Origin of the sequence: Lysinibacillus sp. GbtcB16, from assembly GCF_019091145.1 — a bacterium.
Lineage (GTDB): Bacteria > Bacillota > Bacilli > Bacillales_A > Planococcaceae > Lysinibacillus > Lysinibacillus fusiformis.
Window position 1 is genome coordinate 57,672 of sequence record NZ_JAGXJV010000003.1, and the last position, 115,343, is coordinate 173,014.

The 115,343-nt window shown below is 36.3% G+C and carries 121 protein-coding genes, 1 other RNA gene, 1 pseudogene and 1 riboswitch (2 of these 124 cut by a window edge); of the genes and pseudogenes, 85 read left to right on the plus strand and 38 right to left on the minus strand.

Annotated features, from left to right (window positions below; genetic code table 11):
- The 5 genes from dltB to KVT27_RS15190 all read right to left on the minus strand — a co-directional run.
- Positions 1-851, minus strand: the 5' portion of a protein-coding gene (dltB, locus tag KVT27_RS15170; protein ID WP_036145642.1) for a D-alanyl-lipoteichoic acid biosynthesis protein DltB. 313 nt of this gene lie to the left of the window's left edge; only the first 851 of its 1,164 coding nucleotides appear in the window; its start codon is at positions 849-851; its stop codon lies off the left edge, out of view.
- Entirely contained in the window at positions 848-2,323 is a 1,476-nt protein-coding gene (gene dltA, locus KVT27_RS15175) for a D-alanine--poly(phosphoribitol) ligase subunit DltA (RefSeq protein ID WP_217581540.1), read from the minus strand. The genes dltB and dltA overlap by 4 nt, the downstream gene beginning before the upstream one ends.
- Positions 2,324-2,340: 17 nt before the next feature.
- Positions 2,341-2,478 carry a teichoic acid D-Ala incorporation-associated protein DltX gene (locus KVT27_RS15180; RefSeq protein ID WP_025116578.1) on the minus strand — a complete coding sequence of 46 codons (138 nt, stop codon included), beginning with the start codon at positions 2,476-2,478 and terminating at the stop codon, positions 2,341-2,343.
- 280 nt (positions 2,479-2,758) lie between these two features.
- Positions 2,759-4,405: an alkaline phosphatase gene (locus tag KVT27_RS15185; RefSeq protein ID WP_217581541.1), complete on the minus strand. Its 1,647-nt coding sequence runs from the start codon at positions 4,403-4,405 to the stop codon at positions 2,759-2,761.
- Positions 4,406-4,588: 183 nt separating this feature from the next.
- Complete coding sequence (locus KVT27_RS15190) at positions 4,589-5,848, minus strand: transglutaminase domain-containing protein (protein WP_217581542.1); 1,260 nt, start codon at positions 5,846-5,848, stop codon at positions 4,589-4,591.
- 208 nt (positions 5,849-6,056) lie between these two features.
- Here KVT27_RS15190 and secG point away from each other — a divergent pair, with 208 nt between their 5' ends.
- The 6 genes from secG to KVT27_RS15220 all read left to right on the plus strand — a co-directional run bounded on the left by secG (position 6,057) and on the right by KVT27_RS15220 (position 12,147).
- Complete coding sequence (gene secG / locus KVT27_RS15195; RefSeq protein WP_008173196.1) at positions 6,057-6,284, plus strand: preprotein translocase subunit SecG; 228 nt, start codon at positions 6,057-6,059, stop codon at positions 6,282-6,284.
- Between the two features lie 189 nt (positions 6,285-6,473).
- Positions 6,474-7,220: an alpha/beta hydrolase gene (locus KVT27_RS15200; RefSeq protein WP_150906928.1), complete on the plus strand. Its 747-nt coding sequence runs from the start codon at positions 6,474-6,476 to the stop codon at positions 7,218-7,220.
- A 39-nt stretch (positions 7,221-7,259) separates the two neighbouring features.
- A complete protein-coding gene (rnr, locus tag KVT27_RS15205; RefSeq protein ID WP_217581543.1) occupies positions 7,260-9,731 on the plus strand; it encodes a ribonuclease R in 2,472 nt (823 codons plus the stop codon).
- Between the two features lie 70 nt (positions 9,732-9,801).
- Positions 9,802-10,269 (plus strand): SsrA-binding protein SmpB, encoded by a 468-nt coding sequence (smpB, locus tag KVT27_RS15210; RefSeq protein ID WP_036145629.1) that lies wholly within the window; start codon positions 9,802-9,804, stop codon positions 10,267-10,269.
- Positions 10,270-10,649: 380 nt separating this feature from the next.
- Positions 10,650-11,005, plus strand: a transfer-messenger RNA (tmRNA) gene (gene ssrA / locus KVT27_RS15215).
- A 164-nt stretch (positions 11,006-11,169) separates the two neighbouring features.
- Entirely contained in the window at positions 11,170-12,147 is a 978-nt protein-coding gene (locus KVT27_RS15220; protein ID WP_217581544.1) for a tyrosine-type recombinase/integrase, read from the plus strand.
- A gap of 86 nt (positions 12,148-12,233) precedes the next feature.
- Here KVT27_RS15220 and KVT27_RS15225 read toward each other — a convergent pair whose 3' ends face one another.
- Together KVT27_RS15225 and KVT27_RS15230 are read right to left on the minus strand one after the other, a co-directional pair.
- Positions 12,234-12,506, minus strand: a complete 273-nt coding sequence (locus tag KVT27_RS15225; protein ID WP_217581545.1) for a hypothetical protein — start codon at positions 12,504-12,506, stop codon at positions 12,234-12,236.
- Positions 12,507-12,637: 131 nt separating this feature from the next.
- Positions 12,638-12,877 (minus strand): DNA-binding protein, encoded by a 240-nt coding sequence (locus KVT27_RS15230; protein ID WP_217581546.1) that lies wholly within the window; start codon positions 12,875-12,877, stop codon positions 12,638-12,640.
- A gap of 306 nt (positions 12,878-13,183) precedes the next feature.
- Between KVT27_RS15230 and KVT27_RS15235 the strand changes: the two genes are divergently transcribed.
- The 7 genes from KVT27_RS15235 to KVT27_RS15265 all read left to right on the plus strand — a co-directional run bounded on the left by KVT27_RS15235 (position 13,184) and on the right by KVT27_RS15265 (position 19,313).
- Positions 13,184-13,360 (plus strand): hypothetical protein, encoded by a 177-nt coding sequence (locus KVT27_RS15235; RefSeq protein WP_217581547.1) that lies wholly within the window; start codon positions 13,184-13,186, stop codon positions 13,358-13,360.
- A gap of 92 nt (positions 13,361-13,452) precedes the next feature.
- Positions 13,453-13,671 (plus strand): hypothetical protein, encoded by a 219-nt coding sequence (locus KVT27_RS15240; RefSeq protein WP_217581548.1) that lies wholly within the window; start codon positions 13,453-13,455, stop codon positions 13,669-13,671.
- Positions 13,672-14,631: 960 nt separating this feature from the next.
- Positions 14,632-15,465 carry a DUF927 domain-containing protein gene (locus tag KVT27_RS15245; RefSeq protein ID WP_369009664.1) on the plus strand — a complete coding sequence of 278 codons (834 nt, stop codon included), beginning with the start codon at positions 14,632-14,634 and terminating at the stop codon, positions 15,463-15,465.
- A gap of 63 nt (positions 15,466-15,528) precedes the next feature.
- Positions 15,529-16,065, plus strand: coding sequence for a hypothetical protein (locus KVT27_RS15250; RefSeq protein ID WP_217581550.1), 537 nt, complete (start codon positions 15,529-15,531; stop codon positions 16,063-16,065).
- A 524-nt stretch (positions 16,066-16,589) separates the two neighbouring features.
- Positions 16,590-16,853 carry a transposase gene (locus KVT27_RS15255; protein ID WP_217581551.1) on the plus strand — a complete coding sequence of 88 codons (264 nt, stop codon included), beginning with the start codon at positions 16,590-16,592 and terminating at the stop codon, positions 16,851-16,853.
- 382 nt (positions 16,854-17,235) lie between these two features.
- Entirely contained in the window at positions 17,236-18,972 is a 1,737-nt protein-coding gene (locus tag KVT27_RS15260; RefSeq protein WP_217581552.1) for a glycosyltransferase, read from the plus strand.
- A gap of 11 nt (positions 18,973-18,983) precedes the next feature.
- Positions 18,984-19,313, plus strand: coding sequence for a hypothetical protein (locus KVT27_RS15265; protein ID WP_217581553.1), 330 nt, complete (start codon positions 18,984-18,986; stop codon positions 19,311-19,313).
- A 275-nt stretch (positions 19,314-19,588) separates the two neighbouring features.
- Here KVT27_RS15265 and KVT27_RS15270 read toward each other — a convergent pair whose 3' ends face one another.
- On the minus strand, positions 19,589-19,810 hold the full coding sequence (locus KVT27_RS15270) for a tyrosine-type recombinase/integrase (RefSeq protein WP_217581620.1): 222 nt from the start codon (positions 19,808-19,810) through the stop codon (positions 19,589-19,591).
- A 367-nt stretch (positions 19,811-20,177) separates the two neighbouring features.
- Between KVT27_RS15270 and KVT27_RS15275 the strand changes: the two genes are divergently transcribed.
- From KVT27_RS15275 to KVT27_RS15305, 7 genes are all read left to right on the plus strand, one after another.
- Positions 20,178-20,861, plus strand: coding sequence for a hypothetical protein (locus KVT27_RS15275; RefSeq protein ID WP_217581554.1), 684 nt, complete (start codon positions 20,178-20,180; stop codon positions 20,859-20,861).
- Entirely contained in the window at positions 20,858-22,642 is a 1,785-nt protein-coding gene (locus KVT27_RS15280; protein ID WP_217581555.1) for an ORC-CDC6 family AAA ATPase, read from the plus strand. The genes KVT27_RS15275 and KVT27_RS15280 overlap by 4 nt, the downstream gene beginning before the upstream one ends.
- 261 nt (positions 22,643-22,903) lie before the next feature.
- Positions 22,904-23,350: a DUF4238 domain-containing protein gene (locus KVT27_RS15285; protein ID WP_217581556.1), complete on the plus strand. Its 447-nt coding sequence runs from the start codon at positions 22,904-22,906 to the stop codon at positions 23,348-23,350.
- Entirely contained in the window at positions 23,311-23,817 is a 507-nt protein-coding gene (locus KVT27_RS15290) for a DUF4238 domain-containing protein (RefSeq protein ID WP_217581557.1), read from the plus strand. Before KVT27_RS15285 ends, KVT27_RS15290 begins: the two co-directional genes overlap by 40 nt.
- Positions 23,818-24,144: 327 nt before the next feature.
- The gene (locus KVT27_RS15295) at positions 24,145-24,594 is read left to right on the plus strand and encodes a helix-turn-helix domain-containing protein (protein ID WP_217581558.1); all 450 of its coding nucleotides are present in this window, start codon (positions 24,145-24,147) and stop codon (positions 24,592-24,594) included.
- Between the two features lie 375 nt (positions 24,595-24,969).
- The gene (locus tag KVT27_RS15300) at positions 24,970-25,311 is read left to right on the plus strand and encodes a hypothetical protein (protein ID WP_217581559.1); all 342 of its coding nucleotides are present in this window, start codon (positions 24,970-24,972) and stop codon (positions 25,309-25,311) included.
- 114 nt (positions 25,312-25,425) lie between these two features.
- Complete coding sequence (locus tag KVT27_RS15305) at positions 25,426-26,055, plus strand: hypothetical protein (RefSeq protein WP_217581560.1); 630 nt, start codon at positions 25,426-25,428, stop codon at positions 26,053-26,055.
- 492 nt (positions 26,056-26,547) lie between these two features.
- Here KVT27_RS15305 and KVT27_RS15310 read toward each other — a convergent pair whose 3' ends face one another.
- Both KVT27_RS15310 and KVT27_RS27340 read right to left on the minus strand, forming a co-directional pair.
- A complete protein-coding gene (locus tag KVT27_RS15310) occupies positions 26,548-26,820 on the minus strand; it encodes a site-specific integrase (protein ID WP_217581561.1) in 273 nt (90 codons plus the stop codon).
- Positions 26,821-27,045: 225 nt separating this feature from the next.
- Positions 27,046-27,177: pseudogene (locus tag KVT27_RS27340) on the minus strand (Arm DNA-binding domain-containing protein); the annotation flags it as partial.
- 391 nt (positions 27,178-27,568) lie between these two features.
- Between KVT27_RS27340 and KVT27_RS15320 the strand changes: the two are divergent.
- Genes KVT27_RS15320 through KVT27_RS15330 form a run of 3 tightly spaced genes read left to right on the plus strand, consistent with a single transcriptional unit; the run spans position 27,569 to position 30,264 of the window.
- Positions 27,569-28,747: a hypothetical protein gene (locus tag KVT27_RS15320; protein ID WP_217581562.1), complete on the plus strand. Its 1,179-nt coding sequence runs from the start codon at positions 27,569-27,571 to the stop codon at positions 28,745-28,747.
- Positions 28,748-28,749: 2 nt separating this feature from the next.
- A complete protein-coding gene (locus tag KVT27_RS15325; protein WP_217581563.1) occupies positions 28,750-29,460 on the plus strand; it encodes a hypothetical protein in 711 nt (236 codons plus the stop codon).
- Positions 29,461-30,264 carry a toll/interleukin-1 receptor domain-containing protein gene (locus KVT27_RS15330; protein WP_217581564.1) on the plus strand — a complete coding sequence of 268 codons (804 nt, stop codon included), beginning with the start codon at positions 29,461-29,463 and terminating at the stop codon, positions 30,262-30,264.
- A 437-nt stretch (positions 30,265-30,701) separates the two neighbouring features.
- On the opposite strand, the gene KVT27_RS15335 is transcribed toward KVT27_RS15330, so the two are convergent.
- The 6 genes from KVT27_RS15335 to KVT27_RS15360 form a co-directional block, all read right to left on the minus strand.
- Complete coding sequence (locus KVT27_RS15335; RefSeq protein WP_217581565.1) at positions 30,702-31,754, minus strand: HNH endonuclease; 1,053 nt, start codon at positions 31,752-31,754, stop codon at positions 30,702-30,704.
- Between the two features lie 91 nt (positions 31,755-31,845).
- A complete protein-coding gene (locus KVT27_RS15340; protein ID WP_217581566.1) occupies positions 31,846-33,048 on the minus strand; it encodes a DNA cytosine methyltransferase in 1,203 nt (400 codons plus the stop codon).
- Between the two features lie 14 nt (positions 33,049-33,062).
- Positions 33,063-34,127 carry a DNA cytosine methyltransferase gene (locus tag KVT27_RS15345; RefSeq protein WP_217581567.1) on the minus strand — a complete coding sequence of 355 codons (1,065 nt, stop codon included), beginning with the start codon at positions 34,125-34,127 and terminating at the stop codon, positions 33,063-33,065.
- A gap of 3 nt (positions 34,128-34,130) precedes the next feature.
- Complete coding sequence (locus tag KVT27_RS15350) at positions 34,131-34,376, minus strand: single-stranded DNA-binding protein (RefSeq protein WP_217581568.1); 246 nt, start codon at positions 34,374-34,376, stop codon at positions 34,131-34,133.
- A gap of 152 nt (positions 34,377-34,528) precedes the next feature.
- Positions 34,529-34,843 (minus strand): tyrosine-type recombinase/integrase, encoded by a 315-nt coding sequence (locus KVT27_RS15355; protein WP_217581621.1) that lies wholly within the window; start codon positions 34,841-34,843, stop codon positions 34,529-34,531.
- A gap of 306 nt (positions 34,844-35,149) precedes the next feature.
- Positions 35,150-35,524 carry an N-terminal phage integrase SAM-like domain-containing protein gene (locus KVT27_RS15360; protein ID WP_217581569.1) on the minus strand — a complete coding sequence of 125 codons (375 nt, stop codon included), beginning with the start codon at positions 35,522-35,524 and terminating at the stop codon, positions 35,150-35,152.
- 248 nt (positions 35,525-35,772) lie between these two features.
- Here KVT27_RS15360 and KVT27_RS15365 point away from each other — a divergent pair, with 248 nt between their 5' ends.
- On the plus strand, positions 35,773-36,069 hold the full coding sequence (locus tag KVT27_RS15365) for an excisionase family DNA-binding protein (RefSeq protein ID WP_217581570.1): 297 nt from the start codon (positions 35,773-35,775) through the stop codon (positions 36,067-36,069).
- A gap of 584 nt (positions 36,070-36,653) precedes the next feature.
- Positions 36,654-37,163 carry a hypothetical protein gene (locus tag KVT27_RS15370; RefSeq protein ID WP_217581571.1) on the plus strand — a complete coding sequence of 170 codons (510 nt, stop codon included), beginning with the start codon at positions 36,654-36,656 and terminating at the stop codon, positions 37,161-37,163.
- Positions 37,164-37,419: 256 nt separating this feature from the next.
- Here the strand turns inward: KVT27_RS15370 and KVT27_RS15375 are convergent, their stop codons facing one another.
- Positions 37,420-37,998, minus strand: a complete 579-nt coding sequence (locus KVT27_RS15375) for a hypothetical protein (protein WP_217581572.1) — start codon at positions 37,996-37,998, stop codon at positions 37,420-37,422.
- Positions 37,999-38,736: 738 nt separating this feature from the next.
- On the minus strand, positions 38,737-40,482 hold the full coding sequence (locus KVT27_RS15380; protein WP_254636164.1) for a methyl-accepting chemotaxis protein: 1,746 nt from the start codon (positions 40,480-40,482) through the stop codon (positions 38,737-38,739).
- A gap of 413 nt (positions 40,483-40,895) precedes the next feature.
- On the opposite strand from KVT27_RS15380, the gene KVT27_RS15385 reads away from it, so the two are divergent.
- Together KVT27_RS15385 and KVT27_RS15390 are read left to right on the plus strand one after the other, a co-directional pair.
- Entirely contained in the window at positions 40,896-41,045 is a 150-nt protein-coding gene (locus tag KVT27_RS15385) for a hypothetical protein (protein WP_217581574.1), read from the plus strand.
- Positions 41,046-41,335: 290 nt separating this feature from the next.
- The gene (locus tag KVT27_RS15390; RefSeq protein ID WP_217581575.1) at positions 41,336-42,277 is read left to right on the plus strand and encodes an alpha/beta fold hydrolase; all 942 of its coding nucleotides are present in this window, start codon (positions 41,336-41,338) and stop codon (positions 42,275-42,277) included.
- A 76-nt stretch (positions 42,278-42,353) separates the two neighbouring features.
- Here the strand turns inward: KVT27_RS15390 and deoC are convergent, their stop codons facing one another.
- The 3 genes from deoC to KVT27_RS15400 all read right to left on the minus strand — a co-directional run bounded on the left by deoC (position 42,354) and on the right by KVT27_RS15400 (position 43,912).
- Positions 42,354-42,998: a deoxyribose-phosphate aldolase gene (deoC, locus tag KVT27_RS15395; RefSeq protein ID WP_217581576.1), complete on the minus strand. Its 645-nt coding sequence runs from the start codon at positions 42,996-42,998 to the stop codon at positions 42,354-42,356.
- Positions 42,999-43,191: 193 nt separating this feature from the next.
- The gene (locus KVT27_RS26730) at positions 43,192-43,380 is read right to left on the minus strand and encodes a response regulator transcription factor (RefSeq protein WP_254636165.1); all 189 of its coding nucleotides are present in this window, start codon (positions 43,378-43,380) and stop codon (positions 43,192-43,194) included.
- Position 43,381: 1 nt separating this feature from the next.
- The gene (locus KVT27_RS15400; protein ID WP_254636166.1) at positions 43,382-43,912 is read right to left on the minus strand and encodes a LuxR family transcriptional regulator; all 531 of its coding nucleotides are present in this window, start codon (positions 43,910-43,912) and stop codon (positions 43,382-43,384) included.
- Between the two features lie 130 nt (positions 43,913-44,042).
- Here KVT27_RS15400 and KVT27_RS15405 point away from each other — a divergent pair, with 130 nt between their 5' ends.
- The 3 genes from KVT27_RS15405 to KVT27_RS15415 all read left to right on the plus strand — a co-directional run bounded on the left by KVT27_RS15405 (position 44,043) and on the right by KVT27_RS15415 (position 48,126).
- Positions 44,043-45,506, plus strand: a complete 1,464-nt coding sequence (locus tag KVT27_RS15405; RefSeq protein ID WP_217581577.1) for an amidase — start codon at positions 44,043-44,045, stop codon at positions 45,504-45,506.
- Positions 45,507-45,658: 152 nt separating this feature from the next.
- Positions 45,659-46,915 carry an MFS transporter gene (locus KVT27_RS15410; RefSeq protein WP_217581578.1) on the plus strand — a complete coding sequence of 419 codons (1,257 nt, stop codon included), beginning with the start codon at positions 45,659-45,661 and terminating at the stop codon, positions 46,913-46,915.
- 299 nt (positions 46,916-47,214) lie between these two features.
- The gene (locus tag KVT27_RS15415; RefSeq protein WP_217581579.1) at positions 47,215-48,126 is read left to right on the plus strand and encodes a DUF2845 domain-containing protein; all 912 of its coding nucleotides are present in this window, start codon (positions 47,215-47,217) and stop codon (positions 48,124-48,126) included.
- A 180-nt stretch (positions 48,127-48,306) separates the two neighbouring features.
- Here KVT27_RS15415 and KVT27_RS15420 read toward each other — a convergent pair whose 3' ends face one another.
- Complete coding sequence (locus KVT27_RS15420) at positions 48,307-48,747, minus strand: cell wall hydrolase (RefSeq protein WP_025116607.1); 441 nt, start codon at positions 48,745-48,747, stop codon at positions 48,307-48,309.
- 140 nt (positions 48,748-48,887) lie between these two features.
- Entirely contained in the window at positions 48,888-49,439 is a 552-nt protein-coding gene (locus KVT27_RS15425) for an ECF transporter S component (protein WP_036120073.1), read from the minus strand.
- A 175-nt stretch (positions 49,440-49,614) separates the two neighbouring features.
- Between KVT27_RS15425 and KVT27_RS15430 the strand changes: the two genes are divergently transcribed.
- The gene (locus tag KVT27_RS15430) at positions 49,615-50,463 is read left to right on the plus strand and encodes a pyridoxamine kinase (protein ID WP_176489607.1); all 849 of its coding nucleotides are present in this window, start codon (positions 49,615-49,617) and stop codon (positions 50,461-50,463) included.
- A gap of 60 nt (positions 50,464-50,523) precedes the next feature.
- Complete coding sequence (locus KVT27_RS15435; RefSeq protein ID WP_036120067.1) at positions 50,524-51,033, plus strand: GNAT family N-acetyltransferase; 510 nt, start codon at positions 50,524-50,526, stop codon at positions 51,031-51,033.
- Positions 51,034-51,061: 28 nt separating this feature from the next.
- On the opposite strand, the gene KVT27_RS15440 is transcribed toward KVT27_RS15435, so the two are convergent.
- Positions 51,062-51,325 carry a hypothetical protein gene (locus KVT27_RS15440; RefSeq protein ID WP_235213695.1) on the minus strand — a complete coding sequence of 88 codons (264 nt, stop codon included), beginning with the start codon at positions 51,323-51,325 and terminating at the stop codon, positions 51,062-51,064.
- 107 nt (positions 51,326-51,432) lie between these two features.
- Complete coding sequence (locus KVT27_RS15445) at positions 51,433-51,588, minus strand: YvrJ family protein (protein WP_081936992.1); 156 nt, start codon at positions 51,586-51,588, stop codon at positions 51,433-51,435.
- A 166-nt stretch (positions 51,589-51,754) separates the two neighbouring features.
- Between KVT27_RS15445 and KVT27_RS15450 the strand changes: the two genes are divergently transcribed.
- The gene (locus KVT27_RS15450) at positions 51,755-52,312 is read left to right on the plus strand and encodes a sigma-70 family RNA polymerase sigma factor (RefSeq protein WP_080709099.1); all 558 of its coding nucleotides are present in this window, start codon (positions 51,755-51,757) and stop codon (positions 52,310-52,312) included.
- Positions 52,313-52,315: 3 nt separating this feature from the next.
- Positions 52,316-52,513: a hypothetical protein gene (locus KVT27_RS15455; protein WP_036120063.1), complete on the plus strand. Its 198-nt coding sequence runs from the start codon at positions 52,316-52,318 to the stop codon at positions 52,511-52,513.
- 49 nt (positions 52,514-52,562) lie between these two features.
- On the opposite strand, the gene KVT27_RS15460 is transcribed toward KVT27_RS15455, so the two are convergent.
- Together KVT27_RS15460 and KVT27_RS15465 are read right to left on the minus strand one after the other, a co-directional pair.
- The gene (locus tag KVT27_RS15460) at positions 52,563-53,462 is read right to left on the minus strand and encodes a 3-hydroxyacyl-CoA dehydrogenase (protein WP_036220036.1); all 900 of its coding nucleotides are present in this window, start codon (positions 53,460-53,462) and stop codon (positions 52,563-52,565) included.
- Between the two features lie 227 nt (positions 53,463-53,689).
- A complete protein-coding gene (locus tag KVT27_RS15465) occupies positions 53,690-54,586 on the minus strand; it encodes a copper oxidase (protein ID WP_036120056.1) in 897 nt (298 codons plus the stop codon).
- Positions 54,587-54,920: 334 nt separating this feature from the next.
- Here KVT27_RS15465 and KVT27_RS15470 point away from each other — a divergent pair, with 334 nt between their 5' ends.
- Positions 54,921-55,982 (plus strand): S-layer homology domain-containing protein, encoded by a 1,062-nt coding sequence (locus KVT27_RS15470; RefSeq protein WP_217581580.1) that lies wholly within the window; start codon positions 54,921-54,923, stop codon positions 55,980-55,982.
- Positions 55,983-56,053: 71 nt separating this feature from the next.
- On the opposite strand, the gene KVT27_RS15475 is transcribed toward KVT27_RS15470, so the two are convergent.
- A complete protein-coding gene (locus KVT27_RS15475; RefSeq protein ID WP_233301568.1) occupies positions 56,054-56,740 on the minus strand; it encodes a ZIP family metal transporter in 687 nt (228 codons plus the stop codon).
- A 228-nt stretch (positions 56,741-56,968) separates the two neighbouring features.
- On the opposite strand from KVT27_RS15475, the gene KVT27_RS15480 reads away from it, so the two are divergent.
- Together KVT27_RS15480 and KVT27_RS15485 are read left to right on the plus strand one after the other, a co-directional pair.
- On the plus strand, positions 56,969-58,657 hold the full coding sequence (locus tag KVT27_RS15480; protein WP_217581581.1) for an FAD-dependent oxidoreductase: 1,689 nt from the start codon (positions 56,969-56,971) through the stop codon (positions 58,655-58,657).
- Between the two features lie 142 nt (positions 58,658-58,799).
- Positions 58,800-60,413, plus strand: coding sequence for a GNAT family N-acetyltransferase (locus tag KVT27_RS15485; protein WP_254636167.1), 1,614 nt, complete (start codon positions 58,800-58,802; stop codon positions 60,411-60,413).
- Positions 60,414-60,473: 60 nt separating this feature from the next.
- On the opposite strand, the gene KVT27_RS15490 is transcribed toward KVT27_RS15485, so the two are convergent.
- Positions 60,474-61,124 carry a hypothetical protein gene (locus KVT27_RS15490; protein WP_036145563.1) on the minus strand — a complete coding sequence of 217 codons (651 nt, stop codon included), beginning with the start codon at positions 61,122-61,124 and terminating at the stop codon, positions 60,474-60,476.
- A gap of 296 nt (positions 61,125-61,420) precedes the next feature.
- Here KVT27_RS15490 and KVT27_RS15495 point away from each other — a divergent pair, with 296 nt between their 5' ends.
- From KVT27_RS15495 to KVT27_RS15530, 8 genes are all read left to right on the plus strand, one after another.
- Positions 61,421-61,870 carry an SACOL1771 family peroxiredoxin gene (locus KVT27_RS15495; protein ID WP_217581582.1) on the plus strand — a complete coding sequence of 150 codons (450 nt, stop codon included), beginning with the start codon at positions 61,421-61,423 and terminating at the stop codon, positions 61,868-61,870.
- A 141-nt stretch (positions 61,871-62,011) separates the two neighbouring features.
- Positions 62,012-62,647, plus strand: a complete 636-nt coding sequence (locus KVT27_RS15500; RefSeq protein WP_008179979.1) for a sugar transferase — start codon at positions 62,012-62,014, stop codon at positions 62,645-62,647.
- A gap of 10 nt (positions 62,648-62,657) precedes the next feature.
- A complete protein-coding gene (locus tag KVT27_RS15505) occupies positions 62,658-63,788 on the plus strand; it encodes a glycosyltransferase family 4 protein (RefSeq protein ID WP_217581583.1) in 1,131 nt (376 codons plus the stop codon).
- A gap of 1 nt (position 63,789) precedes the next feature.
- Positions 63,790-65,463: a GNAT family N-acetyltransferase gene (locus KVT27_RS15510; RefSeq protein WP_217581584.1), complete on the plus strand. Its 1,674-nt coding sequence runs from the start codon at positions 63,790-63,792 to the stop codon at positions 65,461-65,463.
- A complete protein-coding gene (locus KVT27_RS15515) occupies positions 65,444-66,190 on the plus strand; it encodes a hypothetical protein (RefSeq protein WP_241604830.1) in 747 nt (248 codons plus the stop codon). Before KVT27_RS15510 ends, KVT27_RS15515 begins: the two co-directional genes overlap by 20 nt.
- Positions 66,191-66,194: 4 nt before the next feature.
- A complete protein-coding gene (locus tag KVT27_RS15520) occupies positions 66,195-67,187 on the plus strand; it encodes a polysaccharide deacetylase family protein (protein WP_217581585.1) in 993 nt (330 codons plus the stop codon).
- Positions 67,188-67,411: 224 nt separating this feature from the next.
- Positions 67,412-68,404, plus strand: coding sequence for an agmatinase family protein (locus tag KVT27_RS15525; protein ID WP_217581586.1), 993 nt, complete (start codon positions 67,412-67,414; stop codon positions 68,402-68,404).
- 111 nt (positions 68,405-68,515) lie between these two features.
- A complete protein-coding gene (locus KVT27_RS15530; RefSeq protein WP_036145553.1) occupies positions 68,516-69,403 on the plus strand; it encodes a 5'-3' exonuclease in 888 nt (295 codons plus the stop codon).
- Positions 69,404-69,493: 90 nt separating this feature from the next.
- On the opposite strand, the gene KVT27_RS15535 is transcribed toward KVT27_RS15530, so the two are convergent.
- Together KVT27_RS15535 and KVT27_RS15540 are read right to left on the minus strand one after the other, a co-directional pair.
- On the minus strand, positions 69,494-69,997 hold the full coding sequence (locus tag KVT27_RS15535) for a C39 family peptidase (protein WP_217581587.1): 504 nt from the start codon (positions 69,995-69,997) through the stop codon (positions 69,494-69,496).
- A gap of 59 nt (positions 69,998-70,056) precedes the next feature.
- A complete protein-coding gene (locus KVT27_RS15540) occupies positions 70,057-70,398 on the minus strand; it encodes a thioredoxin family protein (RefSeq protein ID WP_386835390.1) in 342 nt (113 codons plus the stop codon).
- Between the two features lie 348 nt (positions 70,399-70,746).
- On the opposite strand from KVT27_RS15540, the gene KVT27_RS15545 reads away from it, so the two are divergent.
- The 15 genes from KVT27_RS15545 to KVT27_RS15615 all read left to right on the plus strand — a co-directional run bounded on the left by KVT27_RS15545 (position 70,747) and on the right by KVT27_RS15615 (position 89,132).
- Positions 70,747-73,131: a 3-hydroxyacyl-CoA dehydrogenase/enoyl-CoA hydratase family protein gene (locus KVT27_RS15545; RefSeq protein WP_217581588.1), complete on the plus strand. Its 2,385-nt coding sequence runs from the start codon at positions 70,747-70,749 to the stop codon at positions 73,129-73,131.
- Positions 73,132-73,179: 48 nt separating this feature from the next.
- Entirely contained in the window at positions 73,180-74,352 is a 1,173-nt protein-coding gene (locus tag KVT27_RS15550; RefSeq protein WP_036120015.1) for an acetyl-CoA C-acetyltransferase, read from the plus strand.
- 241 nt (positions 74,353-74,593) lie between these two features.
- Positions 74,594-76,378, plus strand: a complete 1,785-nt coding sequence (locus tag KVT27_RS15555; protein WP_036120012.1) for an acyl-CoA dehydrogenase family protein — start codon at positions 74,594-74,596, stop codon at positions 76,376-76,378.
- Between the two features lie 182 nt (positions 76,379-76,560).
- On the plus strand, positions 76,561-76,917 hold the full coding sequence (locus KVT27_RS15560) for an arsenate reductase family protein (protein ID WP_036145544.1): 357 nt from the start codon (positions 76,561-76,563) through the stop codon (positions 76,915-76,917).
- Between the two features lie 81 nt (positions 76,918-76,998).
- Positions 76,999-77,379, plus strand: coding sequence for a glycine cleavage system protein GcvH (gene gcvH / locus KVT27_RS15565; protein WP_025116632.1), 381 nt, complete (start codon positions 76,999-77,001; stop codon positions 77,377-77,379).
- 91 nt (positions 77,380-77,470) lie between these two features.
- Positions 77,471-77,812, plus strand: coding sequence for a toprim domain-containing protein (locus tag KVT27_RS15570; protein ID WP_036120007.1), 342 nt, complete (start codon positions 77,471-77,473; stop codon positions 77,810-77,812).
- A gap of 15 nt (positions 77,813-77,827) precedes the next feature.
- A complete protein-coding gene (locus KVT27_RS15575) occupies positions 77,828-78,139 on the plus strand; it encodes a thioredoxin family protein (protein ID WP_036220055.1) in 312 nt (103 codons plus the stop codon).
- Between the two features lie 56 nt (positions 78,140-78,195).
- Positions 78,196-78,299, plus strand: a riboswitch (SAM riboswitch).
- An 83-nt stretch (positions 78,300-78,382) separates the two neighbouring features.
- Positions 78,383-79,411 (plus strand): methionine ABC transporter ATP-binding protein, encoded by a 1,029-nt coding sequence (locus tag KVT27_RS15580; RefSeq protein WP_036120001.1) that lies wholly within the window; start codon positions 78,383-78,385, stop codon positions 79,409-79,411.
- On the plus strand, positions 79,401-80,069 hold the full coding sequence (locus KVT27_RS15585) for a methionine ABC transporter permease (RefSeq protein WP_036145542.1): 669 nt from the start codon (positions 79,401-79,403) through the stop codon (positions 80,067-80,069). Before KVT27_RS15580 ends, KVT27_RS15585 begins: the two co-directional genes overlap by 11 nt.
- A gap of 66 nt (positions 80,070-80,135) precedes the next feature.
- Positions 80,136-80,987 carry a MetQ/NlpA family ABC transporter substrate-binding protein gene (locus KVT27_RS15590; protein ID WP_217581589.1) on the plus strand — a complete coding sequence of 284 codons (852 nt, stop codon included), beginning with the start codon at positions 80,136-80,138 and terminating at the stop codon, positions 80,985-80,987.
- Between the two features lie 672 nt (positions 80,988-81,659).
- The gene (locus tag KVT27_RS15595; protein ID WP_306432065.1) at positions 81,660-82,985 is read left to right on the plus strand and encodes a nucleotide sugar dehydrogenase; all 1,326 of its coding nucleotides are present in this window, start codon (positions 81,660-81,662) and stop codon (positions 82,983-82,985) included.
- A gap of 16 nt (positions 82,986-83,001) precedes the next feature.
- Positions 83,002-84,432 (plus strand): polysaccharide deacetylase family protein, encoded by a 1,431-nt coding sequence (locus KVT27_RS15600; RefSeq protein WP_233301502.1) that lies wholly within the window; start codon positions 83,002-83,004, stop codon positions 84,430-84,432.
- Entirely contained in the window at positions 84,429-86,300 is a 1,872-nt protein-coding gene (locus KVT27_RS15605) for a glycosyltransferase family 2 protein (protein ID WP_217581590.1), read from the plus strand. The genes KVT27_RS15600 and KVT27_RS15605 overlap by 4 nt, the downstream gene beginning before the upstream one ends.
- Positions 86,297-88,048, plus strand: a complete 1,752-nt coding sequence (locus KVT27_RS15610) for a polysaccharide deacetylase family protein (protein WP_036145538.1) — start codon at positions 86,297-86,299, stop codon at positions 88,046-88,048. The genes KVT27_RS15605 and KVT27_RS15610 overlap by 4 nt, the downstream gene beginning before the upstream one ends.
- Before the next feature lie 22 nt (positions 88,049-88,070).
- Positions 88,071-89,132, plus strand: coding sequence for a glycosyl hydrolase family 18 protein (locus KVT27_RS15615; protein WP_036119989.1), 1,062 nt, complete (start codon positions 88,071-88,073; stop codon positions 89,130-89,132).
- 101 nt (positions 89,133-89,233) lie between these two features.
- Here KVT27_RS15615 and gltC read toward each other — a convergent pair whose 3' ends face one another.
- Positions 89,234-90,136 carry a glutamate biosynthesis transcriptional regulator GltC gene (gene gltC, locus KVT27_RS15620; RefSeq protein ID WP_036119986.1) on the minus strand — a complete coding sequence of 301 codons (903 nt, stop codon included), beginning with the start codon at positions 90,134-90,136 and terminating at the stop codon, positions 89,234-89,236.
- A 521-nt stretch (positions 90,137-90,657) separates the two neighbouring features.
- Between gltC and sufC the strand changes: the two genes are divergently transcribed.
- From sufC to KVT27_RS15695, 15 genes are all read left to right on the plus strand, one after another.
- Positions 90,658-91,437 carry a Fe-S cluster assembly ATPase SufC gene (sufC, locus tag KVT27_RS15625; protein WP_004228249.1) on the plus strand — a complete coding sequence of 260 codons (780 nt, stop codon included), beginning with the start codon at positions 90,658-90,660 and terminating at the stop codon, positions 91,435-91,437.
- Between the two features lie 18 nt (positions 91,438-91,455).
- On the plus strand, positions 91,456-92,763 hold the full coding sequence (gene sufD, locus KVT27_RS15630) for a Fe-S cluster assembly protein SufD (RefSeq protein ID WP_036119983.1): 1,308 nt from the start codon (positions 91,456-91,458) through the stop codon (positions 92,761-92,763).
- Positions 92,763-93,992 (plus strand): cysteine desulfurase, encoded by a 1,230-nt coding sequence (locus KVT27_RS15635; protein ID WP_036119980.1) that lies wholly within the window; start codon positions 92,763-92,765, stop codon positions 93,990-93,992. Before sufD ends, KVT27_RS15635 begins: the two co-directional genes overlap by 1 nt.
- Positions 93,982-94,407 carry a Fe-S cluster assembly sulfur transfer protein SufU gene (gene sufU / locus KVT27_RS15640; RefSeq protein ID WP_008178033.1) on the plus strand — a complete coding sequence of 142 codons (426 nt, stop codon included), beginning with the start codon at positions 93,982-93,984 and terminating at the stop codon, positions 94,405-94,407. The genes KVT27_RS15635 and sufU overlap by 11 nt, the downstream gene beginning before the upstream one ends.
- 99 nt (positions 94,408-94,506) lie before the next feature.
- Positions 94,507-95,904: a Fe-S cluster assembly protein SufB gene (gene sufB / locus KVT27_RS15645; protein WP_008178036.1), complete on the plus strand. Its 1,398-nt coding sequence runs from the start codon at positions 94,507-94,509 to the stop codon at positions 95,902-95,904.
- 404 nt (positions 95,905-96,308) lie between these two features.
- Positions 96,309-97,304 (plus strand): ABC transporter substrate-binding protein, encoded by a 996-nt coding sequence (locus KVT27_RS15650; protein WP_036145534.1) that lies wholly within the window; start codon positions 96,309-96,311, stop codon positions 97,302-97,304.
- 134 nt (positions 97,305-97,438) lie between these two features.
- Positions 97,439-98,296, plus strand: coding sequence for a DUF72 domain-containing protein (locus tag KVT27_RS15655; protein ID WP_036119972.1), 858 nt, complete (start codon positions 97,439-97,441; stop codon positions 98,294-98,296).
- Entirely contained in the window at positions 98,296-99,120 is an 825-nt protein-coding gene (locus tag KVT27_RS15660; RefSeq protein ID WP_025116650.1) for a sulfite exporter TauE/SafE family protein, read from the plus strand. Before KVT27_RS15655 ends, KVT27_RS15660 begins: the two co-directional genes overlap by 1 nt.
- A 36-nt stretch (positions 99,121-99,156) precedes the next feature.
- Positions 99,157-100,521 (plus strand): bifunctional metallophosphatase/5'-nucleotidase, encoded by a 1,365-nt coding sequence (locus KVT27_RS15665; RefSeq protein ID WP_036119971.1) that lies wholly within the window; start codon positions 99,157-99,159, stop codon positions 100,519-100,521.
- Between the two features lie 36 nt (positions 100,522-100,557).
- A complete protein-coding gene (locus tag KVT27_RS15670) occupies positions 100,558-101,667 on the plus strand; it encodes an HD-GYP domain-containing protein (RefSeq protein WP_008178047.1) in 1,110 nt (369 codons plus the stop codon).
- A gap of 23 nt (positions 101,668-101,690) precedes the next feature.
- The gene (gene yunB / locus KVT27_RS15675; protein ID WP_008178049.1) at positions 101,691-102,488 is read left to right on the plus strand and encodes a sporulation protein YunB; all 798 of its coding nucleotides are present in this window, start codon (positions 101,691-101,693) and stop codon (positions 102,486-102,488) included.
- Between the two features lie 106 nt (positions 102,489-102,594).
- Positions 102,595-103,512, plus strand: coding sequence for a lipoyl synthase (lipA, locus tag KVT27_RS15680; protein ID WP_036119969.1), 918 nt, complete (start codon positions 102,595-102,597; stop codon positions 103,510-103,512).
- A 32-nt stretch (positions 103,513-103,544) separates the two neighbouring features.
- The gene (locus KVT27_RS15685; RefSeq protein WP_036119967.1) at positions 103,545-103,895 is read left to right on the plus strand and encodes a YutD family protein; all 351 of its coding nucleotides are present in this window, start codon (positions 103,545-103,547) and stop codon (positions 103,893-103,895) included.
- A gap of 112 nt (positions 103,896-104,007) precedes the next feature.
- A complete protein-coding gene (locus KVT27_RS15690) occupies positions 104,008-104,535 on the plus strand; it encodes a D-glycero-alpha-D-manno-heptose-1,7-bisphosphate 7-phosphatase (RefSeq protein ID WP_036145530.1) in 528 nt (175 codons plus the stop codon).
- A 62-nt stretch (positions 104,536-104,597) separates the two neighbouring features.
- On the plus strand, positions 104,598-104,780 hold the full coding sequence (locus KVT27_RS15695; RefSeq protein WP_191967657.1) for a hypothetical protein: 183 nt from the start codon (positions 104,598-104,600) through the stop codon (positions 104,778-104,780).
- A 122-nt stretch (positions 104,781-104,902) separates the two neighbouring features.
- On the opposite strand, the gene KVT27_RS15700 is transcribed toward KVT27_RS15695, so the two are convergent.
- Positions 104,903-105,169: a DUF3055 domain-containing protein gene (locus KVT27_RS15700; RefSeq protein ID WP_008178058.1), complete on the minus strand. Its 267-nt coding sequence runs from the start codon at positions 105,167-105,169 to the stop codon at positions 104,903-104,905.
- A gap of 88 nt (positions 105,170-105,257) precedes the next feature.
- Between KVT27_RS15700 and KVT27_RS15705 the strand changes: the two genes are divergently transcribed.
- Both KVT27_RS15705 and KVT27_RS15710 read left to right on the plus strand, forming a co-directional pair.
- Positions 105,258-105,710, plus strand: a complete 453-nt coding sequence (locus KVT27_RS15705; protein WP_036119960.1) for a DUF86 domain-containing protein — start codon at positions 105,258-105,260, stop codon at positions 105,708-105,710.
- On the plus strand, positions 105,707-106,459 hold the full coding sequence (locus KVT27_RS15710) for a TIGR01457 family HAD-type hydrolase (protein ID WP_036119958.1): 753 nt from the start codon (positions 105,707-105,709) through the stop codon (positions 106,457-106,459). The genes KVT27_RS15705 and KVT27_RS15710 overlap by 4 nt, the downstream gene beginning before the upstream one ends.
- 79 nt (positions 106,460-106,538) lie before the next feature.
- Here KVT27_RS15710 and KVT27_RS15715 read toward each other — a convergent pair whose 3' ends face one another.
- Entirely contained in the window at positions 106,539-106,775 is a 237-nt protein-coding gene (locus KVT27_RS15715; protein ID WP_008178065.1) for a YuzB family protein, read from the minus strand.
- A 269-nt stretch (positions 106,776-107,044) separates the two neighbouring features.
- Here KVT27_RS15715 and KVT27_RS15720 point away from each other — a divergent pair, with 269 nt between their 5' ends.
- Positions 107,045-108,109, plus strand: a complete 1,065-nt coding sequence (locus tag KVT27_RS15720; protein WP_036119955.1) for an NAD(P)/FAD-dependent oxidoreductase — start codon at positions 107,045-107,047, stop codon at positions 108,107-108,109.
- A 46-nt stretch (positions 108,110-108,155) separates the two neighbouring features.
- Here KVT27_RS15720 and KVT27_RS15725 read toward each other — a convergent pair whose 3' ends face one another.
- Positions 108,156-108,491, minus strand: coding sequence for a YuzD family protein (locus tag KVT27_RS15725; RefSeq protein ID WP_036119953.1), 336 nt, complete (start codon positions 108,489-108,491; stop codon positions 108,156-108,158).
- Between the two features lie 84 nt (positions 108,492-108,575).
- On the opposite strand from KVT27_RS15725, the gene KVT27_RS15730 reads away from it, so the two are divergent.
- Entirely contained in the window at positions 108,576-108,812 is a 237-nt protein-coding gene (locus tag KVT27_RS15730; protein ID WP_004228295.1) for a NifU family protein, read from the plus strand.
- 47 nt (positions 108,813-108,859) lie between these two features.
- Here the strand turns inward: KVT27_RS15730 and KVT27_RS15735 are convergent, their stop codons facing one another.
- A complete protein-coding gene (locus KVT27_RS15735) occupies positions 108,860-109,552 on the minus strand; it encodes a DUF2225 domain-containing protein (RefSeq protein WP_036119951.1) in 693 nt (230 codons plus the stop codon).
- A gap of 186 nt (positions 109,553-109,738) precedes the next feature.
- Between KVT27_RS15735 and KVT27_RS15740 the strand changes: the two genes are divergently transcribed.
- From KVT27_RS15740 to KVT27_RS15750, 3 genes are all read left to right on the plus strand, one after another.
- Positions 109,739-110,113: a HesB/IscA family protein gene (locus KVT27_RS15740; protein WP_217581591.1), complete on the plus strand. Its 375-nt coding sequence runs from the start codon at positions 109,739-109,741 to the stop codon at positions 110,111-110,113.
- Positions 110,114-110,257: 144 nt separating this feature from the next.
- Positions 110,258-111,313: a tyrosine-type recombinase/integrase gene (locus KVT27_RS15745; RefSeq protein ID WP_217581592.1), complete on the plus strand. Its 1,056-nt coding sequence runs from the start codon at positions 110,258-110,260 to the stop codon at positions 111,311-111,313.
- A gap of 671 nt (positions 111,314-111,984) precedes the next feature.
- Positions 111,985-112,617 carry a hypothetical protein gene (locus KVT27_RS15750; protein WP_217581593.1) on the plus strand — a complete coding sequence of 211 codons (633 nt, stop codon included), beginning with the start codon at positions 111,985-111,987 and terminating at the stop codon, positions 112,615-112,617.
- Positions 112,618-112,866: 249 nt separating this feature from the next.
- On the opposite strand, the gene KVT27_RS15755 is transcribed toward KVT27_RS15750, so the two are convergent.
- A complete protein-coding gene (locus KVT27_RS15755) occupies positions 112,867-113,109 on the minus strand; it encodes a helix-turn-helix domain-containing protein (RefSeq protein WP_198695178.1) in 243 nt (80 codons plus the stop codon).
- 113 nt (positions 113,110-113,222) lie between these two features.
- On the opposite strand from KVT27_RS15755, the gene KVT27_RS15760 reads away from it, so the two are divergent.
- Both KVT27_RS15760 and KVT27_RS15765 read left to right on the plus strand, forming a co-directional pair.
- The gene (locus KVT27_RS15760; protein WP_217581594.1) at positions 113,223-113,696 is read left to right on the plus strand and encodes a hypothetical protein; all 474 of its coding nucleotides are present in this window, start codon (positions 113,223-113,225) and stop codon (positions 113,694-113,696) included.
- Positions 113,693-113,920, plus strand: coding sequence for a hypothetical protein (locus KVT27_RS15765; RefSeq protein ID WP_217581595.1), 228 nt, complete (start codon positions 113,693-113,695; stop codon positions 113,918-113,920). Before KVT27_RS15760 ends, KVT27_RS15765 begins: the two co-directional genes overlap by 4 nt.
- 159 nt (positions 113,921-114,079) lie before the next feature.
- On the opposite strand, the gene KVT27_RS15770 is transcribed toward KVT27_RS15765, so the two are convergent.
- A complete protein-coding gene (locus KVT27_RS15770) occupies positions 114,080-114,559 on the minus strand; it encodes a hypothetical protein (RefSeq protein ID WP_217581596.1) in 480 nt (159 codons plus the stop codon).
- A gap of 208 nt (positions 114,560-114,767) precedes the next feature.
- Between KVT27_RS15770 and KVT27_RS15775 the strand changes: the two genes are divergently transcribed.
- On the plus strand, positions 114,768-115,343 hold the 5' portion of the coding sequence (locus KVT27_RS15775) for a hypothetical protein (RefSeq protein WP_217581597.1). 177 nt of this gene lie beyond the right edge of the window; 576 of the gene's 753 nt are visible here — the first part of the coding sequence; the start codon lies at positions 114,768-114,770; the stop codon falls past the right edge of the window.

The window sequence follows — 115,343 nt, forward strand, 5'->3', positions numbered from 1 at the left end:
AACCAGAAGGAAAGACTCATATGCCAACGATTCCAAAAGTCTTTAATATTGCGACTGGCAAATGGGCGGTTAAAGTTAATAGGTGTTTGAATGCCCATTATTCGGCTTACACCTACTGCGAATGCACTATAGCCTGCAAAATCAAAAAATAAGTAGAAGCTATACATATACATATACGCTAATTGTCCTTGGAAAGGTGTCAAATAGTTATACGTATGATTTGGCAAATAAATAAGTGTGTAGTTGTAGATTAAATAAGCCAATATAAATTTATATAAAAAGCCCACAAAGATATAGTTAATGCCACTTAGTAACAGCTTTTGATAGTCTTCCGAAGAGGGAACCGAATGAAAATCCTTCGTAAAACGGCGCCAACGATCGATAGGCCCCGATGATACTGTAGGAAAGAACAGTAAAAAATAGGCCAGTTCGACGATAGAGACTTTTTCCTTCATTAAGCCGTCGCGTGTTTCTAAAATCATTTGCACAGCTTTAAACGTAATGTAGGATACACCAAGGAAGCCGAATAAATGATGCAGACCAAGGATAGGCAAAATCTTCACTAGCACAAGCGGTAAAATCGACAGGAGCACAGCCATGACAAAAACAGCTCCATTATTTTGCTGCAGTCGATAGCGTTGATAAGCCGTAATAAGCACTATTTGAAAGACCGTAAACAATATTAACGAAATTGATCCGTTCAAAGAGTGTCCAAAGATAAGGGCTAAAACAATCAACGAAACCAATAAATTATAATGCTTCGCAGACTTGCCACGTAAACCTAATAAAATGGTAGGTAGCAATAATAGTCCAATGATGAGAAAGAATGCTATATTTCCATAAGGCGTCATACTGTTTCCATAACCGCCAATCCTTTACGATCGACTTTACCATTTAAATTTAGCGGTAAAGCATCCATATATTTAAATGTTCTAGGTATCATATAGGCTGGTAAATACTCCGATAATAGGGTCTTCAACTGCTTTGTCATTTTAAAAGCAGAGTCCGCTAAAGGCTCACGCAAAACGATATGAGCAGTGAGAGAAACAATTTCATTATCTTTATGGACAGGAACAACTACACAGCTTGAAACAGGTGGCAGGTTACTAATTTGTTTCTCAATCTCCTCGATCTCTAAGCGATAACCATGTAATTTTACTTGGAAATCCTTGCGACCTAAAAAGAACAAATACCCATCTTGCTCATAGCCCATATCTCCAGTTTGATAGATGCGATGACCAGTTACAGTTGGAAAGGCTTTAGCTGTTAACTCGGGTGCTCCTAAATAACCTGCACTGACAGTTGGCCCCGAAATAACAATTTCTCCATCATCTAATAAAGAAACGTTTGGCTCAGAAATAGGAGCAATCGGTAATTGCTCAAATTGTTCTATTAATGCTTCAGTTACCTTTACATAGGATACAGCGACAGTTGTTTCCGTAGGTCCGTATAAATTATAAATAGTGGCCTGTGGAAAACGTTGCATGAGCTCTTTAATGACAGGTATTGGTAAAACCTCACCGCAGAATAAAAAAGTATCTAATGCTGGCATGAGCCTTTGCTCCCATTCCTTGTTCATTAAGCACATCTTGGCAAAGGAAGGGGTAGACGTCCAAACACGAGTGTTGGACAACGCTAATGAGTCAAATAAAGCTCGCGGGTTGGCGATTTCTTGTTGTGTAATTGCGTAAAGCGTATGCCCTCCTACAAGAGCTGGATAGAGATCCATGACGGATAAGTCAAAAGAATAGGGAGCTTGATTTAAAAATACGCCTGATTCCAGTATGGGAAAATTCTCCTGCATCCAAGTAACGAAATGAGCTAAATTATTGGCAGTTATTTGGACGCCCTTTGGCTGCCCAGTTGAGCCAGAAGTGTAAATGATATAATGAATGTCCTCCTGCTGCACCCAGCTTGTTGATGCTGGACTGTCTTGGAGGGAGGATGAGTCTAACACTTCACTCACTGCTACTACAGGTATGTTTGTTAGCATCTGTAATGGTTCTGTCGTGAATACTAGACAAGCTTTCGATGCCTCTAAAATTAACTGTAATCTTTCAGACGGTGTTGACGAGTCAACGGGTACATATGGGTGTCCCGCCTTTACTGCACCCAAAAAGGCAGCAATCTGTAAAGGGGACATATGTCCATAAACGACAATGGGCTGCTGTCTCTGCAAATGATGTGCCATGATATAATCGGCTATACAATCCGAATAATGCCAAAGCTCACCATATGTTAAGGAGGCATTGTGGGTTTGATAAGCAGTTTTTTGTGGCTGTTGGATGGCCACACGTTCAATAGCTGCTAAAATACTTAACATCAGTAAAACTCCTTTATTTAAAATTCCGTATATATAAATGGTCCAGCGTTCATATCATGAAAGCCATGTATAAGAAACAACAGCACCAAAACGATCAAATAAAATAACGTGAATCCGATAAAGCGTAGATACTCATTATTTTTGATGGATTCCATTTGTCCACCTCCAATGAAAAAAAGTATAGGATTAAACTTTCAAAAAATACTAATTTACTAGTTAAAAATCCTTACCTTATGTTTTTAACACTGATTTGACGGAATGTGGAGAAAAATGTTGCTGGATTAAGGTGAATTCATTAAATCATAAGATTAATTTAAGGTAAATTTAAGGTTCTGGGGGAATGTACAAGAGTTACAAATTGTTGGATGGCTATTTTTATGTAAAAAGGGCACGAACATAAGGGAATAATCTCAACTTATGTTCGTGCCCTTATTTTTATTTCACGGCCTCTATAACTTTTTTAGAAACATAAAATTCAGAGCCATTGTAAACATTAATGGTATTGAATGTGTGGGTTTTTGTTGTATTTTTTGCAGCTTGTTCATAAATCATTGTGTTTTTATTAACAGGAATTTTCACCGTCACATCCGCCTTTTGAGCAACGAAAGTTGGGTTTTCTTTATCGGATAGATCTATTTTTGTTGTAAAGCCCTTCTCTGTAAATGCTTTTGTCGCTGGTACATACAAATCATCTGTTAAAGACTTTAGGTCGAAGCCCATAAATTGCGCCATTGAATGAGCTAAATCCGTGTTTTCAACGAGTCCAGTTAATTTAGAAGGACCAAATGAATAAAGAAAGACATCTTCACCTGTATGACCACCCGTCGTATAACCAATGTTCGCGCGACTTGCAAGCATTTTTACCATTTCGCTACCGACATCTTTCGCTGATTTTAATGTAGAAAGCTCGTCCTTCGTTAATGGATCTAATCCATACAGAGCAGCTACCTCCACAATATTGGAACGGTCTTCTTTTAGTTGGCTTAAAGCCCCTTCAACGGTCATGGAAGCTTTTTTTAATGGATTAATATAAGCTGAAACAGGAATGCTCGAATAGGTACTAGTAGTATTGGCGTTCCCCATCGTAATTCCGCTATTTCCATGGTCTGTAACTGCGATGACTAATGTATTCCCATCTTCCTTCGCGAAATCGATGGCTTCTTTTACGGCATCATCAAACGACAAAATATCGCTTATTATACCGATGGTGTCATTGGCATGTGCAGCCCAGTCTACCTTACTACCTTCAACAAAAAGGAAGAAGCCATCCTTATCCTTTTTAAGCGTGTTAATTGCTTTATTCGTCATTTCAGCAAGTGTAGGCTCAGATTTCCTAGTTTTGGCACGATCTAAATCATACGCCAAGGCACTTGGTGCAAAGCTTCCCCAAATTTTTGAAGATGGACTATTGAATAACTCATCACGAGTATGCACTAAATCATATTGATTATCTTTCAATACCTTAATTAAATCCTCGCCGTCCTTGCGGGCATTTTTAGACGTACCTGGTGTAAGCGATTCTAAACCTCCACCTAAGACAACGTCAATATTTTGATAAACCTGTTGTTCCGCGATATCTCCATATTGACTCCTATTGTTCGCATGTGCTGAGAAACCGGCAGGCGTCGCATGTTGAATTTCTGAGGTAGAAATCAAGCCAGTCGCTTTCCCCTGCTGTTTAGCACCTTCTAATACATTGGCTACGGGTCTAAAGGCATCCTTCTTATCTATTTGCGCTAATCCAGGTGAATTAATCTCCGATGGGAGCACCCCTATATATTTATCATTCGATTTATGTCCCGTTGCTAATGCAGTAGCGGCAGGGGCAGAGTCTGTAATGGCTGATTCAGCAGAGTAAGTGCGCATCGCACCCGATAAAATTTCATCCATTGCTAAGCTTTCACCTTTATACCAACGGGAAAGTGTTACAGCATTATTACTGCTTCCATCCATCACCAGCATGATGACATTTGTCGGTTTTTTTACTTTAGCTGCTTGTACATCTTGCTGTGGAATACTAACTGCGGATAAAGTCACTGCACTTGCTAAAAATAATGAAGCCCATTTTTTTGCGTTTTTCATGATTTTCCTCCTTTAGATGAATGATCAACTGTAAGTGTAAAGGAAGGGTGTAAAGCTACCGTTAAAAACTTGTTAATAAAATATGGTAATACTGTAAATGTGAAGTGAAAGCGGTGTGGTTGGCCAACTGAAGCAGAGGGGGATAGAATCTGTGTGAAATCTGCACACAGATTCTATGTAGGGTTACAAATTTTGTTGATGCTTGGTGCCGTCAAGCGTTTCGTAATACAAGATACCATCTTGGATGTTCAAGTTCAGTACCTCGTCTTCGAATAATACCTCCTCGGAACCGTCCTGGACATTTATTTTTGTTAAATAGCCAGCATTATCATAGTCACTACAATAAATAGATTGTTGGTCAGTCACTAAATAATAGCAGGCAGTTGCAGAAATTTGTTTATTTTCATTTGTCGTTAAGTCATAGGAATAAACGGTACTATCGCTCATGCTGTTATAATAAATCACATTATCTACTGTATTGGCATACCACATATCATGCATAAAATCATAAGCATTACTAGTAGCGGCAAAATAGTTTTCATTGGCCCATAAATGATCTTGGCTTAGTTTTTCATCATTGACCAAAAAGTATTCGTAGGAAATTGTAAAAGGCTCGGTAGGTGCAACGTCATTCCAAGTTGTATCAAGATGATACCAATTGCCATTAACCTGGACTAGATTCCAGGCATGTAACTGATCTTCACTATAGCCATAGACGTACTTCGCATCGAGATCAGATGCTACTAATAGACGGTAAGTAAGTAAAGCATAAGCCTGACATACTGCAGTTTCTTCATTAATTAATTCGAAAACGGATTGACCTTCAGTAGAGCCCTGTTCCGTATAAGTGGCTAGCTGTACAACATAATCATTAATGACTTTCGCACGATCAAAGTCTGTCATGTCTTTGGTAATATATTGATTCGCGAACGCCTCCACATATTGGTCTACCTTTTTTTCCTTCTTGTCATCGGTTAAATATTGTATGGACAATTCTACTGAATAACCATTATCGGTTTCCCAAGCGCTCCATTCATAATATAAAAAATAACCAGCTGTATAAGGGTCAACAAAGGTAATCAGGTTATTTAAATCATTAAGCTGTACTTCAAAATCCTCAAAATCCAGCTTCCCTGTATAAGAAACCTCAAAATGCTCTTCAAATTGAGCAACCTGCTTCTCCACTTTTTTCGCAAATTGTAGTAAAGCCGGATCATCCTTAAATAAAGTGGTTGAAAATAAATCGGTAGGTGAAAATGAGGCGGATAATGCTTTGCTTTCTGGTATTTTTATATCAGTATTTGTTTCATTTGGTTCTTCTGTTAAAGTTGTTGTCATTGTGACATCCTCTTCATCTTGTAGTAGGATGTCGATTGCCTTTGAGCATGCTGTAAAAAAGGGAATGGTGCAGCATAATAAAAGCAGTGCTATTTTTTTGTTCAATACATAAATCCTCCAATAAAATATCATTTTTTCCATTATAATCTAAAATTAGAGGAGGTGTTATCCACAAATAGTCGTATAATCCGACAAATAGATGTACGTGAAGAGGAAAAATTCCTACTAAACAGAAAGCTAAGTTTGTCATGGCAACCTTTTTTTGTTATAATGTAGTCTGTTGTGATGTTTCAAAGTTCGGGAGGTGCAGTGAATGCATACAGTAGTATTAGTTTCATTAGTTATCGTATCATTAGCGTTGATCGTGGTGGTATTACTTCAATCTAGTAAAAGTGCAGGCTTATCAGGTGCCATCTCGGGTGGAGCTGAGCAACTATTTGGAAAGCAAAAAGCGCGTGGTATGGATTTAATCCTTCACCGTGCAACAATTGTGTTAGCTATACTATTCTTTATTTTAGCAATCGCTATTACAAAAATCTAATAGTTGAAGATCTATCGCCTAACCACATTGGTTGGGCGTTTTCTTTTATCATAACCAAATGGAAAATTTTCTCGATGGAGTAAAAATTGAAATGTAATGTTATAGCCAAATGTTATGCTCGAGGCATCATCGAGAGGGCTATAATGGGTATAGTATATATGAGCGTTTTAGGATGAAGGAGTGCTGACCATGAATAAATCATTATCACAGCCATTTTTCTTTCAAGCAGGACCACGTGCCGTTTTATTACTACATGGCTTTACAGGTAGCTCGGCAGACGTCCGCATGCTTGGTAGATTTTTAGAGAAAAAAGGGTATACTACTTTAGCACCTCACTATAAAGGTCACGGTGTGGAACCTGAGGAACTTATCACAACAGGTCCAGCAGACTGGTGGCAAGATGTTGTGGCCGCCTATAAACAGTTACAGGATGCGGGCTATGAAGAAATAGCTGTTGCCGGCCTTTCATTAGGCGGTGTCATGGCATTAAACGTTGCCTTAAACAACCCTGTTAAAGGAATTGTTACGATGTGTGCACCTATGACTATGCGTACGACAGACGTCATGTTTGAGGGTGTTTTGAAATATGCTAAAGACTATAAAAAGTTCCAAGGTAAACAGGAGGAACAAATCGAAACAGAAGTAGCACGCATTGCTGAAAAAGGCATGCCGTCTCTCCAAGAGCTACGTGAATTTATTACGCGTACTCGTCAAGAAATCGACATGATTTATGCCCCTATTTTTGTCGTTCAGGCTACAAATGATGAGGTAATAGAGACAGAATCTGCCAACATTATATATAATCAAACTGAGTCACTTGATAAGCATATGAAGTGGTATGAAAACTCAAAACATGTTATTACGTTAGATCAAGAAAAAGATCAATTACATGAAGATATTTATCGCTTTTTAGAAAGCCTAAATTGGGCACAATAAAATTATAAATAGGATTTTCTCATGAAGGAGGGAATATGTATGAAAGACCAAAAAGATACACTACAAAGTCGGTTACTCGTTTTTTTCGGCCAAGATGATTACAAACCATTAACTGTCGGTGAAATCGAGGATGAATTCGGCTTTGAGGATGCGGAAGAATTTAAGGAGCTTGTCAAAACATTAGTCCGTATGGAAGGACAGGGCTTAGTTGTTCGTTCTCGCTCCAATCGTTATGGCCTACCAGAACGTATGAATTTATTAAGAGGTAAATTTATCGGTCACGCGAAGGGCTTCGGCTTTGTAGCACCTGATGTTGAGGGCATGGATGATGTGTTCATTCCACCGCATGAAATTAATGGCGCTATAAATGGAGATATCGTTCTTATTCGTGTGTTAAAAGAATCATTTGGTGACCGCCGTGAAGGGACTGTAACTAAGGTCGTTGAACGTGGTCAAACAAGTTTTGTCGGTACATTCCAAGCTAATCGTGGCTTTGGCTTTGTGGTCCTAGACGATAAAAAGCTGCCAATGGATATCTTTATCGCAAAAGGGGATACTTTAGGCGCTGTTGATGGACATAAGGTTGTAGTAGAAGTAGCTACATGGCCTGAGGATTTAAAATCTGCTACAGGCTATATTACAAAAATTTTAGGGCATAAAAATGATCCAGGCGTGGATATTTTATCGATTTTATATAAGCACGATATTCCACCTGAATTCCCAGACGAAGTCATCGCTGCTGCACAACGTGTGCCAGATGATATTACAGAGGCTGATTTAGTAGGTCGTCGTGATTTACGTCATGAAACGATTGTAACCATCGATGGGGCAGACGCAAAGGACTTGGATGACGCAGTAACTGTTATAAAAAATGTAGATGGTACTTATAAGCTTGGCGTACATATTGCAGACGTTAGTTATTATGTAACGCAAGGCTCTGTCATCGATCTTGAAGCCTATGACCGTGCAACAAGTGTTTATTTAACAGACCGTGTTATCCCAATGATTCCGCATCGACTTTCAAACGGCATTTGTTCATTAAATCCACAGGTTGACCGTTTAACACTCTCCTGTGAAATGATTATTGATGCGAATGGGAATGTTATTGCACATGAAATATTCCAAAGTGTGATTAAAACAACTGAACGTATGACGTACAAGGATGTCTACAAAATTTTAGAGGAGCAAGATGAAGCGTTAATCAAACGTTATGAGCCACTTGTTCCGATGTTTAAAAATATGGCAGAGCTATCTGGCATTTTACGTCGTAAACGTGAATCTCGAGGTGCCATTGACTTTGACTTTAAAGAATCTAAAGTCATCGTGAATGAGGAAGGTTGGCCAGTTGATATTGAGTTACGTGAACGTACAGTAGCAGAGAAGCTAATTGAAGATTTTATGCTAGCTGCCAATGAAACGGTAGCGGAGCACTTCCACTGGATGAATGTACCGTTTATATACCGTATTCACGAAGATCCGAAGCCAGAAAAGCTTCAACGCTTCTTTGAATTTGTTACGAACTTCGGGATTTTAATTAAAGGTACAGGCAATACCGTGCATCCTAAAGCATTACAGGATGTTCTGAAAGCCATTGAAGGTATGCCAGAGGAGCCTGTTATTTCAACGATGCTGCTACGCTCGATGCAACAGGCAAAATATTACCCAGAAAGCCTAGGTCACTTTGGCCTATCAACTGATTTCTATACACACTTCACATCACCAATTCGCCGTTATCCGGACTTAATCGTACACCGTTTAATCCGTACGTATTTAATTAATAAGGATACTTCTCGAGAAACGGTTGCACAGTGGGGAATGGCAATGGATGAAATTGCTGACCACACATCTGAGCGTGAACGCCGTGCGGTAGATGCAGAACGTGATACAGATGCTTTGAAAAAGGCACAATATATGTCTGATAAAATTGGCGAGGAATTCGAAGGAATCGTATCATCCATTACCAACTTTGGTATTTTCGTGGAGCTGCCAAACACGATTGAAGGACTTGTCCATATTAGCAATATGACAGATGATTACTACCGTTTCGATGATCGTCAAATGATCATGATCGGTGAACGTACAAATCGTCAATTCCGTATTGGTGATGAAGTAACAGTCCGTGTTGCCAATGTCATTATTGAGGAGTCATCCATTGACTTTGAAATCGTTGGAATGGTAACTTCATATGGACGAACACGCAAAGCCGCACCTACTGTTATTCACGCACGTAAAAATTATAACGACAATAAAGGTGAACGCAGTCGCAGAAGCACACGTAGCGATGACGAAAAAGGCGGGCGTGGTGGCAGCCGTAGAAGCAGTCGCCAAGAAGAAGAAAACGGAAGTCGTGGTACTAAACGCGGTGAACGCCGTGAGGGTGACCGTGATCCACGTGGACGTCGCAAAGATGACTCAAGCAGCCCAGGTCCTAAAAAACGCGTGAAACAAAAGCAAAAATTCTATGAGGGCATTGCAAAGAAAAACAAAAAGAAAAAATCAAAACGTAAATAAGCATGCGCGAAAGTTTCCTAAGTAAGGGTACTTTCGCTCAAGCTCAACCTTTAAGTAGAGGGTGAATCAAATGGCAAAAGGTTCAGGAAAAGTATTAGCACAAAACAAAAAAGCTGGACATGATTACTTTATAGAAGACACAATCGAAGCAGGCATGGTCCTAACCGGCACAGAAATCAAATCCATTCGTGCAGGCAAGGCCCAACTAAAAGACTCCTACGTCCGCATTACCAATGGCGAAGCATGGATTAGTAATATGCATGTCAGCCCCTTCGATCAAGGGAACCGTTTCAATCACGACCCACTACGTGCCCGCAAATTGCTTCTCCATAAAAAGCAAATCGGCGAGCTAGTCGGTGCCGTCAAACGTGACGGCTACACAATCGTCCCATTGAAAATGTACATCAAGGACGGCTATGCCAAGCTCTTAATCGGCGTCGGCAAAGGGAAAAAAGACTACGATAAACGCAACGACATGCGCAAAAAAGAAGCCAAACGCGAAATGGAACGCACCTTCAAATCCAATAACCAATATTAATAGATTATCAGAAAGCTCACCTAGTTGTTGGTGAGCTTTTTGTTTTGGTTGGGGAGTTGCAGGCGGCGGGGTGAGCGGGAGTGGTGGGACGGGTAGGATTGGGGGTGTGGTGGATAGAGCAGAGAAAGTGATGGAGAGAAGTTAAAGTGTGGGAGTAAGACAGAGTGACGGATAGAACGGAGAAAGCGATGGATAGCCTCTAAGTCCAAACCCATGTTTCCTACTAAAGCGGGACACTTGAACTATCGCTCATTATGTTTTATAATATGAATTACTGATTGCCAGATTTCATGGAAGCGTACTTTTAAGCTCCCACCGTACTAGAAGCAATTCTAGCTCTTTGTTTGAACGAGGCCTAACCGCTTTGATTCATATATCAAGGGGACGTTACGGATTCGACAGGGATGGTTCAAGCTTTAGTCGCGCGTCGGAGGGCTCGGCTCCGTCATCAACGACAGTTATATAATAACTGGCAAACAACAAAACTTAGCTTTCGCAGCGTAAGCTCGTAAGCGCTCTGCCTCTCTATCGCCCATGTAGAGAACGTGGGGCCCAACTTTAGTGGGATACGGTTGATGGTGCCACCTGAGTCATCGGCAAGAGATTTCCAGGTTAGCGTGCAGGACGCCTGTTTGTCGGCATAATGTTACGCGAATCGTAAATAGGCAAACTACACGCGTAGAAGCTGAAGTATTGGAGTCTTTGGACGCGGGTTCGACTCCCGCCGTCTCCATACAAAAAGTGGCTACAAACGTAGTCATATCAACGATTTAACAGACTAGGGATATTGAACGGGAGTTGAACTCTTTGACAATATCCCTTTTCTTATCCCAATGGATAAATGACATATTTGAACTTATTCGTAGACCTTCTAATCATAATGATTGGGAGGTTTTTTGTTTGTCTAACAGAAAACGAAAGCATGGTATTTTTGCTGTGAACGGTGATTTAGTTGCCTTGTCTAGTAACAAAGAGGAGGTGCAAAAAGGTTGTATGCCAATAGGCGCGGCACTTGATATGATATTCAATCAAATGCGTATAGGTGGGAATAGACCGAGCACTATTGAGAGCTACGAATACATTATTAAACAATTTGTAGATGTTTGTCAGATTAACTACGTAGAGGATATTGGCCTCGAAAAGCTATATCACTACCTTGATGTTCTAAATGTAAAGCCTGCTACTAAGCTAATTCGCATGAAATCAATTAAGGCTGTTCTAAGCAAGTTTTATAACAATGGGTGGATAAAAGACCGTTTTTGGAGCAACATTCAAATCAAGATTGATAAAGAAGTGAAGAAGGGAGCGAAGGAATCTGATATATATAAGCTCCTCCAATTGATAGACCAAACAACGTTCATCGGCTTTAGAGACGCAGTTGCCATAAAGTTGATGTACAAGACAGGTATTCGTATTCGCACGTTAGGAGAGCTTAGAGAACGTCATATCGACTTTGAGAAACTGTGTATGAACCTTGATGGCTCAACGCTTAAGAATCTTAAGTTCTTAAAGCTACCGATAGATGAAGAATTAGCTGAAATGCTGAAAATGTTGATTAATCTGAATGATGGAATCCGCGCCCATTATGGGATGGACAATAAGAACGTCTTTATAACTCAGAATGGATTGGCGATGAATACGAGTAAGTCTTCTAACTGTGCTATCTCAAAGCAATTGAACAAGTATTCTAAGCGTTTTGGACTAGAAAATATTAATGCTCATGCTATTAGGAGAGCGTATGCCAAGAGATTGCACGATAAGGGAGCGAGCATAGCTATCATTTCAAAAGCCTTAGGTCATTCAGATTTAGCTGTTACAACGCAATACTTGGATTTAGATGTTGAAGAAGTTGCGAAGGATTTAAGGGAGTTTCTATAAATGTTGATGGCTGTCTATGTCTTAGAGTGAGTTTATTTCAAAGACCTAGACAGTCATTTTATGCTAGGGTAATTAAATGTTATATATTATTCGTCTTTAAGTAAAGAGTTCATATCCTTAGAATATTTATTCTCTAAATTTTCCTTATATTTTTCATGTTCTAATAAAGTGGCATAGCGATAAAAAATTTCTTCTTCTTTTGAAAGAGTGTTGTCTGTACCTATGTATTGCGCAATAGATAATAAAATTAAAACAGCACTTAAAACTATTTGAGACGTATGAAGAAACGCTAGGATTATATTTTGATAAGCATCGTATGAAATGTTAAACAGACCTAAAGATGAACTAAATAATAACATTTCAAATAAAGTAGGTGCTACTTCACAAGTCTTTAAATCAGTGAATATATTGGGGATAGAGATAATAACATTGAAAAATAAATAATAAATGAAAGCAAATAAAAAAATAAACTCTACAAGGGAATGGAGAGCTAAAAGAAGCGGTCAATTTCTTTACGTGATATATGCTTAATCCCTTCAATCTCACATACTTGTAAGCCGTACTGACGATACTTTATTAGCATGTTATACGATACACCAGCGTATTTAGCTCCTTCCTTTAATGAAAGCCACCCACTATCAACAAATTCATGCTGTGCGGCTTGTAATGCCTTTTGTACGGCTTTTATAACTATTTCTTCAATCTCAGTAGTTGTTAAATTTACATTCATTTTTACATACTCCTCTTTCATTTAATCCCCGCAATTTAATTGCTGTTATAGATTTATACGAGGTGAAAAGGGCATTGTTAATTACAATTTGATGCTTGTTCTTAAATCATAGTCTATAAGAATATCCCTTTTTTTTACTTTTAACTAAGTAAGCTTTTAAAAATAGAGGATAGAATATGTTAAAATTATCTAAACGACACACACTTGAAATTAGACAAGAAGTGCTCGCTGTATTTCAACCTACATAAAAGAGTATTTTCGATGAGATGTAAAGACAGTATTTTTACTATCTAGGAGGTTTTTAATTTGCATACTCACGGTGAAGTACAAAATGAAACAGTACGTGAATGTATCGTAATGAATTCAGATTACGACAAATCAGCAAAAGTTATCGAGTTTTCAAGAATAGAAAACTATGTTGTAAAAAAATTTACTGCGCTAAATGTGAAGAATGGCAAGAAACAGATAGTCGATATTTTATAACTGATATATTCTGCCCTACTTGTTGTACAAATTGGGAATGATATTAACACGCCATTTAAATCAAAAAGCACTCAATAGGAGGAGGGGTTATAATGGCTATGCATGGTGAAGTCCGTAATACCTATGAACATGAGTATCTCGTGAAGAATGAAACGCCTGAGAAAACAGCAAAGGTGATTGAACTATCAAGATTAGAAACATACATAGTGAAGGAGGTTTACTGTGGTAAATGTGAAGATTGGATGGAAACAGATAGTCGTGACATCGTAACTGATTACCTATGTCCTAATTGCTGCACTAATTGGGAATGATATTACCCCCCCACTTTAAATCAAAAAGCGCTCAAAATGATAATACATATGCACGCCATTATAAAATGACAACAGCTCAAAGCAGTTACTAGAACATTTGTATGTTTTAGTAACTGCTTTTAGTTTTGTGCTGAAATAGATGAATTGAAAAAACTTTTAAAAATGATTTAACTCTGCTAAACAGTCCTCGTATAAGTTTATGTGGGCGGTTTAGACAGTTTTATTAGTTAGTAATTCTATAAGTAATTTAACTTTGCTCGTATAAGCCATACGTGAGCGATATAACGACTTTATATAGTGAATTTACAAAACGATTTAACTATGTAATTTAGCTTGCGTATAAGGAAATGAAGGAGATGAAGCAGCAAGGAAGTTTACAACTAGAAAAGTATTCGACTAAAAGAGCGTAACCTTTCAATGGAAACGAATTGTTATAGCTTGTCAAATCAAATTCAATCACTGAACGAATAAAAAGTAACGTTTTAATAGGAATCTTCTAAATCCCCCCGGTGCCTACTAAATCAAGTATTAGAGTGGGATTTGGCGGGAGCTATGTGATACCTATGAAAAATTTTTTGTGAAGGTTGATGCGGATTTGAAAAACAATTTAACTCTGCTAAATACATTGCGTATAAGGCAAATAAGGGTGAATAACCCTATAAAAACTTTTATGAGGAGAATTAACATTATGGACATTAAACAAAAAAACTTACTAAAAGATTGGAGTAAAATGAATGTCTAATTTATGAGCATGATAATTGCTACTACGAATATCAAAATCGATTATCCAATTTCATCTTTGTACCTGAGCAGCGGGTACATGCAAATAAAGATGAATACTTAAAGGGGAATATTGTTTTAAGTAATGGAGAAACATTAAGCAATATTGTATTAACACCTAAAGCTTTTATTAGCAAAAAGGGTTTCATTGAGGAAATCAACAGTACAAAAATCAGTTGGTTGGGCGGAGATAAACATTTACAGTATTTGAAAGAGCTTTTTATGACAAAAGAAATTGTAGATAGATATGCGGTTAATAAGATTGGCCTCCATAACAATTTATTCATTATTCCTAATAAAGTTATTAATAGTGAAGGTATTGTTGAAAACAGTCAATATATTTATATGCCAAAACTTGCGGAAGGTCAGATGGATTTTGATTTATCAATGGATACACTTTCATTTGATGATTGGAAGGAGCTAGCTAAAGAAGTATTACCATTATTAGTTCAAATCAATGAAGAAGCTGTTATTAATACCATTATTGGTTGGCATTTTCTTGTACCTGTAGTGCCTTTATTACGTAAATATACGGATAATGCTTTCCCGCAGCTAATGATTTGGGGTACACAAAGTGCTGGTAAAACAAGTACAGCACAACTATTCGGTAAGTTGTTTGGTAATCCAGAAGTACGTTCCTGTACCCGCCCCGCATTTTCTATCACAAGGGAAGTCGATTTATTGAATGGAGTTCCATTATATTTAGATGAGTTTAGACCGCATAATATGTCGGTATCTAATTGGAAAGGTTTAAATAACTTAGCTTTAAACGCATATAAAGCTGCACTTGATGGCCGAGGCAATAAAAATCAAGGAACGGTTACGTATAGACTAACAGCACCGATTGTATGGTTGGGGGAAACAAGTTTTGAGGAATCTAATATGTTGGAACGATTAATTATTGCACAACTTACACCAAATACATTAAGTAAAAGCGATAGTTATAAAAAGGCATTTAAAAAGCTGAACTCCTTAAACGTATCTGGTTTTATGATGGGGTATGTACAATGGTAACTACATAGAATTGAACGTGACGATATTCGTTTAAGTACATTATATGAGCATCATAAAGAAGTAGTGGATAGTAAGTATGATTTACATGAGCGCCCATTATCGAACATTGCTATGGTTTTAATTGGGGTGGGTTTATTTAATGAACTTGCTAATGAGTTGCAGGTTAATTGTACGATTGATCAACATATTGTTATTGAAGAACAAGTAAATCATTTCAATAGTAACAAGGTTCATACGATGTTACAAAATCTGTTTAAGCATACAGTAGCAATTGTTCAAAGTAATAATTATGAATTTAAAGAAGGCATTCATTATACGTATAATGCATCTCAGCATAAATTAACTATCGCTAAGGATATATGGTTCCCAACAGTAAGAAGATATATGAAGGATCATGACTATGTAAATGAGCGTTTTTCTGATAAGCAAATTAAGAATTTATTGAAAGAAAATAAAGATCAAATAGGCTTTATTTTAGATGATTCCGCATCAAGAACGGTGGGGGAGAAATCTACAAGATGCTATGTAATTGATACACATCGCTTAGAAGAAGAACTAGATATCTCTAAGGATATGTGGGAACATCGTTTTAACTTTTAAACGAAATAAGCTGGATTTCATTTAAATATGGATTTCAGCTTTTTGATGTCTATACAAACACATTAACTACAATATGTATAAGTAATAGAGTACTATTTGTTGTATTTATAATATGCTGACAATAGTATATATAACAATTGTAGTTACTGTATTTCTAATAGAAGGTTATAAGCAAGTTAGAGTAAGTTCGTAGAAACCTACTATATTTATAAACACTACATCCAAATTCAATAAAATTGTAATAAGTATTCTTAGGTTCGCTTTCTATAAATGAAGAAAATGCGGTTATGTGGTGCGTAATTAAAATATTGAATAGGCAACAAAATGCAACAAATTGTAATTATTGGTGTTTTGTAGTTTGAGTTTTAATAGTATAATTATACTAATTAAGGAGGGCAGTATTGTTAGATGGATACAGTTACATCTAATTAAGGTGAAGGGGCAAAGGTATTTCTATTTCATATTTACGGAGTAGAAATTCTTTTAATACATTAATTCTACAAATTTTGAAGGAGTTGTAGAATATGACAAGGTATAATGATTCATTCACAAAATCTGTAGTTCAACAATATATTAACGGGAAAAGTAAAACGGAAATTCTTAGAGAACATGGAATGTCAAAGCAAACATTGAATGAATGGATTAACAAGTTTTTACCACAATTAGTTTCTGAGTATAAATTGAGTAACGAACAAATTAAAAAATATGAAGATGAAAATGATTTTTTAAAAAAGGAAAACATATTCCTTAAAGAGACACTTATTAAAGTTTTAGAAATGAAAAAATAAAAGTAGTAATTACTGTATTATGAGGGCATAGAAATCCCGTTATCTATGCCTCTCATAGCCCCAATCTAACAATACTGTAAACTGATAGTTTACAAATACTGCCCATAATTGGTGTTATGGGCAGTAAGTTAGTTATAAATAGGAATGTAAAGCTATGATGTTATAAAAATTTTTCCTAGTCAATATCCATCATCGTTGGGAGTGTGCGACAATCCGAGTGATGACTGATTGAATCATACATAATTAGTTTATGTGGTGCGCCATTCAGTGATTTTTTATAATAATTGGGAAATTGGTCGGACGTTGAATTGTTGGATGTCAAAAATGTTCATAATGATAGCAAGGTTCTAAAGAACTACTTAATAAATAGGAGGGTAAGTTAATGTCTTCATTAGTGTTTATAGCAACACATTGGGGAACCGATGAAGGTGGAATAAATTCATTTAACTATGATTTTGTGAAAGCAATAGCTAATTCGTACAAAGATAAATGTAAAATTGTTTGTGTGGTTAAAGAAGCCAACAATAAAGATATAGAAAATGCTAAAAAATTGGGTATTGAAATTATACTAATAGAAGGTAGATTTAATAGCAGTGTAATATTTGATGAAGTCAAAAAAAATGGGCATAATCAAGTGATTTGTTGGATAGGCCATGATATAATCACAGGTTTTAAAGCTATTGAATGTGTAAAATTAGACAAATACTTGGGGAATAATTCTAAAAGTGCAGTTATTCATCATATGAATTACTTAAAATACTATGCATCAAAGTCTGGAAGTGGAGAGGAAGCAAATCAGAGAGATAAATTGCAAAAAAGGGTTTTAGAACAAGCAGATTTGGTATTTGCTGTAGGTCCTTATTTAGTTGAATCTGCAATAAATAAAATAAGGTCAAGAGATATCCAAAATCCAAAAGTATATGAATTAATTCCTGGAATAGCGGATTTAGAGAGTTTAGAACCTCATGGAGATTTTAGTGGGATTGTGTATGGTCGACTTGGTGGTGGTGATGAAATTGTTAAGCAAGGTAAATTGGCTATAGCCTCTTTTTTTAAAGCATGTGCAGAAGATAAATTTAATAATAGTGTTTTAACAGTAGTAGGATTAGACGATAAAGAATTAATAGAAAAGCAAAAAGAACTACAAAATCTCGGATTTGAACATAGTAATAAACTGGTTAGTGTATTAGGGTTAGGTTATAAAGATAGAGAAGAGTTGTATGATATTGTTAGAGTCCAAGATATTTCTATGATGCTATCTACACATGAAGGTTTCGGTTTGGTAGGGTGGGAAGCTATTTCTGCAGAAATACCACTAATTTTATCCGTAGATACAGGGCTCTATAAATTTCTAGATAATCTTGGTGGAAGCTTTACAGGATGTATTTATGGTGTGAAAATTACAGGTGATTTTAATACAGATTTAGAAGTTGTATCTTCTCGTATTAAAGTAGTTAAAAATGATATACAAAAATCTAGAAGAAATGCGAAAAATTTGAAAAAACAATTAGAAGAATTTTCTTGGGGAAAAACAGCGGAAGATTTTTTCTCTAATATCGATATAGAAAGTATACTGGATAATTATGGTGATATGAAATTTAAAAAAAGCGATAAAATAGATATAAATAAAAGTCAAAAAGAATGTTTACCTATTACAACGCCTTTTTTATTTTCAACTACTACACATTTAGCATACATTATTTCAAAAAATTTTTTTAATGGTATCCATTATGCTTGGTGTGCTCCTAAATTTGATGCTAAAGAAACAAATCCAGCCTCTGCTAACCCACTGGAAATATATAAAAAATTATCTTGGGAAATAGAGAGTGGTCAGGAAGGTGTCGCTATTGCAAAACATAAAGTAGGTCTTTATAGGGCTCTTAGTGAAAAAAAACAACAGGGTGTTATATCTGAAACACAAGAACATCAGATAAGCGAAATTATACGTGCTGCACAAATAGGTAATTTTAGACCCGTTATTTATGCTATCGCCACTCATAAAGTAAGTGATATAGTAGAAGCAGCTCCGCATAATAAAAAAGATGGTGTTTTTTCACAAGAGTTTTTGATCAAGAAATTGCCAGGAGCGTTAATAGAATTGATAGATATTGATATTTAAGGAGGTATTTTATGTTTGAGTTAATTCGAAGTCATGAAAAAGAAGATGCGATTGAAATAATACATTATATAGTGAGTGTGTTGACTAAAAGTAAAAATGAACCTGATTACGAAATTGAAATAGAAAATTCAAATAGAATTTTACAAAATAAGGACATGATGGAAGTTTGTAATGCTATTTTAGAAGAATTAGATTATGAATCACTTAAAGATGAAGAGTTAGACACATACATTATCGAACTATATAATTTACTACAAGAACTACTTACTTCAAATGTTTCCTTTGATTTGGATAGAGGTAGAGAATTATTGAAATCTTTAAACGAAAATGAGAAAAGCTAGAATTAGAATTTAATCAAAATTTATTGCATTTGCTTCGAAAAAACATTAGTATTACCGTAGTCAAAAACGTAGTCAAAAAATCAATTACCCCCGCAGCTCTTGATATATCAATACTTTAAGACGGTTGGTTCGACTCCCGCCGTCTCCATAATACGATTTCATTGGATTTCAATGAACGTCAAAACCCTTGTATATCAAGGGTTTTTTATTTTGTCTATGCCATTGAGGGGCATTTAATTTCAATAGATGGCATTTAAAGTGGCATTTTTTAAGCGTTAAAAATCCATATACTTTGCAAACTTTTCGGCTGCAACTTCTTTCGCTTTTTCTGTTACGTGAGTATAAATGTTCATAGTAGTTTGAACATCAGTATGTCCTAAGCGGTCTTGTACTTCTTTTATTGTTGCACCAGCTTCAAATAACAATGAATAATGGGTATGTCGTAATCCATGTGTAGTGATTTTTTCTAAATTATATTTTTCTTGAAGTTGCACAATCCATTTCCGTGTTTTGGTTGGCTAGAGATATTCCTTACGTTCATTACTGAAAACAAGTTGGTTAGGTTTTAATGTATTGATCCCTAACTTTAAATAATCTTGCTTCTAAGTCGGTAACGGTGCAACAACTGGAGAAGAATAAGAAAAGAGCAATGAAGCAATTAAATAAATTGTTTACATAGACACTACCTATTTAATTGTATTTAGTTTTTTTATTATTTGTTAAAAAGTTACAATTTTTTTGTAATAAAACTTATTTCAAATGAGTTTTAAATATTATTATATAAATATTTGGTAAATATGGTATATTAATAGCTAGTTATGTTGAATTACAAACTTATAATCCAATACATTTTAGGGGGGCACAATGTCTTATACAAAAAAATTATACGAAGAAAATATAGTTAAAAATGTTCAAGAAATCATGTCAAAAACAATAGGAAATAATGATATTACACCAATTCTAGAATTAATAGATAGTACTCTAGATATATTAGAAGGGATTGACCAGGTCGATCCAGAAGTTGGACAATTATGGAACGAGATAACTTCAGATATTCTTGCAAGTGTTAACTCTGCAACATCTGGATTCTATAGACAAGGAATCCTTACACTTAGAAGTGTACTTGAATTAGGGTGTATGTCATTTTTCTATCTTGATCATAAAGTAGAATTCCATTTATTTAAAGAACATGATGCTAAAGCAGATAAGTATGTTAGCAAATTAATAAGAGAATACAATTTCTATAAAACAGACTATATCAGTAGTTTTTATACCAATATAGAAGAAGTTCAAACTAAAAGAGATTCTATTAGTGAATATCTAGATAAAACTTATAAAGATTTAAGTGACGTAGTACATGGGAGATACAAAACACTTAAAAAGCAGGATATATTAAAGATTGAATACAGTATATCGGATTTCAATAATTTTAAAAAATTTTTAACGTCAGTAGTAAGTATACTTGCAACAATGTATGTTTTAAAATTTGAAAATAAGAATTCTGAATTAATAAAATTGGCAAATGTAACAAGGACGGTGGTCTTATGAGAGCTTTAGAAATGTCATTAGGTGATTATATAGCTGATAGAACCGAGAGTTTAGATGATGAGTTTATAAGAGAATACTTTGTTGAGTATAGTAAAGAAAAAATTCAGAGATTAACTGATTCTGAACAGTATCTTTTTGAAGGCAGTAGAGGAATTGGAAAGACAATGTTAATGAAGTACGCTGCTTTACAGGTAAATGCTTCATTTGAAAAAGATAGTGTATTAGGAGTATGGGTTAGCTTCGAAGAATCGATTCGGCTTGAAAGAATAAAAATGATTAAAAATGGAATCGATCCTTTTTTACAATGGACAATGGGAAAGATTTTGTTGGAGGTATTAATTAAGATAAAAAGTTTAAAACCTGATAATATCGATAAACTAAATAGTAGACTTTCAAATATCTTTGGAAATGAAGAATCTAAAAATAATTATGATTTTTATTTCGAATTGTTATCTGAATATATTCATGTTTTAGAGACAGGTGATATCGAAGATAATATGGCTTTAAAAGATCAAGCGCCATCTACACATTTAAGTAATATATTAGATAATCCAAATAGTTTTAAAACTTTTTTGAAAAAATTAATTGAAGATTTTAATCTTAAAAGAATAGTCTTATTATTTGATGAAGCAGCACATGTATTTTCCTTTACTCAACAGGAAAAATTTTTCTCATTCTTTAAAGGATTGAGAGACCCACAAATAGCTTGTAAAGCAGCTGTGTATCCAGGCATAACGAATTACGGAAAGTATTTCGAAAGAGGGCAAGATGCTAAAGAGCTGAGTTTAAGTTGGTTTCCAAATAACAAGGATAATCTAAATTATATTAAACAAATACTAAAAAAGAGAATTCAAGATTATGATGATAAATATTGGCAAATGCTATCTGTAAAGCCTGAAATAATAGATACCATTTGTACATGTAGTAATGGGAATCCACGTTTTGTTTTTCATATAATAGATGAATTAGAAAGTACTGGTGAGTTTAAGAACAAAAGTATACGAATGCAAAAGGTAATAAATAGTATAAGAGTCGTACTTGAAACGAAATGGAAAGAGTTCAGCACATTAAAGAAAAGACTAATAAAGTATAATGAATATATAAATCAAGCAGAAGATTTGGTAAAGAAATTTCTTATACCGAACTTAAAGGAATGGAATATTAAAAGAAGAGATAAGGCAAGTAAATTATCAATAGGTTTTTATGTCTCGACAACCTTATATGAGAAAATTCCTCAAGTTTTTGAAGTCTTAGCTTATTCGAATCTATTATCAATTGATCATACGAAAAAAAGTATAGGTCAGGGACACTTTGGATACTTTATGTCATTTAATCCTAGTATATTAATTTCAGATGGAATATTAAAGGATGTTAGTGAATTTAAAAACATCTCAATAGCTATCGAAAATAATCAAGCATATTATCCTACAACGCCTAAAATGGATCAGTTAATGGAAACTTTAAAATTTGAAAATGAATATCACTGCAGTAATTTTAAATGTGATTTCAAAACAAGTGAGGAAGATTTTGCTTTTTGTCCTAAATGTAGAAATGAAATGGAAGTTCCTGAAATAGAACACGAATCACTATATAAGATTTTAAGAAGCCATAATATAGATAATCTAAAATTGTCACACAAAATAATTAGTAGATTGAGTGAAAAATTTACTAATATAGGGGAAATTTATGATGCTTCAATTGATGAAATAAGAATGAAATATATTCAAGATGTTCGCGCAGAAAGAATTAAAAATGCAGCCATTGAATACATGGCTGGTTAACCAAGAAATTTATTTAAGTGATATTAATTTTTAATTTATTGATATTTAATGTTTAAGCTCAATAAAAAATGCACTAAATTTTGTTAGAATTGACTAACAAAATTTAGTGCATTTTTAAAGTGCTTAATTGTAATTTGATGGTAGCAGGAACACCATTATTTTGTTGGAGGGGTTGTAGAATAAATTTATCTTCAAAAAAATTTACCCACCTATGAGAACAGTTTAAGTTAAATATTATGCGTAGTTTGGAAGGTGAACAGATTGGAAAAGAAAATTCAACAACATTATGTATGGGAATCTTATTTAAAAGCTTGGCGTTTTAATGATAAGCAAGTATTTTGTCACCGAGTACAGGATAAAAAAACTTTCCCTGTTAATCAAGAAAAAACAGCTAAAGAACGCGAATTCTATAGATTAAAAGAATTCACTGAAAATGATGAGTCCGTTATCTACGGTGCATTTATTAAAGGAACTTATAATGAAGCAGTAAACATGGGATGGGTTAGAAAGTTCAAAAAAGTATTTGATATGATAAATGATCTAAAATCCAAAGGAATATACAATGAAGAAATTGAGAAAGAATTTGAAATTTTAATTGTTAATGCGGAAGAAGAACTTCACACAAATATAGAAAAAAATGCGTTACCAATTTTAGAATCTTTAAAAAAATGGATGTTAGCCCATTTTATAATGAAGATACAAGGATAGACTTTTCTATATTTTTATGTACGCAATACTATAGAACTAAAAAGATGAAAAACTCTGTTATAAGAAATACAAAAGATATTGCTAATAAAATGGATGCCGATATCGAGCGAATGTGGAATGTAATTTCTCATATTTTAGCTACAAATTTATCTCATTCTTTAATTATGAAAAAAGATTCTAAGTGGACTCTATTAACTAATAGTAAATCCACATTTATTACATCTGATCAACCGATTGTAAATATTAAAGGTAAATATTCTAATGATGTAGAAACAGAAGAATTAGAGTTATATTATCCTATTTCACCGAGTAAAGCACTCTTAATTTCTGATATAAATAATTCTCCAAAGCCTGATATTTTTGAAATAAATGAAGAAGAAATAAAAAAATATAATTCTATTATTTTAAATACTTGTGAGGAACAAATCTATCTTAATAACATAGACATATTAAAAGATTTAATGTAAATCTAAACAACTGAACTCCCTTTTTTTATGGACCATGCAAAAATTTTGGTGCATTTGATGGGTGTATAATAGTTATTATTATATTAATGTCCCACCGCAATGTCCTACCGTTGAAATGGTGAAACATCATGTGGGAGTAAATCTTAAACGTTGAATTATGAATCTTAATCATTTATTCTTTTAATCTTTTAAAACATGCTCTTAATAATTAATATAATAATCAAGCAGCTGCAGAAATGTAGTTGCTTTTTATATTGGCAATAAAAAAACAGCTCTCGTAACGACATTTGATTCAATAACAGATATGGACCAGCGGTAGAAAATCACATGGTAGCACATTTCTATGGCCTAACAGAAAGTGAACGTGCCATCATTTTCAAACTTGTTAGTCACGCTTTGGAACATCCAGGGGCTTGTCATTTAAAAGCTTCCACAATTGCTACATCGTTGGAGATAAGCACAAAGACGGTTTATCGTGCTATTTCAAAATTGGAATTACTAGGAATCATAAAGAAACAGTCAACTACGAAGGAAAAGGGTGGAAATGGTGCAAACATATATATTATTTTGCCGTACCAAACTGAAATATGCGAAAGCCATATCAAGCCTTTCGAGGAATTTGAGGTAGTTACATTACAAGAAACTTATAAAGTGGCAAAAGCTGAAAAAGAGGCTCATAAGGAATACATGAATAAATCTCAGCAAATGCTTTATGATTTTATGCTCTCATTACCTCTTCCAGATAACTTTAAGGATGACTGCATAAAGTGGTACTAGCATCCAATGTAAGTAATATTCAGGAATTCATATTGGCCAAGAACGTTATTTTTAAAATGATCAAAGATATTAAAGAGGGTGTACTGACAGTCACTAAAACAATACGTGCCATATTCGTAGGGGCCCATAAGAAGGCAATACAACGTAGGGATAGGCATAATATCAACGAAAGTTCAAGAGCGCGCAAATGTGCGTCCAGTACCTTTATACAACTGGCTAACTAATGTAGATGGACCAACAGAAGTATTTTAATATGAAGGAAGTGAGGATACATGAAAGTTACGGCCAAAGAATGGTGTGTTATGTCAGACCACAATAAACAATTACTACTAAAATCAGTAGCAAACAAATAACGTATATAATAGAAGGGAAATGATGAACATGCAGCAACAAAGACAGCACTTATTAGAAAAAGTAGTACTCGAAAATAGTAACGATGCTTCAGGATTATCAGTACAAATGATTGATTTACGAGTTGTACTGCAGGCGGTAGCTAATTTGATGAAAAGAATTGATGAAATCACTGAAAATCGTTGGCATGAGGATCGTGGCATGGCATATATGTCCATTCAAGAAATTCAAGATACAGTACGTTTAATTGATATGGCTTTCTATCCATTATTTAAAAGTATGGAAGATGAAGTAAAAACCATTAACATTCACGCTCAAGAATTATATGATACAGTAATTAAATATGAATCTGAGCTTTGTACATAAAAAAGCTGGGAATCCATCATTGTACAATTAAACTGATATTTTGAGTTTTTAGATAAGGTAATAGTAAAATATATATATAGTAACATTTTAATATATTAAAGTGGGTGGTCTGTTATGTGGTATGATTCCCAAGCTGATTTTGCTAGTGTAATTAGATTTGAAAATGAAGGATTTAATACAAAGCCATACAATTCTTCCCGAAAGAAATACGGTTCAATTGCTTATTGTCACTGCTTTTCTTTTATATTTATAGAAGTAACGGATATTGATACTAGTTCCTGTATTTTACCTGTTGGTATAAAACGAGTAGAGCCTCAAATTGACGATACTTTGTGGTCAGGGTGTTTTGTTTTTTTAGAACATTATGATCCTAAAGCACTTGAAAATAGTTTGTTCATTAAAGCTAATCATAAAAAAAATGTCGCTTTAATAGACCGCCAAGAGAAAGTATGGGTACGAAATATTAACTATAAGGGCAATAGAATTTTTGAATATGTAGATAATGAGCGTGGATATTATTTATTGGAGACATGTGATGAACAAGATTGGGTAATAATGAGTGTAGAAAATGCATTAAAAAGGACCCAAAAATCGAAAGAGCATTTTGGTTATTATAGAGAAGAGATTACAGAGATTTACTTAATGGAAGAACAGCTAAAGCGTTTAATAATGTCACCTGTAAGTTGTCCTTTGATGAGTATGAAGGAGTTAATAAGTTGCTTAATAAAGGTTAGAGGTGTGTAAATTAAAAAGTAACGGATAGAGTACTAACTATAAACGTTACTTTTTGTGTTTTACTTGCCACCTGTTAATCACCAAATAAAAAAGATTGAAGCCATTAGCCTCAATCTTACTTATTTATTATAAAAACTTGCCCCCGACAACGCTGTTTTTGATAAATGGCATTTAATATGGCATTTTATTAGTTATGAAATTAGCGGAAAACCCTTATAATCACTGATATATCAACACTTTTATAAGATTGGTGGTAGAAGACCAGCCGTCTCCATAATACGAAATCATTGGATTTCAAACAGTGTCAAAACCCTTGTATATCAAGGTTTTTTTATTTTGCACTATTTCATATAGATTCAATGAATATCAATCGAACGTAGTCAATAATGTAGTCAAAGGAGGCGCCTAACTACATTTCAATGTAGCTGGCGAACTTCATAATCGCTTCTTCTTTTGCTTCTTTCGTAACGTGAGCGTAAATGTTCATAGTAGTTGTATGTCCTAAAAGATCCTGTACTTCCTTAAAACTAGTACCCGCTTCTTACACAATGAACAATGCGTATGACGTAAACCGTGTGTTGTAATTGTACCTAGCCCATATTTGTTCTGAACATGTACAATCCATTTACTGGTCTTTGTAGGCTGTAGGTATTCATTAAGTTCATTACTAAACACAAGCTGCTTAGTTTGCATTGTATTGAAGGCTAGTATTAAATACTCCTGCTTTTGTTTTTTCTTCCACTCTTTTAATATTACCATTGTGTTAGGATCCATTTAATAGTATAAGCAACACCTGTTTTTGTAGACTTATCTTATAGCTGATTATCTTTACCTCGTGAAAGTGCCTTATTAATACGTAGCTCATTTGTTGTGGGGTTTAAGTCATTCCACGTTAGAGCCAACGCTTCACCTTTACGCTGTAGGCAAGTAGATGGAATAGGACATATGCTTTGTGTTTACTTTCTTGCTCAAGGCATTTATAGGAACTGAATTAACTATTCACGAGTGTAGAAGTTTTCTGCTTCTTCTGCATCCCCTACGATAGCCTTTTTTGAATGTACCTTTGTTGATTTCAATTTTAAGCTTAGCAAGTGCTAATTCAGCTTCTTTTTTTGTCTCGAAACCACGTCGAGTACTATGTTTTTATTTTTCAGTAAGAATGACTACACCGACATATAATTGAACCATATATCATTTACACAAATAAGGGCTGGTTAAAGATCACGTACTATTGAGAGCTATGGATAGTTTTGTTCAGTTTGTATGTTTTTGTAGTTTTTTTAAGAATTTACAGTGCCAAAAACAGACAGGTAACATTATAAAGGGTATAATGTTCGAAAGTGCGTACAAATAAATTTAGAGAGATTTTACATAAATATAACAGCGCTGATATTACGAATGACTAAAGCCACAAAAAACTAGGCACTGGGTAGGGTGTGAAAATTTTGAGAGTGGCAAGTCGAGTAATTCTATTCATATGTATACTCTGAGCTTCTATTTTTATATAAGAAGGAGAGACAAAGTGAGGAAAGATATTGAAAATGCAAATATTTCCAATGAGGAAGTTATAAAGTTATATGAACCTAGTGAAAAAGAAATAAGTACTCTTGAACATTCACTTAGAGTTTTAAATAAGTTTCAGATAAAGAACATAGTAGAACTAAATCAAATAATCCTCCCTGCAAGTGTAAAAACTGGGAAAGATACTAATGAATATTTATTATATCAATTTACTAATGGGCAACTTACACGAGAAATTTTTCAACAATTCAAAAAAGCAGCTTTTAATCCTGAGTTAGATGCAACTGATGGTTTTTACCTCGCCTTTAAAGAAGACTTGAAAGTTCAAGAAAATGATTTGATAGAATACATCGAAGCGTGGAATAAAGAAGAGCTAAAAACCTCGTATATAGAGATGGTAGATTATTCTAATGGTAAAGCTAGTTTCTTGGTAAAGAAGAAAATTGAAAAATTCTTTTATAATAGAGATACAGAACTTAGTACAAAATATTATGAAGAACATCAATTAATGGTAGATATTTATCTTAAAAAGAAAATAATTTATTTTCAGACTAGAAATACTGTGAAATTTTCTTCTGTGAAAACAGTTATCAGGGATTTCATTAAATATATTTTAAATATTGAAAAGTTTGCTCTTCACCCACCAAAACTAAACCAAAAGTTAAACTTTAAATTGAAAGAGGATGGATGGACTGCTGAGTCATACGATTATATTAGTCCGAACACTATTAAACTATTAGATTTATTTTTAGAGCTAGATAATGATAAATCGAGTTTTAGTGATTTCGAATGCATTGATATAACATTTGATCATGAATATTCAAATCAAAAGGATGTGAAGGAGAGAATTAATTCACAGAATTATGATGGTGGGGATTTATTAAGTAAAGATGAAGTAAAACAATTAATATTAAAAAAACGTATTATTTTAAAGATAAAATTTAATATATATTACAAACAAATAATTGATGCTGCAAATGAAAGATTTATATACCATTCTATCCTGGTTGGAATAGAAAATACTAAAAACTCCTTTAGACTTTACATTTATAATACAGATGCAACTTTAAAGGAAATAATTAGTCAAGCTTATGAAGATTTAAAGCAAGTATTTATTGAACACTATTCAGAAGGAACACTACTTAATGAAGATAAAATAAAGTCACTACTAGGGTTATAGATATGAATACAACTGAAATTCCATTTAATTGTGGAGTTATTTACAAATATCTTGATCACAAGTCTTTTTATAAAAATTTGTTTGGTCTCTTGGATCAAGAGACTTTGGAGAAATATGAGACATCAGTATTAGTTTTACTGTTAGGAGTTAACACACATCTTTCAGAGTTCTATCTAACTGATTTTAATGGAGATTATCAGTCTCTTTTTGATCAAGGGAAATATGAATATAATCCTCCTGATGCAAAAAATAAATTTTATTTAATAATTACTGAACAGGTTTTATGGATCTTTTTTCAGAAAAGTGGTGAATTTTCACATCTCAAAAAAAATATTGAAATGGTATTTGAAAATTCAATCTCTCCTATAAAAGTAACTAACAAGCGATTTATCAATTTTCTTTTTAAAGAAAAGTATAGTGAAAATTTAATGGATGTGACAATTGAAGGTCTAGATTTTTTAGATAACCTAGAATCAGAGTTATATAGCGGATCCTTTATAAACGATAGTGATATATATGATGAAATTATGAATTTAAATCATTTAGAGATTATACATGCTAAATTCCAACCATCAAATTTTAATGCAATGGTTACTTTCAGATATCCAAATATAATTGAATTTAGTAAGCATATTAAATCAAATGTACAAACCGAATTGATTATTTCTTTATCAAATCAAATAAGAAAATATGCAAAACAGCGGAGAGAATAAATGAAGACATTACATATATCTAAGGAAGTAAATGAAATTTTAATTGAATTTCATAATGATGATCATCAGCCTTGGAAAAAGGATGAAGGTATAATCATTAATTTTACCGTACCTATTTATCATAGCAATCAAAAAGTTTTATTCCAAAAAATGGGTGAATACAAAAGGGATTTTGAATGGATAATTATAGAAGGAAACTATTATTATATAAATCTTGGTTTATTAAAGGAGTCACATTCAGAGTTTAATGATACTAGTTGGTTGAAAGGTATTATAAAAGTAGCTCCTCTCTTTGATACCGATATAAAAACAGGATTTCCTACAATAAGTTTTCACATATTAAAGGAGGATATTATTTTGAACTTTCCACAAAAGATTTTTTTGAGTCACAAGGGCATAGATAAACCAGTTGTACGTGAATATTATAGTTTATTAAAAGAACTTGGTTTTGATCCATGGCTGGACGAAGATGCAATGGCTGCGGGTGAAGCGCTTCATAGAGCATTGTTAAAGGGGATGCAAGACTCTTGTGCAGCAGTATTCTTTGTTACCCCTAATTATGTTGATGATGGTTTTTTGGAGCAAGAGATCGATTATGCGATAACAGAGAAAATGAAAAAAAGAGAGAAATTTTCAATTATTACACTAGCACTTCCTGAAAAAGAGGGGGAAAGAGGAGAGATACCAGAAATGTTAAAGAGGTATGTTTGGAAGACTCCTGAAAGTCATTTAGAAGCTTTTAGAGAAATAATTAGGGCATTACCTATAACTAGTGGTGTAAAAACATGGAGAAATGATATTTAAATTATAAGGAGTGGTTAGATTACCCCATAATTTAAGAGGTAGTCGCACTTCTGTTAAAAACACTCCACACATTCAGAGTGTTTTTAACAAATGGTCAAATTGGTAACACAAATATAAATACTTGCCCTCACAAAATTAATTTTAAGATTCGTAGTCAAAAATGTAGTCAAACATTTTTAACAATAGCTAAAAAACTCGCAAGCTGTTGTTTGTCCGGAATGTTGAAACTGAATACAGTGTTGAAATTGGTAGCATTAAATATGAAGACATATTTAAATTAAGAAATGAAATGAACATCAAAAGGGGATACGTTAATGTTTTATCGGAAGTGTAAAGCCATCAAAGAATTTATTACAGTTAATGAAGGGTGAATAAAAATAAGTAAATTTAAAATACTGAAAAACTATTAAATCAGTGTTTCAGTATTTTAAATTAGGTTACATTATTCTGCCTCTTTCTAAAAAACCGCCAAATATGTTATCTCGATGATATTCGAGGTTTGGTGGTGAAGGTCGGAAAAAATCTGTTTCTGGAATGAAAATTTGACGACCGTTAAAAGAATGAAGATACTCACTTTCCACCTCAGGATGAACTTGGATCGTATAATCTTCATTAATTGTGAAGCATCCAACATCGAAAGCCCAATGCATATCGCGGTTCATTAAAATACCATTGTTCGGCGTGTATAAACCATTATGACTACGAGGGTGTATATGAGCAGCTTGTAGGTTATGGAAGTTTCCAGAACGAATTACTTGATTAGTTATTGCACAGCGACCTCGATATGCTACTTGAACAAAATTTCGGAACATTGTTTGGTTATTAAATAAATCTTCTATAGAACGCCCACTGTTATTTGAACGTGTAGTAATTCTTGAAGAAACATCTATGGCTGTATTTTCGTTAAATTCCTCCATATTTTGATCTCGGTTATCAGCTGTTGGGTGTAGGATATTATGTATTGCTCGTTCGACTTCTTCTATTTCATCTTCTAGAACACCGTAACCACCACGTATTGGATAGTTAGTTATACATTCGTCGAGATATTGATACAATCTACTTGAACGATTCTTTTCTAAATATGAAAAGTAAACTGTTTCAGATTCTTCAACACCATCGACATTTGTAATAAGTACATGTGGCTTTAAAACTAAAATGTCATTTGCTTCAAAATAATATGTATCTCCTTCTAAAGCGCGATTTAAGTAAATGCGATATTCATCACGAGGCTGTCCACCATTACCACCACCGTGGTATTTATCATTATTGTAGACAAAAGTACAATAATTTCGTTCAAAACGGTCTTTATATAAAGGAATAATTGTTAGGATTCGATAATCATTTAAAACTGTTTGTGAAAGGTGTGGAAGGCTACTTAAAAATTCATTGCTTTTAGGCATCATTAAATAGCGTCCTCTTGAAGGTCTTGGACTTTCGGTTGTAATACTGCCTAGTTCTTGGTGTCCTAATCGTTTTAACAGGTATGTCATTTAAACACGTCCTTTCTAGTTATAATTAAATAATATTATAAAAGTCTCTATAATTCCAATTTATTGGTATTATAGAGACTATGAAATAATTTTAGGTTAAAATATTAAGTAATGCGCTAGCTAATTTAGCTGAAAATTTCGGTGGTACAGCGTTGCCAATCATTTTGTAATTATCCCCCGTACTTGAAATAAATTCGTAATTGTCTGGGAATGTTTGAAGTCGTGCAGCTTCACGAACAGTGATTGATCGTGCTTGAGTAGAATCTGGGTGTATATGACGTAGTCCATCTTTATATAAATGTGCTGGAATAGTATTACTGGCCTCATTCCATCGTAAAACATGATACTTATGCACATTAGATTGGCGTCCGGTCATTTCTGTATATAATTGTCGTAATGCCTCGGTATTAGTATACTCATTACGCCCGGTTTCGATATCCTCAGCTAAAATACGGAAAATTTGAATATCCCGTTCACTATGGAAACGAGGGAAATGGTTTGGTACATCAAAATTATACGTGTGTGAAGTATTTTTTCCGTTTACTCTTTGTACTGTTCCAGTAGGAATGAAATGTGGCAGGTCGCCAATAGCATCTCTTACAGTACGTAATTCTTCACGATATTGAGGCATGATATTCTGATAAAAACTATGCAAGATATCTTGATATCCTTCATATAAATCCCGGCGTAATCCGATGATAATTACACGTTTACGATTTTGGGGAACTCCGTACTGTGTAAGATCAAATTGTGCCGCATGTAAATCATCTATTATTTCATATCCTGAATTTTGAATTTCTTCACGGATCAAATCAGTGACAAGTGCACCGTTACCAGGGCGAGCGCTCAAAATACCAGGTACATTTTCAAAAACAAATAGTTGAGGTTGATAATGACGTACAAGACGCATATAACTTTCGAATAGAAAATTCCTATAATCATCACGCATACCATTATTGTCTCGAATACGACCAGCAATAGAATAAGCTTGGCATGGTGGTCCTCCAATGATTAAATCTACATTATCACCGTTCACTAAATTATCTAAACCTTGATGTGAACCATATTCAGGGTCTTCTTCCCAACCATTAATTAATTCTTCAGTGCGTTGGACATCAAAACGAATTACTCTTTCGTCAGCATCTTCCATTCCGTAATTATTCCTAAGATGGTTTCGTAAATTAATTACTTGAGGTTTTTCCCATTCAACTGAAGCTAACATATTATATTCAGGATTTTGCTCAAAACCTTCAGAAAGCCCTCCGCAACCTGCAAAAATATCAATAAAATTCATTATATATAAGCTCCTTATTTCAAGTAATCTTTTAGTTTTTTCCCGAGTTCATATCCAAGCAAAGGTGGTACAGCATTTCCTACTTGGCGATATTGTTGAGTCTTATTACCATAAAACCTAAAATCATCTGGGAATGACTGTAGTCGAGCGTTTTCCCTAACACTTGGAACGCGATTGAATTCATAATGGAAGTGATTACGGTGCCCGGTATCAATAGTTTTTGAAGGTCTGTCTCTATGATAGCGTGTCCAAGCTTCATTAAATTTACGACTATCACCAACACCTGGCGGAAGATCTTTGTGATTTCCACCTTCGGGTACTTGCGATATTACTTCAATAACATGGTCTGTATGTTTGGTACCTACATGATTGTATAGAAATTTAGATTTTTTTCTCATCATTTTTTGATATTTAGATTTAGGCTCACTATGATACTCGCTGACTTCTTCTCCCATATCAACGGGGGTAAAGTCATGAAGGTCGCTTATTGCCTCACCAGTTGTTACATATTTATCTGGGGTAAGTATTGGCTCGGGGAATTCAAATTCCTGGCCATCTAAAAGTCCGATAAAAAACAAACGTTTACGGATTTGTGGCACACCATAATCAGGTGCATATAGTATTTGATCTCTCACTGTATAGCCTAATTTTGAAAATTCTTCGATAATAGCTTGGCGTGCGTTGCCATCGTATAATGTCGCTAATCCAGGCACATTTTCTAATAGAAAAGCTTTAGGTTGGAAAAATTCTACTGCATGGACCATAGCATTGAATAAACGGTTTCGTTCATCATTTTCGATCCGACTACCTGTTAATGAAAACCCTTGGCATGGTGGTCCACCAATAATTAAATCTACTTCTCTATTATTTATAGCGCTAGCCATTTCTAAAATAGTAGAACCTTTAAATAAGTCACCATTCATACTTACTGCACCATCATGGTTAGCTTTAAAACTTTTTAGAGCATCATCATTATTATCTATACCTAATAATACTTCATATCCTGCGTCCATGAAGCCTCTAGATAAACCTCCACAGCCACAGAACATGTCAATAACTGTAGGTTTTTTTTTCTTCATATATTATTTCAACTCCAAAACTTCTAATTTAACATATAATTGTTGATTGGCACTGTTTTTATTAACAACTTCAACAATAGACTGTAGTTGTCCATTTTTAACTTCGTTTAAAAAAAGTGACCCTAATGTTCTTCTTTCACCAATTCCTAATCTATTCCATTGGTAACCTTTAAATAGGTCCTTAACAAGAAATTCTTCTCCAACATGTAGTTGTGAAATTTCAAAAATGGCCTGTTTCAAACAATCCATAAAACCCCTCTTTTCCATAAACATAAGCTTATGCATATGGTACAGTTATTTTACAATAAAGTAAATAGGTTATAGGAATATACGTTCTTGTTTGTTTATGAAATAGGTTTTAATCTCTCTAAGGTGTAAGCCTTAAAGGGCCTGTTTGCATTTTAATTATTCATAAAATTCAAGATTTTTTCTAGAAGGTCATTTCGGCTATTACTTGAAACGTGAGCATAGATATTGATTGTAGTTTGAATATCGTTGCGTCCAAGTCGATCTTGAACCTCTTTTAATGTACGACCTGCTTCAAATAATAAGCTACAGTGCGTATGACGTAGTCCATGCGTGGTGATTTGTTTTAGGTTGTATTTTTTTGAATAGCTTTTATCCAGACAATAGATTTTGTTGGATTGATAGGAATTTACACGATTATTAAATACTATTTGTTTTTTACCTCGGTGGGTTAATCCAACAATTTTAATTCATTTTTTTGTTTTAGATTGTTTTAGATATAAGCCGTTTTTTCTCGAGAAATAGCTTTATTAATTGTAATTAAATTTTGTCGAAATCAATATCCTCTCAATTTAATGCAACAGTTTCTCCTTTTCGAATTCCGGTAAATGAAAGTAAATTAAAAAAAGTGATTTTCATGTAATTGCTCTCTAAATCTAGGGGTTTTAAGAATTTTTTTAATACTTCTTGTGTGTAGTAGTTTTCATGGTCATTTTGTTCAGACATATTTACTTGTTTCCGAGGAATCTTAACAGGTTTCATTGGATTATCTAAGATTATAAATTTAAAGTCACCGCAAAATCTAAAACTAAGCTTGTATAAGACTTGATTTGAGATGTTTTCGAAATTTTTGAAGTAATATCAAAAATGAATTCTTGGCACAAAAGGGTATTGATTTTATCGATTTTGTATTTACCTAGTGCAGGGAGTATATGATTTTTAAAAAGTTGTGAAGTTTTAAGGAATGTACTTTGCTCAACTTGTGTTTCATAAACCTTAACCCATAAGTGAAAAATATCTTCAAATGTTTCAGTTTGTCTCCTTATTCTTTCACCCTTTTCGAATTCTTGTAGAATCCGTCTATATTCTTTTTTCGCTTCGGCTATAGAATGAAAACCTTGACGGGTAGTCTTCACCTTTTTGCCAGTCAAAGTATTTAACTCCTAAATAAGCTTGGAATTTAAATAGAGTCTTACCGTTTTTTTGATAAGGTACTATTTTAGGAGCTTTTCTCATATCAGTTCTTCTCCCACTAAGAGTAGCTACTTTTTATAGCGCTATTAATTCTAAATTAACATATTGTGTCGCAGTACATTTCTGAAAAAATGACAAAATGTTATTTAGAAATTGATTTGTTAGTGAAAGTAAAGTGAGTAGTAGGGAGTAAATAAATTGTTTCATGAAAGGTGCAAAAATTATGTTCTATGATGAATTTCAGAAGCAGTTAGAAAAAGAAATTGATGGCATACTGCTAGAACGATTAGATGTGTTAGTTAGTGAGTGGTTATCCAATAATCCATTAGTTTTGTCGACTGAAAAAGAATGGATGAATAAAAAGGAAGCTGCTAAGTATGTTGGAGTTGCTAATGAAACATTCACAAGATTTATTGAAGATGATTTAAGGGTTGTTCGGATAAATGGTGTGATGAGGATTTCAAAAGCAGATATTGATAAGTATTTAGAATCGAAAAAATAAAAAGCAAATTATTTACTCTCTAATAATTAGAATCTAGTTGCTTCTATATAATAACCATAGGCTTTTGTAATTTTAGGTGGTTCAAAGTATTGATAATACTAGATTCTTCTCATAATTAGGTGATAAGAATGATAGTTATTCCAATTAATTTAATTAATCTTAATGATAGAAGAATTTTTACAACAGAAAATGGTATAGTGATGGGCTATAAAAAAGTTGTATCCCTTGATACAGTGCATAATAATATAAAATTCCCTAAGGCGTTAATCTTATATTTAATTGAAAAGTACAAGCCTCTTTGGAAAATGCAACATATTGGGAATGGTTATTATAATTATTACTTACACATCTGTTTAAAAATCTATCCGTACAACATACATATTACTAATTGTCAAATACAATTACAGCAACAACTATTAAGACCATTAGCAATTAATGACTTAACTAATCTTAAACAATCTTTTAAACTTTCCCCCTCCTAGGATGAGGGAGAAACTAACTTTAATGGTGAGACTACTAGCGAAGAAACCAATCATGGAAGGTCTTTAGCTCGTTCTAGTGACAACGTTTTTAATCTATTGCATTTGCCTTTATCAGAAGAGGAAAGGACTAGCAGTAACGGAGATACATACATCGAAGGAGCCACCTTAGGTAACGGTGTTTTGGAATTTATCGATGAAGACTATTTGGCACTATATAAATCTAATGAAAATATTCAAATTGTAACAGATATGTTTAAGTTTATATTTAAGTGCGCTCCAAGTAATTATTTTATTCGAAGAGTAGATATCGCATTTGATTATTTAATGCCTTACAGTAAATCAATATTTATGAATACAAATCTAAACCAGAAAAGAGAAGTCTTTGAATCTACTTACTCTATAGGGAGTTCGAAGAATTCCAAAAGAAAGGAACTATCGAGTCACTATGATCGTTCTTTTAAGGTTAGGGATACGGTATATTCCAATCGGGCAGAAGTTGAATATTTTTTTAATAAAGATGATTCAATGCAATTTTATGAATTCCATCATTCCGAGATAAATAAACGATTAAATAATTGTTTTCTTAAAGGAATCAATCAGAAGAAACTATGATTAATTGTACTGAATTAATCAAATTTCAAAAGTATGTAATGGACATTAACAAATATGAGTATGCACGTTATGGTTGAAACGGCTGAAAGAATAAGTATCTCTTGTGCTTGCCAGTGTGGATCTGAAACGTTAGCATGCTACTTTCCTACAATACCGCTACTGCGTTACCATACTTTTTCACAGTAAACGGGGGGATTCTCCGTCCTCCCATCCTAGCAAATAATCTTTAGAATTACTCTCTCCATGTCCTACAGAATCATTGACAATTCTCCCACTTCTGTTTATTTCCGTAGAAGTTATCGAGATCATCAAACGAAGCTTTGAAGATATTTAAATTATAGTCATTCACCTCCACCGTACCCTGAATGAATCCGAGCATGTCATCTGAGACGTTAGAAGCATCCTCAGCCCATTCGTTTACCACTTTGTATACTTCTTTGTCATAAGCCGTCGTATGGGCCATAAGGATCGATGTAGCTAAGTTCTGTGTGATGCCGTTGTAAGCGCTAATTGCATTATCGAAATTTAGTAATCCATCTTCATTAAGCGCTACACGTTTAAAAGCTAGGTAATTCGAATACATTTCGTCTAAAGCTATTGCGTTTTCAGGTGATAGACAGGATTTATCAGTATCGGGCTTGTGTATCACCTCAACTGCTTCTACCTCTTCGGTTTCTACAATCTCTGCATTTTCACCTTCAGCGCTCAAACTTTTTTGTTTGGTCTTTGTAAGATAACTATCGTTTGATACGAGATAATTTATAACTATAATACCCATCACTATAATAGATGTTAAAATTGCAATTATTACTTTGTAAACGTTATTCTTTTCCATTGTCAATAACCTCCGAATTATGCGTTAAAATATAACCAAGATTTGTTTCTCCTTCAGCACACATCGTCGCTGGCATTATAAGTGCAACTGACAATTCTATAATGCATTGCTTATAGAAGCATAGTGAGAGAAATACCTTCCATGATTATCATATTATGTAAATAGTTTGGAGGCAAATTAGATTTTGTTGATAAGTAAATAGATTTAAACTACAACCATTTGGAATGTTATACATGATAAAGATTAAGTCCTAATCAACTTAATGGAATCTACTTTTGTATATTCGAGAGATGATATATTTGAAGTAATTAATAAAGGGAGAGGGTACTTTGAAAGGCTATGGATGGAAATTGCGAATACATAATTAGCGGAACTGATTAAGTATGATACAAGATGATGTTGAAATATTAGAGGGATGATAAAAGAGTATGAAAATGCGTTAGTGTAAATTGCTAACAGTGTAAAATTCACATCCTGAATGCCGCTTTCTATCGTGAAATAGATGCTTGAGAAATATCTGATTTTTGATCAAGATCGCTCATACTTAAATCTTTTTCTTTGCTTAAAGAATGTACTAACTATCCTATTTGAGAGTTATTCATATATGGTATTTCTGTATTTCAACTCCAAATTAAATATCCTCATGCCCTAGAGGGAAAGACGTTAAGTGTCTTTCTCTCTTTTTTTAGAAAATCAATACTAATCATCAAGGGCAATAGTGCAAATGCTTGCTAGCTTTTATATTGTATATCGCTCCATTAAAGAATTTAATTCACGATTTAATTCCGTTAGTTTTTCAGCAGCATGAGCTACATCAGTAATTGCTTTAATGTGTTCATCGATGGAAGAAGCAATTTCCTGTACGGAAGCGGCCGTCTGTTCTGATACGCTGGACGCACTTTCGATTCCTTCACTCATCAACTTATTATAGGAGGTCATCACGTCCATTTCTTTATTAACGGCTAATATGGATTCTACAATTTGTTTAACAGAATCAGACATCTGATTGAATTTACTTTGTGTTAGGACTACATCATCATTTAACTTTTTAGCAGTTTCCATTGTTCCTTCTACAGTTTCAACTGTTTTAGTCGTTTCTGAAACAATGGATGAAACCACTCCTTGTACTTGGTGGGTGGCCATTTTCGATTGTTCGGCTAGTTTTCTTATTTCATCGGCAACCACTGAGAATCCCCTACCATATTCACCTGCTCTTGCAGCTTCAATACTCGCATTTAAAGCTAGTAAATTGGTTTGCTCTGCGATTGTTTCAATTGTTTCCATTACCTGTGTGATTTGATTTATTTGATCATTTAATTTTTTAATTTCATCACTGACTTCTTGTGAGGCTGCTAGTGAAATAGTATTGGACTGTTGTAATTGTTGTACTATTTCAATTCCCTCGGATGATATTTTTTCTGCATGTTTTGTAATGTCGTACATAACTTTACTTTGTTTTTCCGTGGTTTCTATAGAATTTGATAATAGCTCTACTGTTTGGTTTATGTTGTCCAAATCATTGGCTTGTTCCTGTGTACCCGTAGCAATTTCAGTAATGGCTCTACCAACTTCGTCACTACTAGCAGATGTTTCTTCTGAAACGGCTGATAAGTTAGTTGCTGAATCCAATAAATGTTCACTTGTATTTTTAGTCTTTTCGACGAGCGTGCGTAATTGCTGTGACATTTTATTAAAAGCGGTCGCAAGTTGTCCAATTTCGTCATTTGATTCAGGTAGATGGGTAACCATTATATGACCATTAGAAATTTTTGTTGCGGCTTCAGCTACTTCTTGTAAAGTATTTAATTTCTTCCGAATACCTAAATAAAACACCAGTGAGCTTAAAATAATAAGTACGACTGTTGCACCAAAAATAATATATTGTAAAATGTTTAACCCTTCATAAAATTCATCTTGAAAGACAGCAATTCCAATAGTCCAACCCCAGGGCTCAAAATATTCAGTATAGGCTGTTTTATCTTTAAAAGAACCATCTGGCTGTTTATCAGAGTAAACGACATAGCGATCTGATTCATTTTTGGACTTGCCGCCTGCAATGATTTTTTCGCGATTACTTCTGTTAAGGTCATCGGCAGGAGCTCCACCGATTTTAGAAGGATGGAGTTGTAACACTAAATCCTCGTCAAAAGCTAATATATAGCCATTCTCTTTGTAAGTAAAATTGGATTTTTGATAATCATACTCTCCCATCTCATTGACGGGTCCATTTAGAAGAATTCTCGCTTGTTCTTTTCCTTCTTCTAGCGTTATTTTTCCACTTTCCACTTCTTCATTAATCAACTCTATTGAAGTATAGGCCCCTTTGACAATGCTTTGGAGTTCTCGTTGACCTGATTCTAAGAGCTGATCTTTGGCAACAAAATAGCTTGTTGAGCCGATAATCACAACTGTTACAAGTATAATAATTGTGATTAGTAGCATTAACTTCCCTGAGATGCTTCGTAACCGTAAATTTTTCTTCATCATTTGCTTCCTCCCACAACTATATATAGGTATATTTCGACAGTAATCTTCATAATTCAATGGTATCGAAATTATTTTTTATATGAGGCTAATTGTCTTGCAAATGTCTATTCATTCATTCATTCATCAATCTTTTATAGATTGACATATTAATATACTGTTGAAATGCCGTTTTCTAATTCAAACTAGAGTATTGTTAAGCGTTCGATACTATATAGAAGATTCTCACTGGTTAGTTTTATCTTTAAGGAAAATAGGCTGTAGCGGGAATACATTTGCTATTGCGAATGAAGGTTATATATGTAAGGTTAGGCGGCACACCAATACAGTAAAAATGTATACATCAGCAAAATAAGGTATATTATATTAGTTGAATAGATTTTCTTTAAGACAGGAAAAGTAGGTGAACCAAAGTGGGAAAATATCAATTGGATACTAAGGGTAAGGCGGCTGTGACGAAGTATCATGAGAAACACAAGCCTGCCCAATTTGATAAAAAGCAGCAACTTGAGAAAATACGTGCAGAGTATTTGAAAAAGAAGCAAGAACAAACTGATCAATAATATGTATGGAAACATAGGGAGGTTAAAATCTCCTTATGTTTTTTTTCAATTGTTCGTAGAGTTTATTTTTCGGTTATCTATTCCTCGTTAATTGATTACACACGCCCCAGCATTTCTAATTTGTTCATACTCCGTTCATATTGTTGTCATAGGGAGGACATCTTCATTTTGTAAGCTATCCTAAACGGTTTGCGGAAGTGGCCGGATAAGATGTTAATGATGAAATGGAGGAGTGGCACGAGCTATTAAGGCGGTCTGCACTGGCAGTTTTATAATCTCGTGCAAATAGAATGAAAAAAACGATAACTATTATAGGTAAAATCATAGCGGGTTTAGTGATAGCGCTAGTACTCTTTTTATTGATTGTGTTCGTAGTTAATATTGTCTGCAACAAAATGGAGCAAGGAAAAATAGAATCATATGGTCAGTCTGTAACAGTAGATGGGAAAAATTTGAATGTTTTCATTCAGGGCGAGGGCGAGGAAACGGTCGTGCTTTTACCTGGTTATGGAACGGCGGCACCAGGACTTGATTTTCAACCTTTAGTAGATGAACTATCTCCATTTTACAAGGTTGTTGTTGTGGAGCCCTTTGGTTATGGATTAAGTGATTCAACTGACAAGGAACGGAGTACCAAAAATATAGTTAGTGAAGTACATGAAGCATTACAGCAGCTTCAGATTGAACAGTATATTTTAATGGGTCACTCAATTTCGGGTCTTTATGGACTGGATTATGTGAATACCTATTCAAATGAAGTGAGTGCATTTGTTGGGCTCGATAGCAGTGTTCCGTCAATTAGCGAGAAAAAGATTGGTTCTTCTATTATTAGAACTATAAAGTTTCTTAAACAATCAGGTTTAGCTCGATTGCAGGTGAAGCTAGGTGATGACCCATATGCTGACCTATCGTATGATGAAAAAACAAAGGGACAATTGAGAATGCTTAAGCATAAGAACATGTATAATTCTACTCAGTTAAATGAGGCTGAAATGATGTATGAAAATTTTAAAGCAGCTGAAAGTTTGTCATTCCCCAAAAATCTACCTGTTATTTTCTTTATTCAAGCGGATCATCCAGTCACTGACAGGTGGGTACCCGAGCATCATAAGCAAATAAAAGATTCTGTCTATGGGCAAGTGGTGACATTTGATGGGGATCATTATTTATATCGTACTAAGGCAAACGAAATCGTTGAAGGCTTAAGAGAATTTATGAAAGAGGTCAGATAAATTGTGAGTTCATCTGAAAATGAGACGAGTCAGCTAAGTGATGAAAAACCGCCCATTTGGACGGTTTTTTCACTTTTTAACTAAAAATTTTTACAGCCGAGCTAGTGCCTATTCTTGAGGCTCCTGCATCTATCATTAATTGAATATCTTCCAAGTTACTTACACCGCCTGATGCTTTTACGCCAACATTTGGTCCGACTGCTTTTCTCATGATAGCAACGTCTTTAGCAGTTGCGCCGTGCAGTGAAAAGCCTGTGGAGGTTTTAAGGTAGTCGGCGCCAGCTTTTACGGATAATTCGCATGCACGAATTTTTTCTTCATCCGTTAATAGACAGGCTTCTATAATCACTTTGACTAGCGCTTTCCCTTTTGCAGCGTTTACCACCATTGCAATCTCTTTTTCCACAAGCATATTGTTTTTGTTATTTTTCAATTCTGCAATATTTAATACTACATCAATTTCTGTAGCCCCGTTACCAATGGCATTTAAAGTCTCAAAAACCTTTACTTCCGTCGTGTTTGCACCTAATGGAAATCCTATTACTGTGCATATATTCACATCCGAATCACGTAATAGTTCTGCAGATAAGCTTACCCATGTAGGATTCACGCATACAGATGCGAAGCCATATTGTCTTGCTTCTTGGCATAATTGAATGATTTCTTTTTCTGTCGTATTAGGTGAAAGTAAGGTGTGGTCTATTAATTTTGCATAGTCCATAAATATATCATCTCCGGCATCAAAATATGTTTCCCTACTAAAAAGCTCTGTGGGGATGTTCAGCTACCCACATGACTTATATTAAAGGGTTTCATATTTTTTAGACCATCCAGTTTAGTAGATTTTTCGCCATCCATTATAATTCAACATATGGTTTAGGACTTTGGGTGTTTTCGAGTTCAAATTCTCGACATTAAACATGGTCCATATAGTTCAAACATTTAGCTAGTAGCTGGGTGCGATTCGTTACTTGAAATTTTCGATAGAGGTTTTGAAGATGTTTTTTAATTGTATTTTCACTGACGATTAATTGCTGGGCTATTTCTACATTTTTCAGACCCTTGGAAACAAAATTCAGCACTTCTCTTTCTCGTGCTGTCATTTCAAACCTGTGAAAGTAAATGTAAGGCGTACATATTTTCTATATTTCTTTTTAAATACACTAACATTAAAACATCTTTTTCATTAAATAATTTCTCGCCAATTTTTCTTAAAAAACCGATAACAGCAACATGTCTATTGTCTACTTTTAAGTACAATGCCATTTCATCTTCATAACAATTTTCTCTTAAAAATACTTCTTTATAATGTGATTGTTTTTGAAGACACATGGCTTTATTGTTATTGAGCAACTGAATGGCATGCTGTGTATCTATATTTTGAGGGTGTAGTGGATCAAAGTTTTTATATAGATGTAAATATTCATTTATCGTATGAACCTCGATGTTAAAAAGTATAGGTGTCTTTAATTCATTATTTGACAGTTCCCAAAATAACAAATGATGATAACCGAGATGTTGGTTTAATGTATGTAACAATTCATGTTTAAAGCTCTCATTACTTTGTTTCACATTCATATTGGAAATATGATAACTCGCCTTAAGAATTTTTTCTACATCACCTTCATAAAACATGAAAACACCTCATTTCTCTATTAAGCACTTATATTCTATTTTGAGAACAATTATCCTTTTGGGTAATATAAATATTTTAGAATATTCAGTACATTGTGGTTGTAAGAATAATTCTACATGAGGTGATGATATGAATTTACAGGAGTATGCTTCATATGACGGAATAGGCTTAGCAGAACTAGTAAAATCAAAAGAGGTAACACCACAAGAGCTCAAAAATCTTGCGTTAGAGGGAATCAAAAAAGTAAATCCATCTATTAATGCAGTAGTCAGTGTGTTAGAGGAGCAAGCGGACAAAGCCATTGAAAAGGTGGATAAAAATGCCCCATTTGCAGGTGTTCCGTTTTTAATTAAAGAGCTTGTCTTACATGCGGAGGGCGTCCCACATAGTATGGGGAGCCGTATAGGAGAAAATACAGTAATACCTGTAGATAGTGAGTTAATGGTGCGTTTTAGAAAAGCCGGTTTAATTTTAGCGGGGACTACGACAACGCCTGAGTTTGGTTATAATGCAGCGACTGAAGCAGTTATTTATGGTGCTACACGAAATCCATGGAATTTAGATCATAGTCCTGGTGGTTCGAGTGGAGGGTCAGCAGCCGCTGTGGCAAGTGGTATTGTACCAATTGCTCATGCGAATGATGGTGGCGGTTCCATTCGTATTCCCGCATCCTGTAGTGGGCTAGTGGGATTAAAGCCGACGCGTGGACGAGTTCCTACTGGGCCCTTCAATAGTGAGCCTTTAAATGGGATTGCGATTGAATTTGCTGTGACCCGTACAATTCGTGATACGGCGGCTTTACTGGATCAAGTAGCTGGCCCAGATTTAGGGAGCTATTCAAAATTAGAAGTAACCCATGCTCCGTACGGACAATTAATTCATGAAAATGTTCGCCCTTTAAAAATTGCATGGACAACTGAAACAAATTCTGGCGCATTTGTAGATCCAGAATGTATAGAAGCTGTTCATAAAACCATTCAAGTTTTAAAGGACTTAGGGCATGAAGTAGTGGAAGCACGTCCGAAATATGAACAAGCGACATTTACAAAGGCTACGGTCGATATTTGGACAGCCAATATTTATAAAATGATTAAGGGTGCGGCAGAGGGGACAGGTAAAGCAGTTTCTCCGGATAATATTGAAGCGGCTATTTGGAAATGCTATGAATATGGTAGTAATTTAAAAGCATCCGAATTATTAGATGCCATTAATATCAATGCACTTGTTTCACGTCAAGTAGCAGGCTTTTTTGAAGACTACGATATTTTATTGAGCCCAACAATTGGCACACTGCCTGCTAAGATTGGCGAATTAAATGCGAATAATCCTAACATTTCAGCAGTTGAATGGACGGAGCAAATTTTTACCTATGCGCCATTTACCAATTTATTTAATGCTACTGGGCAGCCTTCAGTATCATTGCCTTTGGCAGAAAGTCAATCAGGTTTACCAATTGGTCTACAAATGACAGGTAAATTTGCCGATGAATTAACATTATTACAGCTCGGTAGACAATTAGAAGAAGCCATGCCTTGGAAAGATCGTAAACCTGCTGTACATGTAAGTACAACACAGCCTCAGCCAGCAGTATAGATGAGCATGAACGCACCCAGTCATGACAAAGTGTAGACGGGTGCGTTTTCTGTATTCTTTAAATCATACGTATACACTACGACAAGAAACAGGTCTTTCCCTCATCGACCAATTCATATACATAAAGTAAAAACTAATAGGAGTAGTGATTATTGGACAAACAACATCACAGGTATAGATGGGTTGTGTTTGTTGCTGTATTGTTTACGTATTTGTTAATGGCCAGTCAACGAACTGCTCCGGGGTTAATTACTGACCAATTGATGAGGGATTTTGGGGTGACGGCATCGACGATTGGGCTATTGACGAGTATCCAGTTTTTTGTGTATACGAGTTTACAAATTCCGATGGGGGTTTTAGCTGATCGATTTGGGCCAAACTTTTTTCTTATTATGGGTGCTACCCTAACAGGGCTAGGTACGATTCTTTATAGTTTAGGGACACATGAATTCGTCCTATTTTTTTCTAGAATACTTACTGGTGTAGGGGATGCAACCATTTGGGTGAATATGGTGCTTATTTTGGCACAATGGTTTCAGAAGCAGGAATTTGTGCGTTTAATTGGCTTTGCAGGGATGACTGGGAGTCTAGGTTTCTTATTGGCGACGGTTCCCTTTGCTACTTTGATTTTTTTATTTGGTTGGAGAATTTCATTTTTTTCAACGGGACTCTTATTATGTGTATGTGGTGTTCTTCTTTATTTTGTACTTGTTAAAAATACGAAACGTATCTTTTCGGCAAAAGCGAAAGTTGAAGCTGAGGTAGTGCAACGTGAAAAAACATCTGTTTTATTATGGAGAATATTTTCAAATCGACAAGCTTGGGCTTTATTCTTTTGCCATTTCGGGGTTGTTGGGGGATATGTAGGCTTTATTAGTTCGTGGGCTGTCCCCTACGGAATCAATATGTATGAGATGACTCGTTCAGAGGCGAGTCAGCTAATTATGATTGGTCTTATTGGAGCACTTATCGGGGCTCCCTTAACGAGTTGGCTAGCTGGCCGGTTAGAAACGATTAAGAAGCCTTATATAGGTGTTCAAATGGCTGTTTTATTGAGCTGGTTATCCTTTCTCTTATGGAAGGGGCATCCGTCCCTAATTCTTCTTATTATACTATTCTTCATCATCGGCTTTGGATATGGAGCAAGTGCCTTAACGTTCGCGGCTGTTCGTCAAACTTTTCCTATCACTGAATCTGGTATCGTTTCTGGTTTTGCGAATACAGGAGGCTTTTTAAGCGCTGCATTACTACCGATTATTTTTGGCTATGTGTTGGATTATTTTCAATCGACTTCAGGTTATTTAGGAGATGGGTACTATTATGGATTTATCACCCCAGTTGTATTTTCAACCATTGGCTTGATAGGAGTATTGTTATTGAAAGAAAAGTTTGTGAGAACAGGTAATTAAAACAATATCATTACTGAACTATGGCATACGAATTTGAGGGAAGACCTGTAATCTAGGTCATTCCCTTTTTTTTATACTTTGTAAATCGTGCTTGGGCTATTTTAATAGTACTGGTATAATTTAACTGAATTATTGATTCGACATATATGGGGATTTGTAACGTATTTAATATTTCGGATTTTGAAATAATTAGACATTGTACTTATTAGTAGTAGGGATATTTTTTACTCATTTTATACAAATGAGTTTTAAGTAAATGAATTATACATATTGAGTACAGCGAAAAGGAGTTATTAACAGTGATAAAAGTTAAACATTTTACTATCGGAATTGGATTGCTATTAATTTTATCAGCATGTAGTGGTGAAAAAACTGTAAAAGAAGATAATGAAAGCAAAATGGAGGCAGAAATTTTAACATTAGAAACACTTCTGAAAGAAAAAAAGTATGAGGACCTTTTAATTAAAATGGAAACAATCGATTTATCAGAATCAGAAACTGATAAGGTAAGAGCAGTGGGCACTAAATTTGTAGACCAATTAATCCAAGAAAAAAATTTCAAATTCTTGGATTCGAAATATAACAGAATGAGAATCAACTTAAATCGTGATGATTGGACTAAAGTTGTAAAGTTTGTAGAACAAGAAAAAGAGATACGATTAGATGAAATGGAACAAGCAGTTAGAAATAATGACTTTCAAAAAGTACAAGAATTATATGATCGCACAAAAGGGCTAGAAGATAATGCCGATTTTTCAGCGATGTATAATTATGCTCAATATTTACAAACTGATCAGAATTCCTATGAGGCATCGGGAGCTTTAGCACTAGCTGTTGACCCTGAATATCATGGGAGAATGAGAGAGGAAATAGTAGCAGGAATTACAAATACCTCATATGCCAGTCCATTAACCTTTGGACCAATATCTCTAGACGATTGGAATTGGATAGAAAGAGAATACCGAAATAATTTATTTAATATGGAAAGAATATCTAATGCAGAAAAAGAAAGAAAAGAAAAAATTGAAAGCGCTAGAGGGAGTAATCCTTCGCTTGGAATGACCTACGAGGAAGTATTAGCATCACTTTGGGGCGAACCTTATGATGTGAATAGAACTGTAACAGAATATGGAACTTATGAACAATGGGTGTATGGAAATGGACAATACCTTTATTTTGAAGATGGAATATTAACAAGCTTCCAAGATTAACTAATTATTTTTTTAGTGTCACTACTCCATATTATCTGTAAATGTATGAGGGAACATCTGGACCTAGATGTTCCCTTTTTTTCTTTTCCTGCAGTATCGTACAGTGACATAATCTTGCTAGTAGTTAGTCGAGTGGTTATTAAATTAAAAAACGCTATGCCAACTAATTGAATTTACGAGCTACCCCATATAAACACTTTCACAGGTATCTGGTGCAGGTTCATAGAAGCAATGGTTTTTAAATTGACCTGTGAATGGTTGACCGTACCATGTTGGGGGACATGGGGCATATGGGTTGAAGTACCAAAGGGCGTATTTGGCTGGGTGCTGACGCCAGAAGTCTAAGTTCTGTTTGGCTAATCTTTTTTCTGTTTCTCTTGCACGTTGGTAAAACATATTGCCCTTTTGGACGGCTTCGAACGAATAGTTTCCTCCTTGTACTTGATAAATGACTTGCTCGATAGTTCTCACGTCGTTGAAGTCCAAGCAAGATGCGACAGCTCGATTGACAATCACATTGCCCACGTATAACATGCCTTGCTGTCCTTCACCTTCAGCTTCAGCTCGCATCATCCTTGCCATTAAAGCAACGTCTGCATCGCGGTATTTTACTCTTGGCATTTTTACCACCTCCACCATATAGTATGAAAATGATCGAGGCGAATGTCACTTTATCTTGAAAATCACCTGTTTTTCTATGTAGAAGCAAAGAAAACACGCCATCCGTGCTGCAAAAAAAGGAGCAGGATGACGTGTTTTTATTAAAAATTCCTTTTGAAATAAGGTGTTTTTTTCAGTACGACACATACGGGAATAGCGATAATTAGCCCAACTACGTTTTGAATAATATCACCAGGAATGGATGCTAACGGTGCAATCCAGCTATTGAACATAATTGCTTGCCCGATATAATAAACGGCAATCATTACGGGCATGGATACTACAGCCCCTAAAATGTTTAAACCAATATGGTCGCCTTTATATCCCTTTGACCAGGCAATTTTACCAACGATAAAGCCTTGTAGTGCGCGTGAAATAATAGTAGTGGGTGCCCAAATTAACCAGCCGCCTACGATATCGAATAAGCCCATTCCGATGGCTCCCGCAAGTGCTCCCTTTTTAGGTCCAAATAAAATGGCTGAGATGAATAGCATGGACGTCCCTAAGTGAATCAGTCCACCTTGACCAAATGGTAGTTTAAGATTAATAAACATGGTAGCAACGAAAACAAGTGCCGCTAAAATGGCTGTAATGACTAAATCAAATGTTTTCGTGCGTGGTCTTATATAGGATGATCTTTGTATATTTTGCATCTTTATCTTCCTCACTATGATGAATATTTTGATGATTTTTACTTTAGCAAAGGACTGACTATTATGAAAGTGTCAATTTTATAAAATAGTTAGAGGTCAGTTGGAGGATATTTTCGCATCTTTCTAATTGTGATACGATGAGGTGAGTATAAACAGGATGAGTTAGGTGGAATGTATGATGAAAAAAGTGGCTGTAATTCAGGATATGTCATCCTTTGGGAAGTGCTCGCTAACGGCTGCCATCCCTGTATTATCTGTGATGGGCGTGCAGGCTGTGCCATTGCCAACTGCCATTCTAACGGCACAAACAGGGTATTCGAGCTTTTATTGTGAGGATTTAACCTCAAAAATGGACTACTTTGTGGATGAATGGAGCAAACTTGGGGCTAGCTTTGACGGTATTCACACGGGCTTTGTCACAGGTAAAGAGCAAATCGATAATATTTTCCGTTTTTTAGGCGTGTTTCACTCAACGGATACGACCTTGCTAGTTGATCCTGTCATGGGTGATCACGGTGAGGTATATAAAATGTTTACGGGTGACTTACTGGAACGTATGAAGGAGCTAGTAAAGTGTGCAGATATTATTACGCCTAATGTGACGGAATGTTGTTTGCTCACAGGCTTGTCGTTTGAGAGGTTGCAAAGCTATCAGCATGAAAGAGATTATATTCAGACACTAGAGGAGGCGGGGCAGCAGCTTCAGCAGGCCACAGGGGCACATGTCATTATTACTGGCTTAAATCCACCTGTAGTGGAGAGCAAGCGTTATGTCGGGAATATGTTTATCGATGCGAACCGTTCTTTCCATAGCATTCGTGACTATAATGGTGAAAGCTACTCGGGCACGGGTGATTTATTTGCATCTGTTATTATGGGCGGTATGATGCGTGGGCAGGATTTAGTGGAGTCCATGAAGCTAGCAGAGTCGTTTTTAGCGGCTGCTATTGAGGCGACATCCAAGGAGCAAGTGCCTCGTGAGGCAGGCGTTCATTTTGAACAGTTTTTACGGCTGTTAGTTTAGAAAGTTTTTACCGTTTTCAAACATTGTTCGTTAATTAGTAAAAAGGGGAGGAGAAGATATATGGAAATTAGGTTAGTAACAGCACAAGATGCTGAGGCATATCGTCAGTTAAGATTAGAGGGATTACAAACAAATCCTGAGGCATTTGGTTCAAGCTTTGAAGAGGAAAAAGATATGGCGCTTGAGTTGTTTGCAAGTAGACTGGAAGCACAAGGTTCTTTTACTTTCGGAGCATTTGATCAGGATGAATTGTTTGGGGTTGCTACATTGGTGCAGGAAAGCAAAATGAAGCTAAAGCATAAGGCGAGTATTTTTGCCGTGTATGTGTCTCCAAAAAAGCGAGGGCTTAGCTTAGGTAAACGTTTAATGCAAGCAATAATCCAGCAAGGGAAACAATTAGCAGATGTAGAGCAAATTAATTTAACCGTAGTATCTTCTAATGAATCGGCAAAAGGACTGTACACATCATTAGGTTTTCAAATATTTGGGACAGAGAAAAGAGCTTTAAAAATAGACCAGCAATGCTTTGATGAAGATTATATGGTTCTATATGTAAAGCCTTTGAAGTAATCAAACTTCAAAGGCTTTTAAGCGAATTTCAATATAACAATAAAATAAATATAGTAATGACCGCTAAAGAAAATGCCAATAAAGAGCTAACCATGGTTACTTTCTTTGTCAGTAACCAAATGCTTAGCGCAACAATAATAATTGATAATGGGAGTATCAGCCAAAATACAAGATTGCCCAAGTATTCAATTTGAATGGGGAATGAATCATAAAAGTAATTATAAGTAATGCCTAGCATGAAAAAAATGGTCATGGCTATATCGGCTGATACCATTGTATTGTGAGTAATCATAATCCCCTCCCATCTCAGAAATATTTATTTTTACATATATTGTATGCACGAGCAGTGCGAAATCACACGGCAGCATTCATTAAAAGAATGCTGCCGTGTTTTTTTTACTATTCCTCGTTTTTATTTAACCTTCTTATAATGACAGCTTCTAGATTTTCCATTTTCTTTTCAAATCGCACAAAGAGATAGATGGTGATGGCAATTGGGAATCCTGAATTACCAATTAGGTTTATCCACATTTGAATATTTTCGGGTGTTAGCATGACATCTTCCTCCTTCACCAATATTGTGTCTTACATATGTAAAAGTGATTTTAAGTGACATAAAATCAATATGATTTTGATTTTTAAGAACATTTGTTCTTATTTTGGTTTATAATAGATAGATGATAGTCACTTTATTTAGCAAGAAGGCGGATAGATAGGAGTGATGATGATGAAAAACGATAACTACAAGATCGAAGAGTTTTTTTACAGGAATATGGAACAGATAAAAAATCCGATTATCAAAAGTTTTTTGGCTAATGCTAAAAATCTTTATTTAGTTGAAAAAGCGATTTTATATCCAACCGATTGTAATATGAAAAGGGTTGATGAGACGTTTCAATTACATTATATAAATGTTCAAAAAATAAAATATGTCAGTAATTTAATTTATTTCTATAGCTTGGATTTTGATAAAAAAAGGAGAAGATTGCACGACCGTTTTTTATTAATTGTAGACGATGGACTATTTGAGACTGGGATGATGAGAAAGGACGAAATCATTCAAGAAGGCTTATTGGACGCTGTTGAAAATGAAGAGCTTTTTCAATCCTTGAAAGGCTTAACGGATAAGCAGCTTCAAATTTTAGAAATGATTTATGTGAAAGATTATTCGGTAAAGGCGATTGCTGAAACATTACAAACAACACCCCAAAATATATCGAATCTTCATCGCAAGGCATTACAAAAACTACAACAAAAGCTTCGTAAAGAGGAGGGATAACGGATGGACAGGGAAAATCACTATAATGAGGAGTCACTTCTATTCATCGAAAATTTTTCACCTAAAATTAAACAATGTCTCCATCAGACAAGCTATCAGGAAAGAGAAGACTTGGAACAGGAGATTAAATTAAAGATTATTGAAAAACTTGCGACAAAGGAATTTATCAATACTCCTAGCTTTTGGGATTTCTTCATTTAAGCCAAAAAAGAGCAATTATCCTTGTTCTCGGACAATTGCTCTTTCTTCATTAACCTTTTAAGAAATCCGGTTTAGCAAAGCTTGGGTTTGGATATGTGTAGAATCCTTCACCTGTTGCACGACCGAGCTTACCTTTTTCGATATACTCTGTTTTCAGTAGGTTGGCTAGCTTTTTCATGTTTTCATCACCAGTAACCGTTGCTTTTGCTTCAACAATATTATAAGCAGTGTTGATACCTACGATGTCTAAGATGGCAAATGGCCCAAGTGGTGCGCCTGTGCCAATCATCCATGTTTTATCGATTGTTTCTGGATCTGCCACTTCTTTTACTAATAAAGATTCAGCCGCATCTAAAAATGGTACGAGCAATGAGTTTAAAATATAGCCAGGTTGCTCTTTATATAATGGTAGTGGAACCATGCCGATTGCACGTGCAAATGCAACAACTTCATCGAATACTTTCATATCTGTGCCTGGGTGTTTCATAATTTCCGCTGTGTTGTTTTTCCAAATAGTATTGGCAAAGTGTAGCGCTAAAAACTTCTCAGGACGGCCCGTTGCTTCTGCAAATTGGCTAGGTAATAAAGTAGATGAGTTAGTAGCAAAAATTGTTTTTGCAGGTGCTACTTTGCCAAGGTTCGTATAAAATTCTGTTTTAATTTGGACAACTTCAGGGATTGCTTCAATTACAAGATCAGCATTGGCAACAGCTTGTGCTAAGTCGCTTTTAAATGTTAGTCGAGCATAGGCAGCATCTACTTCTTCTTGTGTAGCACCTAAGTCTTGTTGATAAAGTGGTTTCAATTTTGTAATACGATCCTGTGCATTTTTCAACGCCTCGTCGTTAATATCGTAAATGGTTACTTGAAAACCTTTAAAAGCAGATTGATAAGCAATTTGACTTCCTAACACACCGCTACCTGCGACCGTAATGTTTTGATAATTCATCGAAATTCCTCCTTTGAAATTGTTACATTAATATAATAGTGTGGATATGTAAAAAATCCTTCGTTACAACTACATACTACTTCTTTAGATAATGAAAAATCAAATGATAGCCTCTATTATTATAATGATATAAAGTTTGCGGGATGGCTCCTTTTCAAGTATGTACCCAAAATCGACTAAACATAACTGTAGAAATAAAAAAGAACAGCAACTAAGCTGTCCATGTCTTAACCATAATTCACTGTTGTAAACATCCCCCCAACACCAGGAGCCCCATTATTGGTAACGTGATGGGGCATATGACAATGGAGAGGCCAAATACCAGGATTATTGGCGAGAAATTCTATATCCCACGTTTCGCCAGATGCCACAAGGATAGTGTTTTTGGCAATTTGTGTATGACGAGCAATCGGAAAGCCATCTGCGCCAACAACATGAAATTGATGTCCGTGTAAATGGATAGGATGGTGATGCATTTGAATATTGCCAAAACGAATTTTAACGGTATCACCGAAATTTACGGGGAAGGATTTGGTGGATGGATAGCATTTCCCATTCATTGTAAAAAAATTAAATTCAGGTTTCTTAAAATTTAAAGGATACGTGCCCTTTGTAAGAGTTCCCCAAGGCAATTGATCAACTGCCCATTCCTGTAATAAACATAAATAATCTTTATGCTGTGAGAGGTTCTGTTTGCGCGGATCTTCAACAATAAGCCCTCCTAATAGCCCAGCATTATCTTGCACAGCTACATTGACATGTGAATGATACATATACGTCCCAGGTGGATTTTTTATCGTAAAGTGATAATCAAAATAATGCCCTGGTTCAATAAAAGGTGATGGTTCAATAGGTGGTACACCATCCATAGCATTCGGCACGATTAAGCCATGCCAATGTACACTTGTTTTTTCAGGTAACCGATTAATAACTCGAATACAAATACGATCCCCAGGAAAAACGCGAATGGTCGGACCAGGCGTAGAACCATTGTAGCCCCATGCCTGAATAAATAGCCCATCTACGAGCTCCCACGTTATTTCTTCTGCAATCAAGGTGAAAAACTTTGTTCCATCCACTTGAACCCTATAAGGCAAATCTGAAATACCAGGGGTAATAACCATTTAGCACCCTCCTGAAAGCTTGATTGCTACTATTGTATGTGGATGGTGATGATATATAGGACCAGTTACTTTATACCTAATTATTCATATTTATTACATTAGTAGCATATATAGGAGAGCCATGTTTTGTAAATGACCCATCATATGCTTAAATCCATAAAAATTTATCTTGTTTCCTCTTTGATCTTAGTTGTAAGTAAAAAAAAGAGTAGTTCTAATATAATAGGACAAAAATAGGTCTTTTATATAATTATTGTAGAATTTACATTTTTTTATAGAAATGCTAACTATTGATTTAGTACACTGAACTTATACATCGAAGGAGGAAATAGTAATGAAAAAAATTATGTTAGCGGGAGCACTAAGTATTGTATGTTTTACAGGAGGACTAGGCGGACAGGCATATGCACAGGAAGCAGTAGGTGTTGCAAATAGTATTCATCAAAAGCAAGCTGTTGCAGCTACTGATCAATTACAGGCGATGTCCTATCAGGATATCTATAAAATATTATTGCTATCTAAAGTAGGCTTTGAAAATAATGAGGTCACAATCGTTACAACGAAAACAAATATAACAGTGAAAATTTCACTAGATGCGATTCTTCAATCCTATAAAGATGGTACAAACCTTTATCCAGAAGGAGAAACAGAGTTTAAGGAAAACTTTGAAGAAATTAAGAAGGCATTCGGTAATGCAATTCAAATTAAAATTACGCAAACTGGAAATGGCTTTAAGAGTGAAATCTATACAGCAAATAAATGGGAAGTAATTAGTGCGGCAGATTTAAATGAAATGTTGCTAGTATTTGCTCGTGCAGATGTGGAGTTAAAGCCAGGTGGATACTTCAAGGATGCAATTGGACATTGGGCGGAGAGTTATATTCAATTGCTCTATCAAGCAGATATTATTAATGGTTCATCTGCCACAACATTTAATCCAAATGGGCAAGTGACTCGTGGAGAATTGGCAGCAATTATTTTCAGAGCATCAGGCTTAAATGTTAATGAAGATTATGAAGGACCAGCTACTTATACGGACCTTAATGGTTTTTGGGGTGCGAAAGAAGTAGCCATTTTAGAAGAGTATGGCTTAATTGATATTTACGATGGTAGTCAATTCGAGCCAAAAAAACCTGTTACACGTGAGGAAATGGCATATGTGACAGCAAGATATTTACAAGCGATGGAAGTGGATCTTTCTCAAGTAAGCAGCAACAATACATTTACAGATAAAAATCAAATGCGCAAGGAAACAGTAGAGGCTATTGGCTTATTGCAGCAATTAGGCATTTTAAATGGTACGAATGGTAAGTTTAATCCGAAAGGAAATCTTACTCGTGCAGAGGTTTCAAAAATTCTTACACTTACTTTAATGAAATTAAGTGACGAGGAATAAAAAGAACAAGCAATCCACTTTATGCTGGTGGATTGCTTGTTCTTTGTCTTTTTTCTCTTACAACTCGTAGCCTATTCAACCAGTGTATGGAAAATATAGCTTAGCATATAGCCTAAAATGAGATACATAAAAAAAGCTTTGAACGAGACATACTTAAGTTGATGTAAAATGAATTCAGAAATGCTGGCTGTGGCAATCAAACCTATAGAAATGCCCATTAAGATACCCTGTGCCTTTTCGGGTAAGGCCCAATATTGCCCAAACCAAATAAAAATACTGAAGAAAATAGAAAAGATAAAGAAATAAATAAAAAGTCTCCATAGTCTTTCACCTTGAGCAATGAGTGCGGTTGACAGAGCAAACCCTTCAGGAACATGGTGAAGAATAATGGAGGCTGTGAGAGAAATACTTAGTGCTGCATTGCCAAGTAAATTACCGACAGTAAGACTAATCGGTATAGTATGAATAATCATGGCAAGGGTTAGTAGAGAGACAGAGGGATTTTGCGCATGAGAAGCATGAAATAAAGTATCTAATAGTTGGAAAATGAAATAGCCAATAAAAATCCCAAGTATAATTCCGAATGATTGATAGATTTGAAATGAAGAAGGAATAATATCTAGAACGAGTAAGCCTACTAAAAAACCTCCGCATAATAATGACAGCCCTTGAGTTGTATGTTGAAATAGCTTAGAGAAAATCCAGGCAATTGCGCCACCTATGCTAACACTGAAAAATAGAAATCCACCAAGTATCATTGCACTCACCTGTAAAATCCCCCGCCTCATCATAAACTTAAAGTCGTTTTTCCAAATATATGCTATGTAAAGTTGAATATGCTTGTAGCAAACTTTCTTGACATGGAATGCCAGCTTTATGTAGGAAAATGGCGAACATATTAAATTGACTGAAAATTAGTTTAATTCTATACTTTTTAATAGGAAGATTATATTCATCGATTTAGCTCATAGGGGAGGAATGGTTGAATGAAGTGGGATGCAAGTTTTGATGTAGTTGTAGTAGGCTCTGGAGCAGCGGGATTGACAGCAGGTTTAACAGCAAAATTACAAGGAATGAAATCAGTAGTGATTGAAAAAACAGATCGTTACGGTGGTGCTTCTGCAATTTCTGGTGGCGCCTTATGGATTCCCAATAATCATGTTATTAAAGGTGAAGGTGTCCCAGATTCACATGAACTTGCACGCCAATATTTAGATTCCACAATAGGTGATCGTGTGCCTGAAGCATTAAAGGAAGCTTATATTACAAGAGGGCCAGAAATGCTGCGATTTTTATACAATAAAACGAATCATATGCGCTTTCGATATGCCAAAGGCTATTCCGATTATTATCCTGAAAAATTGGGCGGTTTGTCGCAGGGACGCTCCATTGAACCTCTTATTTTCGATTTAACAAAAATGGGCTCACTGGCCGATCAAATGCGTCGAGCAACTTTATCCACCAAAGGCTTTACGATGAATAGTTACGAGTTTCATAAGGTCAATATGATGACGCGAACATTCAAAGGGAAAACGACTGCGTTGAAATTAGGAGTGCGTTTAGTGAAAGCCAAGGTGACAAAGAGCGAGCCTGTAGCTCTAGGTGAAGCATTAGTAGCACGTCTTCGATTATCACTTGCTGAAGCAAATGGAGAGCTTTGGTTATCAACGGCCTTTAAAGATTTCATCACGAATAATGGAAGAGTTGTTGGGGTGATAGTTGAACGTAATGGACAAGAGCAGCGGATAGAGGCAAAGCGAGGCGTTGTCTTGTCATCAGGTGGCTTTTCACATAATCAGGCACTGCGTGAAAAATATTTGCCTGCTCCTACTAATGCTGCGTGGACTTCTTCGCCTATGGGGCAAACAGGGGATATCATTGAGCCTAGTGTGAAAATTGGAGCTACTCTCGATTTAATGGATAAGGTATGGGGAGCACCTTCTGTTATTGAGCCACAAGGACAACCATTCTTCCTTGTGGCTGATCGGGGCGTTCCAAATATGATGGTTGTAGATAGTGCAGGGCAACGTTTTGTCAATGAAGCAGCACCCTATCATGAGTTTGTAGATACAATGTACAAGCATCAGGAGGAGACGAAACAGGCTGTACCTTCCTGGATTCTTATTGATGCTGCTGCTAAAAGTCGTTATATTTTTACAGGACTGTTTCCAGGACAAGCATTCCCAAAAAGCTGGTATGACCATGGGATCGTGAAAAGTGCCGAAACGATTGACGATCTTGCGAGGCAAATGGATGTGCCAGTAGAAAGCTTAGTAGAAACGGTAGATCGTTTTAACACCTTTGCACAGAATGGTCATGATGATGACTTTTATCGGGGCGATAGTGCTTACGATAATTACTACGGAGACCCGACATTACCGAACCCTAATTTAGCAGAGTTCAAGAAAGCTCCATTTTATGCCTTGCGTCTGTATCCGGGAGATATTGGTACAAAGGGTGGATTGGTAGTGGATGAATTTGCTCGTGTTGTGAAAAAGGATGGCCAACCAATAGAAGGTTTGTATGCATCAGGTAATTGCTCGGCGTCTATTATGGGAGAAACCTATCCCGGACCAGGCGCAACGATTGGACCTGGCATGACACTTAGCTATGTAGCGACAACTCATATGGCCCATGCCGTCAACAAAATAGAGGAACCACTTTTAAAGGTATAGTGTGGACGAAGCCAAAACCCTTCCTATTCAATTGAATGGGGAGGGTTTCATGTTGATGGACTGTTCTAATACTTTCTCGCTAGGAATATAGTGGCTACTAAATAAGGGATGATGATAACGGAAAAGGGAGCGATTCAGTGCGTTGCTAGATTATAAAATAATCACTTCAATGGAAACGTTAGAGCCCTATCGAAGGACTTGGTCAGGTATACTCGAACGAGAAAAAAATAATAATCCTTTTATTGAATACGAATGGGTGACAACATGGTGGGCAACGCTTGGTATACACGACAACGTAGAAATAGTTATAGTCGAACATCAAGGTAAAGCAGTGGCATTTTTTCCGTTAGTTCATTCTGTGGGGTTTGGTAAAATTCATCACTTTGGTTTTTTAGGACAAGGGTATGCGACTTATATGGAAGTGATAGCAGAGAAGCAATGGCTGGAGCGGGCTATTCATTATATATTTAAGGTGTTCACGCAAAAATATAAGCGTTATTTGCTCGTGTTGCATGGTCTAATTGAAAGTAAAGATACTTCCCAAGAGCTTGAGAAATATGCGATAGAATACCAGATGCCTTATTCTATATTTCGAACCGTCACGTCATTTATAGATTTTCAATCGATGACACTGGATGATTTTTTGAAAAAGCATCGAAAGACGTTTAAAAGTATTAAGCGTTATGAAAAGAAATTAAAACTACTTGGGCACGTCGACTTTCAGGATGTTGGTGTCAGTCATTTTCATGAAATGTTTACGCTATTTACACGAAGATGGCGTAAGAAATTGGACAAAAGCAGATTTACCGAAGCACTGACTCGATTGTTTTATGAACGTTTGGCCGATGTCTCTAATGAAGCATTTAGAGTCGAGGTTGATAGCTTGCAATTTGAAGGGCATTGGATTGGCTTTACAATTGATTTATGCTGTAGAGATCGTAATTTTTGTCAGGCGATGGGCCATGAGCCAGATTTCAATAGGTTTGGCCCCGGCAGTTTAATAGAAAAGGAAAATATGCTTAAGGCACGAGATTTAGGCTTCCGTTACTATGATTTTGGTAGTGGCTATGAGCCCTATAAGTTTCAATGGTATACCGATATTGATTTTACACGAAAATTTATTATGAGTACGAAAGGCAAAATGGAGCGCTTTATTCGGTCATCGATGGTATTACGAGATCGGGTAAAAGGGAAATTAACAGGCAATCACCAGCTTGTGAAATGGAAGAGAGACAGGTTAGGGGAATTATTGTATTTTCTAAAGCATGCTCGAATAAGACAATGGTTCCGAGTAATAAAAGGAGCCCTTCAGCGATTCATAGCTATTCATCTAGTAGACATCTATATCGCGGAGCAAATACACGATCAAGGATATAGGCCCTTTCAAGAGCTACAAATGAAGGATATTATGACGATGAATGAGCGGCCTGCTTATATAGCTCATTTTTATAGGGGAAATCAATTTTTTGGTGATGGAGATCAAATCGTCTATAGAAGGCACGATCAAATAGCACGCGAAGAAGAGAGTGGCTATACGTACGAGCTATCTGCCAATATGTCTTTCATTCGAGAATATGACACTCAGCTATTAGAGGCAATAGTTGTGGAAGTGCAGCGTGAAGGGCGATCCGTCTGTACGTTAGTTCCATGGTATGAGCGGCGTAGACGACGAAAGTTAAAGCATGTAGGATTTCATAAAGTGGCTCAAATTAACATCGTGAAGTTGTTCAATTGGCGAAAAGAATTTCATTTATAAACAGTAAACCCTCAGTGTTTTCAACTGAGGGTTGTTGTTTAGACATTTTAGTGAATGAGATTAAAAATGGATACCAGGTTTATCGATTAGCTTACAACCTGTCCCGTATTTTGCTTTTAAAGCACCTTTGAATTGAGTTTGCTCTAACTCAGGGAATGTTTGTTTCCACAGCTCAAAGACATTATGACTGGAAGCTTTCCCATCCTTTGTAAGTCGTGCAATATGGAAGCCGTATTCATCATTACAACGAGCTAAAGGACGATTTTCACGTACCGTAATAATGCGACCACTTACTGTCATTTTATATAGATCTTCATAGCCTGCAATCGCACGGCTCTCTTCTGTTTCATCAACGACTACTGCTATTTTTTCTGTGTCGTCAACGACTCCTTCTTTTACCTCTGATGCTACAGCTTTCTCTTCTACTGACACTTCGTTTTCAGATGCTTGCGTTTCGGCAACGTTATTTTGAGTTGGAAGCTGTTCTACAATGACAAAATCCTTATTCGATGCCTTATCACTCATAGTTGCCATAACGTTCATAATAGAACCAACATAACGTAATGGCTTCTCTTTTCCTTCTTCAAAAACAAAAATATTATAATCGGTTTTATTCATCTTTTTCATAATAATATTACCTGTTGTAATAGTAAAACCGATAAACTTGTTCTTTTTAAGTGCCTGTATTGCTTCTTGCTTTGTTAAAATCATTTTAAAATCTCCTAAAGAATTATTTATTCTATTCTACCATAAAATTTGTCACATTGTTTTTTGTAAAATAATAGTTAGTTTTTGTTTGGTAAAGTAAAATATTCCTATTTTAAAATGGCACGCATATTCGAGCATACTCTTTAGAATGTGGTAGAGTTAGAGACAGTCATATCGAAAGTGGATGCGCTATTAACGTTCAAGCGTCTTGCTTATCTTTATTGATGGATAACTGCTCGTCTTCTTTGAAGAATGGGCATTTTTCTTCATGGTCATATGTACGTAAAGGAGGATATAAAATGGTTCAGCATAAATTTACAATGGACTTAACTTGGTCGGATGGAAGAAATGGTACGGGAACAATCAATGCTAGCAATCTGAAAACGCAAATTTCTATTCCTCAGGAGATGGATGGTCCAGGCATTGGTACTAATCCGGATGAAATGTTATTAGGGGCTTCAGCGACTTGTTATTTAATTACATTAGCTGCTCTTCTCGAAAGATCAGAAGTGGCTGTTCACGATTTATCCCTGCAGTCTGAAGGGTATGTCAGTGTAGTAAATGGTGTGTTTACGTATGAAAAAATTGTTCATAAGCCTACAATAGTAGCGGCCAATTTAACAGAACAACTTGAAACAAAAATTACTCGCTTCGCACAAAAAGCGGAACAAACTTGTATGATTAGCAAGGCATTAAAAGGCAATGTAGTAATCGAATGTGATGCCCAAATTTTAGGAGTTTGCATATAATAAGAAAAAAGGAGTTATTCAGCAAGTGCCGCTGTTATAACTCCTTTTTTTCATCTAGAAGCACTTTTCTTAAAATAGTTCTAGAAATGTTCAAAATGAATATATAGTGTTAAGTAGTAAAAAAATGCAAAGGATGGTGAAGTGCACGTTCCGACAACTAAGAATCTCACATTCTATGGTCAGTATGGCAAAAGAATATTTGATATTATCGGGGCATTATTATTACTTTTTATGACAATTCCTCTAATGCTAGCTGTATTCCTCATTTTACTCATCTCAACGGGTCGCCCCATTTTTTTTAAACAAATACGAACTGGCCTCGATCATCACCGCTTTGTTATTTGGAAGCTACGCACAATGTGTATACAGGCAGTTCCAGTCAATATGCCAGCTATATGTACCAATGGTATTCCAGACGACTATTTTTTTAAAGTAGAACAGGATACACGGATTACCAAAGTAGGTGCTGTCCTTCGAAAGCTAAGTATTGATGAAATTCCTCAGTTGTTAAATGTATTAAAAGGAGAAATGAGCATTGTGGGGCCTCGTCCGGAGGTTCCAACCATAACAAATGCCTATAACAATTTACAGGCCAGGAGACTAGAGGTAAAACCAGGTTTAACAGGTCTTGCCCAGATTAACGGCCGTTCTAATATTTCCCATGGACAAAAAATTTCATATGACATTGAATATGTGGATCATTACTCCTTTTGGATGGATGTCCAAATTGTTTTGAAAACTCTTTATGTAGTAGTAGCAAGAACGGGTGCCTATTAAATGATGGGGAGTGGCCGTACTGAAAATTGTTCAGCTCATTACACGAATGGATAAAATCGGTGGAGCACAAAAGCATGTGGAGGCTTTAGCGATCCAGCTCAAGCAAGATGGTCATGAAGTGACTGTCGTGACAGGCTCCTATCAGCCATCCCTTTGGCGCTTACAAGAGGAAAAAATTACAGTTATTCCTATTCCAGCTATGCAACGTGCTATTCATCTAACAATGGATTTCCAAGCATTTTTACAATTAAGAGCCGTCTTCAAAAGCATACAACCTGATGTGGTTGCCACACATTCCTCCAAGGCAGGTGTGATAGGTCGTATAGTGGGAAGTTTACTGCGTATCCCAACTGTTTTTACCGCACATAGTTGGAGCTTTACAGAAGGTGTTCCTCAAAAGAAACAGGTGCTTTATTATCGAATGGAAAAATCAGTTCAACGATTCACCACAAAAATTATAACGGTATCTGATTATGATCGGGAGCTAGCCCTCATGAAAAAGGTTGCTCCAGCTCATAAACTGCTAACTATTCATAATGGTATTGCCCCAATAGACAGTCATTCATCAACAGAAAAGACCTTTACGGAGCAGCCAGTCATAGTGATGGTTGCTCGTTTTGAAGTGCCAAAAAGACAGGATCTATTGCTGGAGGTATTAACAGAACTGACAGATGTTCCATGGCAGCTTCAATTGATTGGAGATGGTTCTCTACGACCAGCTTTAGAAGAATTTGTTGCACAGCATAATTTAACAGATCGCATAACATTTTTGGGTGATCAATTAGACGTACACAGCTATTTGGAGAAAAGTGATGTGTTTGTTTTGTTGTCAGATTGGGAGGGTTTGCCCATCTCTATTATTGAAGCGATGCGTATAGGTCTCCCTATAGTTGCTACAAATGTGGGTGGTGTTAAAGAGTTAGTGGTGGATCATGACAATGGTTTTTTAGTGGAGCGTGAGGATAAAGAATTATTGAAGCTGAGGCTCCACCATTTATTAATGGATGCTGCCTTAAGTAAAAAAATGGGTAATGCGAGCGAACGACGTTACTTACAGCATTTTACGTTTACTCCAATGTATCAAAAAACATTAATGGTCTATCAGCAAGCTGTTTCAGAACTCGTAAAGAAAGGGGATTGAATTGCAATTAATACGTATTAGAACAGATGATGAGCTCATGTGGTACAAGGAAATTTGGGATGGCATTTTAGAGGAAGAGGACAATGATAATCCGTTTATTGAATTTGCTTGGTTTTATAATTGGTGGCAAATAGTAGGGCGTAAAGACCGAGTAGAGCTCTTCGCTGTGGAACATGAAGGAATCATTTTGGCCTTTTTCCCCTTTACGGTGACTAGTCGATGGGGGATTAGGGTGTATACCTTCGCAGGTGAAAGTATTGCCAATTATACAGGCGTTGTTGCCAAAAAAGAATGGTTAATGGACACAACGACCTTTGTGTTCGATGAGCTTCTTAAAAAACATCGGCACGTCATTTTTTCACTGCATGGCTTATTGGAAAGTAAAGAGTCTACTAAAGTCATCGAACAATATTTCGTGGAAAGACAGTTACGAATAAGTATGTTCCGTGTGGTCACTCCATATCTCGCTTTTTCCGAGGTAGACTTTCCTCAACATTTCCAGCAACGCCGAAAAATGCATGGTGTTGATCGGCGGGAAAGAAAGCTCCGGAAGCTAGGCACTTTAACAAGGAGAGTCCCTACACAGGACGAGCTATGGCAAATGTTTCGATTATTTGATCGACGATGGGCAAAAAAACTGGATACGAGTGACTTTACAAAAGGGAAGAAAAGAGACTTTTTTGAGCGCTTAACAATGCTTCATGGGGAGGCGCTACAAGTAGAGGTCGATGCACTTGTCTTTGAAAATCAGTGGATTGCTTTCACATATGGACTTTATTGTCGTGGACGCTATGTAACCTATGCGCTTGCTCACGAACCGACATTTAATGTATTTGGTCCGGGACGTATCGTCAATCAGGAATCTATTCAGCGAACTTTCGCTGCTAATTATCGCCTATTTGATATGAGTATTGGCTATGAGCCTTATAAATTTGATTGGCGTACGAATATCGATTTTACTAGACGTATGCTTGCCAGTAGCGGTACGAGACGTGCGAGGCTAGTGACAGGTTCATTGCTACTAAAGGAGCGGCTTAAGGAATATGTAAAAAGTAATCAGCGATTTGTAGATTGGAAGCGAAACAAACTTGGACGATTCCGCTATTTAGTAAAGTATGGAAAGCTTAAAGATTGGCTAGAATATGGACAACAATTCGTAGATAGGTTTATTCGTTTGAAGCAAGTGGAGCTCTATGAATTATCTCCAGCAGAGGATGTGTCACCACAGCAACCTGTGGGCAACTTATTTGAGGAAATGACTATTCAGGAAGCGATGCAGCTTGATCAGGAAGAAGTCATTGCTCTCTATTATAAAGGATACACCGTTTATAAGGATTCCTTTGCGGAAACAAATAAACCAGCATTCGCGTTACACGCTACGAATTGGCGTGTCGATTCATTGCAAATAGTTGAAGCATTACCGAAGCAAACTTATTTTTTAGACTATGTTATGTTCAAGCAAATCGATATTATCACGGCCTATTTCAGAAAAATCAAACCTGGACAAACACTGTGGGTAACGGCAAGCTTTTGGCAATGGCGAAAACGGAAGCGCTTAGCACAGCTAGGCTATAAACCTATTATTCGAATGAAACATTATAAAGTAGCTCGTTTTGAGCGACAACATGTACAAAAAAATACGGAGAGTGGGGGCGATGTTCATTCTGTCCATTAAAAGTAAGCGGTGGAATATTGCGATGCAGCATTTTTATTTTCTAGAAAAGCCAGCCAATGTTCGAAAATCCATGAAAGTAATAGGCTATACAAATTCTCTTGTCCCAAGTCGAAAGCTTGTTAAAAGTGAAACGATTCATATCGATCTTCAAGGGCATGAGCTGTCTTTGTACTTAGCACTTTCTGAAGGAAACCGTAAAATATTACGACGCGCACATAAAGAATATTATCAAGTTATTTTATATAAAGAGCCGTCCGTCGAAAACTTACGAGCTTTTCAGCAATTTTATAATCATCTTGCTAAAAGAAAAAAGCTTGAGGGTATTGGTAAAACTCAAATGGATACGATCATGCTTCTCAACAAACAGGGAGCATTATTATTATCTGAAATTCAAAGTATTTGTGGACAAACATTATGCTATCGACTGGATATTGTACATGAGAATAAAGCAATGTCTTATTATGAAGCAACTTGTGCGGCATCAGCTATATCTCCACATTTAAAGAGACCACACCGCTATGCCAATCGTTTTTTAATCTGGCATAATCTTCTTCATTTTAAGGAGCAAGGTTTTGTTTTATATGATATGGGTGAATTAACCGATAGTCGGAATGTACGTGCATTCAAACTAAGCTTTGGTGGACAGGTTGTCAATGTTTACTCAGGCTATATTACCCAATCAAAAATACGCGCACTGCTACTAGGCGTGCAAAAATGGAGGAAGTAGCAACATGAATGGTGGGGGTCTCGTTATTTCATTAGATTTTGAGCTGAAGTGGGGCGTCCATGATGTATTTCGATATGGACAATACAATAAAAACCTATATGGTGTACGGAAAGCCTTGCCAAGCATACTTGCGTTATTTGAGCAATATGACATTCATGCAACATGGGCGACAGTTGGACTCCTGTTTGCAGAATCAAAGGCTGAAATGGCTCATTATTTACGAGGTATCCCTGTTAAGTATGACAATATGCGCTATGCAGCACATAGCCAGCTAGCTAAAGTAGGCGAAAACGAACAAGAGGACCTCTTACATTTTGGTAAATCTTTAATAGAGGAGATTAAACGTACACCACATCAGGAAATAGGTAGCCATACCTTTTCTCATTATTATTGCTTGGAAAAAGGTCAAACAGAAACTGCCTTTTATGCAGATTTAGACGCGACAAAGACCATAAGCGAGGGGTATATTTCGCCAATGAAGTCCATGGTTTTTCCAAGAAATCAAGTGAATAAGGACTATTTTAAAGCATGTGTAGAAGCGGGCTATGTTTGTTACAGAGGAACTGAAAATCATCCATTGTATGATGCTCAAAAGTTTACGAAAAAAGGTAGACTTTTGGGAGCTAAAAAATGGCTTGATAGCTATATCAATCTTACTGGCCATCATATGGCAACCTTGGAGGAAATGCGGGGCGAGCAACTGATTAATATTCGTTCAAGTGCCTTTTTAAGACCCTATTTTCGTCCATTTCACGTATTCGAGGGCTCAAAGGTAAAACGCATAAAGGAAAGTATGCTCGAGGCTGCAAAGGCCCAAGCTTTTTATCATTTATGGTGGCATCCTCATAATTTTGGGAAGAATACAGCTAAAAATTTAGCCATGCTAGAGGAGCTATTACTTTATTTTCAAGAATTACGTAGTCAATACAATTTTCAAAGCTATTCCATGTATGAGGTAGCCGAACTTTGTGAAAATCACTTCAAACAACAAAAGTAGCATCGCCAACTCATAGTGAAATTTGAAGCAAACTGATTTCTAGTTTGCTTTTTTGTGTTTCCCATAGAAAAGTTAAAAGAAAAGAGGAAAAGTGAAAAACAATGACGAAGATGAATGTACGAATGGTACTATTAGATAGAGAGAAGATTAGGTAGGACATTTGAGGGACATGTGAAAAAATATAGGTTAATTTAACTTCAATAGAAAAGATATAAAGGTGGTAGATGTATATGTTTATAGAACCGGAATGCCAATGGAAGCAAGAGAATGGATCGGCCATGCATCAATGGATTAAGCAGCAAACAAACCCAAACCCAAATGATGTGGATATAGTTGTATATGGAGCTCTGCTATCGTATGCAGGAGAAGCATCTGCAAAAGCGCAATATCCAACTGCGTTTCGTAAAGTATGGCCTAGCTTCCAATCATATAATTTAGATGAGCAAATAAATTTACGTGCACTATCAGTTGTTGATATTGGCGATGTGGCGATTAAAGAACAAGATAGAATGCTTTCTGAATCTGCCATCGAGGCGGCAGCAGAAAATTTAAGTATAGCTTTTCAAAAAAGCTTTACTTGCTTGATTGGAGGAGACCATGCCATTACCGCATGTTCATTAAAAGGAATAAAAAATGCCTTTCCGCAGGACCGTATTGGCATCATTCAAATTGACACACACTTAGATGCAAGAAACCAAGAGGAAATTGGGCTGGCTCAAGATTCTCCAATCCATCAATTGATTGCCTCAGGGATTGTGGAAGGGAGACATATTTATAATGTCGGATTGCATGGTTTTTTCAATTCCCCGGAAATGATTCATTATGCAAGAGAACAGGGCATTCATATGATTACATTAAAGCAAATGCGACGTGATGGTATTCAGCTCACAATACGTGAAATGTTACGTCAGCTTATGTATGAGGTTGATCGAATTTATGTTTCAGTGGATTTAGATGCACTTGATATTATGTTTGCACGAGATGTCCCCGCTGCCACACCAGGTGGTCTAACAGCCTATGAATTATTTGATATCCTCAAACTTATAGGTGAAAATGAAGGGGTTCGCCATATTGATTTTGTCTATGCAGATCCTAAGGAAGGAACGCTGCGTCCAGAAACCGTTAAAATTGGTGTAACGGCATTTTTACAATGGCTAACAGGTATTCAGCTGGATCATCGCAATCGCATCACAAAAAAAGGAAAAGTGACGTTGTAAGTAAGCATATTGCCGTGTATTGACAATGCTCATTGTTAAAAGTTTGCTATACTATTCAATAGGTATCAAAAATTTATACAAACTTGTACGGTTATAGAGAGGAAATTTATAATGACAACAAAACCAAAACTACTGATTGTTGACGGTATGGCATTGTTATTCCGTTCATTTTTCGCTTCGGCTGCCATGGGTCACTTTATTCGCTTGGCGGATGGGACACCAACGAATGGAGCACAAGGCTTTGTACGACATGTACTAACTGCGCAATCTTTAATGAAGCCAACACATATGGCAGTTTGCTGGGATATGGGGGCGCATACATTCCGCAATGATTTATTTGATGGCTATAAAGCAAATCGCCCAGCGCCACCGGAGGAAATGTTGCCTCAATTTGATATGGCAAAAAGTTTATCCCTACAAATGGGCTGGCAGAATTTTGGTGTGAAGGGCATGGAGGCTGATGATTTAATTGGCTCTATGATTACCAAATGGCAGGACGAGGCTGAAATTACTGTAATTAGTGGAGATAAAGATTTACTTCAACTTTTGAGACCCTCTACAGAGATTGCTTTTATGAAAAAGGGCTACACAGAATATGATATTTATACACATGGACGTTTTAAAGATGAGTATAGTATTGAGCCCGCGCAGTTTGCACAAGTAAAGGCTTTTATGGGAGATACAAGTGATGGTTATCCAGGCGTTAAAGGTATTGGTCCTAAGCAAGCACTCACATTAATTCAAACATATGGCTCGATTGATAGTGTACTAGCGTCGCTAGGTGAATTAAAGCCAGGTCAACGAACTAAAATCCAAGACAATATAGATATGCTGAAATTATCGCATGAGCTCGCAACGATTCAAACCGATGTGCCAATTGAAGCAGACCTTTCAAGCCTCATATTACCAAACTATGAGCCGCACATATTTAAAGAGATCGAAGAGAGTGGCTACACGCTTATTGCCAAGCATGCCCGTTCTTTGTATTCACTTATTTAATCAATCATCGCAGAGTATAGTCATATGCTCTGCTTTTTTTATTGTAAGGAGAAGAATAGAGAGCAAATAGTAGGCGATTCGATATTTGCTCTAGCGAGGGGCCACTTTTACAAAGGACAATACTTTTTCGTTGTGTTGATAGAGTGCCTGACGAATGATGCTATCACGATTAGCTGTACCGTTATCATTAAAAATTAACCATAGCTGATCATCTCTAATGTCATAGCCAATTAGCGGTACCCAATGATAGGCGAAAGTAGAGGTTTGATCTCGCCAACGAAAACTAAAATAACGATCAAAGCGCATAGCAACAGGACGCCCTGCATCAATTTCCTGTAAAGCTTCTTTTAATGAACAAGTACGAACATCCCATGATGGATATAATCGGCGTAAATTGCGAATCAAACGCCATTTGAACAAACCAATTTTGGTACTACCAAGCTGTTTATAAAGCTCATTAATCGAAGGAGCAGATCCATTCAAATAATTTAACATAACGTGTATTGTAGTAGGGCCACAAGCAGAATTACGATAGTTAGCTGCAATCGAAGCATCATATTGTGATTTTCCGAGTAGCCCCAATTGTTGGCGCATAATGGTATCTCCTTTCAAAAAGAGCTGCATTTCATGAAGAAATGCAGCTCTCATTATTATTATTGAGCAGATAAAAATTCAGTTACCTGTTGAGGTGTTTTTGCATTGGCACTGTGTAAGTGAGCAAGCTTTTCACCGTTTTGGAAAATTAATAAACTTGGGATGCCCATTACATCATATTTGTCTGCAATTTCTGGAAGCTCGTCGCGGTTTAGCTCATACCAATCAAATTGGTTATACTCTTCAATGATTGGATCGATGAACATGTTCATACGTGTACAATCTGGGCACCAGCCAGCGTAAAATTTCACTAGTACTTTTTGGTTGCCATTGATTAATTCATTAAATTGTTCTGCAGTAGTAATTGTTTTCATTAAGTATTCACTCTCCTTGCTTACCATTCTACACATTTTTCGCGTATCCTGAAAGTTTTCTGTTTGGCTATAGTCATCGCTACTTATTGTCTTCATTTAGCTCGTAAACGACAAAAAAAGATGTATATTGCAAAAATAATTCTTGAAAAAAGATTGCTAAATTAGACAAAATAATCTACACTAAAAACAGAAAAGTAGTTTTATCTTCATTCATTAGCAATGTTTTGAAATGGAGATAAACCTTAGTTGTGCTTATTGAATTTAGTAAATATTCATTCAGCAGAGGGACAAAAATCCACTAAGGTACACTTGATATTTTTTTGACTAAAAAATGAATGGCTATTCATTCAATGGAAGAATAAGGGGGAATTGCTTGTGACTTATAACATTAAAAAAGCTGCTGTTCTAGGTTCTGGGGTGATGGGCTCTGGAATTGCAGCGCATTTAGCTAATATCGGTATACCAACATTACTATTAGATATTGCACCGAAGGAACTAACGCAGGAGGAAGAGGCAAAAGGTCTTTCCTTAGAGCACCCAGCTGTAAGAAATCGTCTTGTAAACGGAGCTTTGCAAAAGTTATTAAAGCAAAAGCCAGCACCACTTACTTCTAAGAAAAATTTATCACTACTAACGGTCGGCAATTTTGAAGATGATTTAGGGAAACTAAAAGATGTAGATTGGATTATTGAAGTTGTTGTAGAAAACTTACCTATAAAACAAAGTCTGTATGAAAAAATCGATGCTGTTCGTACACCTGGAACAATTATTAGCTCAAACACCTCTGGCATTAGTATTAATGCAATGGCAGAAGGGCGTTCAGATGATTTTAAAAAGCATTTTCTTGGCACACACTTTTTCAATCCGCCTCGCTATTTAAAACTATTAGAGGTGATTCCAGCTGATACAACTGCACCTGAAGTAGTAAGCTTCATGAAAACATTTGGTGAAGATGTGCTTGGTAAGGGCGTTGTGCTTGCAAAGGATACACCTAACTTTATTGCTAACCGCATCGGCACTTATGGGTTACTCATCACGTTACAGGAAATGCTAAAAGGTGGTTACTCAGTTGGGGAAGTAGATTCCGTGACAGGTCCGCTTATTGGCCGTCCTAAATCGGCAACGTTCCGTACGCTCGATGTTGTTGGATTAGATACATTTATTCATGTAGCTAAAAATGTCTACGATCAAACAACAGATGAGGAACAACAGGTATTTGCTGTCCCAGAATTTTTGCAAAAAATGGTCACGAACGGTTGGCTCGGTGCCAAATCAGGCCAAGGCTTCTTCATAAAGCAAGGAAAAGAGATTCATGAAATTGACCCAACGACTTTGGCCTATAGTCCAGCGAAAAAATTAAAGACACCTTCCATTGAAATGGCGAAACAAACTCGTGGATTGGCTAATAAAGTGAAGGCTTTAACATATGCAAAAGATCGTACGGGTGAATTATTATGGGGAATATTTGCTCCTACATTAATTTATTCTGCTCAGCTATACGGTGAAATTGCAGATGATATTGTTGCTATTGATAATGCGATGAAATGGGGCTTCGGCTGGCAACAAGGACCATTTGAAATTTGGGATGCTATTGGCGTGAAAGAAGCTGTAGCAAAAATGGAGGCAGAAGGTCGAGAAGTACCTGCCTTTGTAAAAGAGATGTTAGTAAATGGATTTGAAACTTTCTATTCAGATATAGATGGTGACTTGGCATACTATAATGGTTCGGAGTATGTCAAAGTGCCCGTTAATGAAAAGGAAATTGATTTAAAACGCTATAAGAAAAAACATGGTGTAATTAAATCTAATACAGGTGCTAGTTTAATAGACTTGGGTGATGGAGTTGCATTATTAGAATTTCATTCGCAGTCGAATGCTATTGGTTTAGATATTATTCAAATGATAAATTTTGCAATCGACGAGGTAGAAGCTAATTATAAGGGCTTAGTTATTGGAAACCAGGGGAAAAACTTCTGTGTTGGAGCAAATCTAGGAATGATTTTAGTAGAAGCACAGGATGATAATATCTTTGAACTAGATTTTGTCATTAAGGCATTCCAAGATGCGATGCAAAAAATTAAATATTCACGGAAGCCAGTTGTAGCGGCACCGTTTGCGATGACATTAGGTGGCGGCGCAGAGGTTTGCTTACCTGCTGCACATATCCAGGCAACGATGGAAACATATATGGGCTTAGTGGAAGTAGGCGTTGGGTTGATTCCGGGCGGCGGAGGTAATAAAGCGCTTTATCAAAAATTCCTAAAGGGTCTACCAAATGGTGTTGAGATAGACTATCAACATATTGCAAATAAAGTATTTGAAACAGTTGCGATGGCGAAGGTTTCAACATCTGGTGAGGAAGCACGTGAAAATAACTTCTTAAACTTCGCAGATGGGATTTCAGTTAATCAAGATCATCAATTATATGATGCGAAGCAAGCAGCTATAGCGCTTTACGAAGCAGGCTATCAACCACCTGTGCCAACAAAAGTTCCTGTGGTGGGTGCATCAGGCTACGGTACATTACTCATTGGTGCGCAAGGTATGTATGAGTCAGGCTTTATCAGTAAGCATGATTTGAAAATTGCTAAAAAGCTAGCATATGTTATTGCAGGTGGTAAGGTTCCATATGGCACATTAGTCGATGAACAGTATCTATTAAATTTAGAGCGTGAGGCATTCCTTAGCCTTGTTGCAGATCCACTTTCACAGCAAAGAATGCAACATATGCTGCTAAAAGGGAAACCACTTCGTAACTAATGGACGAAATAGACAAAACTTGCACATGAAACAAAGGGGGATTATACGATGCGTGAAGCCGTTATTGTAGCAGGAGCACGAACTCCAATTGGAAAAGCAAAAAAAGGTTCTTTAGCAACAGTAAGACCAGATGACTTTGGTGCTGCCGTTGTCAAAGAAACATTAAAAAGAGCAGGCTATGAGGGACCGATAGATGATTTAATTTTAGGCTGTGCTATGCCAGAAGCAGAACAAGGGATGAATGTAGCTCGTAGTATCGGTGCACTTGCAGGATTACCAGATACAACTCCGGCTCTAACAATAAATAGATTTTGTTCTTCAGGTCTGCAGGCGATTGCCTATGCAGCTGAACGAATTATGCTAGGACATTCAAAGGCTATTCTTGCTGGTGGTGTCGAGTCAATGAGTATGGTGCCAATGGTGGGGAACACACCCCGCTTAAATCCAACTTTAGCAGAAACAGCTCCACAATATTATATGGGAATGGGGCATACAGCTGAGGAGGTAGCTCGACAGTACAATGTAAGTCGAGAAGATCAAGATGCTTTTGCAGTTCGTTCACATGAACTTGCTGAAAAGGCGATCAAAGAAGGTAAATTTAATGATGAGATTATACCTATAGAAGTGGAACAACATTATGTTGACGAAAATAATAAGCCACAGGTGAAAAAATTCACTTTCAGTATGGATGAAGGTGTACGTCCTGGTACATCGGTTGAAGGCTTAGCGAAGCTTCGTCCAGCTTTCCATGTGAAGGGGAGTGTGACGGCAGGGAACGCTTCTCAAACTTCCGATGGTGCAGCAGCTGTATTGGTAATGGATCGCGAAGAGGCTGTCAAGCAAGGTTTAACACCAATGGCAAAATTCCTAGGCTTTGCAGTAGGTGGTGTACCACCTGAAGTGATGGGAATTGGTCCAATTGTGGCGGTACCGAAAGCGTTAGAAATTGCAGGTTTATCAGTAGATGCTATTGATTTATGGGAAATCAATGAGGCATTTGCATCCCAATCCTTACAGGTTGTTCGTCATTTAGGCATTGACCAAGAAAAGGTCAATGTAAATGGTGGAGCTATTGCATTAGGACATCCACTTGGTGCAACGGGTGCTATTTTAACGCTAAAACTTATTCATGAATTAAAGCGTCAAGGCAAGAAATATGGTGTAGTAACTATGTGCATTGGTGGCGGCATGGGGGCTGCTGGAGTATTTGAAATTCTATAATTTTCATTAGATCAGCTTGAGGTGTACTGTTTCCGGTTGCCTCCGAGCATGTATATGTCAAGCTTTTCTATATATGTTTGTCTTCACTCAGTAAAAGGTTTGTAGCGTCAGAAACCTTCTCTAATATGACTGGAGAAGATGCTGAATACAGATTAAGCCTCTAGCAAATATCACAGATTTGAAGAGGCGTCATTCAATAGGGGATTAGACTATCAAAATAGATATATTGGGAGGAATTTATATGACTGAAAAAACAACGGATTTCATTAAAGGCGGCGGATTTTTAATTGAAGATGTGGAATTAGATCGTGTGTTTACACCAGAAGATTTCACTGATGAGCATAAAATGATTGCTAAAACAACAGAAGAATATGTAGCAAATGAAGTTTTACCTGTAGTTGAAAATTTAGAGCACCACGAATTTGAGCATTCAGTACGTCTCCTTAAAAGTGCTGGTGAATTAGGCTTGCTTGGTGCAGATGTTCCAGAAGAATACGAAGGACTAGGCTTAGATAAAGTTTCTTCAGCATTAATTGCAGAAAAAATGTCTGTAGCGGGTGGCTTCTCCATCACTCATGGTGCACACGTTGGAATTGGCTCATTACCAATCGTGCTATTCGGTGACGAAGATCAAAAGAAAAAATATTTACCGAAGCTTGCTTCAGGTGAATTAATTGCTGCTTATGCATTAACAGAGCCAGGATCAGGCTCAGATGCTTTAGGGGCAAAAACAACTGCGAAACTAAACGATGCAGGCACACATTATATTTTAAATGGTGAAAAGCAATGGATTACAAATGCGGGCTTTGCAGATGTGTTTGTTGTTTACGCTAAAATTGATGGCGACAAGTTCACTGCCTTTATTGTGGAACGTGCATTCAATGGTGTTTCTGTGGGTCCTGAAGAGAAGAAAATGGGGATTAAATCTTCATCTACTCGTACACTAGTGTTAGAAGATGCAGAAGTGCCAGTAGAAAATTTATTAGGTGAAATCGGTCGTGGGCACGTCATTGCCTTCAATATTTTAAATATCGGTCGCTATAAACTTGGGGTTGGAACAATTGGTGGATCGAAACGTGCATTTGAGTTAGCAGTACAATATACAAACCAACGTCAGCAATTTAAAACTAAGCTTTCTGACTTCAACCTTACAAAAGAAAAATTATCAACGATGGCTTCTCAATTGTATGCATCAGAGTCCTTAAACTACCGTACTGTTGGTTTATTTGAAGATCGTTTAAGCCAGCTAAGTCCAGAGGAGCAAAAGGAAGGAAAAGTGATTGCAGGTGCTATCGCTGAGTATGCGATTGAATGCTCAATTGCTAAAGTATTTGGATCAGAAACATTAGATTATATTGCAGATGAAGCGGTACAGTTACATGGCGGTTATGGCTTCATGGCTGAATATGAGGTAGAGCGTATTTACCGTGATTCTCGTATTAATCGAATTTTTGAAGGTACAAATGAAATTAATCGCATGATTGTACCAGGTACATTTATGAAAAAGGCACTAAAAGGTGAGCTGCCATTATTACAAGTTGCGCAAAATCTTCAGCAAGAGCTTTTGATGTTAATGCCGGAGGATATCGGTACAGAGCCACTAGCTCAGGAAAAATACTTAGTGAAAAATGCCAAGAAGATTGCTGTATTAGCGGCAGGCTTAGCAGCACAACGCTTTGGTGCGAAGTTAGATCAAGAGCAAGAAGTTTTAGTAAATATTGCTAATATCGCTAATCAATTATTTGCAATGGAATCAGCTGTATTACGTACAGAAAAAGCGGTTGCACGTGATGGCGTTGAAAAAGCACATCAAAAATTGCTATACACTCAAATTTTCTGCCAAGAAGCATTTGCTGAAATCGAAAAAGAAGCAAAAGATACAATTCTTGCATCCGCAGATGGTGATGCAGCACGTATGACTTTATCTGCATTACGTAAATTAACACGTAACAATCCATACAACCTAATTACGAAGAAACGTGAAGCATCTGTGAAATTAATTGAAGCAGAAAAATATATCGTTTAATCGTATGAAAAACGCTAGCTATCCGTAAATGGGTAGCTAGTTTTTTTGTTCCAGATAAATTCGTGAAAGTAACGGATAAAAATACAGAACCAATGGATAGACTTACGAAAATGAGCGAAGTTCCACCATTCTAAATGATTATGATGGTATACTACAGAAAAAGACAGCAGAGGAGCATTTTTATGACGATTCAATTTTTCCATTATCCAAAATGTACAACATGTAAAAAAGCACAAAAGTGGTTAAATGATCATGACGTTTCCTATGAAGAGGTACATATCGTAGAGCAGCCACCAACAAAGGATGAAATAACAGCTTTATGGCAAGCAAGTGAACTACCTTTGAAGAAGTTTTTTAATACTTCTGGTATGAAGTATCGTGACCTTGGTTTGAAGGACAAGCTAGCTGATATGACTGAGGAAGAACAGCTTGAGCTACTTGCTACGGATGGTATGTTAATAAAACGTCCCATCGTAACAGATGGAAAAAAAGTAACTTTAGGGTTTAAAGAATCCGATTTTGAGCAAGCTTGGTTATAACCGTTTTTATCCTTGTTTTTATAGGAGAAGTATGGCACACTGAAAGTGAATATATTACATAATTATGGAGGGGTTTTTTGCATGAGCACACCGAAAGACTTACGTTACTCTGAAGAGCATGAATGGGTAAAAGTAGAAGATGGAAAAGTACGTATTGGTATTACGCACTTCGCACAATCTGAATTAGGAGATATCGTTTTCGTTGAACTTCCACAAGTTGGCGATGAAATCAAAACAGATGATCCATTCGGTAGCGTAGAATCAGTAAAAACTGTTTCTGAATTATATGCACCAATCTCAGGTACTGTAGTGGAAGTAAATGCAGATTTAGAAGATAGCCCAGAATTCGTAAATGAATCACCATATGAAAAAGCATGGATGATCGTCGTAGAGCCTGCTGATGCATCAGAAGTTGATAAACTTATGACAGCAGAACAATACGAAGAGATGACTGCAGAATAAGACAAGCCATAATCAAAAAACGTCGGAAACTACCGGCGTTTTTTATTATATAATAATGTATAAGTGGGTATGTCTAAATGGAGGTGGCGTAATGTTCGATGGGAAATGCTTGATAGTAGAAGGACGCTCAGATAAGCTACAAATTGAGCCAATTTTGAACGAGAATGTTACAATACTATGTACGAATGGAACAATTGGAGTGCATCAATTAGAAGAGCTACTCGATCCTTATGAGGGCTGTGAGCTATTCACTTTTTTTGATGCCGATACTTCAGGCGATAAGCTACGTGCATTAATGGACAGACATTATCCTGAAGCAGAGCATTTACGTACAATGCCAACCTATAAGGAAGTAGAAACGACACCACGAAAAGTGTTAGCGACAATTTTACTGCGTGCACATTTTTCAATCCATAATGAATATATTTTGTAAGGTTGCGTGAGATGAATGGAAGAATGGTCAAAAGAGCAGTGGGAAACGACATTACAGTCGGGAGAAAAAGCTGCGTTTTATTTATATACACCGATGTGTGGTACTTGTGCAGTGGCATCGAAAATGATGTCAATTGTAGAACAACTATTACCTCACTTAAAATTAGGGAAAGCAAATATTAATTTTTTGGAGCAAATTGCTATTGAACATCAAATTGAAAGCGTTCCTTGTTTACTTGTTTGTGATGGCGGCAAAGTGATAGAAAAGATTTATGCTTTTCAATCCGTACCATTTTTGTACGAATTGTTAAAAAAATCAATTGACTGAACTTTATTAGCGTGGTAAAGTAACAAATATATTACTAAAACATTAAATATATCGAACTCTTATGAAGAGCGGCGGAGGGAAGTGCCCTATGAAGCCCGGCAACCATCACATAGTGAAAAGGTGCCAAATCACCCAAAGATTTTTCTTTGAAAGATGAGAGAACGGTTCAACGTATAATACGTGACCCCTTCTACTTGTCTATAAGTAGAGGGGTTTTTTTATATAAGAAAAGGAGTATTCGCTATGATACAGCTTCAAAATATAACGAAGAAATACAAAACAGCAAATGGCGAATTAACGGCAGTCAAAGATGTTAACCTTACTATTAATAAGGGTGAAATTTTTGGCATTATCGGCTATAGTGGCGCTGGTAAAAGTACGATGATTCGTTTACTTAATGGTTTAGAGAAACCAACAGCAGGAACAGTAACGGTGAACAATCAAGAATTTTCTTCGATTAAGGGTCAAAAACTTAGAGCAGCTAGACAAAAGGTTAGTATGATTTTTCAACATTTTAACCTACTTTGGTCACGAACAGTTGCAGAAAATATTGCCTTCCCATTAGAAATTGCAGGTGTATCAAAAGCTCAACGGGAGGCGCGGGTGAAGGAATTGATAGCACTTGTTGGCTTAGAAGGTCGCGATCAAGCATATCCATCGCAACTGTCTGGTGGACAAAAGCAACGTGTAGGGATTGCACGTGCATTAGCAAATAACCCAGAGGTTTTACTATGTGATGAGGCAACATCTGCACTAGACCCTGAAACAACAGATGCCATTCTTGATTTACTGGTAGATATTAATGAACGTTTAGGGTTAACGATTGTCCTCATTACGCATGAAATGCATGTCATTCGCAAGATTTGTCATCGTGTAGCCGTGATGGAGGCAGGCGAAATTGTAGAGCGTGGGGAAGTATTGCAGGTTTTCCAGGCACCTCAGGCGGCCATTACTAAGAAATTTGTAGCCCAAATTACAAATACAAAGGAAACACAAGATACAGTAGAACAAATCAAAGCAAATTACCCAACGGGACAACTGGTCAAACTGATTTTTGTTGGTGAAAAAACCGAACAGCCTGTTATTTCACATCTTGTAAAGCAATTCGATGTGGAAGTAAGCATTGTACACGGGAATATTTCACAAACGAAAAATGGAGCATATGGTACGCTCATCGTGCAAATTGATGGGTCGAAAGCAAATGTGACTGAAGCCCTAAGCTATTTAAATACAGTGGAAGTACAAACGGAGGTGATTGCAGATGCTAACTAATCTCTTTCCGAATGTAGACTGGGATAGCATGTGGCAGGCTACGTATGAAACATTATATATGACAGCCATTTCTACAGTTATTACATTTATTCTAGGGTTAGCCATTGGGATTGTCCTATTTTTAACAAGTCCCAATCAGTTATGGGCTAATAAAATTGTTAGCTTTTTAACAGGGTCACTCGTTAACATTTTCCGCTCTATCCCATTTATCGTGTTAATTATTTTATTAATTCCATTCACTAAGTTTTTACTAGGTACAATCCGTGGAGCTAATGCTGCTTTACCTGCTTTAATTATCGGTGCGGCTCCATTCTATGCACGTATGGTATTAATTGCGTTACGTGAGATTGATAAAGGTGTCATTGAAGCAGCTCGTTCAATGGGGGCAAAAACATCCACAATTATCTGGAAAGTTCTAATCCCTGAATCATTACCAGCATTAATTTCTGGTATTACGGTTACGGCTGTAGCACTTGTTGGTTATACAGCAATGGCAGGGATAATCGGTGCAGGAGGTCTTGGAAATTTAGCCTTCCTAGACGGGTTCCAACGAAATCGCCAAGATGTGACATTAATGGCAACTATTTTGATCTTAGTAGTAGTCTTTATTATCCAATGGATTGGTGATTTCATTACAGAAAAAATTGATAAACGTTAATAAAACTGAGGTTATTCCGGTTCTTGCCGCTAACATATTTTCATCAAAATAAAGGGAGTGTCATAAATGAAAAAGTTATTAACAGGATTATTTTTATCAATACTTGTACTAGCTTTAGCAGCTTGCGGTACTGATAAAAAAGAGGATGCAAATTCAGCATCTGGTGATAAAACAGATAGTAAAGAAAACGTTACATTAAAAGTGGGAGCTTCTAATACACCACATGCCGTAATTTTGGATAAAGCAAAACCGATCTTAGCTGAGAAAGGTATTGACCTTGAAATAGAAACATATACAGACTATGTGCTACCAAACCAAGATTTAGAATCAAAAGAGTTGGATGCAAATTACTTCCAACATATTCCGTATTTAGAGTTACAAATTAAAGACAATGGCTATGACTTCGTCAATGCTGGTGGTGTTCATATTGAGCCAATCGGTATTTACTCTAAAAAATATAAATCTTTAGAAGAACTTCCTGAAGGTGCAACAATCTTACTTTCTAATTCGGTATCAGATCACGGTCGTATGCTGTCATTATTAGAAGCTAAGGGCTTAATTAAATTAAAAGAGGGTATTGATAAAACAGCAGCAGAAATTAAAGATATAGATGAAAATCTTAAAAACTTTAAATTCGATGCGAATACAGCACCAGAAATGCTTGTACAAATGTACGAAAACGACGAAGGGGACGCAGTACTGATCAACTCTAACTTTGCTATTGATAATGGCTTAAACCCAATCGAAGATGCGATTTCTCTTGAAGATAAAGAGTCACCATACGTAAACATCATCGCAGTACGTGCGGGGGATGAATCAAGACCAGAAATTAAAACATTATTAGAAGTATTAACGTCTAAAGAAATCCAAGACTTTATTTTAGAAGAATGGAAAGGTGCAGTAGTACCTGTTCAATAATTTAAATAAAAGAGTACGTAAGTAGTGAATTACTTACGTACTCTTTTTCTTTTGAAGCTGTGTTTAAGTGAATTTTGACAGCTTTCGAATAGTGACTATCTACAAGTTGTCGATTTCCGAGGAAATAAAAATGGCTATAAAAATAGTTACAACAGCTCATGTAATGTCTATTCTACGTGTTTCAAAGGATGATCCCTCCAGTATCGGTGAAAACCAATTCTGGAGGGATTTTTTAGAGTTCAAAAAAGGAAAAAATGTTAATTTTTTATTTATTAACATTCTTCAGTGTCGCTTAGCAACTTTTTCATCTACACTAATAAAGCGACTCTGAATATATTTACTAAATATCTGAATAAATAATGAACTTTTTTGTTCTAAATACTAATAAAGTAGGCGTTTTATCGTGAATGAAGGATTTATTTAGAAATTGTTTAGTTGCAAGTAGTACTATATAATTGTTAGAAAAGTTTTTTTGTGAATTTAGATTTTATTCATCTATTTTGACTAAAAAAATCATACTTAAGTATGTGGAGATGAAAGGGGTTTGGTGAAAATGGCAATGAGAAATGGCCTATTACGTTGCAGAATACTCGGCATATATAAGTAGATGAATAGATAACGAAAAAATGGCGATAAAAATTACATGAAAGTTTAGCCAAAGGAGTTATTGTTATGACGATAAACACGAAATCAATGAGCTCAGCTTTATTAAATAAAATTCAAACAAAAAAAGCGACAATTGGGGTAATTGGCCTCGGCTATGTAGGTCTACCATTTGCCATTGAAATTGTTCAAAAAGGTTTTCATGTTTTAGGCTTTGATAAAAATCAAGAAAAAATCGCCCTGTTGCAAAACGGTGAAAGCTATATAGCTGATATCCCGAAAGAAAATATACAGTTACTATTGAAGGAACGTCAATTTGAAGCAACCAATGATTTTTCCAAACTTGCTTCTGTTGATGTTGTCATCATTTGTGTGCCAACCCCTACAATGGAGGATGGTACTCCTGATATTTCCTATATAGAAGAAGCAGCTCACGATATAGGGTGCCATATTAATGCAAATGCACTAGTCATTCTTGAAAGCACGACCTATCCTGGGACAACAGAGGAAGTTGTTCAGCCTATCTTGCAAAAACATGGCTTTGCGGTTGGTCAAGATTTATTTTTAGCCTATTCACCAGAACGAGTGGATCCTGGTAATAGTAATTTTTCAGTTGCTAATACACCCAAAGTTGTTGGCGGTGTTACTTCCACATGCTTGGAAGTTTCAAAGGTTTTTTATGAAACAGTCATTCATACTAGTGTATATACGGTAACAAGTCCGAAAGTTGCCGAAATGGAGAAATTGCTGGAAAATACGTTTCGCCAAATCAATATCGCTCTTGTCAATGAACTAAGTCAAATTTGCTATAAAATGAATATTGATATTTGGGAAGTTATCGATGCTGCCTCAACAAAGCCTTATGGATTCATGCCATTTAAACCTGGCCCAGGAGTCGGTGGACATTGTATCCCTGTGGACCCTAAATATTTATTGTGGGCGGGTCAACAGCATGGTGTCTCAGCAACATTAATAGAAGCAGCAGATAAAATTAATGATTCGATGCCTAGCTTTGTTGTAGAGAGACTGAAGCAGTACTTACGTATTCAAAATACGGAGCTACGCCAAGCAAAAATTGTTATTATTGGTGTCACGTATAAGCCGGAAATAAATGATTCACGCGAATCTCCCGCACTACATGTCATTCAACAATTACTAGATAATCAGTGCTCAATACAAATTATCGACCCTTTTATTCAAACATTCCCGGTAGAACAATCCCTATTCCATACAGTTCCTTTAACAGAGCAAATTATTAAAGATGCAGATGCGGTATTGATTTTAACCAACCATTCCAACATTGATTATTCATTAATTGATCAACAAGCATCATTAATTTTTGATACACGTAATACCCATTTTTTATTTAAGAATAAAAATTATTACAAGTTATAAGGAGAGTTCATGGGACATGAAACAGCTAAAAATATGTGGGCTTCTACTCCTGATGTTCTTAGCAGGATGTCAATCCACTCCTCAAAAAACGATTCAACCAATTGATTCTACTATAGAGATTAAGGAATCGGATGGTACGATGAGTGATTCAATCAGCCATGCCGATATTATTAAGCCAAAAGTGGCTCTAACGTTTAATGGCTTTGCGGATAATCAAACAATGGAGTTACTACTGAAAAAATTAGATGAATCTAATATGAAAGCTACCTTCTTTTTAGAGGGGCTACGTGTGGCACAGGAGCCAGAGCTTGTTCGAGACATTTTAAAAAGAGGTCATGAAGTGCAAAACGGTACATTGTCATTTCCAGATGTCACAGCTTTAGACTATGATCAAACGTATGAGGAGATTTATTTAACGAATCAAATATTTGAAGAGCATTTAGGATATAAGCCGAAATATGTTCGAAGCCGTTCCGGTGATATTACAGATAATATGCGCTTAGCGGCTGCTGCTTTGGACATGAATGCAGTGATAGGATTATCTATTAATCCACTGGATCGAAAAATGCAAAGTGCCCAAGAATTGGTCGATTATATAGGCAAATATATTGATAGAGGCTCTATTATTCACCTCAATACGTATATTAATCCTGCCATTATAGATACCATCCCTTTACTAGCACAATTAGCTGAAGAGCATGATTATACAATTACTACGTTAAGTGATGTGTTAGATAACCGTTATTTAACAAAGTCATTAGAAGAAATAGCAGGTTATGATGCCATCAAACCTAATTTAAATTATGAAAATATCGAACCACATTTATATTATCGAAAAGAGACCTCTAAAAAAGAAATGGCCATTACCTTTGATGACTGGGCACATGAACAGCAAGTGAAGGATGTTTTAGAAGTTTTAAAAAAATATAACATTAAAAGTACATTTTTCTTAATCGGTAGTGGAGTGGAGAAAAATCCTCAATTGGCAAAGTTAATACTAGAGGAAGGTCATGAAGTAGCAAGTCACTCTTATTACCATCTAGATGTAACTAAAATGACGCCAGAGGAAATACAGGATGATTTAGTGAAGGCCCATAAAGCTCTCACTTATGCGCTACAGGAACCCCCAATACTTTATTTTAGACCAGCACAGGGAATTATGGATGAGCGTACTGCCAAAGTGATTACCGCTGCTGGAATTAAAACCATTGCCATGTATGATATTGCATCCTTTGACTGGAATTTAGATTACAGTGCTCAGGATATTTACGATCGGGTTATATCTAGAGCAGCACCAGGTAAGGTCATTGTCATGCACATCTTAGATGGGACAAAAACAGTCGAAGCACTTCCATTAATTATTGAAAAGTTGCAGCAGGATGGTTATAGCTTTAGTAAAATGTCAACTTGGATTGAAGAAGATGCAAATGGGGATGTGAATAAATGATAAAAACGAAAAAAGAGGTTTTAACAGTACCGCGCTCGGATCGTCGGATTCTATCAAATATTCCTGATCCCGAAAATGTCCGGAACCTTGTCAATCGTCGAGGTGCATCTTATCAGAAAGAAGAAATTGATGCGACAGATGTCAATGAAATATATCGTCTCCAACAGCTTAGCTTACGCTATGAAACTCATTTTGAAGTAATGGTGAGAAGAGCAAGACGTAAAACCAGTTCAGACAAATACTATGCGGAAGATATTTCAGTTACGGGAATCCTTGTATATTCTCAACAGCCTCACCAATTATTAATAGATGAAATTTTAGAAATGAATTTTACAATTCCAGGGGGCGCAATGCCCGAGGGTTATGAGGCTAAAGTAAAGTTAAAGGCAAAGGTGGTCCGACATTTTACCAAAGAGGTGGATGGTCAAACGCTGTATTACTTTGCTTGTGAATTTCTCCAACCTCTAAATGAATATATGGTAAAAAAGCGATGGGGCATTTCAGTTTTTATGGCGAGTTTATTTTTATTGGTCGTCACTCTTATTGTCATGCTGATGAGAGCAGAAAGTGTTATTTATTTTAGGTTTAATAAATTTTTATATCTTTATAGTATTATTGCGGCAACGTTTCTATTAAGTAGATACCTATTTGGTATTTTCTATAAAAACGTACCAATCAATCCGCATTATGAGCCCGGTGTATCCATAATTATCCCTGTGTTTAACGAGGAAGAATGGATACATCGAACGATTTCAAGCTGTATTAATCAGTACTATCCTGTCGATAAGTTAGAAGTGATTGTCGTGGATGATTGCTCTACGGATGGGACAGAGGAAAAAGCTAAGGAAATGATTGATCTTATTCATTTTGAGGGTGGGCGTTTTAAAACGACTGATCGCTTAAAGTTTTCTAAGCTCCCTCAAAATGGTGGAAAACGTGAAGCACTAGTAGCCGGTGTTCATCAAGCAAAACATGATTTAGTGGTTTTTGTAGACTCAGATAGTTTTTTGGAGCCACATGCAATCCGCAATTTAGTACAGCCTTTCCAAGATCCTAAAATGGGTGGAGTAGCTGGTCGGACAGAGGTAGAAAATAAATTTACAAATGCTCTGACAAAACTACAGACAGTGCGTTATTATATTGCCTTCCGTATTATGAAAGCGGCTGAATCTTGGTTTGATACGGTGACATGCTTATCAGGACCTTTAGCTTGTTATCGAAAAGAACTAATTTTAAAAAATGAAGCAGCCTGGCTCAATCAAAAATTTCTTGGGCAGCCTGCTACATTTGGTGATGATCGTAGTATGACAAACTATATTTTGAAAACTCATCGAACAGGTTATCAGGATAATGCAATTTGTTCGACGATCGTCCCCTCTGACACAAAGGTTTTTTTATCTCAGCAAATGAGATGGAAACGTTCTTGGTTAAGAGAATCTTTACGAGCATTTTTATTTATGTGGAAAAAAGAACCCTTCATGTTCCTTTTCTTCATCATAGGTTTAATTGTGCCAATTGCAGCACCCATTGTCGTCGTTTACAACTTAATCTATGTGCCGATTATGTATGGCGTTTTTCCAACTACCTTTTTATTAGGCTTACTTTTAATGGCCATGCTAATGAGTTTGGCTCATCTATTCTTTAGAAAAAGTAAATTATGGTTATTCGGGTTTATCTTCGTTCTTTATTATGAATTTATTTTACTCTGGCAAATGCCAGTTGCATGGGTAACATTTTGGAAATCAACATGGGGAACAAGGGAAACACCACAAGACGTTTTGGCAAAAGAAAAGAAAATAGAAAAGCAAAAATTACGAAAATCCCGATTTTCAATGTTGAAAATTAGAAAAATGGGTGAGAAGGAATGAAAGAGAAAAATGTAATTTTACAGCCAGCTAAAAAAAATCGAAGGAAAATTATACGCTCGATCCTACAATTAATCGTTGTTGTCTTTTTAGCAGTTGTGTTAATTAAAGCCGTTTTTCTGACAGACAAGAGATTTGCTGAGGCGGTACCATTAAACAATAAAGAAGGATTTATAGCACTTTCGTATTTTGGGGTGAGTAGAAATGACTCCCCTAAATATGTGTCAAAGAAGAATTTAGAAGAACAATTAACATTGCTTGAAAAACAAGGCTATCAAACGATTACACAACAGGATATATTGGATTTTTATCAAAAGAACAAACCATTACCTGAAAAAGCATTGTTTTTATCATTTGAGGATGGACGTACGGATTCTAGTATTTTCGCACAAAATATCATGGAGAAATTAAATTACAAGGCTACGATGTTTACGTATGCCAATAAAATGGATACCCGTGATCATAAATTTTTAAAGCCAAAAGATTTGAAGTTGATGGAGAAAAGCGGCTATTGGGAATTAGGCTCTAATGGGTACCGACTAACCTATATTAATATTTTTAATGATAAAGGGCAGTCCTTAGGAATGATTGACGAAAATAATATACCAAATAAAACAACAATCGAGTATTATAACCACTATTTAATGGATTTTATTCGTAATCAATATATGATTCCAAGTGAAACTCGACAAGAGATGGAAATTCGAATTAAGAAAGACTACAAGCTTATGCAAGATATCTATCAGCAAGAGTTTGGGAAAGTTCCAAAAGCCTATGCCATTATGCATGCTAATTCATTGTATAACAATATGGACCCACTGGTGCAGAGTGCCAATGACAAGGAAATTAAAGACAAGTTTCTTATGCACTTTAATCGAGAATTGAGTGCCTATAATGATAAAGATAGCGATCTATATAACTTGAATCGATTACAAGTTTCCCCTTATTGGTCAACCAATCATGTAATGATGAAGATCAGACAGGCTAGCAATCAAAATGTAGAGTTTAAAATAGGAGATCCTGCATTAGCCCAAAAATGGCATACCGTTAATGGGGCGGCAGAATTTGATCAGAATAAAGTCATATTAACATCAGCTCCCTCTAGTGAAGGTAGGATTCTTTTAAAGGAAACAATGCCGCAACAATACAATGCGAATTTTACATTTAAAGGGAATGTTGTTGGTGAACAAGCGTTCTACGTCAATTATGATGATAAAACAAATAGCTATTTACGCATTGCCTTAATCGATAATGAGCTTGTAGTAAGTGAAAAATTACCAGCTTCAGACATTGTGGAAAAGGCTCGTTTTCCATTGAATGAGATTAAGTGGAATGAAGAGGAGTATGCCTTTAATAAGGCGACCGTCTATACGTTTCAGGATACCCAAAAAGGATCGCGCATTGTTGAAGAAGAATACCCAAGAAACTTAACAAAAAATAGAGTATTTAACATTGCAGTAAATAAGGATAAAATAAACATAAATGTAGATCATGTATTATCTGAAACTATTCAAATAAATCCTAGCCTTCATGGATCACAAATAGGATTTGGGGCATTGTTTAGTCATAAAGATACGTCCCATGAACAATATGCAGATGATATATACGATACATTAATTGAAGATATTATAATTACAGATAGAAAAGATCAAACCATTTTTACAAACCAATATACGAATTTCGAGAAGGTTAAGTATAAAAGTACAACATTGTTTAATCATGTTGTGGATTTCTTTATTGAAACCTTCTAAGTTGGGGTGAAATTTAAAACAAGTGAAAAATTTTATAATATTTATCTGTATAGCCCTGATTTTTATCACTGCTTGTAGTAATAGTAAAGAACCACCGGCTATAGCAAAGGAAGAATTAAAAGATAAAGCAAAGCTCCGTTTATCTATGTGGTTACCTGAATGGCAAAATCAATTAGCCTTAGAAGATGTTCAAAATTCTCAACAAGGATTACAAGATATACGCGTTTTCGGTGCGTATTTTAATTATCAAGATGAATTGTTGCTAACGGATAATGCAGTCGATATGTTGCAACAGACACAGCAGCAATACAATGAATCACATCGTGTAATCCTAACGCTTATTAATGATTATGTGACAGATAATGCTTCATCTGTTCAAAAGGATAGTACACTTTTGCATAGGCTATTACAGGATTCTGCAGCAAGGAAAAAGCATATCCATAATATTTTGCAGGTAGTTGAACAATACCAACCGGATGGCATCGAAATTGATTATGAAAAGATAGCTAAAGAGGACCTATCAAAATATGTTCAATTTTTAAAGGAGCTTTACCGAGAGCTTGCCAAAAGGAATGTTACACTGCATGTCGTGCTAGAGCCTAGCTTTCCATTTGATATGAAGCTACCAAATGGGCCTAGCTATACGGTAATGGCCTATAATGTACATGGTTATCATAGTGGACCAGGTGCGAAGGCTACTTTTACCTTCCTCAATGATTTGATAAAAAAAATCAAGAAATCCAATCAAAAATTAGCCATCGCCTTTGCCACGGGTGGTTTCGATTGGGTAGCTCAAGGGAATACGGTTGCATTAACGGAGCTTGAGGCTGAAAAAGTGTTAGCTGAAACAAACGCTAACAAAAAACGCGATAAAGCAAGTGGAGCTGTTTATTTTACGTATACAGATTCTAGTAATATTAGTCATGAGGTTTGGTATGCTGATCAGGAAACGCTTGAAAAATGGGTCAAATATGTCCAAAGGAAAAGCTATCATGATGTAGTGTTGTGGCGTGCAGGTGGATTAGGTGTCAAAACATTACAGTGGATTAATGAGCAAGAAACTGGAGAGCGCTCGTCGCCCTAATAAAATCACCAATAATGAGAATTTCAACGAAAGCCATCGAGAGTATATCAAACATCTCGATGGCTTTTGTCTACAGTGAATCGCCCATTAAGGCGATTTTTTTATTGAAATTGGGACAGACGTGAAAAGAAATCTTTGACGAAATTTAGAAAAATGATTTCTGATGGTGCGATTTCTCGATTGACAGGAGAAATAATGCCGACTGTCCTTGGGATGGAGGGTGATTCGATGGGCACCTTTACAGTAAAGCGAGCAGCAGAATCATAAAGTGAGCTTTCTGGTAACAGACTAACACCTATTCCAGCTGCTACCAAGCCTTTAAGTGCATCCAAATCTTCACCCTCTGAAATAATATTAGGCAAAAATCCTGCAGCACGACAGGCATCCATAGCCACTTTATGTAATATATAGCCATCTGGGAATAACACAAATAGATCATTTCTCAATTCTGCAAGCTGGATACTCTCTCTTTTCGCTAATGGATGATTGGCAGGGAGAAGAGCTGCAATATTTTCTGTAAACAATATAGTCGACTCAATAGACTCATCTTTAGGAGGAAGCGGACCTAAAAAGGCAAGGTTTAACTCTCGATTTTTGACAGCATCAATTAAAAATCGGTAAGAACCTTGTCGTAGATGAAATTGTAAATTCGGATGCTCACGTTTAAAGGCTGAGATAACGGTTGGAAGTACATAGCTAGCCAAGCTTGTTGGAAAGCCAATCTTAATAGAGCCCTTAGCAGGATCAAGATATTCTTCTACTTGTTTGGCAGCAAAATCAATGGCCTTCAATGCTGTAATGGTATGTTCAAGAAATGTCTTCCCAATAGGGGTTAATTTCACATTACGACCTACTCGTTCAAATAACGGAGTACCTAATTCATCTTCAAGATTTGCGATTTGCCGACTAATGGCTGATTGGGCTACGTGAAGATGCTCAGCGGCTTCTGAAATATGCTCGCGTTCAGCAACCTCCACAAAATAGCGTAATTGACGTAACTCCACTAACATTTCACCTCTATTAATCTAAAAATAAGATTGATTATAGCTCAATTATATAGTATTGAAGATAAAAAGTGACTGTAAATGCAGAAAAAGTTTAAGTATTCTGTAATCTCGTACGATAGAATTTTATTGAGTGTAAAAGAGATTACGTTGAAAATATCTTCATTTTAATTGATTCCATTTTAATGAAATAGGTTATAGTATAGTTATGGTTGTTTATGCAAATTTGTCACAAAACCTCTACAATTAACCCTTTTCACGAGGTTTCCACTATGTAGCTAGATGAAATCAATTCTCAATTAGAGATAATTCATTGAAAATGAGGAAAGTCTATTCTCAATATCTATTCCAAATAGTAATAATCTGAAAATGCTTACAAAGCCTTTATTTTTCAAGATTTTATTTGAGGAGAAGGAAAGTAATTGAAATGGTTTGCATAGAGAACGATTTTCAGTTAAGATTAGAATGATGATAATTAAGGAATGGTCGACCCATTCACTGAACACTATGGAGGTATTTTCATGTCAACTTTAGTTATTAAAGATCTTCACGTTGCTATCGACGGGAAAGAGATTTTAAAAGGCGTAAATCTTACAATTAATACAAACGAAATTCACGCAATCATGGGACCAAACGGAACTGGTAAATCAACACTAGCTTCTGCTATTATGGGTCACCCTAAATATGAAGTTACTTCAGGTACTGTTGAGCTTGATGGCGAAGATGTACTTGAGATGGAAGTAGACGAGCGTGCTCAAGCTGGTTTATTCCTAGCTATGCAATATCCTTCTGAAATTGCTGGTGTTACAAATGCTGATTTCTTACGTTCAGCTATCAATGCTCGCCGTGAAGAGGGCGATGAAATTTCATTAATGAAATTTATCCGTGAATTAGATAAAAACATGGAATTCCTAGAAATGAACGAAGATATGGCACAACGTTATTTAAATGAAGGTTTCTCTGGCGGTGAGAAAAAACGTAATGAAATTCTTCAATTAATGATGATTAAACCAACGATCGCTATTTTAGACGAAATTGACTCTGGTCTTGATATTGATGCTCTTAAAGTAGTATCTAAAGGAATCAACGCAATGCGCGGTGAAGGCTTTGGCTGCTTAATGATTACGCACTATCAGCGTCTTCTTAACTACATTACACCAGACCATGTACACGTAATGATGCAAGGACGTGTTGTGAAATCAGGTGGTGCAGAGCTTGCACAACGCTTAGAAGCAGAAGGTTACGACTGGATCAAAAAAGAATTAGGTATTGAAGAAGAAACAGAGGAACAAGAAGCATAAGAGGGAGGACGAACTAGCATGACAGTGGAACTTAACTTGCCTGTAACAGTACAGGACGTGCGCTCGTTCTCAGAAGCAAATGGTGAACCAACTTGGTTTACTGAGCTTCGCGCGGCAGCACTAGACAAAGTAACTGGTTTAGATTTGCCAAAACCAGATAGAACTAATATTACGAAATGGGATTTCATGAACTTCCCAGCATTTACAGTTCATAGTGAGGCATTTCCATCATTGGATGCTTTACCTGAAGAAGCAAAAGGGTTAATTGACCTTGAAGCGCAAGAAAACCTTTATATTCAACGCAATAATACACCAGCTTACATTAAAACATCACAAGAGCTTGCTGATAAAGGTGTTATTTTTACAGATATTTTCACAGCAGTTCGTGAACATGGTGAGCTTGTTCAAAAATACTTTATGACTGAAGCTGTTAAAGTGGATGAGCATAAGTTAACAGCGCTTCATACAGCACTTGTTAACGGTGGCGTATTTGTTTACGTACCAAAAAATGTAGTCATAGAGCAACCACTTCAAGTTGTTTTCTTAAACGATAATGCTGATGCATCATTATACAACCATGTACTAGTAGTGGCAGAAGCAAATTCTGCTGTAACATACGTGGAAACATATATTTCAACGGTTGAAGAAGCAAAAGGCCAAGCAAATATTATTGCCGAAGTAGTTGTCCAAGATAATGCGCAAGTAACATATGGAGCAGTGGATGTGCTTGCAAAAGGCTTTACGACATATGTAAACCGTCGTGCACGCTTAGCGCGTGACGCAAAAGTAGATTGGGCTCTTGGTTTAATGAATGACTCAGATACAATCTCAGAAAATATTACTCATTTAATTGGTGACGGTTCTCATGCAGATACAAAAACAGTAGTTGTTGGTCGTGGAGAACAAAAACTTAACTTCACTACAGAGGTTCGTCACTGGGGTAAAAACTCAAACGGGCATATCTTAAAACATGGTGTCATGAAAGATGCAGCTCAATCTATCTTTAATGGTATTGGCTATATCGAACATGGTGCAACGAAAGCAGATGCACAACAAGAATCACGTGTATTAATGCTTTCTGAAAAAGCTCGTGGGGATGCAAACCCAATTTTATTAATTGATGAAGATGATGTAACAGCAGGACACGCAGCATCTGTTGGTCGAGTAGATCCATTACAGCTTTACTATTTAATGAGCCGTGGGATCTCGAAAGCAGAAGCAGAGCGCCTTGTTATCCATGGATTCCTTGCGCCAGTTGTTACGCAATTACCAATTGAGGGCGTTCAAAAGCAACTGACGGAGGTTATTGAAAGGAAAGTTCGCTAATGATGAATAAAGACATTAAAAGCTATTTCCCAATTTTAAATCAGGATGTAAATGGTCATAGACTTGCGTATCTTGATAGTGCAGCGACGTCTCAAAAACCTGTTCAAGTAATTGAAGCCATTAAAGCTTATTATGAATTCGATAATTCCAATGTTCACCGTGGTGTGCATACATTAGGAAACCGTGCTACAGATAAATATGAAGGTGCGCGTGAAAAGGTTCGTAAGTTTATTAATGCTCAATCAACACAAGAAATTATTTTTACTCGTGGAACAACGACAGCATTAAATACAGTAGCAGCCAGCTATGGACGTGCAAATGTTGCTGAGGGTGATGAAATTGTCATTACTCAAATGGAACATCACTCCAATATTATTCCTTGGCAGCAGTTAGCCAAAGAAAAAAAGGCGACATTGAAATACATTGAGCTAGAAGCTGATGGAACGATTAGTTTAGAAAAAGTACGTGCGACGATTACACCGCAAACAAAAATCGTGTCGGTGTCAATGGCATCTAACGTACTTGGAACTATTAATCCAATTAAAGAAATTGCGCAAATTGCACATGCTAATGGTGCTGTTATGGTGGCTGATGGAGCTCAAGCTGCTCCGCATATGAAAATCGATGTCCAAGATTTGGATGTAGATTTCTTAGGGTTCTCAGGGCATAAAATGTGCGGTCCTACAGGAATAGGTGTACTATATGGTAAAAAGGAACACCTTGAAAAAATGGAGCCAATTGAATTTGGTGGCGAAATGATCGATTTTGTTGGGTTATATGATTCAACGTGGAAGGAATTACCGTGGAAATTTGAAGGTGGAACGCCTATTATTGCAGGTGCAATAGGATTAGGTGCCGCTATTGATTTCTTAACTGAGATTGGGCTAGATAATATTGCAGAGCATGAGCATAAGCTTGTTGGCTATGCAATGGATCAGCTTGAAACAATTGACGGTTTAAAAATTTTCGGCCCACGTGACCCAATGAAACGTTGTGGACTTGTGACATTTAACTTAGATGATGTCCATCCACATGATGTGGCAACAGTGCTTGATATGAATGGTATTGCTATTCGTGCTGGTCATCACTGTGCACAACCACTAATGAAATGTCTTCAGCAAGTAGCGACAGCGCGTGCAAGCTTCTATCTGTACAATACAGAGGAGGATATTGACCGTCTTGTTGCAGGGTTACGTTCTGCGAAGGAGTATTTTGGCGATGTCTTTTAATAATTTAGATCAACTATATCGTTCAGTCATTATGGATCACTATAAAAATCCTCGTAATAAGGGTGCTTTAGAAGGTGAAGCTGTAACGATTGATATGAACAATCCGACATGTGGAGACCGTATTCACTTAACATTAAAAGTGACTGACGGTATTGTAGAGGATGCCAAATTTGATGGTGAAGGCTGTTCAATTTCTATGTCCTCTGCTTCCATGATGACTCAACTGATTAAAGGGAAAAAGGTAGATGAAGCTTTAGAGCTTGCTGATATTTTTTCTAAAATGATGATGGGTGAAGAGTATAGCGATAAATATGACCTAGAGGATGTTGAAGCACTGCAAGGTGTCTCACAATTCCCTGCTCGTATTAAATGTGCAACATTAGCTTGGAAAGCAATGGAAAAAGGTGTGAAATAAATCATACTGCCTTGTCGGCTGGGTGAAAGTGACATACTTTCACTCAAGGCAAGGGTCGAATACCTCGAAAAATATATCTCAATGAACGGAGGAGAAACGATGGCTAAAAAAATGCCTGATATCGGCGATTACAAATACGGTTTCCATGACAAGGACGTATCAATTTTCCGTTCAAAACGTGGTTTAACTGAAGAAATCGTCCGTGAAATTTCAAATATGAAACAAGAGCCAGAGTGGATGCTAGAGTACCGCTTAAAAGCACTTGAAACATTTTATGCAAAACCAATGCCACAATGGGGTGGCGATCTTGGTGATTTAGACTTTGATGAAATTACGTACTATGTAAAACCATCAGAAGCTACACAAAAATCATGGGATGAAGTACCTGACGAAATCAAAGCTACTTTTGATAAATTAGGGATTCCGGAAGCAGAACAAAAATATCTTGCGGGTGTTTCTGCACAATATGAGTCAGAGGTAGTTTATCACAACATGAAGCAAGACCTTGAAGATCTTGGTATTGTGTTTAAAGATACAGACTCAGCATTACGCGAAAACGAAGATATTTTCAAACAATATTGGGGTAAAGTAATCCCATACACAGATAATAAATTTGCGGCATTGAACTCAGCTGTATGGTCAGGTGGATCATTTATTTATGTACCACCAGGTGTTAAAGTTGAAACACCTTTACAAGCTTACTTCCGCATTAACTCTGAAAATATGGGTCAATTCGAACGTACGCTAATTATTGTGGATGAAGGCGCACATGTACACTATGTTGAAGGTTGTACAGCCCCTGTTTACACAACAAACTCTTTACACTCAGCTGTTGTAGAAATTGTTGTTCGTAAAGATGCATACTGCCGTTATACAACGATTCAAAACTGGGCAAACAACGTATACAATCTTGTAACGAAACGTACAGTTGTTGAAGAAAACGGTACAATGGAATGGATTGATGGTAACATTGGTTCTAAATTAACAATGAAATACCCAGCATGTATTTTAAAAGGTGAAGGTGCTCGTGGTATGACATTATCTATTGCATTAGCAGGTAAAGGTCAACATCAACATGCTGGAGCAAAAATGATTCATATGGCACCAAACACATCTTCTACAATCGTTTCTAAATCGATTGCTAAACAAGGTGGTAAGGTTACGTATATGGGACAAGTTCGTTTCGGTCCAAAAGCTAGCGGTGCTCGTGCCAACATTGAATGTGATACGCTGATTATGGATAACCAATCAACTTCTGATACAATTCCATACAACGAAATTCTAAATGATAACGTTTCTTTAGAGCATGAAGCTAAAGTTTCAAAAGTATCTGAAGAACAATTATTCTATTTAATGTCTCGTGGTATCTCTGAAGAAGAAGCGACAGAAATGATCGTAATGGGCTTCATCGAGCCATTCACAAAAGAATTACCAATGGAATACGCAGTAGAAATGAATCGTCTTATCAAGTTTGAGATGGAAGGTTCTATCGGGTAAAATTAAAATTCAAGGGGCAGATTCTAATATCTGCTCCTTTTCTACGTTTACTATGATGAAGCAGAGGATGCTTTTATAGCCTTCGATAAAATTCAAGGGGCACTTGAGAGTAATTGCTGAGAAAATGGAGAGAAGCCGAAGCCCTCACTTATCCCTTTAGAGAGGGCAATCGTTCAAAGCTTTATCAATCATCGGGTTTGGGACTTATTAAGCTCTGTAAGATAACTGGATTTATTGCATAAAGTATTAATTAACCCTTGTCACAACTATGTTTGTGGCAAGGGTTTTTGTTTTGTATGAAAAATAATTTTCTTAATATATTGAAATAATAGTGGATTTTTATAAGGAGACATACTACAATGATAATGAGAATCAATATCAATTAAGAAAGGGAGATTGAGTACATGAAAAACAAGTTTCTATTTATTAGTATGATAGCGGTATTTATGCTGATCCTCGCTGCATGCGGAGAGCAGAAAACAACAGATGAGGATACGTCCACAGATTCGAAGAAAGAGGAAGTGGCACAAACACAAGATGATTCTAGCGATGAAAATGGGACAAGAACCATTGATTATCTTGGAGAAAGCTATGAAGTGCCAGATAAGGTCGAAAGAATTGTTGTTACGGGTGCGATGGAGGCCATGGAAGATATGGTTGTACTTGATGTTCATCCGGTAGGAGCGATTGCGATCGGTGGTAAATTCCCTGAGTTGTACGCTGCTGTTACAGATAAGGCAGAGTCTATTGGGGAGAAGATTAAGCCAAACTTTGAAAAAATATTAGAATTAGATCCAGATGTGATTTTAGGCTCAACGAAATTTCCAGAGGAAGTACAAAGTAAATTAGAGAAAATTGCTCCAACCATTTTAGTTTCGCATATCTCTACGAATTGGGAATCTAATTTAAACTTATTAGCTGAATTAACGGGCAAGCAAGCAGAGGCAGAAAAAATATTATCTACATATAAGGCTGATAGTGAAGCGGCAAAATCTAGCCTAACAGAAAAGCTAGAAGGCAAAAAAGTTGCAGCCATTCGAATTCGTGGGGGACAAGCTTATGTCTATCCAAAAGAGGTGTTTTTAAACCCCGTTTTATATGGTGAGCTTGGTTTAGAAGTTCCTGCTGAAATCGCTAAGGCGAAATCACAAGAAGCGATTTCTGTTGAGCAACTAGCGGATATGAATCCAGATTATTTATTTGTGCAGTTTTCTACGGATGAAAATGCGGATGCTCCTAATGCGTTAGAAGATTTTAAAAAGAATCCCATTATCCAAAATATTAATGCCTTTAAAAATGAGCAAGTATTTGTGAATGTTGTGGACCCACTAATGGAAGGTGGCCCAGCGTTTAGTCGTATTGCTTTTTTAGAGGCAATCCAACAAAATCTTGATAAATAACTTGTTTGGCATGAGTTCAATTTGTATAAGGACTCATGCTTTTTCTTTGTGGAAAGCTAGATTTTTTACATGATGTTTAATTGTATGAGAAGACTGTATGCTATGATTATGTTGTAGATAGAGGAGGATGTCACATGATTGTAGTTGGATTAACTGGATGGGGCGATCACCCTTCACTTTATAGTGGAGTGACTACTTCAAAGGATAAATTATTTGATTATACAGGTCATTTTTTAGCAGTGGAAGTAGATACTTCCTTTTATGCCATACCATCCAAAGAGAATGTTCGTAAATGGTGTGAGAATACACCGGAGAATTTTCGTTTTATAGTGAAGGCCTATCAAGGCATGACGGGACATTTGCGGGGAGATATTCCTTTTGAATCCAAAAATGATATGTTCAATGCTTTTATTGAATGTGCCTATGAATTTAAACGTTTGGGGAAACTAGGAATGGTTTTAGCTCAGTTTCCACCGTGGTTTGATTGTCAGTCGAAAAATGTTCAATACTTATTGTATATTCGTCAACAACTAAAGGATTTCGAAGTGGCTATCGAATTTCGCAATCAAACATGGTATGCAGATAATGTAGTACAACAAACAATGGACTTTTTACGAGAGCATCAATTGATTCATACGATTTGTGATGAACCACAGGCTGGTGTTGGATCTGTACCCTTCCATCCTGTAGTGACTGCCGATAAGGCGCTGGTGCGTATCCATGGGCGAAATATACATGGTTGGCGCAACACGGGGAATGCAGAAAATTGGCGCAAAGTTCGCTTTTTATATGACTATAATAAAGAAGAATTGCAACAGCTTGGACAGCAAATCACGAAGCTTGAGACAAAGGTGCAGGAACTATTTATATTATTTAATAACAATTCGGGTAATCATGCAGCGAAAAACGCGAAGGAATTACAGGGTATTTTGAATATTAAAGATGTTGGGTTAGCGCCTAAACAATTAAACATGTTTGAAGGGGAATTATAATGGCGTTTATTTTATTAATAATTATTGCATTATTTTCAGGTCTCCTTGGCTCATTAGTTGGGCTAGGCGGTGGCGTGGTATTAGTGCCAGCAACTTTATATATCGGTTTAAACCTTGGAATGATTCCAGATATAACACCACAAAAAGTAGTTGGTTTATCTGTTGTAATGATGATTTTCACAGGACTAGCCTCCACATTAAGTTATATGAAATCAAAAACGGTGGATTATAAAACTGGCTATATATTTTTTATCGGCAGTATTCCAGGCTCTATTTTGGGCGCTTGGGTTAATAAAGGATTAGATTTACCATCCTTCAATTTATACTTTGGTATTTTGCTTATTATTTTATCGATTATTTTACTTGTACGCGACAAATTGAAGCCTGTAAAATGGTTTGTGAAAAATGGTCTGCAACAAGAATTTACGGATGCCGAAGGGAAAACCTTTGTCTACGGATATCCGATTTGGTTTGCGATTTTATTTACATTCGGAGTGGGCTTTGCCTCAGGACTATTTGGTATAGGTGGAGGCTCAATGATTGTACCGGCTATGATTATATTGTTCTTATTTCCCCCACATGTAGCAGTAGCAACTTCGATGTTTTTAGTGTTTTTAACGTCACTTGTTAATACGGCCAGCCATGTATATTTGGGGCATGTTCCATGGCTTTATACAATCCCCGTCATACCAGGAGCCTTTATTGGGGCGAAGCTTGGTGCAGCGTTAAATAAAAAAATTAAATCAGATACGCTTGTACTGGTTCTTCGAATTATTTTATTATTATTAGGAATTCGTTCCATCGTTGAAGGGATATTGGCGTAATCGGCTAGACTAGCTAATGAAAATGAGGTGGCTTTAATGCTTGAAAAAATCCATATTTTTCACACAAATGATTTGCATAGTCATTTTAAGTATTGGCCACGAATGCAAAGCTATGTGAAAGAGGAGCGCAACAATCTAGAGAGTATAGGGGAAACGAGTTATTTGTTTGATGTGGGAGATCATTTAGATCGCTCTAATATTTATACTGAAGCGACAATTGGTAAGGGGAATGTACAATTACTGAACGAGGCAGAATATGATGTAGTGACAATTGGGAACAATGAGGGCATTACATTGTCTCATGATGAGCTTTTTCATTTATATGATGATGCAAATTTTGATGTCGTCGTAGGTAATATTGATGCGGTTAATGGGAGAAATCCAGCCTGGCTGAAGCCCTATGTGGTGCTTACAACAAAGAAGGGAACGAAGCTAGGGATAATTGCAGCCACGGCTATGTTTGACGTGTATTATGAGGCGTTAAATTGGCAGTTGGTTGAAGCGCGTAGCACACTTCTTCGTTTAGCCCATCAACTACGTAAAGAAGTTGATATTATTTTATGCCTTTCACATTTAGGGATAACCGAAGACGAGCTATTAGCGGAGGAATGTCCAGAAATTGATGTCATATTCGGTTCTCATACACATCATGTCTTGCCAGAAGGGAAACTTGTCAATGGTGTTTTATTGACAGGTGGCGGGAAATTTGGACAATATACAGGACATCTTGTTATCGAATATGATAAAAAAATGAGGAAAATTGTTGAAAAAAAGGATACTTTAATTCATAATAAGGACTTGCCAAATATCCAAAACGAACAGCAAATTGTACAATCCCTAGAGGATGAAGGAATTAGAATACTGGATACACCCGTATTTACGACCGAAAAATCTTATAATAAGGAATGGTTCCACTACTCACAGTTATCTGATTTATTTGCACATGCTATTTTAGAAAAAAGTGGTGCTGACTGTGCCTTGTTTAATGCAGGGATTTTTTTAGATGGTCTACCAAAAGGAAATGTGACTGCATTAGATGTGCATCGTATTTTTCCACATCCTATTAATTTATGTACAATTGAATTATCCGTTACGGAAATAAAGGAAATCTATATGCAATCAAAAAATGAAGAATGGCCCTATATTGAATTAAAAGGATTAGGGTTTAGAGGTGTCATTTTTGGAAAAATGTTGACATATGGTTTTTCCATGAACGACAATCGTCAGTTATTAATGAATGGAAAGCTGGCAGATAATAATCAAATCTATAAACTTGTAACTTTAGATTTGTTTACTTTTGGGTATTTTTATCCAAGTTTCAAATATGCAAAGAAGCAATATATATTACCAGAATTTTTACGAAACATTATGATAGATTATGGTCAAAGTTTCTTTAAGTAATAGTGTTAGCTTAAAGAATAGATTGGGGAAGAAATCATGCGATTAATTTCAATCGATGTATTAAAAGAAGGAATGGTATTAGGCAGAACCATTTGGAATGAGGCGGGGCATCCGCTTTTAAAGAAGGATGTCATTATTAATGACCGCATTATTCAGCGACTTCAACAGTTAAATACACATTACCTATACATTGACGATGATATTTCGGAGGGCATTGAAGTAGAAGAAACTGTGCCACCTGCGATGCGAAATAAAGTCATTACAACAATTAAAGATTCATTTCAATCAATCGATGGTTTAAATTCAGTAAATGCCTCTTATATATTAGATCAACAATCAAAGACAATTGTCTCGATTGTCGATGAACTACTTTCTGCTGTTACTGGAAATGATGAAATATTAACGATATTAACAGATGCTTATTTATTTGATGAATATTTATATCAACACTCCTTCCAAGTGACACTTTACTCGATAGCCATCGCCAAAGAGCTCGGCTACTCTGCTGAGGATTTACGGTTAGTAGGGATTGGTGCATTACTACATGATGTAGGTAAACTAATGGTACCAAAAGATATCCTAACCAAACCAGGTCGTCTAACTAATGAAGAATTTGAAGCGATGAAAATGCACGCCCGCTATGGCTTTGATTTATTACGCAATTTGCATTCTATTTCATTGCTAGTGGCCCATTGCGCTTTTCAACATCATGAGCGTATTGATGGAAGTGGCTACCCACGAGGATTAGTTGATTTTGAAATTCACCCATTTGCCAAAATTATTGGTGTAGCCGATGTTTTTGACGCGGTTACAACGAATCGAGTATATCGTGAAAAAATGCTTCCTTCACAAGGACTAGCTATTGTAGAGGCAGGCTCCGGTACGCTATATGATGCTCGCATCGTAAAAGCGCTTAAAAGAGCTGTCGTTCATTATCCAAATGGCGTTATTTTAAAATTATCAGATGGTCGACGTGGCATTGTATCTAGACAAAACCCATTGGATGCAGCATTACCATGGATTCGTATTTTTGAGGAGCAAAATCAACTGCTCGCAGCTACATATGAGATTAATTTAGTGGACTATCCAAATGTTTTAATTGAAAATGTTGAGACAGATTATATGGTTCCTGCAAAGGTAGAATAAAATACTCCTCCTGTTCATACGTTATGGAACAGGAGGAGATTTTTTTGTTTTTCCCTCGAAAAAGGATGAAATTGCGCTCTTATAATAAACGGGGAATACGTCTTAATCGATTAACTATTTTAATTGTTAGTATGGTTGTTTGTCTTATATTATTTATTTATTATTTAAATGAACGGCTCATGCCCACCTATTTGCAATATGCAGAGGTACAAACTACAAAAATTGCTTCATATGTCGTAAGTAAAGCCATTAACTCACGAACCTCCAATGTATTAGATGTAAATGATATCATTGAAGATATTCCTCCAGGTAGTTCTGATATGATGACGACAAAGTTTAATACGGAAATTATTAATCGTGTTCGAGCGGAGACATTAGAGCTTGTAAAAATGTATTTAGAGCAGGCAGAACAGGGAGAGCTTTCACATTTGCCTGAATTAGATAATGTTGAATATGATATTAACAGAATTCAGGATGGCGATGGCATTGTCTTTTTTGTGCCACTTGGGCAAGCCGCCAATATACCTTTGCTCGGCAACTTAGGACCAAAAATCCCTATACGATTCCACGTGATCGGAAATGTCCATAGTAATGTGACCTCATCTATTCAAGAATTTGGTATTAATAGTGCGTATGTAGAAGTGGGCATTCATTTAGAGGTAAATGTCCAAATTATAGTTCCGTTTGCGAGTAAATCCTCAACCGTCGCACAGGATATTCCTGTAGCTATGGGGTTAACTAGAGGTCCAGTACCGAACATCTATACCAATAGTAGTGATGCGCCTCAACCATCCATTGAAATACCTGTGCCATTTAAATAGAAATGTTTACTGTGATAGTTGTTGGAGTTCATTTATTATGTTACATTGACAACAGTGAAGATAGTTAATATAAAAAATGCATATTTTTGATAGGGGCGATATCCGTATGACATCTTGTAAACCTACAAGTAAAGAAGAACATTTAAGAAAACCAGACTGGCTAAAAATAAAACTAAACACTAATGATGAATATAAAGGTCTTAAGAAGCTAATGCGTGAGAAAAATCTTCATACGGTTTGTGAAGAAGCTCGCTGTCCAAATATTCATGAATGCTGGGGAGAAAGACGTACAGCTACAATGATGATTCTTGGTTCGGTTTGTACACGTGCTTGTCGATTTTGTGCAGTAAAAACGGGCTTGCCGAATGAATTAGACTTGGCAGAGCCAGAACGTGTTGCAGATTCAGTAGCAATTATGAACCTAAAGCACGTTGTCATTACTATGGTAGCGCGTGACGATTTAAAAGATGGCGGAGCGGAAGTATTGGCAGAAACAGTCCGTGCTATTCGCCGTAAAAGTCCTTTCACATCTGTTGAAGTATTACCATCTGATTTAGGTGGTATGAGGGAAAATCTTCAAATGTTAATGGATGCGAAGCCAGATATTTTAAATCATAATATTGAAACAGTACGTCGTTTAACACCGAGAGTACGTGCTCGTGCAAAATACGAGCGTTCTTTGGAGTTCCTTCGTCTAGCTAAAGAAATGCAACCAGATATTCCGACGAAATCATCTTTAATGATCGGTTTAGGAGAAACTCATGAAGAAATTTTAGAGGTAATGGATGATTTACGAGCAAATAATGTGGATATCATGACGATTGGTCAATATTTACAGCCTACGAAAAAGCATTTAGCAGTTAAAAAATATTATTCACCAATAGAATTTGGGAAACTGCGAAAAATTGCTATGGAAAAAGGCTTTAAACATTGTGAAGCTGGCCCACTTGTACGTAGTAGTTACCATGCTGACGAACAAGTAAATGCTGCAACAAAAGAACGTCAGTTACAAGCAGAGCTCTAAGCGTCAAGGATGAACAAGAGGGTGGTGTCACTTTGATCATAGTTGAAGGATTGGAATATGAACTTTTAGAAGATTTTCGTGAAGCCTTTCAGGAAGAAGTTTTTCAAGAAAGGTATTCCGATATATTGGCTAGATATGATTATATAGTAGGTGATTGGGGCTATAACCAATTACGATTAAAGGGCTTTTTTGATGATAAAAATCAAAAGTCGACTTTTGATACGAAAATAAGTACGCTTCAAGATTATTTATACGAGTATTGCAATTTTGGCTGCGCCTATTTTGTCTTACGTAAAACAGGGAAAGTAATGAAACAGCCAGAGGTGTTGGATGTGAATGAAATAACAGCGCAACCAACTGACCAAGAACCATTAGCAGAATAACAAGAAGAAACTTGATGTGATGTGCATCAAGTTTTTTTCTTTGTTTTTTATTAGTTTTTGTATGATTGGGGAATAATAAAGCTCAAAACAGCTAATTAAAGGTGAGATACAAATGAAAAGAGCCGTCTTTTTAGACCGTGATGGTGTAATCAATGAAGTATTAACAAAACGCGTGAAATTTGTTAATAAGCCTAGAGATTTATACTTTTTACCACAAGTTCCAGAAGCCATTCGCAAATTAAATAAACACTTTGACTATATTTTTGTTGTGACAAATCAAGGGGGTGTTGGTTTAGGCTTTATGAGCGAAAGTGGCTTGCAAAAAATACATGAGCATATGGTCAAGGAGCTAAAGAAAAACGGTGCCATTATACATGAAGTAGTTTATTGTCCACATAAGCCTAAGTCAGGCTGTGCCTGTAGAAAACCTAATAGTAAACTAATTATTGATTTAGGAAAGAAATATAATATTGATTTGTCGAAATCCTATATGGTGGGTGATACGGATACAGATATTATAGCGGGAAAACAAGCAGGTACAAAGGGCGTGTTTTTAGGCGAGGATGACCCATTAGCAGATGCAATTTTGCCTGATTTGATGAGTGCTGCTCGGTGGATAATAAAGGATGCAACAGCTTGAGAAAAGAAGCTACAAGAAGTATAAAACGTTGAAAAAAGGATAATTTATGTGTGGAGGTGATGATGTTGACGAAGGATAAGCGCAATAAAAAGAACCTAGATCGTGAAGAATATGGATATGGTTTTGATATTAGTGTAGATGATTTAGGCGTGATTGGTCAAAACAACGAAGCGAAAAAGCAAAATGATAATGAAAATAAAGACAAGCCACATAATAAAGATAATCCATCCACACTCAATAAATAATCGACCTTTAAAGATTTCGCAAAAGCCAACTGGTGAGCGGAATTTTTTTATCTTGATTGATTCACAAAAAATGCCGTGTAATATAATGATGACCTATAAAAAAACACCCTGTAAAAAGGGTGTTAGTTCAATAGCTCACGTAAATATTCTCGAAGTTCCTCGGTTTCATCCTCTGTACGATTGTATACATGTTCTAAGTAGCCAGGCTCCTCTACATCATCAGGGCCAATAATCGCAAAGCGACCAAATTGTATATCCATGACAAGCACTTTCCCAAAGAAGCGGCCAGATTGTAATATCGCTAAATCATAGCGCAGTTTTTTTCCTGCAAAGCTAACAAAGCGAGTTTTTGTATCTTCTACATCATCATATAAAAAAAAACGTTCCATCTTTTAATCTCCTTCCAGTCCTATAGTTATGGTACTATAGAAGAGAAAAGACTATCAACTTTTAAAGATTTGAATGGGGGCTTTCCTTGTGTATTTTGTAGATCGTAATAAAATCACAAAAAATTTACAGTACTTAGATGGGCTATTAGCCATTTTGGAGACAGAGAATAACTGGTCTCAAAATGATATAAAGAAATTAGCTATCGAGCGAATTGGTCACAACATTATGGAGTCAATGATGGATGTAGGAAATTTAATGATTGACGGTTTCATAATGCGCGACCCAGGAAGCTACGAGGATATTATTGATATATTAGTCGATGAAAAAGTCGTAGTTGCTGAAATGGAGGCACCATATAAAGCTGTTGTTGGCTTGCGTAAAATGCTAGTACGCGAGTTTATAGAGGTAGATATCGATGAAGTTGTCCACGTACTTACAGCCAATTTATCGGCATTAAAGCAATTTTCGCCTGCAGTCCATAGTTATTTAACAAATGAGCTAGGTCCAGTTTCTGCCTTTTTACCAGAGGATCATCAATGAGAGATTATAAGGCCTATTGCTTTGATTTAGACGGCACTGTTTACCGTGGAAAAGAAGGGATTTCTTCTGCTGTTGCTTTTATTCATCGCTTACAGCAAGCAGGAATCGAGCCATTTTATGTTACAAATAACTCTTCTAAAACACGTGAACAACTACAAGATGCTTTAATGTCTATAGGGATTAGTGCGCCATTAGAACATATTTATTCAAGTGCGTCCGTCACAGCGAAGTATGTGGCACTCCATTATGCAGGTAAAAAAGTAGCTATGATGGGATCTGATGGTATTCGTCAGGCATTACTTAGTGAAAATATTGTGCCTGTTGAAGATGAGGCGGATGTATTTGTCATGGGAATTGATCGAACACTTGATTATATGGCACTTGCTAGAGCGACAATATTTGTTCAAAAAGGAGCAGTCTTTATTGCCACAAATCAGGACATTAAGTTCCCTACAGAATATGGTTTCTTACCAGGAAATGGTTCTTTTGCTCGTTTAGTAGGAGAGGTTGCGGGCGTTGATCCTATTTATATAGGGAAACCATCACCTGCTATCCTAGAAGTAATTGCGACAGAACATCATTTTTCTAAAGAAGACATGGTTATGATTGGTGATAATTATGATACGGACATCATGTGCGGAATTAATTTTGGCTGTGACACAATCCATGTAAATACAGGCGTTACACCCACAAAGGTTGTACAAGAGAAAGAACTTCAACCTACATATATAGTGGATGCGTTACAATAAATAAAAGGATGTTATGCAGATTTTTTAGCATAACATCCATTTTTTTGTTCAAATTTATTCATATAGGCGTTTTAGCAAACTACCATAAAGGATTTTCTTCAATAAACTGATAAATGGCTTTCGTTAACGCTTCTGGAGAATCAGCTTCTACTAATTCACCATTGACAATAGCATAAAAAGATTCTGAGCACTTTGTACAATAACTGAGGCAGCCATATTCCAAAACGTCGATATTCGGATCGCGTTCGAGTACTTCATAAGTTGCTTGAGAGCCATTTGCTAAATTGCTAATACAAAATTCAACCATTGGATTCATCCATGTCACCTCACCAAAGTAATGCTACTCGGTTTTACGAATTTCGTCAATTATTTAAATTGAAGGTAAAGAAGTGTTTTTATATAAAACTTTAAGGGAAAACCGTTATTAATTGCTTAAAAATCTATCGAAATGAACATCTTTTCATTTATTTTGTGAAATCCTTCACAAATTTTCATTCTGATATTGTGAAACTTCTCACAATCGGTTATACTCGTTTGTGGATACTTTGTGAACAATTATTAAAAGAGATATTAAAGGAGAATATTATGGGTAAATTAGTACTTTTAGGTGGCGGCTATGGCAATATGCGTGTCATGCTTCGTCTATTAAATAGTCTGCCATTAGACAGAGAGGTAGTCATAATAGATAGAGCCCCTTTCCATAGTTTAAAAACTGAGTTTTATGCGTTAGCTGCTGGAACTGCTACAGATAAAGAAATACGTGTAAGCTTCCCTGAGCATGAACGTTTAACGCCTGTATATGGAGAAATCACTGAAATAAATCGAGAGGAAAAAGTTGTTATCTTAGAAGATGGACAACGTATTGAATATGATGATTTAGTCGTTGGTCTTGGTTGCGAAGATAAATATCATGGTGTACCAGGTGCAGAGGAGTACACTTATAGCATTCAAACGATGGGACAATCACGTGCTACACTTCAAGCGTTATGTGGTTTACCAGCTGGGTCTACTGTCGGAATTGTAGGGGCTGGCTTAAGTGGTATCGAACTTGCAAGTGAGCTTCGTGAAAGTCGATCTGATTTAAAAATTAAGCTATTTGACCGAGGTCCACGTATTCTAAAGGATTTCCCTGAGAAACTAAGTAAATATGTAAAGGATTGGTTCGTGAAGCATAACGTTGATGTTATTGCCAATTCCAATATTACTAAAGTGGAACCAGGTAAAATTTTCAATCATGAAGATGAAATTTTACTCGACAAGGTCGTATGGACTGCTGGCGTACAGCCTGTCAAAATCGTACGTGATATGGATGTGGAGAAGGATAAACAGGGTCGTCCACTAGTAACACAGTACTTTAATGTACTTGACGATGAACATGTATATATTGTTGGAGATTGTGCTTCTTCAGATTTACCTCCAACTGCGCAGTTAGCAGAGGAACAAGCAGAGCTAATTGTTAAAGTACTTCGTATGCGCTGGAAGGGCGAACATTTACCTGAAAAAATGCCAGATATTAAATTAAAAGGTTTCATGGGTGCACTTGGTAAAAAACAAGGCTTTGTTTATTTGGCAGATACAACCGTTACAGGTCGTATCGCTCGTTTAATGAAATCAGGATTATTATGGTATTACAAACGTCAAAATGATTAGTTAGTAAAAGGGATTGTTTCTATTGGAAACAATCCCTTGGCTTTGATTAAACTGTTGTATCTGGAACAAATCCTAAACCTTCAAGTGCAGTGAATACCGGTTTCAACTGTACATAGCCTTCACCAACGACTTCATTATTAATGAGGACAAGAGGGTAGAAAAATTCATCTTCCTGAATACGTGTCGCATAGTCTTGATCACGTTCATTCTCAATTGGACCTTCGATATCGATATAACGAATATCATATGGTTGATCTGGATATTTTCGATCGATAGCTGCTTGTAACCACTCATATGTATCTTTGGAAGATGGAGCATTGACACAGCTAGCGCAAATTACAGCTGTTCCATAAATTTCAATCATAGGTTTAGTTGGTTGCATCGTATTTTCTCTCCTTGTGATTCAATATTGGATTTTTTCTGTTGCTAACATTATAATCATTATAAGGAAAGGAGTCGAGATAAAATGGCTGAAGCAACAATTAACGACCAAGTTCAAGAGGTATTAGATAAATTACGTCCGTTCTTACTACGTGACGGTGGAGACTGTGAATTAGTAGATGTTGAGGATGGCGTTGTAAAATTACGTTTATTAGGTGCTTGTGGCAGTTGCCCAAGTTCTACTATTACCTTGAAAGCTGGTATCGAACGCGCATTATTAGAAGAAGTACCAGGAATTGTGGAAGTAGAGCAAGTATTCTAAGACATTTAAAAAGTTCTAGCTGAATCTCAGACTAGAACTTTTTTTATTTATAGGTGGCGCGCATGCTCTTTTTCTTCGCGGATGACAGCCCATTGCTCTTTTGCCATATCCACAATTTTTGCCTCGCCACCGCTGCTTTGTTTTTCAATTACTCTAGAGAAGAAGCGTGTCGCATTTTCGATGTCTCCGATTCTTCTTGATAATTCGGCAATCATATACATAATACGTACAGCAGACATTTGTGTAGAACTGTAATCTTCTGTTGAATAGGATTCCATATAATGATCACGCGCGAGTTTCATAAAGCGCTCCTCTTGCCCACTATTTTTGAGCGAACGGTAGAGCCAAGCAAGACGCAAGGCTAAACCAGCAATAGCGACATGTTTTTCTTTTTTTATCGTGCCGCAGAGGAAAGCCAATTTATACGCTTGTATCGCCTGAAAAACAGTACGTTCTCCCTTAAAATCATGATGCACCCATTTTTTTGTAATTTGTGTATGAATCTCATCTTGAATACCTGGTGCAAAATATTTTGTAAAGTCCTCTGTAAATGAAAACCCACAATGCTCGCAAACGAAGACATTGTAATAAAGCGCATTCACATCATCCGTATAAATAGGGTGGAAATCAGTTTCGGTATGCTCTACTTTAATAAATTTGGAACGAACTTTTAACGTTGGAAAATCCTTTTTACAATTCAAACATTGAATTTGTTTTTCATAATACGGTGAAATATCCATATATATTACCCCCTACATAGAAGTCGTTGTAACTATTATACCAATGGTGCTAGTAGAAACATGAATAAAAATTCCTAAACATGTGAAAAATATGAGAACTCTCACTAAAATTTACCTTGAAGCTGAATGTTTGTCATACAATGGTCAAAATTGATATGATATTAGGTAAGAAGGAAGGTGATGGGGATGACAAGTACAAAGCAAGTTATTGAAATTACACAGGCTGCCGGTTTTCATATTAATGAAATGATGGAGCATAATGAAGAGCAAGGTTCTTTTTTACGTGTAGTAGTAAACGGTGGCGGCTGTAGTGGGCTATCCTATGGTATGCATTTTGATCAAGAGAAAAAAGAGGAAGACTTTGTAGATGTACAACATGGTTTAACAATTCTTGTTTCCCGTGAAGATGCGCCGATTTTGATGGGAACAAAAATTGACTATAAACAATCGCTAATGGGCGGTGGCTTCACAATTGATAATCCAAATGCCATTGCATCGTGTGGCTGCGGTACATCTTTCAAAACAGCAAAGCGTGAAGGTACACCTGAGATTTGTGATTAATCTAGTTGAACGGACAGTAGGACGTCATGCTTACGTATTTATACCGACTAGTTGTTAGTTGGTTTCTATCGGATATATGAATATTAACGCTAAATTGCGCTTTCTTACGTATTGAAAATCGATACGGAAGGGAGCGTTTTTTTTATGTCTGAAAATCGTTCAATTAAACGACGTAGAGCAAGAGTAGAGGCGCGTGAAAATGAATCGATTAGGGCCGTACATAAAATCGGTCTATCTGACGCTTGGAATTATTTTATTACAGCTAAGATTGGCGAAGGTATTCGGAGAAGGACGCAAGAGGATTATTCGAACACTTGGCGTTATTTTACCGAATGGTTATTCGAGGGTGATTATAAGGTTCGATATGTAAACGAAATTACATCGACAATGTGCCGTGATTACATTCGTTATTTAACAGAGGAAGCACCGCGCTTTAAAAATCACAAATACATGAACGGTGACTATGGCAAAGGTTTATCGTCTGCAACTATTAATATGCGTATTAGAGCTTTAAAGGTAGCCTTCAACTTTTGGAAGGCGGAGAACATGGTACGCGTAAGTCCGATGGATAATATCAGATGCCAAAAAGACGATATAGACAAAATTGAATCGTTTACAGATGAACAAATTGAAGCACTAATAAAAGCCTGCGATCAACGTACTTACGTAGGATTCCGCGATTATGTTTTTCAAATTTGTTTATTGGATACAGGGATGCGAATGAATGAATTGCTTTCGATTACTCCTGAATCAATCGATGTTAAGACTCGTTGTATTCATTTAGGCGCGGAGTTTAATAAAAATCGTCGATATCGAGTTGTGCCAATTTCGCAGGATACACTAAAACTTCTATTTGAGTTGGTAGACGAGAATAAGCAGCATTTCCCGGAAGCGAAACGTATTTTCTTATCTTGTTACGGTGAAGAAGTACGCGATACGCAGATGAATAAACGATTGAAATATTACGGAGATGTTACCGGAGTTGGTAAAGAAATTCGAAGTACCGCACATACATGGAGACATACGTTTGCACGCAATTTCATTTTAAATGGTGGGGATCCATATACGCTAATGCGAATTTTAGGTCATTCCAGTATTACGATGACTCGCAGATATGTGCAGATGACTGACGGTGATATACAGGTTAAACATTTTGAGTATTCACCTTTGCGAAAACTGAGAACAAAAATACGCAAATAAAAAAGAAAAAAGCCGCTAGTGCGACAACACTAACGACTTCTAACTTAATATCTACGCTAAAAATTGCCTGGCAGCAATAGCGTTTCTTAGGGTTCATTATATCGAAATTTTTTCGATGGTGCAACTTCTATTAAGTGCATCCTTTTTTAGCAGTAGCGACGAGGTTGCCCACTAATTCGTCGTTAAAATAACCTGGTCAGTGCCGTCCGTCACATCGCAAACTACGGAATATATCGCAGATACACGTTTCCCTGTTTACGTAGCGACGAATAGCGAGCACGGCTTTGCGGTGCGGTAGGTTTACTGGCTCTTTGCGGAGAGGGTAACTATGACCATGCGTTAATACGCGCATACAGGACAGTAATTGTATGAGGTCATAGCGGAAGAAATTCCGATACGGACAGGGCAACGAGTAACCTCAGACGTCACATGACGCTAGTTATTGCGTATTTACTTTATCTCGCTTACTACGTTTTATTCTGTGGTTTGCGATATAAGGTAACTACGTTTCAGCCGATTTCCTAGAGCGAGCGCCATTCTGCTAGTTATTGGGTGCGATTGTCAAGCGAAAATGCATTTAAATACCGAGTGAGTTTTTAATATGGTGCTGTTCAGTTTAAAATATAATGAGTCTACTTGTAGTATAATACAGAAAAACGGGTGGTGAATATATGAAGTCTATTATGTTTAATGTGAATTTAGACAAAGTTGAAGTTAAAAGTAATGATAATAGTGCTTATAATCCCTTTGTGTGGTGTATTGAAATACCAACATTAAGTGCTTACACTGTTGAGTATTTTAGTTTGAACATTAGTCCTTTAAGTTCATTCCATCAAGGAGATATCATAACTGGTAATACAATCGAATTTGAGACAGATTTCGTGAAAGAAGAAATAAATAGTCTTGAAGTGGTGATTTATTACCATGGAATCAAAGATTATCAAGCTTTATTCCCTTGGATAACAGATGAACCTGTCAGGAAGAGACTTGCGACGTATTATGAAGAGTTAGAAAAAACATTTGAGGTAAAAGCTTGGTTACCATTTGTTTTAATGTGTGCAGCAGTTATTGAGGGGATGTTGTACGAAAAACTGGGAAGACCCACTGTTACTTTGAACGAAATGATTGAACAAGCTACTGAAAATGGATTATTAAATTTAAATGATTCATCTATAATGCATAAGGCAAGAAAATCAAGAAACCTTGTACATATTAATCGAAGAGAGTTGCCTTATGTTAATCGTAAGGAAGCCCTTGAAATGCGAGTGACAATAGATAGATTAATAAAACACTTCTCATTTTAAGTTTTTCGTTTTTTTATATTCTATTATCTTATAATATACCTCAAGTGTTTGCGTTGTAGAATATTGTAGGATATTCCACATATATATTTATGGGTGGCGATAAAGGACGGTGAGTTTTCGATGTATAATCAGGAGAAATTAAAGAAATTTGCGGAGAGCGTTCGTAAGCAAACGGAGAAGTACGACCTCCCTACTGCTCCAAAAAAGAAGAAGAAAAAGAAAAGCAAATAAAAAGAAAGACGATTGCCACTATTCGGCGTCGTCTTTTTCTTCGTCTACTTCTACAAAATCTATTATCTCAGTTATATCATCAATTCCAAATGTTTCAGCAATTCTCTCGATATGCCCGAAGTTGATGTTTTTTCTCTTACCACTTTTCAATTCGCTTAGTGCTGCGTGTCTTATATCGCATTTCTCGGCTAACTTTCTTAATGAACCTACCTTGTACTCTTTAATCAAATAATCAATCTTAACCACTACTTGTTTAGCCATTTAAAATTCCTCCAAAAATATACTTGACGTTACGCAATAGCGTACCATATAATGATGGCAGAAGTGGTACTTAAAAGCGTACCAAAATAACACTATGGAAGGCGGAATGTGAAATGTTTACGACGTTAGACGAGGGCAAATGGTTAACAGACAATGAAGTTTGGTCAGTGGAGTATCAAATTGTATCGTTTGAAAAAGAAGGCGTATTCTCAACGTCTTATCAGGTGTTTGTGAAGCGACGTAACTGTAGGTGGGATTATACAGTTCCTACGACACCAGTTCCGTTATACGTACAGGAAATGATTGACGACACTATTCGTAAGTGCAAACGTTTAATAGCAGAGTATACGAAAAAAGTAGCCGACCAAGCAACGGAGATTGTTATCGCAGATAGTAGTGACTATTTAAATAACTACGAGGCTGTTTCCACAGAGAAAGGTGCTTGGCGAACTATTGTAATGCGTTTATCAAATAAAGCACTTAAAACAATTCCGATTTTCGATCATATGCATGTAGTTTGTTCAGATTTCTATCGCGCCTTGATAGTTGATGGTCAGGAGTTAGTAATTGGGGGGATTCCAGCATGAAACAAGGAGTTGCGCGTGAAGCGTCAGCGCAGTCGTTTGAGCGTGAATATAAGAAGGCATACATTAAGTTACTAACGAAAGCAGCCGCCAATACAGCAAAGCAAGTAGACGCATATTTTTTCGGTGAAGAAGGCGAAGAGGGAGAACTTAGAGTGTGGTACTACGGTACAACAGCGTTTTCTATCGCAATAGCTTTGTTTATATATGTAACGATTAATTTGTGAAAAGTTAAACGCTCAACTAGCGCCAACGAGTTGAACCGTCTGTTTTGCGCCAACATTACGGTCAATAAAAACGCTAGAGTCAGCGCCAAATGGCTTTAGCAAACAATACGAAGGATCATTGCGCCAACAATGGTCGTTGAAGGCTGGGTACGCCAACGCCTAGCTTTTCTTATAATTTTTCACCTGATTCTTTGCTGCATCCATAATGGCTGTCATTACTTCTTCCTTCGTTAAATTAAAGTCATTTCCGCCATAATGAAATCCATCTACCATGTCACTTATGATGAACCATTCTTTAAGGTCTTCTGGGTAATCAATATCTCGAATCACTGTATTTATATCATAGACTATTTCAAAAACGTTATTCTTATCTTGTAGTATTTTTTCAGATAAATGTAGAATGTAATATCTAGCACACTCTTCATATGATGGTTCTTGCAGTTCCATCTCACTTAGTGCTCTTCTAAAGTAATCTTCTACCTCAAAAATATTAAGTGGTTCTCTTAGAGAGGCTAAGATATTTAAAGAAAACGATGAACAATTATCTTCCAACATGGTGAAAGCCCAATTAATATAATCCACAGACTTAATATCCTTATGATTTTGATATTTTTTATAAAATAATTGTAGAGTATTCATAGTACAACACCTCTAACATTTTTTATTTATTATACCAAACATAAACAGTTAAATAATAACAATTTTTGAATCGGTCTTACTGAAGGAGTGGGGACCTAGCGCCTTCATTTCGCCTTTATAAACGTGGCTAAAAACGGTTTTAAATCGCAAGTCAACGTATTTATCATAAGGATGTTAAAACGTCTAAAAAGAAAGGAGCGTGAACGGAATGAATGAAGTATCACCGAAAGTGTTCGATTATGCGGAACTTGACGTTACAACAGCGGAATTTCTCCGTAAGAAGGAATCAAATATGCGTGAGATTGTCGGAAAGGCTTATACCGATTTAGGACGCGAATTAAAAGAGGCGCAAGAAGCTCTCGCAAAGAATGGTTACGGCTGCTTCGGTGCGTGGCTCGGAAGTATTGGAGTAGCTAAGCGTACAGCGTATGAATGGATTGACCGTTACGAAATGTTCGTGCGGATTCCGCACAATCAACGTGAAGTATTCGAGGATTTACCAATAAGCCTCTCTAAAGCGATTTCCGCTAAGTCATCGGAGTCAACCGAAGCAAAGTCGCAAGCTAAGGTAGAAGTCCTAAACGGTGACATTGACACACTAAAAGCGTATCGCGAACGTATTGCCGAACTCGAATCGCAAGCTAAGCAAGCTACGGAAAAAGCGGAGCAAGCCGAATCCGACCGACAAATAGCCGAAGAAATAAATTTTTGCGAAAAGTTGTCCCTAAACGGAAAATTCAAGTGTGCATGTATAGTAGGAAGAAAATTATCAGATACATGTCCG

Excerpts from the sequence above, each read along its gene's own strand:
- KVT27_RS15580 (WP_036120001.1), top strand. The coding sequence starts at position 78,383 with ATGATACAGCTTCAAAATATAACGAAGAAATACAAAACAGCAAATGGC.
- KVT27_RS15495 (WP_217581582.1), top strand. The coding sequence starts at position 61,421 with ATGGTTCAGCATAAATTTACAATGGACTTAACTTGGTCGGATGGAAGA.
- KVT27_RS15750 (WP_217581593.1), top strand. The coding sequence starts at position 111,985 with ATGAAGTCTATTATGTTTAATGTGAATTTAGACAAAGTTGAAGTTAAA.
- KVT27_RS15560 (WP_036145544.1), top strand. The coding sequence starts at position 76,561 with ATGACGATTCAATTTTTCCATTATCCAAAATGTACAACATGTAAAAAA.
- KVT27_RS15310 (WP_217581561.1), bottom strand. The coding sequence starts at position 26,820 with ATGGATCCTAACACAATGGTAATATTAAAAGAGTGGAAGAAAAAACAA.
- KVT27_RS15460 (WP_036220036.1), bottom strand. The coding sequence starts at position 53,462 with ATGAATTATCAAAACATTACGGTCGCAGGTAGCGGTGTGTTAGGAAGT.
- KVT27_RS15305 (WP_217581560.1), top strand. The coding sequence starts at position 25,426 with ATGTGGTATGATTCCCAAGCTGATTTTGCTAGTGTAATTAGATTTGAA.
- KVT27_RS15350 (WP_217581568.1), bottom strand. The coding sequence starts at position 34,376 with ATGGATTGTTTGAAACAGGCCATTTTTGAAATTTCACAACTACATGTT.
- KVT27_RS26730 (WP_254636165.1), bottom strand. The coding sequence starts at position 43,380 with ATGACAGCACGAGAAAGAGAAGTGCTGAATTTTGTTTCCAAGGGTCTG.
- gcvH (WP_025116632.1), top strand. The coding sequence starts at position 76,999 with ATGAGCACACCGAAAGACTTACGTTACTCTGAAGAGCATGAATGGGTA.
- KVT27_RS15260 (WP_217581552.1), top strand. The coding sequence starts at position 17,236 with ATGTCTTCATTAGTGTTTATAGCAACACATTGGGGAACCGATGAAGGT.
- KVT27_RS15405 (WP_217581577.1), top strand. The coding sequence starts at position 44,043 with ATGAATTTACAGGAGTATGCTTCATATGACGGAATAGGCTTAGCAGAA.
- KVT27_RS15690 (WP_036145530.1), top strand. The coding sequence starts at position 104,008 with ATGAAAAGAGCCGTCTTTTTAGACCGTGATGGTGTAATCAATGAAGTA.
- KVT27_RS15295 (WP_217581558.1), top strand. The coding sequence starts at position 24,145 with ATGGTAGCACATTTCTATGGCCTAACAGAAAGTGAACGTGCCATCATT.
- KVT27_RS15550 (WP_036120015.1), top strand. The coding sequence starts at position 73,180 with ATGCGTGAAGCCGTTATTGTAGCAGGAGCACGAACTCCAATTGGAAAA.
- KVT27_RS15570 (WP_036120007.1), top strand. The coding sequence starts at position 77,471 with ATGTTCGATGGGAAATGCTTGATAGTAGAAGGACGCTCAGATAAGCTA.
- KVT27_RS15255 (WP_217581551.1), top strand. The coding sequence starts at position 16,590 with ATGACAAGGTATAATGATTCATTCACAAAATCTGTAGTTCAACAATAT.
- KVT27_RS15325 (WP_217581563.1), top strand. The coding sequence starts at position 28,750 with ATGAATACAACTGAAATTCCATTTAATTGTGGAGTTATTTACAAATAT.
- KVT27_RS15425 (WP_036120073.1), bottom strand. The coding sequence starts at position 49,439 with ATGCAAAATATACAAAGATCATCCTATATAAGACCACGCACGAAAACA.
- KVT27_RS15655 (WP_036119972.1), top strand. The coding sequence starts at position 97,439 with ATGATTGTAGTTGGATTAACTGGATGGGGCGATCACCCTTCACTTTAT.
- smpB (WP_036145629.1), top strand. The coding sequence starts at position 9,802 with ATGGCAAAAGGTTCAGGAAAAGTATTAGCACAAAACAAAAAAGCTGGA.
- KVT27_RS15435 (WP_036120067.1), top strand. The coding sequence starts at position 50,524 with ATGGAAATTAGGTTAGTAACAGCACAAGATGCTGAGGCATATCGTCAG.
- KVT27_RS15455 (WP_036120063.1), top strand. The coding sequence starts at position 52,316 with ATGGACAGGGAAAATCACTATAATGAGGAGTCACTTCTATTCATCGAA.
- KVT27_RS15520 (WP_217581585.1), top strand. The coding sequence starts at position 66,195 with ATGAATGGTGGGGGTCTCGTTATTTCATTAGATTTTGAGCTGAAGTGG.
- KVT27_RS15590 (WP_217581589.1), top strand. The coding sequence starts at position 80,136 with ATGAAAAAGTTATTAACAGGATTATTTTTATCAATACTTGTACTAGCT.
- KVT27_RS15265 (WP_217581553.1), top strand. The coding sequence starts at position 18,984 with ATGTTTGAGTTAATTCGAAGTCATGAAAAAGAAGATGCGATTGAAATA.
- KVT27_RS15585 (WP_036145542.1), top strand. The coding sequence starts at position 79,401 with ATGCTAACTAATCTCTTTCCGAATGTAGACTGGGATAGCATGTGGCAG.
- KVT27_RS15180 (WP_025116578.1), bottom strand. The coding sequence starts at position 2,478 with ATGGAATCCATCAAAAATAATGAGTATCTACGCTTTATCGGATTCACG.
- KVT27_RS15650 (WP_036145534.1), top strand. The coding sequence starts at position 96,309 with ATGAAAAACAAGTTTCTATTTATTAGTATGATAGCGGTATTTATGCTG.
- KVT27_RS15730 (WP_004228295.1), top strand. The coding sequence starts at position 108,576 with ATGGCTGAAGCAACAATTAACGACCAAGTTCAAGAGGTATTAGATAAA.
- KVT27_RS15660 (WP_025116650.1), top strand. The coding sequence starts at position 98,296 with ATGGCGTTTATTTTATTAATAATTATTGCATTATTTTCAGGTCTCCTT.
- KVT27_RS15275 (WP_217581554.1), top strand. The coding sequence starts at position 20,178 with ATGTCTTATACAAAAAAATTATACGAAGAAAATATAGTTAAAAATGTT.
- KVT27_RS15695 (WP_191967657.1), top strand. The coding sequence starts at position 104,598 with ATGTTGACGAAGGATAAGCGCAATAAAAAGAACCTAGATCGTGAAGAA.
- yunB (WP_008178049.1), top strand. The coding sequence starts at position 101,691 with ATGGAACAGGAGGAGATTTTTTTGTTTTTCCCTCGAAAAAGGATGAAA.
- KVT27_RS15725 (WP_036119953.1), bottom strand. The coding sequence starts at position 108,491 with ATGCAACCAACTAAACCTATGATTGAAATTTATGGAACAGCTGTAATT.
- KVT27_RS15635 (WP_036119980.1), top strand. The coding sequence starts at position 92,763 with ATGATGAATAAAGACATTAAAAGCTATTTCCCAATTTTAAATCAGGAT.
- KVT27_RS15745 (WP_217581592.1), top strand. The coding sequence starts at position 110,258 with ATGTCTGAAAATCGTTCAATTAAACGACGTAGAGCAAGAGTAGAGGCG.
- sufU (WP_008178033.1), top strand. The coding sequence starts at position 93,982 with ATGTCTTTTAATAATTTAGATCAACTATATCGTTCAGTCATTATGGAT.
- KVT27_RS15755 (WP_198695178.1), bottom strand. The coding sequence starts at position 113,109 with ATGGCTAAACAAGTAGTGGTTAAGATTGATTATTTGATTAAAGAGTAC.
- KVT27_RS15670 (WP_008178047.1), top strand. The coding sequence starts at position 100,558 with ATGCGATTAATTTCAATCGATGTATTAAAAGAAGGAATGGTATTAGGC.
- KVT27_RS15605 (WP_217581590.1), top strand. The coding sequence starts at position 84,429 with ATGATAAAAACGAAAAAAGAGGTTTTAACAGTACCGCGCTCGGATCGT.
- sufC (WP_004228249.1), top strand. The coding sequence starts at position 90,658 with ATGTCAACTTTAGTTATTAAAGATCTTCACGTTGCTATCGACGGGAAA.
- KVT27_RS15465 (WP_036120056.1), bottom strand. The coding sequence starts at position 54,586 with ATGGTTATTACCCCTGGTATTTCAGATTTGCCTTATAGGGTTCAAGTG.
- KVT27_RS15470 (WP_217581580.1), top strand. The coding sequence starts at position 54,921 with ATGAAAAAAATTATGTTAGCGGGAGCACTAAGTATTGTATGTTTTACA.
- KVT27_RS15200 (WP_150906928.1), top strand. The coding sequence starts at position 6,474 with ATGAATAAATCATTATCACAGCCATTTTTCTTTCAAGCAGGACCACGT.
- KVT27_RS15575 (WP_036220055.1), top strand. The coding sequence starts at position 77,828 with ATGGAAGAATGGTCAAAAGAGCAGTGGGAAACGACATTACAGTCGGGA.
- KVT27_RS15450 (WP_080709099.1), top strand. The coding sequence starts at position 51,755 with ATGATGATGAAAAACGATAACTACAAGATCGAAGAGTTTTTTTACAGG.
- KVT27_RS15600 (WP_233301502.1), top strand. The coding sequence starts at position 83,002 with ATGAAACAGCTAAAAATATGTGGGCTTCTACTCCTGATGTTCTTAGCA.
- KVT27_RS15340 (WP_217581566.1), bottom strand. The coding sequence starts at position 33,048 with ATGAATTTTATTGATATTTTTGCAGGTTGCGGAGGGCTTTCTGAAGGT.
- KVT27_RS15515 (WP_241604830.1), top strand. The coding sequence starts at position 65,444 with ATGTTCATTCTGTCCATTAAAAGTAAGCGGTGGAATATTGCGATGCAG.
- KVT27_RS15280 (WP_217581555.1), top strand. The coding sequence starts at position 20,858 with ATGAGAGCTTTAGAAATGTCATTAGGTGATTATATAGCTGATAGAACC.
- KVT27_RS15365 (WP_217581570.1), top strand. The coding sequence starts at position 35,773 with ATGAAAGGTGCAAAAATTATGTTCTATGATGAATTTCAGAAGCAGTTA.
- KVT27_RS15530 (WP_036145553.1), top strand. The coding sequence starts at position 68,516 with ATGACAACAAAACCAAAACTACTGATTGTTGACGGTATGGCATTGTTA.
- KVT27_RS15555 (WP_036120012.1), top strand. The coding sequence starts at position 74,594 with ATGACTGAAAAAACAACGGATTTCATTAAAGGCGGCGGATTTTTAATT.
- KVT27_RS15610 (WP_036145538.1), top strand. The coding sequence starts at position 86,297 with ATGAAAGAGAAAAATGTAATTTTACAGCCAGCTAAAAAAAATCGAAGG.
- sufD (WP_036119983.1), top strand. The coding sequence starts at position 91,456 with ATGACAGTGGAACTTAACTTGCCTGTAACAGTACAGGACGTGCGCTCG.
- KVT27_RS15185 (WP_217581541.1), bottom strand. The coding sequence starts at position 4,405 with ATGAAAAACGCAAAAAAATGGGCTTCATTATTTTTAGCAAGTGCAGTG.
- dltA (WP_217581540.1), bottom strand. The coding sequence starts at position 2,323 with ATGTTAAGTATTTTAGCAGCTATTGAACGTGTGGCCATCCAACAGCCA.
- KVT27_RS15475 (WP_233301568.1), bottom strand. The coding sequence starts at position 56,740 with ATGATACTTGGTGGATTTCTATTTTTCAGTGTTAGCATAGGTGGCGCA.
- lipA (WP_036119969.1), top strand. The coding sequence starts at position 102,595 with ATGACATCTTGTAAACCTACAAGTAAAGAAGAACATTTAAGAAAACCA.
- KVT27_RS15700 (WP_008178058.1), bottom strand. The coding sequence starts at position 105,169 with ATGGAACGTTTTTTTTTATATGATGATGTAGAAGATACAAAAACTCGC.
- KVT27_RS15335 (WP_217581565.1), bottom strand. The coding sequence starts at position 31,754 with ATGACATACCTGTTAAAACGATTAGGACACCAAGAACTAGGCAGTATT.
- KVT27_RS15430 (WP_176489607.1), top strand. The coding sequence starts at position 49,615 with ATGATGAAAAAAGTGGCTGTAATTCAGGATATGTCATCCTTTGGGAAG.
- KVT27_RS15525 (WP_217581586.1), top strand. The coding sequence starts at position 67,412 with ATGTATATGTTTATAGAACCGGAATGCCAATGGAAGCAAGAGAATGGA.
- KVT27_RS15400 (WP_254636166.1), bottom strand. The coding sequence starts at position 43,912 with ATGTTTTATGAAGGTGATGTAGAAAAAATTCTTAAGGCGAGTTATCAT.
- KVT27_RS15290 (WP_217581557.1), top strand. The coding sequence starts at position 23,311 with ATGGATGTTAGCCCATTTTATAATGAAGATACAAGGATAGACTTTTCT.
- rnr (WP_217581543.1), top strand. The coding sequence starts at position 7,260 with ATGAAAGACCAAAAAGATACACTACAAAGTCGGTTACTCGTTTTTTTC.
- KVT27_RS15540 (WP_386835390.1), bottom strand. The coding sequence starts at position 70,398 with ATGGTAAGCAAGGAGAGTGAATACTTAATGAAAACAATTACTACTGCA.
- KVT27_RS15765 (WP_217581595.1), top strand. The coding sequence starts at position 113,693 with ATGAAACAAGGAGTTGCGCGTGAAGCGTCAGCGCAGTCGTTTGAGCGT.
- KVT27_RS15445 (WP_081936992.1), bottom strand. The coding sequence starts at position 51,588 with ATGCTAACACCCGAAAATATTCAAATGTGGATAAACCTAATTGGTAAT.
- KVT27_RS15735 (WP_036119951.1), bottom strand. The coding sequence starts at position 109,552 with ATGGATATTTCACCGTATTATGAAAAACAAATTCAATGTTTGAATTGT.
- KVT27_RS15770 (WP_217581596.1), bottom strand. The coding sequence starts at position 114,559 with ATGAATACTCTACAATTATTTTATAAAAAATATCAAAATCATAAGGAT.
- KVT27_RS15710 (WP_036119958.1), top strand. The coding sequence starts at position 105,707 with ATGAGAGATTATAAGGCCTATTGCTTTGATTTAGACGGCACTGTTTAC.
- KVT27_RS15440 (WP_235213695.1), bottom strand. The coding sequence starts at position 51,325 with ATGATTACTCACAATACAATGGTATCAGCCGATATAGCCATGACCATT.
- KVT27_RS15480 (WP_217581581.1), top strand. The coding sequence starts at position 56,969 with ATGAAGTGGGATGCAAGTTTTGATGTAGTTGTAGTAGGCTCTGGAGCA.
- KVT27_RS15490 (WP_036145563.1), bottom strand. The coding sequence starts at position 61,124 with ATGATTTTAACAAAGCAAGAAGCAATACAGGCACTTAAAAAGAACAAG.
- KVT27_RS15345 (WP_217581567.1), bottom strand. The coding sequence starts at position 34,127 with ATGAAGAAAAAAAAACCTACAGTTATTGACATGTTCTGTGGCTGTGGA.
- secG (WP_008173196.1), top strand. The coding sequence starts at position 6,057 with ATGCATACAGTAGTATTAGTTTCATTAGTTATCGTATCATTAGCGTTG.
- KVT27_RS15760 (WP_217581594.1), top strand. The coding sequence starts at position 113,223 with ATGTTTACGACGTTAGACGAGGGCAAATGGTTAACAGACAATGAAGTT.
- KVT27_RS15535 (WP_217581587.1), bottom strand. The coding sequence starts at position 69,997 with ATGCGCCAACAATTGGGGCTACTCGGAAAATCACAATATGATGCTTCG.
- KVT27_RS15230 (WP_217581546.1), bottom strand. The coding sequence starts at position 12,877 with ATGAATGTAAATTTAACAACTACTGAGATTGAAGAAATAGTTATAAAA.
- KVT27_RS15390 (WP_217581575.1), top strand. The coding sequence starts at position 41,336 with ATGAAAAAAACGATAACTATTATAGGTAAAATCATAGCGGGTTTAGTG.
- KVT27_RS15665 (WP_036119971.1), top strand. The coding sequence starts at position 99,157 with ATGCTTGAAAAAATCCATATTTTTCACACAAATGATTTGCATAGTCAT.
- KVT27_RS15420 (WP_025116607.1), bottom strand. The coding sequence starts at position 48,747 with ATGCCAAGAGTAAAATACCGCGATGCAGACGTTGCTTTAATGGCAAGG.
- deoC (WP_217581576.1), bottom strand. The coding sequence starts at position 42,998 with ATGGACTATGCAAAATTAATAGACCACACCTTACTTTCACCTAATACG.
- KVT27_RS15330 (WP_217581564.1), top strand. The coding sequence starts at position 29,461 with ATGAAGACATTACATATATCTAAGGAAGTAAATGAAATTTTAATTGAA.
- KVT27_RS15595 (WP_306432065.1), top strand. The coding sequence starts at position 81,660 with ATGACGATAAACACGAAATCAATGAGCTCAGCTTTATTAAATAAAATT.
- KVT27_RS15720 (WP_036119955.1), top strand. The coding sequence starts at position 107,045 with ATGGGTAAATTAGTACTTTTAGGTGGCGGCTATGGCAATATGCGTGTC.
- KVT27_RS15375 (WP_217581572.1), bottom strand. The coding sequence starts at position 37,998 with ATGGAAAAGAATAACGTTTACAAAGTAATAATTGCAATTTTAACATCT.
- sufB (WP_008178036.1), top strand. The coding sequence starts at position 94,507 with ATGGCTAAAAAAATGCCTGATATCGGCGATTACAAATACGGTTTCCAT.
- KVT27_RS15715 (WP_008178065.1), bottom strand. The coding sequence starts at position 106,775 with ATGAATCCAATGGTTGAATTTTGTATTAGCAATTTAGCAAATGGCTCT.
- KVT27_RS15225 (WP_217581545.1), bottom strand. The coding sequence starts at position 12,506 with ATGTTATTATTTAGTTCATCTTTAGGTCTGTTTAACATTTCATACGAT.
- KVT27_RS15740 (WP_217581591.1), top strand. The coding sequence starts at position 109,739 with ATGACAAGTACAAAGCAAGTTATTGAAATTACACAGGCTGCCGGTTTT.
- KVT27_RS15380 (WP_254636164.1), bottom strand. The coding sequence starts at position 40,482 with ATGAAGAAAAATTTACGGTTACGAAGCATCTCAGGGAAGTTAATGCTA.
- KVT27_RS15240 (WP_217581548.1), top strand. The coding sequence starts at position 13,453 with ATGGCTATGCATGGTGAAGTCCGTAATACCTATGAACATGAGTATCTC.
- KVT27_RS15300 (WP_217581559.1), top strand. The coding sequence starts at position 24,970 with ATGAACATGCAGCAACAAAGACAGCACTTATTAGAAAAAGTAGTACTC.